Annotated in this window: 113 protein-coding genes and 1 pseudogene (2 of these 114 cut by a window edge); 73 read left to right on the top strand and 41 right to left on the bottom strand. The window is 60.6% G+C overall.

Translation table 11 applies throughout. The annotated features are described in order from the left end of the window. The 4 genes from KX928_RS18505 to KX928_RS18490 form a co-directional block, all read left to right on the top strand. Positions 1 to 207: the 3' portion of an ABC transporter permease gene (locus KX928_RS18505; protein WP_219505668.1), read on the top strand. 657 nt of this gene lie to the left of the window's left edge; 207 of the gene's 864 nt are visible here — the last part of the coding sequence; the start codon falls outside the window, past its left edge; it ends in the stop codon at positions 205 to 207. Then, complete coding sequence (locus KX928_RS18500; protein ID WP_219505666.1) at positions 204 to 1,043, top strand: ABC transporter permease; 840 nt, start codon at positions 204 to 206, stop codon at positions 1,041 to 1,043. The genes KX928_RS18505 and KX928_RS18500 overlap by 4 nt, the downstream gene beginning before the upstream one ends. A 35-nt stretch (positions 1,044 to 1,078) precedes the next feature. Next, positions 1,079 to 2,068 (top strand): ABC transporter substrate-binding protein, encoded by a 990-nt coding sequence (locus KX928_RS18495; RefSeq protein ID WP_219505664.1) that lies wholly within the window; start codon positions 1,079 to 1,081, stop codon positions 2,066 to 2,068. A 119-nt stretch (positions 2,069 to 2,187) separates the two neighbouring features. Next, entirely contained in the window at positions 2,188 to 2,454 is a 267-nt protein-coding gene (locus KX928_RS18490) for a hypothetical protein (protein ID WP_219505663.1), read from the top strand. A 125-nt stretch (positions 2,455 to 2,579) separates the two neighbouring features. Here KX928_RS18490 and KX928_RS18485 read toward each other — a convergent pair whose 3' ends face one another. The 3 genes from KX928_RS18485 to KX928_RS18475 all read right to left on the bottom strand — a co-directional run bounded on the left by KX928_RS18485 (position 2,580) and on the right by KX928_RS18475 (position 4,230). Then, entirely contained in the window at positions 2,580 to 2,786 is a 207-nt protein-coding gene (locus tag KX928_RS18485; protein ID WP_007117950.1) for a cold-shock protein, read from the bottom strand. Between the two features lie 223 nt (positions 2,787 to 3,009). After that, positions 3,010 to 3,258 carry a hypothetical protein gene (locus tag KX928_RS18480; protein WP_219505661.1) on the bottom strand — a complete coding sequence of 83 codons (249 nt, stop codon included), beginning with the start codon at positions 3,256 to 3,258 and terminating at the stop codon, positions 3,010 to 3,012. 417 nt (positions 3,259 to 3,675) lie between these two features. After that, the gene (locus KX928_RS18475; protein ID WP_219505659.1) at positions 3,676 to 4,230 is read right to left on the bottom strand and encodes a histidine phosphatase family protein; all 555 of its coding nucleotides are present in this window, start codon (positions 4,228 to 4,230) and stop codon (positions 3,676 to 3,678) included. A 148-nt stretch (positions 4,231 to 4,378) separates the two neighbouring features. Between KX928_RS18475 and KX928_RS18470 the strand changes: the two genes are divergently transcribed. The 3 genes from KX928_RS18470 (at position 4,379) to KX928_RS18460 (ending at position 5,573) form a co-directional block, all read left to right on the top strand. Continuing rightward, complete coding sequence (locus tag KX928_RS18470) at positions 4,379 to 4,546, top strand: hypothetical protein (RefSeq protein ID WP_219505657.1); 168 nt, start codon at positions 4,379 to 4,381, stop codon at positions 4,544 to 4,546. A 184-nt stretch (positions 4,547 to 4,730) separates the two neighbouring features. Then, complete coding sequence (locus KX928_RS18465) at positions 4,731 to 5,204, top strand: DUF2938 domain-containing protein (RefSeq protein WP_219505655.1); 474 nt, start codon at positions 4,731 to 4,733, stop codon at positions 5,202 to 5,204. A gap of 78 nt (positions 5,205 to 5,282) precedes the next feature. Then, on the top strand, positions 5,283 to 5,573 hold the full coding sequence (locus KX928_RS18460; protein ID WP_219505653.1) for a hypothetical protein: 291 nt from the start codon (positions 5,283 to 5,285) through the stop codon (positions 5,571 to 5,573). 45 nt (positions 5,574 to 5,618) lie between these two features. On the opposite strand, the gene KX928_RS18455 is transcribed toward KX928_RS18460, so the two are convergent. From KX928_RS18455 to KX928_RS18445, 3 genes are all read right to left on the bottom strand, one after another. Continuing rightward, complete coding sequence (locus tag KX928_RS18455; protein ID WP_219505651.1) at positions 5,619 to 5,978, bottom strand: hypothetical protein; 360 nt, start codon at positions 5,976 to 5,978, stop codon at positions 5,619 to 5,621. Between the two features lie 100 nt (positions 5,979 to 6,078). Continuing rightward, a complete protein-coding gene (gene cutA / locus KX928_RS18450) occupies positions 6,079 to 6,399 on the bottom strand; it encodes a divalent-cation tolerance protein CutA (protein ID WP_219505648.1) in 321 nt (106 codons plus the stop codon). 97 nt (positions 6,400 to 6,496) lie between these two features. Continuing rightward, the gene (locus KX928_RS18445) at positions 6,497 to 7,387 is read right to left on the bottom strand and encodes a hypothetical protein (protein WP_219505647.1); all 891 of its coding nucleotides are present in this window, start codon (positions 7,385 to 7,387) and stop codon (positions 6,497 to 6,499) included. A gap of 754 nt (positions 7,388 to 8,141) precedes the next feature. Here KX928_RS18445 and KX928_RS18440 point away from each other — a divergent pair. After that, the gene (locus tag KX928_RS18440) at positions 8,142 to 9,221 is read left to right on the top strand and encodes an XRE family transcriptional regulator (RefSeq protein WP_257883925.1); all 1,080 of its coding nucleotides are present in this window, start codon (positions 8,142 to 8,144) and stop codon (positions 9,219 to 9,221) included. 96 nt (positions 9,222 to 9,317) lie between these two features. Here the strand turns inward: KX928_RS18440 and ettA are convergent, their stop codons facing one another. From ettA to KX928_RS18420, 4 genes are all read right to left on the bottom strand, one after another. Further along, on the bottom strand, positions 9,318 to 10,973 hold the full coding sequence (ettA, locus tag KX928_RS18435; protein ID WP_219505635.1) for an energy-dependent translational throttle protein EttA: 1,656 nt from the start codon (positions 10,971 to 10,973) through the stop codon (positions 9,318 to 9,320). A 228-nt stretch (positions 10,974 to 11,201) separates the two neighbouring features. Next, positions 11,202 to 12,527, bottom strand: a complete 1,326-nt coding sequence (locus KX928_RS18430) for a ferredoxin reductase family protein (RefSeq protein ID WP_219505633.1) — start codon at positions 12,525 to 12,527, stop codon at positions 11,202 to 11,204. A 9-nt stretch (positions 12,528 to 12,536) separates the two neighbouring features. Continuing rightward, entirely contained in the window at positions 12,537 to 13,046 is a 510-nt protein-coding gene (locus KX928_RS18425; protein ID WP_219505632.1) for a helix-turn-helix transcriptional regulator, read from the bottom strand. Positions 13,047 to 13,108: 62 nt separating this feature from the next. After that, entirely contained in the window at positions 13,109 to 13,390 is a 282-nt protein-coding gene (locus tag KX928_RS18420) for a PepSY domain-containing protein (RefSeq protein ID WP_219505630.1), read from the bottom strand. 295 nt (positions 13,391 to 13,685) lie between these two features. On the opposite strand from KX928_RS18420, the gene KX928_RS18415 reads away from it, so the two are divergent. From KX928_RS18415 to dacB, 5 genes are all read left to right on the top strand, one after another. Beyond that, positions 13,686 to 14,201: a hypothetical protein gene (locus tag KX928_RS18415; RefSeq protein WP_219505628.1), complete on the top strand. Its 516-nt coding sequence runs from the start codon at positions 13,686 to 13,688 to the stop codon at positions 14,199 to 14,201. A 158-nt stretch (positions 14,202 to 14,359) separates the two neighbouring features. Next, the gene (locus KX928_RS18410) at positions 14,360 to 15,652 is read left to right on the top strand and encodes an alpha/beta hydrolase (RefSeq protein ID WP_257883924.1); all 1,293 of its coding nucleotides are present in this window, start codon (positions 14,360 to 14,362) and stop codon (positions 15,650 to 15,652) included. 9 nt (positions 15,653 to 15,661) lie between these two features. Next, positions 15,662 to 16,177: an MOSC domain-containing protein gene (locus KX928_RS18405; RefSeq protein ID WP_219505626.1), complete on the top strand. Its 516-nt coding sequence runs from the start codon at positions 15,662 to 15,664 to the stop codon at positions 16,175 to 16,177. A gap of 23 nt (positions 16,178 to 16,200) precedes the next feature. Further along, positions 16,201 to 16,806 (top strand): nicotinate-nucleotide adenylyltransferase, encoded by a 606-nt coding sequence (locus tag KX928_RS18400; RefSeq protein WP_219505995.1) that lies wholly within the window; start codon positions 16,201 to 16,203, stop codon positions 16,804 to 16,806. A 79-nt stretch (positions 16,807 to 16,885) separates the two neighbouring features. Continuing rightward, on the top strand, positions 16,886 to 18,382 hold the full coding sequence (dacB, locus tag KX928_RS18395; RefSeq protein WP_219505624.1) for a D-alanyl-D-alanine carboxypeptidase/D-alanyl-D-alanine endopeptidase: 1,497 nt from the start codon (positions 16,886 to 16,888) through the stop codon (positions 18,380 to 18,382). A gap of 565 nt (positions 18,383 to 18,947) precedes the next feature. On the opposite strand, the gene KX928_RS18390 is transcribed toward dacB, so the two are convergent. Beyond that, complete coding sequence (locus KX928_RS18390) at positions 18,948 to 19,868, bottom strand: AraC family transcriptional regulator (RefSeq protein ID WP_219505622.1); 921 nt, start codon at positions 19,866 to 19,868, stop codon at positions 18,948 to 18,950. Between the two features lie 128 nt (positions 19,869 to 19,996). On the opposite strand from KX928_RS18390, the gene KX928_RS18385 reads away from it, so the two are divergent. Next, positions 19,997 to 20,833, top strand: coding sequence for a cysteine hydrolase family protein (locus KX928_RS18385; RefSeq protein ID WP_219505620.1), 837 nt, complete (start codon positions 19,997 to 19,999; stop codon positions 20,831 to 20,833). Between the two features lie 125 nt (positions 20,834 to 20,958). Next, positions 20,959 to 21,402: a Dps family protein gene (locus tag KX928_RS18380; RefSeq protein ID WP_219505618.1), complete on the top strand. Its 444-nt coding sequence runs from the start codon at positions 20,959 to 20,961 to the stop codon at positions 21,400 to 21,402. Between the two features lie 243 nt (positions 21,403 to 21,645). Here the strand turns inward: KX928_RS18380 and KX928_RS18375 are convergent. Beyond that, a pseudogene (locus tag KX928_RS18375) lies at positions 21,646 to 23,031 on the bottom strand (IS1182 family transposase). Positions 23,032 to 23,825: 794 nt separating this feature from the next. Here KX928_RS18375 and KX928_RS18370 point away from each other — a divergent pair. From KX928_RS18370 to KX928_RS18295, 16 genes are all read left to right on the top strand, one after another. Continuing rightward, complete coding sequence (locus KX928_RS18370) at positions 23,826 to 24,770, top strand: Bug family tripartite tricarboxylate transporter substrate binding protein (protein WP_219505616.1); 945 nt, start codon at positions 23,826 to 23,828, stop codon at positions 24,768 to 24,770. An 81-nt stretch (positions 24,771 to 24,851) separates the two neighbouring features. Next, entirely contained in the window at positions 24,852 to 25,292 is a 441-nt protein-coding gene (locus tag KX928_RS18365; RefSeq protein WP_219505614.1) for a tripartite tricarboxylate transporter TctB family protein, read from the top strand. Positions 25,293 to 25,296: 4 nt separating this feature from the next. Next, a complete protein-coding gene (locus tag KX928_RS18360; protein ID WP_219505612.1) occupies positions 25,297 to 26,793 on the top strand; it encodes a tripartite tricarboxylate transporter permease in 1,497 nt (498 codons plus the stop codon). 3 nt (positions 26,794 to 26,796) lie between these two features. After that, the gene (locus KX928_RS18355; protein ID WP_219505611.1) at positions 26,797 to 27,972 is read left to right on the top strand and encodes an L-rhamnonate dehydratase; all 1,176 of its coding nucleotides are present in this window, start codon (positions 26,797 to 26,799) and stop codon (positions 27,970 to 27,972) included. Continuing rightward, a complete protein-coding gene (locus KX928_RS18350; protein ID WP_219505609.1) occupies positions 27,969 to 28,880 on the top strand; it encodes a dihydrodipicolinate synthase family protein in 912 nt (303 codons plus the stop codon). Before KX928_RS18355 ends, KX928_RS18350 begins: the two co-directional genes overlap by 4 nt. Before the next feature lies 1 nt (position 28,881). Then, positions 28,882 to 29,595, top strand: a complete 714-nt coding sequence (locus tag KX928_RS18345; RefSeq protein WP_219505607.1) for a GntR family transcriptional regulator — start codon at positions 28,882 to 28,884, stop codon at positions 29,593 to 29,595. Continuing rightward, positions 29,595 to 30,596 (top strand): 4-hydroxythreonine-4-phosphate dehydrogenase PdxA, encoded by a 1,002-nt coding sequence (locus KX928_RS18340; RefSeq protein ID WP_219505605.1) that lies wholly within the window; start codon positions 29,595 to 29,597, stop codon positions 30,594 to 30,596. The genes KX928_RS18345 and KX928_RS18340 overlap by 1 nt, the downstream gene beginning before the upstream one ends. 40 nt (positions 30,597 to 30,636) lie before the next feature. Continuing rightward, positions 30,637 to 32,136 carry an aldehyde dehydrogenase (NADP(+)) gene (locus tag KX928_RS18335; protein ID WP_219505603.1) on the top strand — a complete coding sequence of 500 codons (1,500 nt, stop codon included), beginning with the start codon at positions 30,637 to 30,639 and terminating at the stop codon, positions 32,134 to 32,136. Between the two features lie 66 nt (positions 32,137 to 32,202). Further along, the gene (locus tag KX928_RS18330) at positions 32,203 to 33,165 is read left to right on the top strand and encodes a Bug family tripartite tricarboxylate transporter substrate binding protein (protein WP_219505600.1); all 963 of its coding nucleotides are present in this window, start codon (positions 32,203 to 32,205) and stop codon (positions 33,163 to 33,165) included. Between the two features lie 46 nt (positions 33,166 to 33,211). Then, the gene (locus tag KX928_RS18325; RefSeq protein ID WP_219505598.1) at positions 33,212 to 33,670 is read left to right on the top strand and encodes a tripartite tricarboxylate transporter TctB family protein; all 459 of its coding nucleotides are present in this window, start codon (positions 33,212 to 33,214) and stop codon (positions 33,668 to 33,670) included. Beyond that, positions 33,667 to 35,139, top strand: coding sequence for a tripartite tricarboxylate transporter permease (locus KX928_RS18320; protein ID WP_219505597.1), 1,473 nt, complete (start codon positions 33,667 to 33,669; stop codon positions 35,137 to 35,139). The genes KX928_RS18325 and KX928_RS18320 overlap by 4 nt, the downstream gene beginning before the upstream one ends. Further along, positions 35,136 to 36,050: an amidohydrolase family protein gene (locus tag KX928_RS18315; protein WP_219505595.1), complete on the top strand. Its 915-nt coding sequence runs from the start codon at positions 35,136 to 35,138 to the stop codon at positions 36,048 to 36,050. Before KX928_RS18320 ends, KX928_RS18315 begins: the two co-directional genes overlap by 4 nt. Next, positions 36,047 to 37,036 carry a DctP family TRAP transporter solute-binding subunit gene (locus KX928_RS18310; protein WP_219505593.1) on the top strand — a complete coding sequence of 330 codons (990 nt, stop codon included), beginning with the start codon at positions 36,047 to 36,049 and terminating at the stop codon, positions 37,034 to 37,036. The genes KX928_RS18315 and KX928_RS18310 overlap by 4 nt, the downstream gene beginning before the upstream one ends. After that, on the top strand, positions 37,037 to 37,492 hold the full coding sequence (locus tag KX928_RS18305) for a TRAP transporter small permease (RefSeq protein ID WP_219505591.1): 456 nt from the start codon (positions 37,037 to 37,039) through the stop codon (positions 37,490 to 37,492). Continuing rightward, the gene (locus KX928_RS18300; protein WP_219505589.1) at positions 37,489 to 38,775 is read left to right on the top strand and encodes a TRAP transporter large permease; all 1,287 of its coding nucleotides are present in this window, start codon (positions 37,489 to 37,491) and stop codon (positions 38,773 to 38,775) included. Before KX928_RS18305 ends, KX928_RS18300 begins: the two co-directional genes overlap by 4 nt. A gap of 2 nt (positions 38,776 to 38,777) precedes the next feature. Continuing rightward, the gene (locus KX928_RS18295) at positions 38,778 to 39,440 is read left to right on the top strand and encodes a cyclase family protein (RefSeq protein ID WP_219505587.1); all 663 of its coding nucleotides are present in this window, start codon (positions 38,778 to 38,780) and stop codon (positions 39,438 to 39,440) included. Positions 39,441 to 39,574: 134 nt separating this feature from the next. On the opposite strand, the gene KX928_RS18290 is transcribed toward KX928_RS18295, so the two are convergent. Next, positions 39,575 to 40,582 carry a LacI family DNA-binding transcriptional regulator gene (locus tag KX928_RS18290; RefSeq protein ID WP_219505585.1) on the bottom strand — a complete coding sequence of 336 codons (1,008 nt, stop codon included), beginning with the start codon at positions 40,580 to 40,582 and terminating at the stop codon, positions 39,575 to 39,577. Between the two features lie 321 nt (positions 40,583 to 40,903). On the opposite strand from KX928_RS18290, the gene KX928_RS18285 reads away from it, so the two are divergent. The 3 genes from KX928_RS18285 (at position 40,904) to KX928_RS18275 (ending at position 44,394) form a co-directional block, all read left to right on the top strand. Further along, positions 40,904 to 42,508, top strand: a complete 1,605-nt coding sequence (locus tag KX928_RS18285) for an ABC transporter substrate-binding protein (RefSeq protein ID WP_219505582.1) — start codon at positions 40,904 to 40,906, stop codon at positions 42,506 to 42,508. A 141-nt stretch (positions 42,509 to 42,649) separates the two neighbouring features. Further along, positions 42,650 to 43,513, top strand: a complete 864-nt coding sequence (locus KX928_RS18280) for a lactonase family protein (protein ID WP_219505581.1) — start codon at positions 42,650 to 42,652, stop codon at positions 43,511 to 43,513. Positions 43,514 to 43,554: 41 nt separating this feature from the next. Beyond that, complete coding sequence (locus KX928_RS18275) at positions 43,555 to 44,394, top strand: alpha/beta fold hydrolase (RefSeq protein WP_219505579.1); 840 nt, start codon at positions 43,555 to 43,557, stop codon at positions 44,392 to 44,394. On the opposite strand, the gene KX928_RS18270 is transcribed toward KX928_RS18275, so the two are convergent. Next, positions 44,391 to 45,395: a ketopantoate reductase family protein gene (locus KX928_RS18270; RefSeq protein WP_219505577.1), complete on the bottom strand. Its 1,005-nt coding sequence runs from the start codon at positions 45,393 to 45,395 to the stop codon at positions 44,391 to 44,393. The two genes, KX928_RS18275 and KX928_RS18270, sit on opposite strands and share 4 nt — an antisense overlap. A 200-nt stretch (positions 45,396 to 45,595) precedes the next feature. On the opposite strand from KX928_RS18270, the gene KX928_RS18265 reads away from it, so the two are divergent. The 5 genes from KX928_RS18265 (at position 45,596) to KX928_RS18245 (ending at position 51,016) form a co-directional block, all read left to right on the top strand. Continuing rightward, positions 45,596 to 47,191 (top strand): ABC transporter substrate-binding protein, encoded by a 1,596-nt coding sequence (locus KX928_RS18265; RefSeq protein WP_219505575.1) that lies wholly within the window; start codon positions 45,596 to 45,598, stop codon positions 47,189 to 47,191. Positions 47,192 to 47,268: 77 nt separating this feature from the next. After that, positions 47,269 to 48,189 (top strand): ABC transporter permease, encoded by a 921-nt coding sequence (locus KX928_RS18260; RefSeq protein WP_219505573.1) that lies wholly within the window; start codon positions 47,269 to 47,271, stop codon positions 48,187 to 48,189. Positions 48,190 to 48,203: 14 nt separating this feature from the next. Continuing rightward, positions 48,204 to 49,049, top strand: coding sequence for an ABC transporter permease (locus KX928_RS18255; RefSeq protein WP_257883921.1), 846 nt, complete (start codon positions 48,204 to 48,206; stop codon positions 49,047 to 49,049). A 3-nt stretch (positions 49,050 to 49,052) separates the two neighbouring features. Then, positions 49,053 to 50,042 (top strand): ABC transporter ATP-binding protein, encoded by a 990-nt coding sequence (locus tag KX928_RS18250; RefSeq protein ID WP_219505571.1) that lies wholly within the window; start codon positions 49,053 to 49,055, stop codon positions 50,040 to 50,042. After that, on the top strand, positions 50,039 to 51,016 hold the full coding sequence (locus KX928_RS18245) for an ABC transporter ATP-binding protein (RefSeq protein ID WP_219505569.1): 978 nt from the start codon (positions 50,039 to 50,041) through the stop codon (positions 51,014 to 51,016). The genes KX928_RS18250 and KX928_RS18245 overlap by 4 nt, the downstream gene beginning before the upstream one ends. Positions 51,017 to 51,326: 310 nt before the next feature. Here KX928_RS18245 and tcuA read toward each other — a convergent pair whose 3' ends face one another. Next, entirely contained in the window at positions 51,327 to 52,796 is a 1,470-nt protein-coding gene (gene tcuA / locus KX928_RS18240) for an FAD-dependent tricarballylate dehydrogenase TcuA (RefSeq protein ID WP_219505567.1), read from the bottom strand. A 76-nt stretch (positions 52,797 to 52,872) separates the two neighbouring features. Between tcuA and KX928_RS18235 the strand changes: the two genes are divergently transcribed. Together KX928_RS18235 and KX928_RS18230 are read left to right on the top strand one after the other, a co-directional pair. Further along, entirely contained in the window at positions 52,873 to 53,508 is a 636-nt protein-coding gene (locus KX928_RS18235; RefSeq protein WP_219505566.1) for a GntR family transcriptional regulator, read from the top strand. Beyond that, entirely contained in the window at positions 53,508 to 54,533 is a 1,026-nt protein-coding gene (locus KX928_RS18230) for an AbrB family transcriptional regulator (RefSeq protein WP_219505993.1), read from the top strand. The genes KX928_RS18235 and KX928_RS18230 overlap by 1 nt, the downstream gene beginning before the upstream one ends. On the opposite strand, the gene KX928_RS18225 is transcribed toward KX928_RS18230, so the two are convergent. The 5 genes from KX928_RS18225 to KX928_RS18205 all read right to left on the bottom strand — a co-directional run bounded on the left by KX928_RS18225 (position 54,502) and on the right by KX928_RS18205 (position 60,021). After that, positions 54,502 to 55,479 (bottom strand): D-2-hydroxyacid dehydrogenase family protein, encoded by a 978-nt coding sequence (locus KX928_RS18225; RefSeq protein ID WP_219505564.1) that lies wholly within the window; start codon positions 55,477 to 55,479, stop codon positions 54,502 to 54,504. The genes KX928_RS18230 and KX928_RS18225 overlap by 32 nt on opposite strands. After that, complete coding sequence (locus KX928_RS18220; RefSeq protein WP_219505562.1) at positions 55,476 to 55,709, bottom strand: hypothetical protein; 234 nt, start codon at positions 55,707 to 55,709, stop codon at positions 55,476 to 55,478. Before KX928_RS18220 ends, KX928_RS18225 begins: the two co-directional genes overlap by 4 nt. A gap of 51 nt (positions 55,710 to 55,760) precedes the next feature. Next, positions 55,761 to 56,852: a 4-oxalomesaconate tautomerase gene (locus tag KX928_RS18215; protein WP_219505559.1), complete on the bottom strand. Its 1,092-nt coding sequence runs from the start codon at positions 56,850 to 56,852 to the stop codon at positions 55,761 to 55,763. After that, complete coding sequence (locus KX928_RS18210; RefSeq protein WP_219505558.1) at positions 56,849 to 58,876, bottom strand: tripartite tricarboxylate transporter permease; 2,028 nt, start codon at positions 58,874 to 58,876, stop codon at positions 56,849 to 56,851. Before KX928_RS18210 ends, KX928_RS18215 begins: the two co-directional genes overlap by 4 nt. Before the next feature lie 65 nt (positions 58,877 to 58,941). Further along, on the bottom strand, positions 58,942 to 60,021 hold the full coding sequence (locus tag KX928_RS18205; RefSeq protein WP_373274810.1) for a tricarboxylate transporter: 1,080 nt from the start codon (positions 60,019 to 60,021) through the stop codon (positions 58,942 to 58,944). A gap of 157 nt (positions 60,022 to 60,178) precedes the next feature. Here KX928_RS18205 and KX928_RS18200 point away from each other — a divergent pair, with 157 nt between their 5' ends. Together KX928_RS18200 and KX928_RS18195 are read left to right on the top strand one after the other, a co-directional pair. After that, the gene (locus tag KX928_RS18200) at positions 60,179 to 60,847 is read left to right on the top strand and encodes a response regulator transcription factor (RefSeq protein ID WP_219505553.1); all 669 of its coding nucleotides are present in this window, start codon (positions 60,179 to 60,181) and stop codon (positions 60,845 to 60,847) included. Positions 60,848 to 60,876: 29 nt separating this feature from the next. Continuing rightward, positions 60,877 to 62,223, top strand: a complete 1,347-nt coding sequence (locus KX928_RS18195; RefSeq protein WP_219505551.1) for a sensor histidine kinase — start codon at positions 60,877 to 60,879, stop codon at positions 62,221 to 62,223. Between the two features lie 186 nt (positions 62,224 to 62,409). Here KX928_RS18195 and KX928_RS18190 read toward each other — a convergent pair whose 3' ends face one another. Together KX928_RS18190 and KX928_RS18185 are read right to left on the bottom strand one after the other, a co-directional pair. Then, on the bottom strand, positions 62,410 to 62,706 hold the full coding sequence (locus tag KX928_RS18190) for an AzlD domain-containing protein (protein WP_219505549.1): 297 nt from the start codon (positions 62,704 to 62,706) through the stop codon (positions 62,410 to 62,412). Beyond that, complete coding sequence (locus KX928_RS18185) at positions 62,703 to 63,383, bottom strand: AzlC family ABC transporter permease (protein ID WP_219505547.1); 681 nt, start codon at positions 63,381 to 63,383, stop codon at positions 62,703 to 62,705. Before KX928_RS18185 ends, KX928_RS18190 begins: the two co-directional genes overlap by 4 nt. A gap of 101 nt (positions 63,384 to 63,484) precedes the next feature. On the opposite strand from KX928_RS18185, the gene KX928_RS18180 reads away from it, so the two are divergent. The 3 genes from KX928_RS18180 (at position 63,485) to KX928_RS18170 (ending at position 68,380) form a co-directional block, all read left to right on the top strand. Further along, entirely contained in the window at positions 63,485 to 63,937 is a 453-nt protein-coding gene (locus KX928_RS18180) for an Lrp/AsnC family transcriptional regulator (RefSeq protein ID WP_219505545.1), read from the top strand. Between the two features lie 695 nt (positions 63,938 to 64,632). Then, positions 64,633 to 65,481 carry a FecR domain-containing protein gene (locus KX928_RS18175; RefSeq protein WP_219505544.1) on the top strand — a complete coding sequence of 283 codons (849 nt, stop codon included), beginning with the start codon at positions 64,633 to 64,635 and terminating at the stop codon, positions 65,479 to 65,481. A 130-nt stretch (positions 65,482 to 65,611) separates the two neighbouring features. Beyond that, positions 65,612 to 68,380, top strand: coding sequence for an EAL domain-containing protein (locus KX928_RS18170; RefSeq protein WP_219505542.1), 2,769 nt, complete (start codon positions 65,612 to 65,614; stop codon positions 68,378 to 68,380). A gap of 296 nt (positions 68,381 to 68,676) precedes the next feature. On the opposite strand, the gene KX928_RS18165 is transcribed toward KX928_RS18170, so the two are convergent. Beyond that, positions 68,677 to 69,561, bottom strand: a complete 885-nt coding sequence (locus tag KX928_RS18165) for a LysR family transcriptional regulator (RefSeq protein ID WP_219505540.1) — start codon at positions 69,559 to 69,561, stop codon at positions 68,677 to 68,679. Positions 69,562 to 69,670: 109 nt separating this feature from the next. On the opposite strand from KX928_RS18165, the gene KX928_RS18160 reads away from it, so the two are divergent. The 7 genes from KX928_RS18160 to KX928_RS18130 all read left to right on the top strand — a co-directional run bounded on the left by KX928_RS18160 (position 69,671) and on the right by KX928_RS18130 (position 77,084). Further along, positions 69,671 to 70,396 (top strand): class I SAM-dependent methyltransferase, encoded by a 726-nt coding sequence (locus KX928_RS18160; protein WP_219505538.1) that lies wholly within the window; start codon positions 69,671 to 69,673, stop codon positions 70,394 to 70,396. Between the two features lie 93 nt (positions 70,397 to 70,489). Beyond that, positions 70,490 to 71,155, top strand: coding sequence for a DUF2306 domain-containing protein (locus KX928_RS18155; protein WP_257883920.1), 666 nt, complete (start codon positions 70,490 to 70,492; stop codon positions 71,153 to 71,155). A 317-nt stretch (positions 71,156 to 71,472) separates the two neighbouring features. After that, positions 71,473 to 72,495: an extracellular solute-binding protein gene (locus KX928_RS18150; RefSeq protein WP_257883954.1), complete on the top strand. Its 1,023-nt coding sequence runs from the start codon at positions 71,473 to 71,475 to the stop codon at positions 72,493 to 72,495. A gap of 65 nt (positions 72,496 to 72,560) precedes the next feature. Continuing rightward, a complete protein-coding gene (locus tag KX928_RS18145; RefSeq protein WP_219505531.1) occupies positions 72,561 to 73,661 on the top strand; it encodes an ABC transporter ATP-binding protein in 1,101 nt (366 codons plus the stop codon). Beyond that, positions 73,662 to 74,519 (top strand): ABC transporter permease, encoded by an 858-nt coding sequence (locus KX928_RS18140; protein WP_219505530.1) that lies wholly within the window; start codon positions 73,662 to 73,664, stop codon positions 74,517 to 74,519. 13 nt (positions 74,520 to 74,532) lie between these two features. Beyond that, on the top strand, positions 74,533 to 75,384 hold the full coding sequence (locus KX928_RS18135; RefSeq protein ID WP_219505528.1) for an ABC transporter permease: 852 nt from the start codon (positions 74,533 to 74,535) through the stop codon (positions 75,382 to 75,384). 632 nt (positions 75,385 to 76,016) lie between these two features. Continuing rightward, complete coding sequence (locus tag KX928_RS18130; protein ID WP_219505527.1) at positions 76,017 to 77,084, top strand: Hint domain-containing protein; 1,068 nt, start codon at positions 76,017 to 76,019, stop codon at positions 77,082 to 77,084. A 35-nt stretch (positions 77,085 to 77,119) separates the two neighbouring features. On the opposite strand, the gene KX928_RS18125 is transcribed toward KX928_RS18130, so the two are convergent. After that, the gene (locus tag KX928_RS18125) at positions 77,120 to 77,689 is read right to left on the bottom strand and encodes a TlpA family protein disulfide reductase (protein ID WP_219505525.1); all 570 of its coding nucleotides are present in this window, start codon (positions 77,687 to 77,689) and stop codon (positions 77,120 to 77,122) included. A gap of 24 nt (positions 77,690 to 77,713) precedes the next feature. Between KX928_RS18125 and argH the strand changes: the two genes are divergently transcribed. From argH to KX928_RS18095, 6 genes are all read left to right on the top strand, one after another. Beyond that, the gene (gene argH, locus KX928_RS18120) at positions 77,714 to 79,126 is read left to right on the top strand and encodes an argininosuccinate lyase (protein WP_219505523.1); all 1,413 of its coding nucleotides are present in this window, start codon (positions 77,714 to 77,716) and stop codon (positions 79,124 to 79,126) included. Beyond that, positions 79,123 to 79,296 (top strand): hypothetical protein, encoded by a 174-nt coding sequence (locus tag KX928_RS18115; protein ID WP_219505521.1) that lies wholly within the window; start codon positions 79,123 to 79,125, stop codon positions 79,294 to 79,296. Before argH ends, KX928_RS18115 begins: the two co-directional genes overlap by 4 nt. Positions 79,297 to 79,308: 12 nt before the next feature. After that, on the top strand, positions 79,309 to 79,617 hold the full coding sequence (locus tag KX928_RS18110; protein ID WP_219505991.1) for a DUF2834 domain-containing protein: 309 nt from the start codon (positions 79,309 to 79,311) through the stop codon (positions 79,615 to 79,617). Positions 79,618 to 79,779: 162 nt separating this feature from the next. Continuing rightward, positions 79,780 to 80,490, top strand: coding sequence for a VPLPA-CTERM sorting domain-containing protein (locus KX928_RS18105; protein WP_219505519.1), 711 nt, complete (start codon positions 79,780 to 79,782; stop codon positions 80,488 to 80,490). Positions 80,491 to 80,600: 110 nt separating this feature from the next. Beyond that, the gene (gene lysA / locus KX928_RS18100; RefSeq protein ID WP_219505517.1) at positions 80,601 to 81,866 is read left to right on the top strand and encodes a diaminopimelate decarboxylase; all 1,266 of its coding nucleotides are present in this window, start codon (positions 80,601 to 80,603) and stop codon (positions 81,864 to 81,866) included. A gap of 40 nt (positions 81,867 to 81,906) precedes the next feature. Then, positions 81,907 to 84,513, top strand: a complete 2,607-nt coding sequence (locus KX928_RS18095) for a TIGR02302 family protein (RefSeq protein WP_219505516.1) — start codon at positions 81,907 to 81,909, stop codon at positions 84,511 to 84,513. Positions 84,514 to 84,533: 20 nt separating this feature from the next. Here the strand turns inward: KX928_RS18095 and KX928_RS18090 are convergent, their stop codons facing one another. Further along, positions 84,534 to 85,445 (bottom strand): zinc-ribbon domain-containing protein, encoded by a 912-nt coding sequence (locus KX928_RS18090; RefSeq protein WP_219505515.1) that lies wholly within the window; start codon positions 85,443 to 85,445, stop codon positions 84,534 to 84,536. 166 nt (positions 85,446 to 85,611) lie between these two features. On the opposite strand from KX928_RS18090, the gene KX928_RS18085 reads away from it, so the two are divergent. The 4 genes from KX928_RS18085 to KX928_RS18070 are packed head-to-tail and all read left to right on the top strand — an operon-like array spanning position 85,612 to position 88,523. Beyond that, positions 85,612 to 86,289, top strand: a complete 678-nt coding sequence (locus KX928_RS18085; RefSeq protein WP_219505514.1) for a cell division ATP-binding protein FtsE — start codon at positions 85,612 to 85,614, stop codon at positions 86,287 to 86,289. Then, a complete protein-coding gene (locus tag KX928_RS18080) occupies positions 86,286 to 87,191 on the top strand; it encodes a cell division protein FtsX (protein ID WP_219505513.1) in 906 nt (301 codons plus the stop codon). The genes KX928_RS18085 and KX928_RS18080 overlap by 4 nt, the downstream gene beginning before the upstream one ends. Next, positions 87,191 to 87,922, top strand: coding sequence for a lysophospholipid acyltransferase family protein (locus tag KX928_RS18075; protein WP_219505512.1), 732 nt, complete (start codon positions 87,191 to 87,193; stop codon positions 87,920 to 87,922). The genes KX928_RS18080 and KX928_RS18075 overlap by 1 nt, the downstream gene beginning before the upstream one ends. Then, complete coding sequence (locus KX928_RS18070) at positions 87,906 to 88,523, top strand: pyridoxamine 5'-phosphate oxidase family protein (protein ID WP_219505511.1); 618 nt, start codon at positions 87,906 to 87,908, stop codon at positions 88,521 to 88,523. Before KX928_RS18075 ends, KX928_RS18070 begins: the two co-directional genes overlap by 17 nt. A 13-nt stretch (positions 88,524 to 88,536) precedes the next feature. Here KX928_RS18070 and lpdA read toward each other — a convergent pair whose 3' ends face one another. From lpdA to mdh, 15 genes are all read right to left on the bottom strand, one after another. Further along, positions 88,537 to 89,925, bottom strand: coding sequence for a dihydrolipoyl dehydrogenase (lpdA, locus tag KX928_RS18065; RefSeq protein ID WP_219505510.1), 1,389 nt, complete (start codon positions 89,923 to 89,925; stop codon positions 88,537 to 88,539). A gap of 119 nt (positions 89,926 to 90,044) precedes the next feature. Further along, complete coding sequence (locus tag KX928_RS18060) at positions 90,045 to 90,455, bottom strand: MAPEG family protein (protein ID WP_219505508.1); 411 nt, start codon at positions 90,453 to 90,455, stop codon at positions 90,045 to 90,047. Beyond that, positions 90,452 to 90,835 carry an MAPEG family protein gene (locus tag KX928_RS18055; protein ID WP_219505507.1) on the bottom strand — a complete coding sequence of 128 codons (384 nt, stop codon included), beginning with the start codon at positions 90,833 to 90,835 and terminating at the stop codon, positions 90,452 to 90,454. The genes KX928_RS18060 and KX928_RS18055 overlap by 4 nt, the downstream gene beginning before the upstream one ends. A gap of 161 nt (positions 90,836 to 90,996) precedes the next feature. Next, the gene (locus KX928_RS18050) at positions 90,997 to 91,404 is read right to left on the bottom strand and encodes a hypothetical protein (protein WP_219505505.1); all 408 of its coding nucleotides are present in this window, start codon (positions 91,402 to 91,404) and stop codon (positions 90,997 to 90,999) included. A 220-nt stretch (positions 91,405 to 91,624) separates the two neighbouring features. Beyond that, positions 91,625 to 93,160 (bottom strand): 2-oxoglutarate dehydrogenase complex dihydrolipoyllysine-residue succinyltransferase, encoded by a 1,536-nt coding sequence (odhB, locus tag KX928_RS18045; protein WP_219505503.1) that lies wholly within the window; start codon positions 93,158 to 93,160, stop codon positions 91,625 to 91,627. A 20-nt stretch (positions 93,161 to 93,180) separates the two neighbouring features. Continuing rightward, positions 93,181 to 96,138, bottom strand: coding sequence for a 2-oxoglutarate dehydrogenase E1 component (locus KX928_RS18040; protein WP_219505502.1), 2,958 nt, complete (start codon positions 96,136 to 96,138; stop codon positions 93,181 to 93,183). A gap of 4 nt (positions 96,139 to 96,142) precedes the next feature. After that, entirely contained in the window at positions 96,143 to 96,583 is a 441-nt protein-coding gene (locus KX928_RS18035; protein WP_219505500.1) for a hypothetical protein, read from the bottom strand. A gap of 298 nt (positions 96,584 to 96,881) precedes the next feature. Further along, positions 96,882 to 97,769 carry a succinate--CoA ligase subunit alpha gene (sucD, locus tag KX928_RS18030; RefSeq protein ID WP_219505498.1) on the bottom strand — a complete coding sequence of 296 codons (888 nt, stop codon included), beginning with the start codon at positions 97,767 to 97,769 and terminating at the stop codon, positions 96,882 to 96,884. Positions 97,770 to 97,823: 54 nt separating this feature from the next. Further along, positions 97,824 to 98,621 carry a class I SAM-dependent methyltransferase gene (locus KX928_RS18025; RefSeq protein WP_219505496.1) on the bottom strand — a complete coding sequence of 266 codons (798 nt, stop codon included), beginning with the start codon at positions 98,619 to 98,621 and terminating at the stop codon, positions 97,824 to 97,826. 1 nt (position 98,622) lies between these two features. Beyond that, on the bottom strand, positions 98,623 to 99,105 hold the full coding sequence (locus tag KX928_RS18020) for a hypothetical protein (RefSeq protein ID WP_219505494.1): 483 nt from the start codon (positions 99,103 to 99,105) through the stop codon (positions 98,623 to 98,625). Next, a complete protein-coding gene (locus KX928_RS18015; protein WP_219505492.1) occupies positions 99,102 to 99,614 on the bottom strand; it encodes a hypothetical protein in 513 nt (170 codons plus the stop codon). Before KX928_RS18015 ends, KX928_RS18020 begins: the two co-directional genes overlap by 4 nt. A 35-nt stretch (positions 99,615 to 99,649) precedes the next feature. Then, positions 99,650 to 100,261, bottom strand: coding sequence for an STM3941 family protein (locus KX928_RS18010; protein WP_219505491.1), 612 nt, complete (start codon positions 100,259 to 100,261; stop codon positions 99,650 to 99,652). 196 nt (positions 100,262 to 100,457) lie between these two features. Further along, the gene (sucC, locus tag KX928_RS18005; protein ID WP_219505489.1) at positions 100,458 to 101,651 is read right to left on the bottom strand and encodes an ADP-forming succinate--CoA ligase subunit beta; all 1,194 of its coding nucleotides are present in this window, start codon (positions 101,649 to 101,651) and stop codon (positions 100,458 to 100,460) included. A 199-nt stretch (positions 101,652 to 101,850) separates the two neighbouring features. Further along, entirely contained in the window at positions 101,851 to 102,441 is a 591-nt protein-coding gene (locus KX928_RS18000; RefSeq protein WP_219505487.1) for a TetR/AcrR family transcriptional regulator, read from the bottom strand. 114 nt (positions 102,442 to 102,555) lie between these two features. Then, positions 102,556 to 103,518 carry a malate dehydrogenase gene (gene mdh, locus KX928_RS17995; RefSeq protein WP_219505485.1) on the bottom strand — a complete coding sequence of 321 codons (963 nt, stop codon included), beginning with the start codon at positions 103,516 to 103,518 and terminating at the stop codon, positions 102,556 to 102,558. A gap of 173 nt (positions 103,519 to 103,691) precedes the next feature. On the opposite strand from mdh, the gene KX928_RS17990 reads away from it, so the two are divergent. Then, positions 103,692 to 104,447, top strand: a complete 756-nt coding sequence (locus KX928_RS17990; RefSeq protein ID WP_219505482.1) for a sulfite exporter TauE/SafE family protein — start codon at positions 103,692 to 103,694, stop codon at positions 104,445 to 104,447. 59 nt (positions 104,448 to 104,506) lie between these two features. Here the strand turns inward: KX928_RS17990 and KX928_RS17985 are convergent, their stop codons facing one another. Then, a complete protein-coding gene (locus KX928_RS17985; protein ID WP_219505480.1) occupies positions 104,507 to 104,839 on the bottom strand; it encodes a hypothetical protein in 333 nt (110 codons plus the stop codon). A gap of 331 nt (positions 104,840 to 105,170) precedes the next feature. On the opposite strand from KX928_RS17985, the gene KX928_RS17980 reads away from it, so the two are divergent. The 9 genes from KX928_RS17980 to sdhA form a co-directional block, all read left to right on the top strand. After that, a complete protein-coding gene (locus tag KX928_RS17980; protein WP_219505478.1) occupies positions 105,171 to 106,028 on the top strand; it encodes an HpcH/HpaI aldolase/citrate lyase family protein in 858 nt (285 codons plus the stop codon). Between the two features lie 4 nt (positions 106,029 to 106,032). After that, positions 106,033 to 106,590 (top strand): NnrU family protein, encoded by a 558-nt coding sequence (locus KX928_RS17975; protein WP_219505468.1) that lies wholly within the window; start codon positions 106,033 to 106,035, stop codon positions 106,588 to 106,590. Positions 106,591 to 106,605: 15 nt separating this feature from the next. Then, positions 106,606 to 106,809 (top strand): DUF1737 domain-containing protein, encoded by a 204-nt coding sequence (locus KX928_RS17970; RefSeq protein ID WP_219505466.1) that lies wholly within the window; start codon positions 106,606 to 106,608, stop codon positions 106,807 to 106,809. Continuing rightward, positions 106,809 to 107,843 (top strand): MaoC family dehydratase, encoded by a 1,035-nt coding sequence (locus KX928_RS17965; RefSeq protein ID WP_219505465.1) that lies wholly within the window; start codon positions 106,809 to 106,811, stop codon positions 107,841 to 107,843. Before KX928_RS17970 ends, KX928_RS17965 begins: the two co-directional genes overlap by 1 nt. A gap of 42 nt (positions 107,844 to 107,885) precedes the next feature. Further along, positions 107,886 to 108,605: a DUF4344 domain-containing metallopeptidase gene (locus tag KX928_RS17960; protein WP_219505464.1), complete on the top strand. Its 720-nt coding sequence runs from the start codon at positions 107,886 to 107,888 to the stop codon at positions 108,603 to 108,605. 54 nt (positions 108,606 to 108,659) lie between these two features. Then, positions 108,660 to 109,325 (top strand): DUF1194 domain-containing protein, encoded by a 666-nt coding sequence (locus KX928_RS17955; protein WP_219505463.1) that lies wholly within the window; start codon positions 108,660 to 108,662, stop codon positions 109,323 to 109,325. A 156-nt stretch (positions 109,326 to 109,481) separates the two neighbouring features. Then, positions 109,482 to 109,865, top strand: coding sequence for a succinate dehydrogenase, cytochrome b556 subunit (gene sdhC / locus KX928_RS17950; protein ID WP_219505462.1), 384 nt, complete (start codon positions 109,482 to 109,484; stop codon positions 109,863 to 109,865). A 10-nt stretch (positions 109,866 to 109,875) separates the two neighbouring features. Continuing rightward, complete coding sequence (gene sdhD / locus KX928_RS17945; protein WP_219505461.1) at positions 109,876 to 110,247, top strand: succinate dehydrogenase, hydrophobic membrane anchor protein; 372 nt, start codon at positions 109,876 to 109,878, stop codon at positions 110,245 to 110,247. 56 nt (positions 110,248 to 110,303) lie between these two features. Further along, positions 110,304 to 111,801, top strand: partial view of a succinate dehydrogenase flavoprotein subunit gene (gene sdhA / locus KX928_RS17940; protein WP_219505460.1) — the 5' portion only. The gene runs 308 nt beyond the window's last position; 1,498 of the gene's 1,806 nt are visible here — the first part of the coding sequence; it begins with the start codon at positions 110,304 to 110,306; the stop codon falls past the right edge of the window.

The following is a 111,801-nucleotide window of genomic DNA, read 5'->3' as shown; positions in this document are numbered from 1 at the left end:
GCGGCATCCCTGGTGGGGGCAATCGTGGGCGAATTGCCGACCGGGGCAGTGGCCGGTCTGGGCGCGCGTTTGCTCGCGGGAAGCTATTATGGGCAGACCATCCAGATCTGGTCCGCGCTTATCATGGCGGCGGCCCTGGCCGCGGCGCTGGTCGGGATCATAGGGCTCGTGCAGCGCGTAACGCTGAAGCGGATGGGTATGACATGATGTGGATTGTCTTTGCCCTTGCCGTCTGGGCTGTGGGCTGGCGGGTTAATGCACGTCTTGCCGCCGGGCCCGGAACGCGCATCACCGGGCTTGCCATTCCGGTCATTTTCGGAATGACGCTGATCGCGATCTGGGAAGGAATGGTGCGCGGGCTTGAGATCAGTCCGGTCTTGTTGCCCGCGCCATCGATGATTGCCCTGCGCTTTGCCGCCTCCACGGACATCTTATGGGAAGACTTCGTGCAAACCGTGATCAAGGGCGCCCTGAGCGGGTATATTCTGGGGTGTGGATCGGCTTTTGCCGTGGCCATTCTCGTTGACCGGTTCGATTTCCTGCGCCGCGGTCTGTTGCCCGTCGGGAATTTTGTGGCGGCTCTGCCGGTGATTGGCATGGCGCCGATCCTGGTGATGTGGTTCGGGTTCGACTGGCAATCCAAAGCGGCCGTGGTTGTCGTCATGGTGTTTTTCCCGATGCTGGTGAATACGGTGCAGGGCCTGCAGTCGTCCTCGGCCATGCAGCGCGACCTGATGCGCACCTATGCCGCCGGATATTGGACAACCCTGCTCAAGCTGCGGCTGCCGGCGGCAATGCCATTTGTTTTCAACGGGTTGAAAATCGCCAGCACCCTGGCGCTGATCGGTGCGATCGTTGCGGAATTCTTTGGATCACCCATTCGGGGGATGGGCTTTCGGATATCCACGTCCGTGGGCCAGCTTGCCCTTGATCTGGTCTGGGCCGAGATCGTCGTTGCCGCGATCGTCGGCTCGGCCTTTTATGGAGGGGTTGCCTTGATCGAGCGCGCGGTGACATTCTGGCACCCGTCTCAACGCCATTAGAATTAAGAAGAAGACGACCAACAAAGGAGAGTATGATGCAAAAGATAACAACACTGGCGGCTGGTGCCGCATTGGGGCTATGGGGCGCTGCCCTTCAGGCCGCCGATGACGTGACGCTGCAACTGAAATGGGTGACGCAGGCACAGTTCGCCGGATACTACGTGGCCCTCGACAAAGGGTTTTACAGCGAAGAAGATCTGAACGTGACGATCAAACCGGGCGGGCCTGATATCGCGCCCACCCAGGTGTTGGCAGGCGGCGGCGCAGATGTGACGGTTGAATGGATGCCGGCAGCGCTGGCGGCACGCGAAAAAGGGCTGAACATGGTCAACATCGCGCAGCCGTTCAAATCATCCGGGATGATGCTGACCTGCCGCAAGGATGCCGGTGTGACCAGCACCGCTGATTTTGCGGGCAAGACACTGGGCGTATGGTTCTTCGGCAACGAATTCCCCTTTCTCAGCTGGATGAGCAAGCTGGATATTCCGACGGATGGGTCGGACAACGGGGTGACCGTGCTCAAACAGGGGTTCAATGTTGATCCGCTGTTACAGAGCCAGGCTGCTTGCGTATCCACAATGACTTACAATGAATACTGGCAGGTGATTGACGCCGGGCTGACGCCAGACGATCTGACCGTGTTCAAATATGAGGATCAGGGCGTCGCGACCCTCGAAGACGGCCTGTATGTGCTGGAGGAGAAACTCGCCGATCCTGCATTCGAGGACAAGATGGTGCGGTTTGTGCGCGCGTCCATGAAAGGCTGGAAATACGCCGAGGAAAATCCCGACGAAGCTGCGGAAATCGTTCTGGACAATGATGCCAGTGGTGCACAGACCGAAAAGCATCAAAAGCGCATGATGGGCGAAATCGCGAAGCTGACCGCGGGCAGCAACGGGGCTCTTGATCCAGCCGACTATGAGCGCACGGTGGCATCCTTGCTGGCCGGGGGGTCCGACCCGGTCATCACCAAGGCACCTGAGGGCGCCTGGACACATGCGATCACGGACAAAGCGCTGAACTGAGCCAAGGACAAGTACCTGAAAGGGCCGATGTCGTGTCGGCCCTTTTTTCGTGGGATCAAAACTGGACTTTGCCATCCTTCGCCCCATTTTGCGAAGCAACCAAGGGAGTAGATGGTGACATGAGCAATATGGAAAACCTTGAACATCAGTTGTCCGAAAAAGAACGCCAGGCGCGTGTGAACGCACGTGCATTGAATGAAATCACGGCGGAAAGGCGTAAACGCGAAGCACGCGGCTATGCGGTTATGTCCGGGGCGCTGGGCTATGGGGAAAGTGCACTCGGGGATGGTTCATTTGGCAAGATCGCTCACTTTGCCAAACTCTTTTGCATTGGAATCGCGATGTTGATTCCCAGCCTTCTGGTCTGGCAGGTGTTGCTCAAGTAAGCAGATCTATTGAACCTTCAGGCACAGCCATCGCGTTACGCGCGGGCGCTGACAGGTTCAGGGTTCTGACGAAAAAACCGGCCCCGAGGGGCCGGCTTCTTTTACTTTAGGTTCTGAAGCGTCGCTTATGCGAGCGCGATGTTTGTCGCGCTTTCGCGGCCGTCGCGGCCGGCTTCGATGTCGAAGGTCACTTTCTGGTTGTCCGCGAGACCTGTCAGGCCTGCGCGTTCTACGGCAGAGATGTGAACGAAAACGTCCTTGCTGCCGCCGTCGGGTGCGATGAAGCCGAAGCCTTTAGTTGTATTGAACCATTTCACGGTGCCTGTGGCCATATCCGTGGTCTCCTGTAATCTTGCTATCCGCGTTTTTGCGATAGCCTGGCGTGGTCGGTCTGGATCGAAGACTGACCGCCTTCAAGAGACAGCAGGTCGAAAAAGAAAAACGTATGCGAGGCGGCGTATGACAGATGGATTCGCGTCTGGCAAGAAAAAGCTGAGCGGGTCTGTGCCGACAAAAAGGTGTAAATCGTCTGAAAGACTGGTGTCGCCCGATAGTTCAGTGGTGCAAACTGCGGCGTGCTGAAGGCGCATGCGCGGGTTGAGCGATCAGGGAAGCGGGACGGGACGTGAGCCGGAGAACGCCGCGACATGCGAATGCCAGCGCCATGATTGTGGCAGCAATGCTCAGACCGACCAGGAAGTACAGGGACAGGGCGGTCAGAAAGGACGTCTTGAAGACCAGCATGGCGCTTGCAAAAGTGAAAAAGCCGCCAACGCCTCCGATCAGGGTAGAAATGATAGCCATTTCGGTTCCTCCGCAGACAATTTACCAAACTATCTCCTAAGCAAAGGTTAAGCGGGCGGCGAAAATGCGGCGAACCCATGATTATTCTGTGCGCAAAGGCGACGATTTATCACAAGATCCTCTAAAATGGCACTGCAGGTAGGGCAAGCAAAGGCAAATATGGATGGTTCATTGCTCGGCTCATCTACATGTAGGGGGCTTCGGGGCCTGCGCATCTCAACCTTCCGACGCCAGCCACCACGGCCCATAGCCATTGTTTTGCCCGGCTTTGGGTAGGCGCGATCGGGGTTGGAAGGCTAATTTCTTACGCCATCACAAGGTGAGCGTCGCTGGCAACCGCGATCTGTTCGGCCACCAGCCTGCCAAAGTGCGCCTTAGTACTTGCCGGTTTTCATGAACCACCTCACCGGTAGATGATCAGGGAGAGACCGTCAGGCGCGTCACCTGTCTGACGCCACCATTCTGAAGCTCCACGATGCCGATCTCGCCATACTCCTGTGGGGCCTCACCCGGCGCTGACAATTCGCTCCAGATCGTGCGCAGGTTGCCCTTGTTGCCAATCCAGATCACGGTGCCATCGGGATGCGCATGTGTCATCGTGCTGCCGGCGTATTCCTTGTGGATCACGGTCACCGGCAAGCCGGTCGCCTGAGACAGCGGCGCCGCCGTCTGAAGGTTGCGGGCAATATCCGGGCTGTAGATCGCGTCAAGCTGATAGGGCGCCAGCGCTTCGGGCAGATTTGCTGCGCGGGCCAGCCCGATGCTGTTGAGATCATCGCCTGCACGGTCCGCGTGCCTGACCATGATAACCGTTGTCCGCGCGGAAGACGGAATTCCACGCACAGCGCAGGCGGCCAGGGGCACCGCAACAAGGCATTTCAATAAAACGCGACGGGTCAGCATGTCATCACAGTGGAAGAGTTCCGCGCCATAATCAAGCGTCAGGACGATGGGCGCTTCCCGTCGGGGCAAAGCATCGGGCGGTGTACGGAGAAAAGGGGAAAATTTCCAAAAAAAACACTGTTGTGTGATCCGCTTCACATACCACGGCACTCACTTGGTGTTGAATGGAGTTGTGAGCCGGGGTGATATTTACCTCCTCGGAAGTGGAGTAACGATTATGACACGAGTGACAGAATTTTATGACGAACCCGGGGATATTACCCCGGATATCTCCCCGGTTCCGCGCACCTCTTCCTGGCGTGCAACGGGTGGCAGCCCGGTCAGCCGTCGTCCCGGTCCGAAATGCCCCACAAAATGGCGTTTCACCGACTGGGCTGCCGTTTAGTCCAGACGCCGCAGTTTCTCCCCCTGCGGCGTCTTCTTCCCCTCTTGGGCCGGTCTTGAACCGGCCCATTTTTTTGTCGCGACAGGCGGCACAGCAAGAAGGTGGTTCCGCCGACCGGGCTGGATATTGGCGGGCGGAACTGTCAGAACCGCGGTGACGCGGGCAAAGACGGAATAGTTCTGTGATGGACAGCATTTTGATGGGCGGGCTGGTGATGGGGGTGATCGCAACCGTGGCGATGGACCTGTGGGCGCAGTTTCTGAAACAGGCGGCAAGCCAGCCGGCGCCGAACTGGGGTCTGGTCGGGCGCTGGGTGGCACATATTCCGAAGGGCACGCTCTGTCACGACGACATCGGGACCGCGACGCCCGTTGTGGGCGAGACCGCGATCGGCTGGATGTTTCACTACGCGGTGGGCATTGCCTACGGTGTGGCGCTCGCGGGGATCATGGGGGCGGCATGGCTGGCGGCGCCCAGTTTCATGCCCGCATGGATTTTTGCGCTGTTGACCATCGGTTTCGGCTGGTTCGTGCTGCACCCGGGGCTCGGGCTTGGGTGGGCGGCGTCGAAAACGCCTGACCCCTGGAAGGCGCGCGCGATGGGTCTGGCGGCACATTCGGTCTTTGGCCTTGGGCTCTGGCTGGGCGCACTGCTGTAGGCGCTCCGCTCTGTACCTGTCTTTCTCCGGGCAAAAATGCTATGCTCACCCCTGCTGACATGAGAATGGAGGTGAACCATGCGCTATGTCACCATCACCACATGGGAGATCGCGGACGGCACGGATTATGACGTTTCGCTGCGCGCGATCTCTGAAAAGCGTCTGCCCGCATTGAAGGCCTTGGGGGCCAGTCGCGTTACGGTCGTGCGCACCAGCGACCGCACGAGCGCAGCGATCACGGAATGGCCGGACAGTGCGACACGTGACGCCGCCGAAAAGGCGATCGAGGAGGTCCGCGACAAGGTGCACAGCGAGGATTTTGCCCGTATGACCGGGGAGATGAAAGGCCAGGTCGTCGCGGAACTGTGACCGCTGAAACGGTAGCTCGCCCTTGGGTACACTGCCGGGAGCAGGCTACTTCCGCGCGGTGATCGCGCAGCTGTATGTGTCGGTGCCCATGAACACGTCGGCATCGCCCTGCTGCACCAGTGTCGCCTCGGAGAATCCGGTACCCCAGTTGAGGTCAACATCCAGCATATCTGCGGTCAGCTTTGCATTGATGCGGCCACGTTGCCCCCGGCTGTTACGCAATTCGCCAACGAATACGCCGGGGCTGGTTTCGGCGACCTTGGCAACGGCATTAATGGTGGTAGGACCCAGCGGGCTTGTGGCGGGGCAGACCGCAACGATCTCCCAGGTGCCGTCAGGGTCGGGCGCAGGCATCGGGGCGCATGCGGTCATCAGCAGTGCGGCAGGAACTAAATATCTTGTCATCCGGAAATCCTTGAATGTGCTGCAATCGGGCCGGTCGGGCCATACTCACATCAATGATGGAATCCGAGGCGGGGTAAAGGCGTAAATCCGCGCGCGTGCCTCAGGGAAGACGCGTCTCTGCATAGACCCACTGAATGTAGTCCGCATTGGCGCCGTCCAGGTTGATGCGGATGATCGGCGGCACCTCATAGGGATGCAGCTTGCGGAGGGCGTCTTCAACGGTTTGCGCCAGTTCGGCCCGTGTTTTGAGCAGGAGCGGATGTTCTTCTTCCTGCTCGATCCTGCCTTTCCAGAAGTAGGCGCTCTGCACCGGCGCGTAGCGATTTGTGCAGGCGACGAGGCGCTGCTCAATCAGCGCGGCACTGATGGCGTCTGCTGTGTCGGCGGAGGGGCAGTTCACGAGAATGTCGATGATATGCATGGGGCAAGGGTAGGCGCTCGTCCGTATTCAATCAATCCAAGCGAAACCTGTCGCGCCCCACAAGCGACCGAGACACGGGGTATCCCCCACCCGCCGGTTATTGTACGCGGCTTGACCGAATGCGCCCGACACCAAGCAATACGCCCAGACCTGTCAGCAGTATGGGAAACCCTGCGGGAAGCGGCACAACGTGGTGCGTGACATCGTAAACGCCGGGACGCAGAAGATACTGGAACTCCGGACCACTGGTGAAGATCGAGGTGTCCTCGACAACCGTTGCGAAGGCGTTGGTTTTGACCCTGCCCCATTCGGGCGAGGTCACGTTCCTGACAAACCCCTGAATCTGAAGCGTCCCCTTGGCCATCGAAAAGCCGTCGGGATAAATGAACTGGAACACCGGATTGTTCGGATCACCCGCGAAACTCATTGTGAAATCGGGGCTGACATCGTTGTCCCAGCCAATGCTGAATTGACCCCCGGTGCCGAGAATCGTGAGGCCAAAGCCAAAGCTGTTGATGCCGCCGCCCCCGACCTTGGGCACCTGATAGCTTCCGGACCACGAATGGTTTTTGTCCAGAACGAACCGCGTGTTTCCTTCCACGTCGAAATTCAGATTGTACTTGTTGCCGTATGGATCGGTTGTCTGAAAGTCCGGCAGACCTGCGACAATGGCGGAGCCGTCTGCCGCGGTATCGACAAAGTAGTTCTGCGTGAACAGGAACGGTGTCGGCTCGGGGACGTGGTGGTGAAAGCCGTCATCGGGGTTTTCATAGGGGTGTGTCTTCACGGCATGCTCGGACTGAATGAAGAGACTTGCATCGGTCCGATACTTGCCCTCAGAGTCCCCGACGCTGTCGCCAATGGCGCGGTTGGTGTGCTGTTTCATCGTCGGCGAGGCTGTGATGGCTGGCACTGTCGCGGCTATGGCCGGGGCCGCTGTCAGGGATACGAAAACCGTGAAGAGCAGTGATTTCGGGAAAATTCTCATCGGGTAAACTCCTTCGAAATGAAGCGACACGGCACCGTCGGGCAGGAGCCCGCGTGGAAGCGCGGTGCCGGGTACGCCAGTATCAATGCGGTCGCCCGGGCAGCGCATTGCCGGGGCGGAAAAGACGGAGAACCACTTACCTCGCCGAAAGGATACGCCTGCGTTTTCGCGGGCGACTGACAAAAATCAATCAGCGGTGGAAAGTCGGTCCCGCAGTTTGGGGGAAAGTGGTTGGAAGAGGCGACAAGGTGCTATTCGGTCAGCGCTACGCTGATCGCGTTGGCGGTCTCGATGCAGGGGCATGGCCTGGGTTTTTGCCTCAATTCACTTTGCGCAAACACCTGAGTTTTTACCAATCATACGCCCGCGCATGAGCTGCCCCCGACCAGAACCATTTCCCCGCAATCGCGGAGCCGAGAGTTCATTGCGCAGAAATGAATGAGAGGCGCCCCTATTCCGACCGGTTGAGTTGCGCCCCGCGGAAACGCCCCGCGTTTTCGCCGCCCCCGACCGCCCCGTCACGCCAAAGGCGTGCCGACTTTTTGATCGGCGCACCTTTGGTGCGACGGCGGAGGCGACTGCGTCTCCCCCGGGGCTGTCGCCCTCTCCGGCCTCAATCGCTCCACTGGAGCGATTGCGAGACGGCCTCTGACCCGCGGTCCTTATACCTTATGCAGGGGCAATGGAGCCCGTTGACACAATATGTGGTTTAGTTTAGTGATTGTTGCTAAAGTAAGAACACGAGGCTAGAGCTATGCGATCATCATTCGGGCGTTTCGCGACGGAGCTAAGGTTGAATAAGTCGATCTCGCAAAAGGAGTTCTCTGAACTATCCGGCATGAGTTTGTCTCATGTAAGTAATTTGGAGCACTCTCGCGCCAATCTCAGCAAAGAAGTTCTGGAAACCTACATTAGCGTTCTGAACTGTAGTGAGGCAGAAGCTAACGAATTGCAGAAGAAGGCTTCATTCTCCAATGGCCTACGAAAGAGCCCTGATCCGAAATCGCCGAACACCCCGTTGCAGGTCATGCTTGCAGAATTTGGAGACAGGCTTTCGCCCAACGGCAGGGAAGCGATACGGAAAATATTGGAGCGAGAGACTGGCGAGGAAATGAATGCTCTTCTTTTCTCTTCAAACCAGTGCGCAAAGGGTCAGAAAACGCCTCGTAGGCGCCCAAAGCGGCCTAGCCTTCATCCATCTAGGTTCGTCGAGATCGCTCTTGCGGCGGAAAGTGCACGTCAGAAACTCTGCGGCAATGTCCGCCGAGTTGACGTTGGACACGTTGTCGAGAAGTTGATCCATTTGGATCAACGGTTCGATTGCGAGGTGTGCGAGTATCTTCCTCCCGCTTTTGAAGGCGCTTTCGCGGTAATCGTAGGTCATGCAGAAGGCCATACACTGTTCGTTGAGCAGGAACGTTACCATAGTGCGCTGAATGGCGTTTACTTTGCGCGCCACGTAATAGCTCATGAGCTGGGCCACCATTTCCTTCATCCTGATAAACTTAGGTCAGACAAAGCACTTTGGTTGCCACCACAGGAGCTCGCGAAAAATACAGCGAAGAGTTTTACATCGGACAATCAAATTGAACAGGTTGTTGATAACATCGAAGAAGTGGAAGCAGAGTGCTTCGCCACTTTGTTTTTGGTGCCATGGACTGAATTTCTGAAGGGAACTGAAACCAAGTATTTGGCATCGGATTGCGGCGAGCAGCTAGATGAGGTTAAGCGCATTTCCCGGTTCATGAAAATTGAGACTGTCCTAAATGAATTTCGCGCGGCGATTTGGAGCAAAGGCATCCGAAAGCACATAGTTTTTGGGAACGCAGCGTAGCTCATCCATTACGATGCGACCGGCTAAAGCTCTCGCTGTTTTTGTTTCGAAAAGCGACGGCCGCTGACGTTGAGTTTTCCTCTGTAAAACTCAACGTCAGCGGACAAACTTCTTATGTTTCAACCGCTTCGGCTCCAGCGCATCCGCGCCCAGCCGCCGCTTTTTGTCCTCTTCATAACCCGTGAACCCGCCTTCGAACCATTCCACATGCGCTTCGCCCTCAAACGCCAGGATATGCGTGCAGATGCGGTCTAGGAAAAACCGGTCGTGGCTGATGACCACGGCGCAGCCGGCGAAGTCGACGAGGGCGTCTTCCAAAGCGCGCAGGGTTTCGACGTCGAGGTCGTTGGTGGGCTCGTCCAGGAGCAGCACGTTGCCGCCGGATTTCAGCAGCCGCGCCATGTGCACGCGGTTGCGCTCGCCGCCGGAGAGCAGCCCGACTTTCTTCTGCTGGTCGCCGCCCTTGAAGTTGAAGGACGAGCAGTAAGCGCGGGAGTTGACCTCCGCATCGCCCAGTTGGATCAGTTCGGCCCCGCCGGTGATCGCCTCCCAGACGGTGTCGTCGGCATTCAGGTCGTCGCGCGACTGGTCGACGTAGCTCAGATCCACCGTGTCGCCGTATTCGATGGTGCCCGCGTCGGGCTCCAACTGCCCGGTGAGCATTTTAAAGAGCGTTGATTTACCCGCACCGTTGGGGCCGATCACCCCGACGATGCCGCCGGGGGGCAGGGAGAAATCCAACCCTTCGACCAGCTGCTTGTCGCCCATGTGTTTGGCGAGGCCGGTGACGTCGATCACCTTGCTGCCCAGACGCTGCCCGTTGGGGATGACGATCTGCGCGCGGGAGAGTTTCTCGCGCTCCGAAACCTCGGCCATCTCGTTATAGGCATTGATCCTTGCCTTGGATTTGGCCTGCCGCGCTTTGGCCCCCTGCCGCATCCATTCCAGCTCCCGTTCCAGCGTTTTCTGACGGGACTTGTCCTCGCGCGCTTCCTGCGCCAGCCGCTTGGCCTTCTGTTCCAGCCAGGCGGAGTAGTTGCCCTCGTAAGGGATACCCTTGCCGCGGTCGAGTTCCAGAATCCAGCCGGTGATGTCATCAAGGAAATAGCGGTCGTGGGTGACGATCAGGATGGTGCCCTTGTAGTCGATCAGGTGCTGTTGCAGCCAGGCGATGGTTTCCGCGTCGAGGTGGTTGGTGGGCTCGTCCAGCAGCAGCATGTCGGGCGCTTCGAGCAGAAGTTTGCAGAGCGCCACGCGGCGCGCCTCCCCGCCCGACAGGGTCTTGATGTCGGCGTCATCGGGCGGGCAGCGCAGGGCTTCCATGGAGACGTCGATCTGGCTGTCGAGATCCCAGAGGTTGTCGGCGTCGATCTGGTCCTGCAACTGCGCCATCTCGTCGGCGGTCTCGTCGGAATAGTTCATCGCCAGTTCGTTGTAGCGGTCGAGGATCGCCTTCTTGTCGGCCACGGCGAGCATGACGTTCTCGCGCGCGGTCAGGGTTTCATCCAGCTTGGGTTCCTGCGGCAGATAGCCGACGGTCGCCCCTTCTGCATGCCATGCCTCGCCCTGAAAATCAGTGTCGAGACCTGCCATGATCTTCATCAGCGTGGATTTACCGGCACCGTTCACGCCCACGACACCGATCTTCACGCCGGGCAGGAAGTTCAGGTTGATGTTCTCAAAGCACTTCTTGCCACCCGGATAAGTCTTGGACACGCCAGACATGTGATAAACGTATTGATAAGCGGCCATGGGGATGCTCCGGATATTGCTGTGGCAGTTGCTGCGCGGAGTGATAGCGAAGGCGCGGTGCAGGGGCAATGCGCGAAGCGGCAGCGAACCTGCGGAAAAGCACGTCACAATACGTGGCGAAAGCCTGAATTGCCGCGGGCTGGCCCCTGCCGGACCATCACGGCGCAAGGAAGCCTGCCCCGGCGCAACCGCCCCCTTCGGGCGCCGCATGATCCGGGCCGGATCAGCTCAGCCCTGATAGCTCTTGCTGGGCTGCGTTTCACGCCAGGTTCTGTTCACGATCCATTGCGCAAGCTGCTTCAGCCCGACGCCGGTACGGAATTCGAACTCCTCGTAGTGGAAACGACGTGGAGTGACCCCGTATCGGCGCAGGCCGGTTTGCAGCGCGGCGCGCAGGGCGAGCGGACCACAGAAGGACACCCTGGCTTTGCTCAGGTCTCCTCCCACCACGTCGGCGACACCTTCCGCGGTCAGGCGCGCGCCCTGTGCTGATGCGATCACGTGCAGCCTCAGGTTCTGTTTTGCCTTCGCGAGTTCGGTGATCTCCGCCAGATGCGGCGCAGCGTTGCGGGAGGACACGCAGTAAAACAGGTCGACCGTCCCGGCGTTGTCCCCGAGCGCTTCAGCCCAGGCGAGAAATGGCGTGATCCCGATGCCGCCGGCGATCCAGACCTCGCGGCCTTTGCCTGACAGGCGGAACCGGCCAAACGGACCCTGAATATGCAGGGCTTGCCCGACTTCCAGTGAACCGCGAAGGCTGGTCGTGAAATCGCCAAGCGCCTTTATGGTGACCCGCAGGGTGCCATCAGGTGCGATCCCGGAAAAGGTGAACGGATGCGGTTCGCCTGTACCGGCGCCGGAAAAGCTCAGGATGCCAAACTGACCGGGCAGAGGCCGCCGCAGGCCCGCACCCTCGGGCGTCATGGTGAGTGCGAGCGCGCCTCCTGTCTGTTCAGGCATCGCGATCCGGTAGGCATGGGACGGGCGCAGCCGCTCCGGCACCATGGTCCAGAGGTAGGCGGCAATTCCTGCCAGACAGAAAAACCCGGTGTATATGCCCGCAGGGTCCGTCATCGCAAAAGGCTTCATAATGAAGAAGAAGTGGAAGGTCGCGGCCACGAACAAGGCACCCATTGCTTTGTGAGTCCACTTCCACAAGTGATAGGGGATAAAGGTCGCCACCGAAATCACGACAAGAACCAGCAGGCCGTAAAGACTGACTTCCCCCAAGGTTTCCGCAAGCTCATTGAGAGCCGTCTCGCGCCCGAGCCCGCGCATCTCTGCGTCGATGGTATCGTGCATCAGGACTGCCGCCATGGCGACAATGCCCGCCCATTTGTGCAATACGTAAACGCGGTCCAGCCCGCCGAAGACGGTTTCGATTCCGCGAAGACGGGTGGCCAGTATCTGCCCCCAGGCCATGAGGATCAAAGCGGCCAACCCGAGATATTGCGAAAACAGTGCTACTTTATCCGCGATGTCCGGCAGCGCGAACAGCTGGTACGCCGGAAAAAGCGCCGTCGCGGCGATCAGAAACAGTCCAAACGGGTTCATGGAGGGTCCTCAGTCTGTGGCAGGTGTGGCGGGTTTTACAAGATCGTCTGCCATAAGATCGTCCAGGAAAACGCTCAGCAGCTGCAAGCGGCCTGCCACGTCCGCTTTGCGATAAACGGAGGCGCATTGCGCCTTGATCGTTCCCTGTTTGGTGTCCCGGAGATCCGCCATTTCGGCAATCGAAAAGCCCTTGATCGCCAATATGGCCACTTCGCGCTCCGCGCTGGTGAGAGACCATGTCTGGAAACGTCCCTCCAGCACTTCGGTAAAGGCACCGGAAGCCACCTTGATTTGTTCTTCCAGCTTGTCCTGACGGCTCTGGATCTGGCGCAGCTCGTTGCCGGTGAAAACAAGGCCGAAAAACAGCGCGAATGTCACCAGTCCCTCGATCAGATCGCTGTCTGCAAACCTGTTGAGTGACGTGGGCCAGAATACATCCCACACGATGTCCACGAGGAAATATGCACAGCAGATCGCCTGCAATGCGAATAATGACCAAAGAACGGCGATGCGGGACATGGTTCATCCTTGTATTTGTGAGCCGGTGTGCCCCGGCAGGGGCCAGAGCACAGGGCCATTTTTCAGCTGTCGTTGGAATCGTCCTCATCATCCAGCTCGATTTCAAGGACAATACCGGTTTCGGCAGAGACCTCAATTTCGTAGGCCTTGCCGTCGCGGGTGGCTTCGACTTCGATCTCGCCGTCTTCCAGTTCCACTTCCGTGATGACGTAGCCCTGCGCTTTAAGGGCGGCGCGCACGTCGGCCTCGGACGCGCCCAAGGCGTCGCCCACACCAATCTGGGCGAAGACGGCACCCGGGACGATAAGACCTGCCAGAAGGGTCACTTTTCCATATTTCATCATGTCGATTTCCTTTCGAGGATGTCTGTTGCCGCAAAGGTGCGGTGCCCTCGATTTGGTCGAACGCGGCGCTTCGTGAAATTGGACTTCCGGAGGATTGCGCGAGGCCTAGGCCAAAGGTTTATGTCGCACAGGGCACTGAAGCGGACCCTTCAAGCGCGATAAAGGGCCGGTTCGGGTTGATCATCGTCAAGGCGCAGGGCCACAGACCCGCTTACTACTTGATGATACCACGGCGATCAGACGGGTCCGGAGCTGACCGGGACGCCGAGACTTCAACGAGTTGAAAGGATGCGCAATGTGGCGACCCAGCTTCTGTGCAGGGGTTTTGGTTCTGATCTGCTGGGGTGGCGCCGCCGCCGCACAGCCAATTGACCCGCATGCCCTTTACGAGGAGGGTTGCGCGGAGTGCCATGCGCCGCACGCGGGTGACTTCGCCTTCGACGGGCTTGAGCTGCTCGGCAACACGCTTGTCGGCAAGACATCCGGTCGACCCTTATCGGTCTTCCTGGAGGCAGGGCATGGTCATCTGTCACCTGCCGAGATCGAGGTGATGGTGAAATTCCTGTCGGACATCAGGCAATCGGGTCGGTTGTTTCTCAAAAAGTGCAGAATTTGTCACAGCAACGCCAAGGAACTGGCGCGACACGGCCTCGTGCTGCACGATGATAAACTTTACGGCCGCTACACAGGGCGGGAAATTGCGCGGTTTCTCGCGAACCATGGCCGGCTGGAGCCGGGTGAGGTGGCGATTATGCTCAACGTGCTGAAACGTCAGATGCTGTCAGCGCCTGTACCAGACAACCGGAATTAACGGGCCGCCATTGCCCGTCGTTCCCTCAATGGGATGCGAAGCCGGGCGTGGCGCTTTTGCTATAGTGGCGCATTATCTGCCTGTCGCCGGAGGTGTGATTTGATTTTTGGTAAGCCCATGGTAGCGCTGGAAGGGGCCGGAGTGTCAGCGGGAGCAGTATGGCGAGGATCAGCACGTTTTTGGCGATTGCACTGACGATGCTTGTCAGCTGTGGGGTGCCGGACGTTTCACTGGCGCCGCCGCCCAACCTTTATCTTGAAGGCTCAAACTACCCTGCCGACGCGGTATCCCCGGTGCTGCGTAACGTGTCGCCCCGGCTGTATTTCGTCACGGACAGGGCGCTGTCGGTGACTGCAAACGGGGTGACGGCGTATAACTCAGAACGGTCCAACTCAATGGCGTTCGGGGCTGCGCGGGTGCGCTTTGGCGCACGGGACTGGGATGACCTCGTGGCGCGCACCTCGATGGACGGGGGGCGGCGGATTTCCCGGCTCGATGTGGAAGATGTCTCCGAGGTTGTGCGCTTTGCCGATGTGCCATTGCCCACGCGCCGCGAAGGCGGCGAGCTGATCTTTGAGCCGGAAGCGCAGGCTGGTTACGATCTGAACGCGCGGGCCTTCCAGCAGGCGATCCGCGCGGAAATCGCCCGCACCGGCAACGGTCGCATCCTGATTTTCACCCACGGCGTCAGGAACGACTTTGACCGGGCGCTCAGCACGCTGGCCAATCTTTGGCACTTTGCCGGGCGCAACAGCATTCCGATCGCTTTCACGTGGCCTGCTGGCAACGGCGGGCCGCTGGGATACTTCAGAGATCGTGAAGCCGGGGATTTCAGCGTCTTTCATGCGAAGGAACTGCTGCGCCTGCTGGCGGAAATTCCCGACGTGGAGGACATCGACATCGTGGCGCACTCCCGCGGGACGGATGTCATGACCAAGGCGTTGCGGGAACTGGTTATCTATCACCGGGGTCGTGGCGTGCGGCCCAAGATCGCGATGAAGACGGGGACGTTGATCCTGGCAGCCGCGGATCTGGATACCGGGGTTGTCCGCCAGCGGTTGCAGGCCGAACGGTTTTCGGAAGCTTTCGAGCAGATAAATGTCTATATTAACCCCAATGATGGCGCGCTGCGCGCGTCTTCTTTGCTGACGAATGCGCCGCGTCTGGGGTCCGCAACATCGGAAAGCCTGATGCTTGACGAAGTCCTGCAATTGCGCAAACAGGGATTGGTGCATTTCATCCGGGTGGAAGACGTCAAGGGACGCGGACACTCCTATTTCCGCGATAACCCGGCGGTTTTGTCGGACATTGTTCTGGCGCTCCGGACCCGCGCCTTTCCGGGCGGGACCCTGCGCCCGCTGGACGAGGGCGAAGACGGTTTCTGGCGGTTGCATCCAAACTACCCGCTGGACCGGTTGCCGGACCTGATCGTTGATGGCAGTGATCGCTGAGGGAGAGCGATGCTCAACTTGAAAGACTTGATCGCGCGACACGCGCAGGATGGCACTCTGCTCTGGATCGGCCTGCGCCCGGCGCGGCGGGTGCCGATGCGGTCCGTTCAGAGCGCCGAAATTCTCGGGGCAGGGCTTGCCGGAGACCACGCAGGCTCGGAAAAGCGCGCGGTCACCCTGATCCAGCAAGAGCACCTGACCACGATCGGATCGATGTTGGGGCGGGGTCCTGTGCTCCCACAGGACCTGCGGCGCAACCTCGTGATTGAGGGGCTGAACCTGTTGGCACTGAAGGGGCGACAGCTGCGCCTGGGCGATGTGGTTCTGGAGATCACCGGGATTTGCGCCCCGTGCAGCCGGATGGAGGAAATCCTGGGCCATGGCGGTTATTCCGCCGTGCGCGGACATGGTGGATGGTGCGCGCGCGTGGTTGTGCCGGGCCGGATAGCGCTGGGCAGCGTGGTCGCGCCTCTGCAAGGCACACCATTGACAACGCAGGATAACACCCCTTCAAAGACGCGATGACATTTTCGGCAGGTACATCCATCGTGAGACAGGGCTTTCCCATGGCGCGCCCGGGTCAGGTCATCGGCCTTTTGGGAGGGTCATTTGACCCCGCGCATGCCGGTCATGTGCATATCACGCACGAGGCATTGAAACGGTTTGGCCTGTCGCGTGTCTGGTGGCTGGTCAGTCCCGGCAATCCGATCAAGGCGCGCGGGCCTGCCCCGCTGGCCCAGCGTATGGCGCGGGCACAGGCTCTGATGCAGGACCCCCGGGTGCAGGTTACCGACATCGAGGCGCATCTGGGTACCCGCTACACCGCGAAGACTCTGGCGGCCCTGCGCGGAATTTATCCGGGCGTTCGCTTCGTCTGGCTGATGGGCGCGGATAACCTCGCACAGTTACACCTGTGGCAGGATTGGCGGCAGATCATGCAAACGGTTCCGGTGGGTGTGCTGGCACGCCCCGGGGACCGTATTTCCGCCCGGATGAGCCCGGCGGCGCGGATCTACGCCTCGGCCCGCATTGTCGGGCGCGCCTCCGCGCTGCTTGGCCGTGCCGAGGCGCCGGCGTGGTGTTTTGTTAATGTTCCAATGGTAGCACAGTCCTCAAGCGCCATTCGGGCTGCAGGCGGCTGGCTGGCACCCTGATGACACGTCACATCAATTTCAACGGCCGGGGTATGCCTTGTTGTTGTCTCCTGCTGTGTGCTGAGGTTATTTCTACTGCATGACGGGCAAATCACAGTCTCCCTTCTCGCGGCGCGCATTTCTGGCCGGGTTGCTGGCCAGCGCGGCGGCACCCTCCATCGCAGAGGTGCCGAAGGTGTCGCTGCGCCCGCGTATGCGCAACGCGGGCACCGCACAGGTTTCCGAAGTTGCCGCCTTATTACGCGAATCGCGCGTCACCGGGGATATTGTCTTCGCCGTGGCCGATGCGAAGACAGGGAATGTGCTGGAAGCGCGCAATGAAACGCTGGGCACCGCACCGGCGAGCGTCGCCAAATCGATAACCGCGCTCTACGCGCTTGATGTTCTGGGTCCGTCACATCGCTTTACCACGCAGGTAATGGCGGCAGGTCCGGTGGCCGACGGGGTGCTGGACGGTGATCTGGTTCTGGTGGGCGGGTGCGATCCCACCCTCGATACCAAGGCACTCGCGGCCTTGGCTTCCGGCCTGAAGGAGGCAGGGGTGCGCGAAGTCCGGGGGCGCTTTCTGGTGTACGAGAACGCGCTGCGCCCGCTGCCCTCCATCGACCCCGATCAGCCCGATCATCTGGGCTACAGCCCGGCGGTGTCGGGCATCGCGCTCAACTACAACCGGGTTCACTTCGAATGGAAGCGCGCATCGGGTGACTACACGGTAACCATGGACGCGCGCGCCGCGCCCTACCGGCCCGATGTCACAATTGCGCGGATGGAAATCGTGGAGCGATCCGCGCCCGTGTTCAGCTACCGCGATGCCGGTGAATACGATCAGTGGACCGTTGCAAGGAAGGCCTTGGGCAAAGAGGGCGCGCGCTGGCTGCCGGTGCGCCGTCCGGGGCTTTATGCGGGGGATGTCTTTGCCACTCTGGCACGGTCCAACGGCATTGTGCTGAAAGCCCCGGGACTGGTCACCGACCTGCCGGAGGGCACGGTTCTCTCGGATGTGCAAAGCCCGCCGCTGCGTGAAATCCTGCAGGGTATGCTGAAATACTCCAACAACCTCACGGCAGAGATGGTGGGTCTAGCAAGCACGCGCGTGCGCGCGGGGCGGGCACATACGCTGGCGGCATCTGCACGCCAGATGAACCTCTGGGCGATGGGCATGCTGGGCATGCAGAATCCGGCATTTGTCGACCATTCCGGTCTGGGCGGTGCCAGCCGTGTCAGCGCCGGGGACATGGTGCGCGCGCTTGCGGCGGTGCATGACGACGCCATATTGCGCCCGATCCTGAAGCCGGTCACGCTGCGCGACGCCAAGGGCCGCCCGGACAAGGCACATCCCGTCAAGGTCGTGGCCAAGACCGGCACGCTGAACTTCGTCTCGGGCCTTGCGGGATACATCACCGCGCCGGACGGGCGCGAGATGGTTTTCGCCATCTTCTGCGCCGACGAAAGCATCCGCGCCACGATCACCCGGGCCAACCGCGAACGCCCAAAAGGCGCGCGGCCCTGGGCTAACCGGGCCCGACGCCTGCAAAGACAGCTGCTCACCCGCTGGGGAACCGCATTCAGCAGCTGAGCGCGAGGTACTGCAGCACCAAGATCGCGTGGGGTTATGGCAGGAAGGTGCATCGGCGGGCGGTAGCGGATAGCTGCGGATCAATGCCTGCTCGGAGCCCAAACCTCCTAGAAACCTATGAGCTCTACGCAGTTTAACTCGTAGGATAAATATGCCCACAAAACAGCAAAGAGCAGGCCGAGGCAGCCGAACGCAATCGCAAATGCGGTTTTGCCGTATCTCATCAAAACGAAAGGGATCGCCAGTGCCACAACGAGGATTAGCCAGCTCTCCCAGTCAAGAGAGGTGGTGCGTAGACACTCATCATAAGTCATTATGCGTCGGCTCCGTTTGCACCCATCTTTGCGAGGCTACGTCAGCGACCATAAGACACGGATGTCAACTTCGTCCCGCGTCAGAGACTTTGGGTGGTGGGTTTGCCCTTCTCAACCTGACCAGATCTGTCGGATGACCGCAAAGAGCCCTTAGTGCTGCGTGCTGCGGTTCCAACGAAGGTCCGCTTTAGCCGGTTTGTTTTGCTTGATGCACGAATGAACGCCAAACTTGGCGAAAGCGATAACCAAAATCACAGCATTCTGACCGCTTTGCGGAATGCACTGGGGCTTTGGCCGGATGTCGATTCGAATGCGCGGCTAAAGGCACTGCGGCTTGAAAACCCGACGGATTCAGCGACGCGCTTCATTGGTAAGTCTGTATTGCGCAGCAGGTCACCCGCCTTGCGGACCCGCAGATTGCGCAGCAGCTCCATCGGTCCTGCGCCGTATGCATCGGAAAAGCGCTTCGCAAACGCGGCCCGGCTCATGCCAGCAATGTCCGCGAGGGTTTCGACAGAATACGGTTTGCCCGGGTCGTTCAGCATCGCATTCAGCGCTTTCCACAGCATCGGATCACGCAGCGCAGCCATCCAATCCAACGGCCCGTCCGGCTCGTTCATTCGTTTGCGCATCATGACAATCACAGCCTGCATCAACAAAACCCGGATCAGGGCGCGGCTGCCGACGCTGGGCTCACACACTTCGTGCATTAATGTGTCGACTAATACCATCAGATCGCCGCCGGGTTCGGCACGCGTCACCAGCGGTTCACGGATCAAGTTGACCACATCCGTGGCCCCCATGAGCCCAATACTGACATGAGCACAAAGTGCGATCAGGCGGCTGACGCTGCCGGCACTTTCATCTGGAACCGATTTGAGGACCCGCGCCAGATTCAGTGCCGCTGGTTTGCACGACGGTCCGGGCACGAGCGTCGCACCATCATTCAAGACCTCGTGGCTGTTCAGCGATGGGATCAAAACCAAACTGCCCTTTGTTATCCTGATCGGGGCCTGCCCCCGCATCGTGATTTGCCCCTCACCGCACAGTATATAGTGCAGTGTCACCGCCGCATCCGGCTTGAGGGCAACATGACAGGTTCCGTGAATCTCACAGATCGCAAACGGCTCCGTACGGATATCGAGTTGATCGAAAATGTGGTCGTAGCTCATCAGGTGAATTTGGCCTTAAACTTCTTTGACGTCACGAAAATTTTCGGATCTGGTCCAAATCAAGACGAAAAGGCACACCAACTGTCACACATAAGGCTTCTCGATACATCCAAAGAAGGAATGACCTTATGTGCAATTGCGATGACCATGATCACGGTGGCAAGAAACTGTCACGTCGCGCGGCGCTGACCACCGGTCTGGCCGGGACTGCGGCGGCTGCAGCCACTGCGCTGGCAGGGACCGCTGAAGCGCAACAGACGGCCAACCCCTATGCAGAACCGGCCGCGCCTGCATTGCCGCCCTCAGACATGAAACTCGACCTGAGCCGCGCGGCCCTGGTGGTGACCGACCCGCAGAACGATTTCCTCAGCCCCGATGGCGTGACCTGGGGTGTGATTGGTGCGTCGGTCACCGAACACAACACGGTCGAGAACATCGAAACCCTGTTCCGTACGGCCAAGGAACACAACATCACCACCGCCGTGTCGCCGCATTATTACTTTCCAACTGACCACGGTTGGAAGTTCGAAGGCGCTTTGGAAAAGCTGATGCACAAGATCGGCATGTTTGACCGCAAAGGTCCTCTGAACGTCGATGGTTTCGAAGGCTCTGGCGCGGATTGGCTTGAGCGGTACAAACCCTACATCAACGACGGCAAGACCATCGTGACCTCGCCTCACAAGATGTACGGCAACGACACCAACGACCTGACGCTGCAACTGCGCAAGCAAGGCGTGGATCAGGTTATTCTGGCGGGTATGTCGGCCAACCTCTGCACGGAATCGCATATGCGCGAATTGATCGAGAACGGTTTCGAAGTGGCCGTGGTGCGGGATGCAACCGCTGCGGCGCAATTGCCCGAGGGGGATGGATACCTTGCTGCCCTGATCAACTTCCGCTTCATCGCTAACGCGGTCTGGAGCACTGAAGAAGCAGTCGCGCAAATCAAGGCGGCTGTTCTCTAAACGCACCCTTCCCCGAGGTGCTCTGATCCAGGTCAGGGTTATGCCGTGCCCTCTATCGATGTCTCCGATGGCGGGTACGGTCATAGCCTTGTTGGCGCGAGGAGACAAAAATCAAAGGACAAAGAATGAAATCAAACTCAGTCAAGGAAGACACAATAAGAGCGGTTTTGGGCGCGGTTTTCCGCCTTTACGTCCAAAGCCACTGTTATCATTGGAATGTGGAAGGTCCAAACTTCCGCAGCTTGCACGCCATGTTTGAGACCCAATACCAGACGCTCAACGGGTTCATCGATGCGATCGCAGAGCGGCTGCGTGTGCTGGGTGTCAAAGCGCCTGCATCATTGGATGAGCTGCTTGCCTTATCCAAGGCGACCCAGGATTCGACCGCCCAGACGACAGATGAAATGCTGGCAAACCATTGCGCCGATTTTCAGGGCTTAATTGATGTTCTCCGCAATGCAATTCAGGTTCTTGCTGATGTCCGGGATGATGGCACGGTCGGGATTCTGTCCGACATTCTCGAATGGTGCGAAAAGGAGTTCTGGATGATGTCAGCCACTATGAAATAGTGCTGAAACGTTGCATATGGCAGTATCAATTCCACCTGCGTCGGAATAGTCACCAGCCCAGAGCATAAGTCGAATGTGGGCAAAGCGGTCATTGGTCGCCGAGACCTGTCGGGCCGCTTTGTCCGCACTGCGGACATTGATGCACTGCGCGGCAAAGTTCCGCTTTCCGCCCATTCTGTGGAAAAGCAACGTGTTGCGGGCGCAGAAAGTGGGTCGTTGAACGACGCGCGAGTGCCTTTCTGATCAGGCTTTTTGCGATTTCTGCGGTGTAGGAAAGATCTTCGCCAGTTTTCTGAGGTTTTGGTCGGTGGCGGCGAGCAGGAATTCGTCGTTGGCGCCACATGGGCCGCGTAATCGGAGCCGTCCGAGACCCAAGATGCGTTTGAGGTGGGCGAAGAGCATCTCGACCTTCTTTCGAAGTTTCATCGAGATGTCGTACTGGCGGGTCTTGGCGATATCGCGTGCGACCTGGCGGGCATCTTCATGTTCCTACCGGGTGATCTTGCGCGCATCGGCGTTCGGGCAGCATTTGGCTTTGGATGGACAAGCCTGGCAGACCTCTTTCAAAGCCCGGTAGCGAGCCGTGCCTTTGCCCGTCGGCCCTCGGTTCGGGTCTGAGTAGTTGCGGCGGAACTGCTTGAGCGCGTGACCTTCGGGGCAGATGCATTGGTCGTTCTCTGCATCCCATTCGAAGTCGGCGCGGGTCCAGGTTCCGTCGGTGCGTCCGGACTTGTCGAAGATCGGGATATGCGGCACGATCCCGCGATCCACGAGCCATCCCAGCATCGGTCCTGAACCGTAGGCCGTGTCGGCAATCAGCCGTTCGGGATGCAGATCGAACCTGGCCGTCACCCGCTTCAAAATCGTCTTTGTCGATCCAACCTCCGCCTGCCGAATGGAGCGCGTCGCCTCGACATCAACGATGATGCCATGATCCGTATCGATCAGGTAGTTGTCGGAATAGCTAAAGAACGCAGGCCCTTTGCGTGCCGCGGTCCACTGGCTGGCGGGGTCAGAATGGGACGTGAACTTGGGCTGCACTGGGGACGCGGCGCCAAAGGCCGCCTCGTCCAGCGTGTCGAGATACTCGCGTACGGCGCGCGGCGCGTCGGCCGGGTCGATCCGCGCTGCGTTCCATTCTTCCTTGGGCGTAGAGTTCTGCTTGTTCGCATCCGCTTCGATCAGGCTAGCGTCGATGGCCATACGCTGGCCGCTGACGAGGCCTTCGGCGATGCACCACGCCAACGTCGACTCGAACAGATGGCGGAGCAGTTCGCTGTCGCGGAAACGCCCATGCCGGTTCTTCGAAAAGGTAGAGTGGTCAGGAACGCGGTCGTTCAGATCGAGGCGGCAGAACCATCGATATGCGAGGTTCAAATGCACCTCTTCACACAGCCGCCGTTCAGATCGGATGCCGAAGCAGTAGCCGACCAGCAGTATCCGGATCAGCAATTCAGGATCCACTGACGGACGGCCAGTGTGGCTATAGAACTCTGCGAGATGCGCTCGGATGCTGGTCAGATCGACGAAGCGATCAATCGACCGCAACAAATGGTCTTGGGGTACGTGATCCTCTAGCGAGAACTCGTAGAACAGCGCCGCTTGCGCTTCCTGCTTCGGTCCCATCATCGCAAATACCTCCCTACAGGACGAATTGAATCAGCAACTTACGCCTCGATCAAGGACGAGTTTTTCAACGAAATAGGCCCATGCCGATTTGTTTCGCCGCCTCACTGTTCCTAAGCTGCGAAAAACGGCGAGGATGTCCCACCAATAGTGTAAATGGTTTTGAAGAAGGCGCCAAAATTCTTGACTCAAAATAATCCCAGCCAAAATTTCTCAATCGTTAAGTGGTACTTTATGTGGTGTAGATTTTCCCAAAAGAATAAAAACCTATAACTTACATACACTTATTTGTTTTATTGAGAGATCCTCGGTCCGCCACTTGCAATTTGTGAGGCGACATATTGTTTTGCCTCTTGCGACGAACTCTTCCATATTTGGTGTCCGTCGCTTCCCATCCGTAAGCCCTCTTGTTTCATTATTCCCGCTTGCCAGCCGGAAAATCGGGGCGATTTGAAGGTCAGACTTGGTAGGCGCCTGTTCCTACAAATTTGCCACTTGGCGAACACGGAGGGAGGCGAGATAGCACAAACCGACGAGGTTGGTGCGGCCCGCGCCGCGCTCATGACAGTCTAAAGCTTGCCCCACTCACCAACATGTCCAGTCAAGCCAAGTCCGGCAGTGCTTTGCTACCGAGTTTGGTGCCCAACCTCCGCAAACTACCCATGCTCAGCTCGCGATATCCGCTGCAGGATCGCTGGTAATTCCTAAATTTCAATATTTGGTATTCCAAAATTCCAGAAATCATCTATTGTGATCGCAGGTGCAGACTTTACGCACTGTCCAAGGGAGGAAAACCAATGAAAAAAATGTTCGCCATCGCCGCGGCGGCTGCCGTCATAGGCGGCAGTTTGGCCGCCGAGGAATACCCGTCAAAGACCATCGAAGTGATCACCCATGCCGGTAACGGCGGCGGGACAGATGTGACCACGCGCATGATGATGATCCGGGCGCGTCGCGAATTGGGAACCGATATGGTCGTGGTCAACAAGCGTGGCGGCGGCGGCGCTTCGGCAATGGATTACTACCTGACCCAAGAGGCTGACGGGCACAGCATTTTGACCTTCACCATCGGACACTCGGCCACGGTTGCCTTGGGCAAGACCGATATGAAACTGGATGATGTACGCCCCATCGCGCGCGGCACGGATGATCCGCAGATCCTGATGACGCGGTGCGGCGTTTACGAGTCGGCGCAGGCCTTTGTGGAGGCGCAAAAGGCTGAACCGCTGACCTATGGCACCACTCATCTCGGTGGCATCGATGATGTGTCGGCCTTCATGTTTGCCCGGCGCGGCGAGCTGGCAACGCCCAAGATTGTCCCCTTCGAGGGCGGTGGTGAGCTTGCGACGCAGCTTGTTGCGGGTGCTGTCGATGTGGCTGTCCTGAACCTGGCCGAAGCGGGATCGCAGATCGAGGCCGGCGATATCTGCCCGATCGTGGTTCTCGCACCAGAGCGGATGAGCGGATTGCCTGATGTCTCGACCGCGCAGGAGCTTGGCATTGACGCAAACTTCTCGACGGTGCGTGGCTTCGTGGTGCATGCAGGCACACCCGATGACGTGGCCGCCAAGATCGAAGAGGCGCTGCTGAACGCAATGGGTCACACCGTCTATCAGGGGTTCCTGACCTCGGTAGGCCTGGATGCAAGCTCTGTCGCGGGATCGGACGTCTGGGGCAATCAGCTGACCTCGATGCAGTCGGATATGGATGCCGCGCTGCGTGAATTGGGCTTTATTGAATAGAGCCCATCTCCCCGGGGCCGACCCGTCGATCGGGTCGGCCCCACCCAGCCTTTGTCTCAAGCCTATATTGGGAACGACAAGATGACGCGTTTTGCGGTTCCGTGCGGAATAGTGGTCTTTTGCCTGGTGGCCTACTGGCTCAGCACGCAGTTTGACCGGGTGCCACCCATCCTGCTGAGGGGGATGCAACCTGCGGATTTCCCGCAAATGGTCCTGCTGTTGATCATGGCCCTGTCGGTGCTTGTCATGATCTTTGATAAGCCAATTCAGCATGAACCCATGGGGGTCAATGTCTGGACCAGTTTGGGCCTGTTTGTCGTCTTCGCATTGCTCGCGCAGGTCGACATGTTTCTCGGTCTCGGGGTGTTTGCCGGCGCGCTGGCCTTCGCCTGGGGCGAGCGCCGGATATTGGGCGCTGGTCTTGTGGCCATTGTCAGCCCGACCCTGATCTTCCTGTTGTTCGACATGGTGTTCCGTATCCGCTTCCCGCGCGGGCTTCTGACGAACCTTTGGTACGGGTGATCTGATGGAACCGCTCCTTGCCGGACTGATTGTACTTCTGGACCCGCAGCTGCTTGCGCTGCTTTTCGCCGCGACGCTGGGTGGGGTCGTCATCGGTGCGCTGCCGGGGCTAAACGCCACGACAGGCGCGGCCCTTCTGCTCCCCTTCACCATCACGATGGACCCGATTCCGGCCATCGCGATCCTGACCACGATCTACTGCGCGGCGACCTTTGCGGGCGCGATCACGGCAATCCTGATCAACACGCCCGGCACGTCAGCCAGTGCAACGACCTGCCTCGATGGCTATCCGCTGGCGCAGAGGGGGGAAGCCGGCCGCGCGCTTGGGATGGCGACGGTTTCTTCGACCATCGGCGGGATCATCTCGGTGATCTGCCTGATGCTGGCTGCGCCGCTGATGGCGCGCATGGCCTATAACTTCGCGCCGCCGGAATACTTCGCGCTGACCGTATTCGGCATCTCCATGCTGGCCACAATTGGCGACGGCACTCCCCTCAAGAACATCATCGCGGGCGCATTCGGTATCCTGCTCGCCACGGTTGGCAAGGACCTGCTGACCACTGTGGAGCGCTTCACCTTCGGGTTCAACGAGCTGTCCGAAGGGATCGGTTTCGTGCCCGTGATGATCGGCATTTTTGGCATCTCCGAACTTCTGGTGCAGGCCGAGCGGCTGAACGTGGAACGCAAACAAGTCTTCATGAAGGCGATCAAGCTTCCGTCGCGCGAGGATTACGCCCGTGTGTGGAAGACGATCCTGCGCAGTTCCGGCATCGGCACATTCATTGGCATCCTGCCAGCCGAAGGGGCCACGGTCGCCTCGATGATCGGCTACAACGAAGCCCGGCGCTGGTCGAAGACGCCAGAGGAATTTGGCAAAGGCGCCATTGAGGGCATCGCCGGGTCCGAGGCGGCCAATAACTCGGCCACCGGCGGTGCGATGGTCCCGACCCTCGCGCTTGGCATCCCCGGCAGCCCGACTGCCGCGGTGATCCTTGCGGGGCTGATGATTCATGGCCTGCAGCCGGGCCCGACCATGTTCACCGAGCAGGCTGTGTTCGCCTATGCGATCTTCTGGGCCATGCTTCTGGTGAACGTGACCTTCATCTTCGTGGGACTGTTCGGCGCCAAGCTGTTCGCGCGGGTCACTTTCGTCCCGGTGCAGATCCTCTGGCCCATCGTCTTCACCTTCTCGGTCGTGGGGGCCTATGCTCTGGACCAGTCGATGCTCGACGTCTACATCGCGCTGGCCTCGGGCGTCATCGGCTATTTCATGCGCCGCTTTGGATATTCGGTGGTGCCTTTGGCCATCGGGCTCATTCTGGGTGGTATGCTTGAGAAACGGCTGGGCCAGTCCCTGATCATGCTGGATGACCAGTGGTGGCTGATGTTCACCCGTCCGCTCAGCCTGCTGTTTTTTGTGCTCACAATCCTCGCGCTCTTCGGGCCATATTTCTGGCGCCTGTTCAAGCAACGCGACCCCTTGGTTTCTACCGGAGAGTAAGTCATGACGAAGATCAAATCTGTCCGTACACGTGTCTGGAACTGGACTGGCCCGACAGTTCCGCCGCAGGGTAATTTCTGTACCAATGCATCCGACGCGCTTTGGATCATGGGGGATGCCATGGCCTCCTTCCGGTTCCACCAATGGCTGACCTGCGAGGTGGAAACAGAAGACGGCACGATCGGGATCGGCAATGCCGCCCTTGCGCCGACCGTGGTCAAGAAGGCGATTGACGACTGGTATGCACCGCTGGTGATCGGCGAGGACCCCTTCGATTACGCCTATATCTGGGAGAAGATGTATCGCCGTACCCATGCCTGGGGGCGCAAGGGCATCGGAATGACGGCGATTTCCGCCATCGACATCGCGATCTGGGACCTGATGGGCAAGCTGGTGAACAAACCCGTGTTCAAGCTTCTGGGCGGGCGCACGAAAGAGAAGATCCCGGTCTATTACTCCAAGCTCTACGCCGACAGCATTGAAGCGATGCAGCGCGAAGCCGAAGAAGCGGCCAGCCATGGCTATCAGGCGTTCAAGTCGCGCTTTGGTTTCGGCCCCAAGGATGGCATGGCGGGCATGCGCGAAAATCTGAAGCGGGTCGAAGCGCTGCGCGAGGTGCTGGGCTATGACGTGGACCTGATGCTCGAATGCTACATGGGCTGGACCCTTGACTACACGAAGCGCATGCTGCCCAAGCTGGCGCCGTTCGAACCGCGTTGGCTGGAAGAACCGGTAATCGCCGATGATGTGGCCGGATATGCCGAACTGAACGCCATGGGAATCGTACCCATTTCCGGCGGCGAGCACGAGTTCAGCGTGATCGGCTGTGCCGAGCTTATCAACCGCAAGGCGGTCAGCATTCTGCAATATGATACCAACCGTGTGGGCGGCATCACGGCCGCGCAGAAGATCAATGCGATTGCAGAGGCGGCTCAAATCCCGGTCATTCCGCATGCCGGTCAGATGCACAACTATCACCTGACAATGGCCAACACGAACTGCCCGATCAGCGAGTATTTCCCGGTTTTCGATGTCGAGGTCGGGAACGAGTTATTTTACTATATCTTCGAGGGCGATGCCGAGGCGGCGGGCGGATATCTGCAACTGGATGACGACACGCCGGGTCTGGGCATCTCGATCACCGACAAACACCTGGACCATTTCGAGATCACAGAATGACCAGCTACACCGGCATATGGCCCGTCGCCCCGACGCCCTTCAACGACGATGGCACGGTTGACCTTGAGGGCATGAAACGGGTGCTTGATTGCCTGATCGATCAGGGCGCGGATGGGATCTGCGTGCTGGCAAATTTCTCCGAGCAATTCCTGATCTCTGATGCCGAACGCGAGGTGCTGGCGCGGCTGAGCGTGGAACATGTCGCGGGCCGTGTGCCGGTGATCGTGACCATCAGCCATTACGCAACCCAGATCGCCGTGGAGCGTGCGCAATTTGCCAAGGATCTGGGTGCGGATATCGTGATGATGATGCCGCCCTATCACGGCGCGCTGCTGAAAGGCACGCCTGAACAGAGCTTCGAGCAATTCGCCGCCGTGGGCGAGGTGGGCATTCCAATCATGGTGCAGGATGCGCCGCTTTCCGGTGTTGACCTGCCGGTGCCGCTTTTGGTGCGCATGGCGCGGGAGATTGAGGCGGTGAAACTCTTCAAGATCGAATGCCCGCGCGCGGCGAATAAAATCCGGTTGCTGATCGAGCAGGGTGGGGATGCCATCGAAGCCCCATTCGACGGTGAAGAGGCGATTACCCTTTTGGCCGATCTCGACGCAGGGGCCACGGGCTCCATGACCAGCGGCATGATTGTCGATCAGATCAAGCCGGTCATCACGAAACATCATGCAGGTGATATCTCCGGCGCGACAGAGGCCTATGGGCGTGTGGCCATGGCGATCAACCATGAGAACCGGCAATGCGGCTGGCAATCCTGCAAGGCCGCCATGGTCGAAGGTGGCGTCATTAAGTCCGAGTTCTGCCGTCATCCGATCCCACCGCTGCATCCGGCGATCCGTGCTCGGTTGATTGATCTGCTGCGGCCTCTGGAACCGCTGGTCCTAAGATGGGGGAAGTAAGATGAGTGAGAGCGCCTGGACAAATGAACTACGCGCATTCGTAGAACTGAAACCGCGGCAGTCCCTGGCGATGGAGGCGGCCGACAACCTACGCGAATTCATCCTGCTGGGCAGGCTGGCGCCGGGGATGCCGGTGCGAGAACGGGATCTGGCCGAGGCCTTTGGGATCAGCCGTACGCCCTTAAAAGAGGCTCTGCGCATTCTTGAGGCTGAAGGGTTGATCGTTTACGGCCCCACCCGCCGCCCGCGCGTGGCGGATCCGTCGCTGGATGAAATCAACGATTGGCTGCGGGTGCAGGGTGCTCTGGAGGCTCTGGCGGGAGAGCTGACTTGCGCACAGGCGACCGACGCGCAGCTGGCAAAGATCGAAGACATCAATACCTCAATCAAAGAGGCACGGGACACAAACGGGCAACTGGAGGCGTTTCGCATGGACATGCGGTTCCACGAGGCGATTGTGGCGGCCTCCGGGAATGAGGCTCTGGCCGAAACCCACGCGACCTACAACGCGCGGCTCTGGCGGGTGCGGTTTTTGTCATCGCAACGGGTGGCCAGCCGCGAGGCTACGCGAAACGAACATCTGGTGATTGTCGAGGCCCTCAAGGCGCGCGATGCCACCGCCGCGCGCAAGGCGCTGAAGAACCACCTGCGCACGGCTGAAATCAACATCGCCGCCGCAATCGCCGAGATTGAAACCGCCAGGGAGGCCGATTGATGCGCCCGAGACTTGCCATCGTCCCCGGCGACCCCTCCGGTATCGGGCCGGAACTGATTGCGAAGCTTCTGCATGTCGGGGGCGTGCGCGAGGCCGCCCATATCCTGCTGGTCGGTGACGCACATCTGTGGCTGCGCGGTGCGGAACAGGCCGGGGTCGAGGTGCCGCTGAACACGGTCGGCGAGGCTGATGTTGGCGCGTTTGAAGGGCTGGCGCATCTTGACCTTTCGACCATCCAACCCGGCGCTGTGAGAGTCGCCGAAGTCACCGTAGCAGGCGGCACCACCTCGCTGCGCTGTCTGGACAAAGCGCTCGATCTGGCGCAGGCGGGCCATGTGGACGGCGTTCTCTTTGCGCCGTTCAACAAGGCGGCAATGACCTCCGCCGGACTCAACGCCGAGGATGAGCACCGCTACATGGCGCGCTATCTGGGCTTTGAGGGGTATCATTCCGAAATCAACGTGCTTGACGATCTGATGACAACGCGGGTCACCAGCCATATTGGCCTGAAAGACGTGGCGGCGAACATCGACGGCCCGGGTATTCTGCGCGCCGTTGAACTGGCCCATGACACGCTGGTGCGCGCCGGCAAGACGCGGCCTCATGTGGCCGTTGCAGCCCTGAACCCCCATGCGGGCGACAATGGCAAGTTCGGGCGCGAGGAAATCGACGTGATCGAACCGGCGGTCAGGATCTGCCAGGAAAGGCAGATGAATGTAACGGGTCCCTGGCCCTCGGACACGGTTTTTCTCAAGGCCATGCGCGGCGAGGTCGATGCCGTGGTGACCATGTATCACGACCAGGGCCAGATCGCGATCAAGCTGATGGGGTTCGAGCGCGGGGTAACGGTGGCGGCCGGTCTGCCGATCCCCGTGGCCACCCCTGCGCATGGCACAGCTTTCGATATCGCGGGTCAGGGCGTCGCCAATGTGGGCGCGACCCGGCAGGCATTCAAACTGCTCGTGCGTATGGCCCAGAACGCAAAGAACGCCGCGGCTTGACATCGCCAAGACCAAACACTGCACAACGGGATACCCCAAGATGAGCTATACACCGCACGGAAAACATCTGATTGCCGGAGAATGGGTCGCAACCGATGAGACCTTTCCCTCTGAGCCTGCCCATGGCGCGGCCCACGCCTTCTGCATCGGAACAACCGATCTGGTCGACCGGGCGTGCAAGGCCGCCGAAGAAGCGTTCGGGACCTACGGCACCAGCACGCGCGAGACCCGCGCGGCGTTTCTGAACGCCATCGCGGATGAGATTGAGGCCTGTGGTGACGCCATCACCGAGATCGGTACGCAGGAGACCGGTTTGCCAGCCGCGCGGCTTCAGGGCGAACGGGGGCGGACCACGGGACAATTGCGTCTCTTTGCCGAGCATATTCTGCAAGGCGACTACCTGGATCGCCGCCATGATGCCGCCTTGCCCGACCGCGCGCCAATGCCGCGCCCGGATCTCAAGATGATCCAGCGGCCGATCGGCCCCGTTGCGGTCTTTGGTGCGTCAAACTTCCCGTTGGCCTTTTCGACGGCGGGCGGGGACACGGCCGCAGCCCTTGCGGCGGGATGCCCGGTTGTGGTCAAGGGCCATTCGGCGCATCCCGGCACCGGCGAGATCGTGGCTGAAGCCATTCACGCCGCGATCCGGACATCCGGCATGCCCGCTGGTGCCTTCAGCCTCATCCAGGGCGGCAACCGCGACGTGGGCACGGCACTGGTGCAGCACCCCCTGATCCGCGCCGTGGGCTTTACCGGCTCGCTTGCCGGGGGCCGTGCCCTGTTTGACCTCTGCGCCGCCCGCCCCGAGCCGATCCCGTTTTTTGGCGAGCTTGGCTCCGTCAACCCGATGTTCCTGCTGCCCGAGGCTGCCAGTACCCGCGGCGCAGAGATCGGCACCGGCTGGGCGGGCTCTCTGACCATGGGGGCGGGGCAGTTTTGCACCAACCCCGGCGTCGCGGTGGTCTTGCCGGGCGCCGATGCGTTCATCGCCGCTGCCGAGGCCGCTTTGACAGACGCAGGTGCGCAGACCATGCTGACCGACGGCATCGCCGATGCATACCGGCTGGGTGTGGCGCGCGTTGCTGATGGCGCGACAGAGCTGTTGGGCACGGCCTGTGAGGGGCGCGAGGCCAAACCGTATCTTTACAAGATCTCGGCCAAGGACTGGCTGGCCACCCATGACCTTCAGGAAGAGGTCTTCGGACCGTTGGGCATCATCGTTGAAGCCGAAAGCCTGGATCAAATGGCCGGCATTGCCCGTGCGATCCAGGGCCAGTTGACCTGTACGCTGCATATGGATGACGGCGACATCCGGGCGGCGCACACCCTGCTGCCGCTGATCGAGCGCAAGGCGGGCCGCATCCTGGTCAACGGCTTTCCCACGGGTGTGGAGGTCTGCGATGCGATGGTGCACGGCGGCCCATACCCGGCTTCGACAAACTTCGGCGCCACCTCCGTGGGCACCCTGTCGATCCGCCGCTTTCTCAGACCCATTTGCTACCAGAACCTGCCGGACGCGCTTTTGCCGGAAGCCTTCTGATCGTGACAGCACCCGGTCGCCACGCCGGGTGCGGTTTCTCTACGAACCGTGGCATGGGAGGATAAAATGACATCATTCAAGTTCACATTCGCCGCCGGACTGACGGCACTGGCAACCCTTGTCGCCGCACCGGCAATGGCTGAATACCCTGAGCGCCCTGTCACGATCATCGTGCCTTGGGGCGCGGGCGGTGGCACGGATACCATCATCCGTATCTTTGCGGTGGGGTTTGAGAAAGAGATGGGCCAGCCCATCAATGTCATCAACCGCACCGGCGGCTCTGGCGTGGTGGGGCATTCGGCCATCGCCAATGGCACGCCCGATGGCTACACGCTGGGTGCCTGCACGTCTGAGATCACCTATTTCGAGACGGTTGGACTGGCGGACATCACTCCTGCCAGCTACGATCTGATCTCGCGGCTTGCAACGATCCCGGCTGGTGTGACCGTCGCGGCAGACGGCCCATTCGGTTCGGTTGAAGAGGTGATCGAAGCGGCCAGGTCAGGTGAGCTGACCTCCTCGGGATCAGGTCTTGGCGGACCATGGCACATGGCCGTCGCAGGCATGATGAAATCCGCCGGAGGTGCTGCCGACACGGTCAAGTTCATCCCCTCCAAGGGCGGAGCACCGGCGCTGCAGGACCTTGTGTCTGGTGGCATCAGCATGTTCACCGGATCGCCCATCGAGGCGCGCGCGCTTGCGGATGCGGGCGAGGTGAAGATCCTGGGCATCATGGCCGATGAACGCTCGCCCGCCTTCCCGGACGTGCCGACACTAAAGGAAAGCGGTGTGGACTGGTCGCTGACCAACTGGTTCTCCCTCTGCGCGCCGTCCGGGTTGCCGGAAGACGTGAAGGCAAAGGTGGAGACAGCAGCCAAAGCTGCGCATGGCTCGGAGGCTGTGCAGGAGGCCTTGGCGCAACGCGGGATCACACCGCTCTTTGACGGATCCGAGGCATTCTCGGTCTTTGCTGCCGAGTTTTCCGGCGCAGCCAAAGAGCTGCTGACCGATCTCGGCATCGCCAAGTAAGTCAGGGCCTTTGGGACGGTTCACACCCGCCCAAAGGCGCGCCGCCATGCAGTTTTCAAACCGCTTCATTGGCATTGTCGCTGTTATCGGCGCAATTGCCATCGTCTATGGCACCTTCGGGTTTCGAGCGATACCGGGCCAACAGTTTGGCTCGGCGTTTTTCCCGCGCATTACCGCAGGGTGTCTGGCACTGGTCGGTGTTGCAATGGCCTGCGGCAGCCCCAGCGGACCGTGGATCACCCTGCCGGACTGGATGCGGTCGCACCGCGCTCTGCGGGCGGCAGCCTTGCCGCTCGGAGGGATCACGTGGGTCCTGCTTGCACCATATTTGGGCTTCATACTGGCCACGGGTTTGCTGATCCTCGCTCTTGTGCTCGTGACCGGCGGTCGGCTGCTGGCCGGGCTTGGTGTGGCGGTTGGGTTGAGCCTTCTGTTGCACGTGATTTTTAGCGTCCTGCTGCGAATCCCGCTCCCCTTTGGGCTGGTGGAAGGGTGGTTCTCATGAGCATTCTGACAGAGGCTCTGGCGCTGGTCTTGCAAGCCGATGTGCTGATCACGGTGATCCTCGCGAGCCTTCTTGGGCTGACCATTGGTGCCATTCCGGGGCTCACGGCTGTGATGGGGGTTGCGCTTTTGATCCCGATCACCTTCTTCATGGACCCTGTGCCTGCGATTTCGGCCATTGCGGCACTGGCAGCCATGGCGATCTTTGCGGGTGATATTCCCGGCGCGCTGCTGCGCATTCCGGGCACCCCGGCGTCGGCGGCCTATGTGCAGGACGCCCACGCGATGGCGAAACAGGGCCAGCCGGAGCGCGCCCTTGGACTGTCCATGGCGGCGGCCTGCGTTGGCGGCGTGATCGGCGTGATCCTTTTGATGGTCGCGGCACCCTTGCTGGCGAAATTCGCAACCAACTTCTCATCCGTGGAGTATTTCTGGCTGGCCCTGCTTGGGCTGAGCTGCGCCGCCATCGTCTCGACAGGGGCGCCGCTGAAAGGCGTGCTGTCGCTGCTCTTCGGTCTCTGGGTGGCGTCCATCGGCATCGACGAGGTGGCGGGCCAGCCGCGCTTCACCTTCGGGTCGACCGAACTGATGGGCGGGGTCAGCTTCATCCCGGCGATGATCGGCATGTTCGCGATCCCGGAGATCCTGCGCAACATCACGCAAACCCAGACCAAGATCACACCGCCCACCATGGGGCCGGTGTTTCGGGGTCTCGGGACGACGCTTGCGCGACGCAGGACCAACCTGCTGCGCGGCAGCCTCACGGGGTCCATGATCGGTGCCTTGCCGGGGGCCGGGGCGGATATCGCGGCCTGGGTGGCCTATGCGGTGGCCAAGCGCCGTTCGAAGACGCCCGAAAAATTCGGCGAGGGCCATGATGAGGGCATCATCGAAGCAGGGGCTGCCAACAATGGCGCGCTCTCCAGCGCCTGGGTGCCAACGCTGGTTTTCGGCATCCCAGGCGATAGCATCACGGCCATCGTGATCGGTGTGCTCTATCTCAAGGGGTTGGAGCCCGGCCCGATCATCTTCACCAAGACGCCTGAACTGGTCTATGCGATCTTCATCGCATTCTTTCTGGCCAACCTGCTGCTCATCCCTTTTGGCTGGCTCATTATCCGGGCATCGCGCCATCTGCTGACAATCAAAGCGGCCTACTACCTGCCAGTGGTGTTCGCCTGCTGCATCGTCGGCAGCTTTGCGATCAACAACACCGCCTTCGGCGTTGTCGTCATGCTGCTCTTCGGGCTGATCGGGTGGCTGTTCGAGGAAAACGGCATCCCCGTGGCTCCCGCCATTCTTGGTATCGTTTTGGGTGGCATGCTTGAGTTCAATTTCGTCACCTCGATGCTGAAATCGGATGGTGATCTGCTGATCTTCGTCTCGCGCCCGATTGCCACGGCCTTGGGGCTGACAGTGCTGGCCGTCTGGATCTGGCCCCTTGTTAAACTCGTGCGGATCCGCACATGAGACTGATCGACGCCCATCACCACTTCTGGGACCCGGACCGAAACTATCACCCGTGGTTGCGCGACGCGCCGATGATCCCCTTCCGCTATGGGGACTATTCGGCGATCCGGGGCCGTTTCATGGCTGCGGAGTACGACGCGGCCGCGGGCGGCTGGGATGTCGTGGCGAGCGTCACGATGGAGGGGGAGTGGGACCCGGCCGACCCGACCGGAGAGGCGCTGTGGATGCAGGGTGTCGCGGATGCCACGGGACGCCCCGCAGCGCATGTGGCCCAGGCCTGGCTGGATCGCGATGACCTGAGTGCCGTGCTGGACGCGATCGCGCCGCTGCCCATCGTGAAATCCGTCCGCCACAAACCCCGCGCCAATGCCGCCCCCGGGGGAGCACCCGGCGGGATGAACGATGCGGCCTATCGCCGGGGCTTCAAAAAGCTTGCCAAAGCGGGACTGATGTTTGACCTGCAAGCGCCCTGGTGGCACCTGAGCGAGGTGCCCGCGCTGGCCGATCTGGCCCCGGAGGTGCCGATCATCCTCAACCATACCGGCCTGCCATCAGACCGCTCAGCAGAAGGGCTGGCGGGCTGGCGCGCCGCGATGGAGGCGATTGCAAGGCTGCCGCAGGTGGTTGTCAAAATCTCGGGCCTTGGCCTGCCGGATCGTCCGTGGTGTCTGGAAGACAACCGCGAAATCATCCGCCGGACCATTGATATCTTTGGCCCTGACCGCGCCATGTTCGCCTCGAATTTTCCGGTGGACGGGCTCTGCGGGTCTTTCGACACAATCTTCTCAGGCTTCGACATCGCCACCCAGGATTACGGCGAACCCGCGCGTGACGCGCTTTTTTTCGGCACTGCGGCACGCATTTACGGCATCGGCATGATGCCAAACGACAACAGAAGGAGGAATACATGAAACGACGCAGCACACTGAAAACACTGGGGCTGGCCCTGGCTGGGCTGACCCTTGCCGGCACGGCTTTCGCACAGGAAGTCACGCTGCGGTTTGGCCATTATGCCAAACCCGGCGACACGGCCTATCTGGCGGCGGAACACTTTAAATTCACGGTCGAGAACATGACCGGCGGGAACGTCGAGGTGTCACTGCACCCGGCAGGCGAGCTTGGTAATTCGCCGACCATGCTGGAAGGGGCGCGGCTGGGTTCGATCGACCTTGTGTTGGTCGGCAACCCCTATTTCACCGCCTTTGCCCCGCAGGTGAACCTGCTTGATCTGCCGTTCCTGTTTCAGTCGGCTGAACACGCCTACGCGGTGATGGATGGTGAGGTGGGCGAGGCGCTGATGTCATCGATCAACCAGTCGAACCTGCAAGGGCTTGCCTTCTGGGAGATCGGCTTTCGCAATCTGACCAACAACACGCGGCCCGTCGCGACGCCTGCGGATCTTGCCGGTCTGAAATTGCGCACCACGCCCAATCCGGCTCATTTGGAGGCGTTCCAGATCCTCGGCGCAAACCCTGCACCGATGCCGTTTTCCGAAGTCTATTCAGCGCTGCAGACCGGCACGATCGACGGTCAGGAAAATCCCGTTAATCATATCTACGCCTCCAAACTGCATGAGGTGCAAAAGCATCTGTCGCTGACGGCGCATGCCTATACGGCAGCGCCCTTGGTGATGAACTATGGCCGGTTTGCCAAGCTCAACCCCGAGTATCAGCAAGCGCTGCGTGTCGCGGCCAAACTCTCTGCGTCCTATGAGCGCGCGCTGAACGCGGCGAAGGAAGAGGGCAGCCTGCAGGCGATGATCGACGCCGGTGTCGAGGTCGTTAGGGTGCCCGACGTGGCCGCTTTCCGTGACGCGGTCGCAGAGCAAACACGCGTGGCCTATGTCGAGAAGTTCGGCGACGCGTTGCTGCAAAAAGTCGATGCGTTGGCCAGATAAATGACGGGTCTTGTAACTCTGGTGGTGCGCCTGTGGCGCATCATCGTGGGCGGGTTGATGTTGGCGGTGGTCGTTTTGACCGTCAGTCAGGTCTTTGCCCGCTATGTCCTGAACAGTTCGATCATCTGGGCCGAAGAGGCGAATCGGCTGCTTTATGTCTGGGTGATCCTTCTGGCCGCTGCCGGGGCGGATCACATGCGCATCGGGCTGATTGCGGACAAACCCCGCCTGCGGCCCGCGCTGGCACGGCTTGGCGTGATTGCGGGGGTTGCTGCTCTGGGGCTGGTCGTCTGGGGCGGGTGGACGATGCATGCGGTCTTTGGCTCTGACCGATATTTGACACTTGGCATCTCAAAGTCGTGGTACTTCTGGGCCGCGATCCTGGGTGGATCATTCTGGGCGGTCGTCCTCGTCTGGCGCAGCCTTACTCCCCCGCGCGAGGAGCCCGGAGTATGACGCTTCTGGTTTTGCTTGGTGCGATGATCGGGCTGTCGCTTCTGGGTGTGCATCTGGTCTTTGCGATCCTGCTGTCCTCGACGCTGGCGCTTCTCATCTATCGTGATTACGTGCCGCTTGAGATCATTGCGCAGCTGTTTCTGTCGGGGATCGACAATTTTCTGCTTCTGGCGGTCGGCTTCTTCTTTCTGGCCGGAGAACTAATGAACCGCGGCGGCGTGACACGCCGGATCGTCGCTTTCGCCGAGGCCTGCGTCGGTCATATCAGAGGCGGGCTTGGCCATGTCAACGTGGCCTCGTCTGTGTTTTTCTCCGGCATCTCCGGCTCGGCCGTGGCCGATACCGCGGCCATCGGATCGGTGATGGTGCCCGCCATGGAAAAGGCCGGGTTTTCGCGGGGCTTCGCGGCGGCGGTAACGCAATGCTCAAGCGTCATTGGCCCGATCATTCCGCCCTCGATCCCGATGATTGTCTATGCGGTGCTGGCCCAGCAATCGGTGGGCAAGATGTTTCTGGCGGGCATTCTTCCCGGACTTCTGGTGGCGCTTTGCCTGATGGTGATGGTCTATGTCGTCGCGCTCAGGCGCGGGTATCCGGCAGGGCACTGGCAGGGCTTTGGGGCCATCCTGCGCGCGGGGGCGTCTGCGCTGGTGGCGCTGGCGACGCCCGTGATTATCGTCGGCGGCATTCTGGGCGGCGTCATGACCGCGACCGAGGCAGGTGCCGTCGCCGTGGCCTACGCCTTTGCGGTCGGCAAATTCTGGTTCCGCGAACTGACCTGGGCGGGGTGCGGCGAGGCGTTGGTGGTCGCCGCAAAAGGCAGCGCGACGGTCCTGGTTATCGTCGGCGCCTCGTCAGTCTTTGCGTGGATCGTCGCAGATCTGAAGGTTTCCACTACGGCGGCAAACCTGATCTTTTCCATCAGCGATGATCCGTTCTGGGTGCTCGTCATGGCCATGATCTTCGTCCTTTTGATCGGCCTTTTCATGGACCCGCTCGCAGGTCTTGTGGTGACGGTGCCGGTTCTGTTGCCGATCATGCAGGACATCGGCGTTGATCCTATTCATTTTGGCGTCCTGATCGTGCTGAACCTGATGATCGGACTGACCACGCCGCCGGTGGGCTATCTGATCTATCTGTCTGCCTATATTGCAAACGAAAAACCAGAGGTGGTGATCCGGGAAAGTCTGCCGTTTCTCGGCGCACTCTTTGCGGCCCTGGTCCTGTGCCTGTGCTTTCCTGCGCTCGTCCTGACCTTGCCGCAGTTCTATTCGGGAGGATGACTGTGATTTATGACCTGACCATGCCCATGGAAACCGGCCATTTTCGCTGGCCGCTTGAGCGCAAGAGGAATGGTGATTTTGCGGTGGGTGACGTCTTCGAAGTCACTTCCTTCGGTGTCTCATGCCATGCGTTCACCCATCTCGATGCGCCCTGCCATATGGTTCCGGGTGGGTTGACGACCGACGCGCTGGAGCTGTCGAACGTGATGGGACAGGCAGCGGTGATCAACCTGTCGGACATTGCGCCGAACGAGGAAATCACCGCCCGGCATCTGGACCGGGCAGCGGCGCATCTGCGTCCAGGTCAGATTGCCCTTTTCCGCACCTGCTGGGACACCCAACGGGATTGGCGCAGGTCGGAGTATTGGCGCGACGCGCCTTATCTGTCCGCCGAAGCCTGCCACTGGCTGCGAGAGCGCAACCCGACCTCTGTCGCCTTTGACTTCCCGCAGGACCACACGATCCGCAGGGTGCTCGCCGGCGAGATGCCACCGATTGAAGAGCACGTCTCTCACGACATTTTGTTGCGCAACGGGATCACGCTGATCGAATACCTGACCGGCACGATGCAACTATCCGAAGAGACCGTCCAATTCGCGGCCCTGCCTCTGAAGCTGCCCACCAGCGATGGCGCCCCGGCGCGTGTCGTCGCCTGGGCTGGCTGAGGTTGGGGCGCTCTGGCTGCGGTACATCCCGGGCGATCGGGATTGCTCAATCCGGTCGATGCGGACCGGCAGATCACCCTTGAGACCGTGACATACAGCCCGCGCAACAACCGCCTGTCCCTCAGGATGCGCGGCTACGACGTATTGCCTCTCGACAGTTCCAGATAGAAGATCTCACGTATTTTTTCCGCCGATCGGGTGTCGATAGACTGAAGCAAGGCCCTTGCCGCGACCTCGCCAAGTTTCAAGCGTTCAACATGTACGGTCGTCAAGCGTGTCCGGACGGCATGTGCCAATGATGTTCCGTTGAATGCCGCAACGGCCACCTGTTCGGGCACGTGGTACGAGGTCTCGTGAAGCCAGGAGAGCCCGCCGGTCGCCATTGCGTCGTTCAGGAAATATATGGCGTCCGTGTGCGGATGTGTTTGCATCAGGTCGGCAACCAGCGTCCGGCCTGTACCCGGCTGCCGCGGCAAGTCCTCAGCAATCACTTCGACCAGATCCAGCCCCGCCTCGATGATGGTCTGTCTGAACGTTTCGAACCGACGGGCGGCGCATATGTCCTTTCCCAATTCGGCTCCAATATATGCAGGCTGTTTGACGCCCCGGTCGATGAAATGCTGCGCCGTCAGACGCCCGGCATTGGCGTGATCGGGTGCGACGCAACCATCATAGTGTTCGTCTTCCTCATCCCAGATCTGAATGATCGGACATGCCCAGCTTTCCAGCAACTGGTCGGCCTTGGCCGTTCTGTGTATCCCGCCGGTCAGGATGATTCCAGCCGGCTGCATCGAGAGGACGGTTTGAATGATCGTCTCTTCGGTTTGCGGGTTCAAATGCGACTCTCCGATAAATGTCACATATCCTTCCGGGCGCAGCACATCGTTGATACCGGCCACGACCTCACCAAACACCGCGTCGTTGATTGATGGCAAAACGACAGCGACGATGTTGCTTGATCTCGAACTCAAGGAACCGGCGAAAAGGTTGGGGACATACCCCAGATCGCTTGCCGCCAGTTTGACCCGTTTTCGCGTTTCTTCAGAGATGCTCCCGGTGCCGCGCAACACCTTTGACGCGGTCATCTGACTGACGCCTGCGCGCGCCGCGACATCAGCCAGTGTTATTCTCTTTTTGTGCATTGCCGGTCCGTTCATGCGCGGAGCGTAGTCTCAAATCCCGCCCCGGACAACACATCGCCATGCAAAGGTGGGATAGTTGACTCAACGTTAGGTTATCGATAATCCTGATTGGAGAAAAAGGCGCGGATCTTGCAGCGTTTCCGGCGTGCAAACGATCGACGCGCTGGTCCTGGTGGTGGCAACTGTGATCGCGACCATTCGTTCCGGGATAGCAATTTCGGCAAACGCGCAAAAGAGATTTTGCGAACACGTCGGGGAAAGAAGCTGCAGCAAACCCGACCCAAAGACGCAGCCATGCAAAAACACTGGGAGGAAATACAAATGAGACTTCTTGAAAGCAGGGGAGCGCCGCTGAAATCGGCCTTGGTCGGCGCGGTTGTGACGTTGTGCATATCAACGTCAGCCTTTGCCCAAGACCGTGTTGTTTTCGCGACAACCGTGCCGCAAAACGAATCCAATCTGTTCTGGGGTGGCACCGGGGAGAGACTGCCTTCATTCCAGGCGCTCGTCGGGCATGATCCGATCACTGGCAAATACGATAACTCCGAGCTCGCCAAGGAATGGTCTGCAGATGAGACATTCACCGAATGGACCTTCAAGCTGAAGAAAGATGCCGAGTTCCACTACGGGTGGGGCAAGGTCACGGCAGCGGATGTCCTGCACAGCTACGAGATGACGACCGGCCCTGACAGCACCATCAACTCGCTGGAACTGCTGCGGGCTAAATCCGTCGAAGTTATCGATGATCACACCATCATCTTCACATTCGATACGCCACGCACCGACTACGCGTTTCAACATGCCGGTCGCGGATCGCTGGTGATCTACAGCAAGGCGCAATACGAGGCCGAGGGGCTTGAGGGCTACAATACCCGCCCTGCGGGGACCGCTCCTTACCAATATGTCGAACGCAAGCCCGGTGTCGGCGTGACATTCGAGCGGGTCCCCGATCACTGGCAGGGGGTACAGCCTGACTTTGAGGTACTGGAATTGCGCTATGTGCAGGAGCAGGCAACGATCCTCGCCCTCTTGCTGTCGGGCGAAGCAAGCATCGCCAGCATCCCGCGTGAGCTTCAGGGGCAGGCTCTGGACGCGGGCAAGAAGGTGATTTCGTCGAAAAATCCGGCGATGGCCACGGGAGCGATCTTCAACGGCATGTATGGCAAATCGGGTGATCCTGCATTCAACCCCGATCTGCCGTGGTCCAATGTGCTGGTGCGCGAGGCGATGAACCGGGCGCTCAACCGCCAGGAGATGATTGATGTGCTGTATGATGGTCGCGCCGAGCCGGCCGTCAGCTGGCTGATGGATTCGCGCAACGAAGGCTTCGTGCCCGAACTCTTCGACCGTTTCGAGGACATGTACGGCTACGATCCGGAAAAGGCCCGGGCGCTGCTGGAAGAAGCCGGTTATCCGGACGCCTTCCCGGATCCGGTCATCCCCATCGTCTCTTCGACCCTGAACGGCAACCCGGAATTCCCGGTAATGTCCGAATTGCTTCAGGTCTATTTCGATGCGGTTGGCCTGCAAACCAGGATCGTCGAGATGGACTGGCCCACGCTGGGGTCCATGGGCCGGGCCCGGGAAAGCTACATGATCAGCCCGGTACGCAACGCCCCTTTGCGGCCGACCGAGGCGGCGCTGGTCAATTTTCATACCGAGCGCGGCACGCCCTATGGCGGCTTTGAGGATGACAAGATCGAGGGCCTTGCCAACACGCTGGAAGCGACCATCGATCCCGACAAGCGTCACGCGATAGCGGCCGAGGGCTTCACCTATCTGTTCGAGCAATATGCCGACATGCCGCTTGCAACGGTGCATGCCGAGGTTGCGGTCGACCCGACCGTGGTGGCTGACTGGACCTTCCCAGGTGTGACGACCAACAGCGTCAGCCATTGGCATCTGATCAAGAGCGCGCAGAAATAGCGCCGCCATGATCCTTGGGATCCCGGGGTGGGGCAGGTGGTCCGCCCCCGGATCGCGCAGAGGCCGTATCCGGTTGCCGAGGACCCACGTCAGAATGATGTGCTGCGTTCACCCTTTGCATGGTCCGGGACAGGGCCGCGCGTGACCGACGCGCGCAGCTATACCGCTTGTGTCTCCTGCCTGTCGGGCACCGAGATCAATGTCTTTTCGGGCGATGACGTGACCGGCGCATTGGAACCGGTCCAGACGATCAGGCTTTCCAGGCGGGGCGAGTGTCTGGTCCGGCGGGGTTTGCCACTTGCGCAGTCGCCGGACCGACAACGGCTTTACGCCGCAGTCTACGGCGATCAGAGCGGCCCCCGGAAAGACCTTGTGGACGCCTATGCCATCGACCCTGTCACGGGCCTTCTGACGCATATGTCCAGCACGCCCGTCATGGCTCAGCTGCCGCACATCCCGGTCGATCAGACCGGAAGGTTCCTCACCGGCGCGTCCGAGCCCTCTGGTCTCGTGGTCGCCTATCCGATCGGTGCGCGCGGCCATGTCCAGCCCCGCGCAAGCGCATCGGCGGTGCCGCTGCCCGGTGCGCATCAGATCCTGACCGACCCCACCAACCGCTGCGCCTATGTGCCAAGCCTCAGCTCGGACGTGCTGGCCAGCCTGCTCTTCGATGAAAAAACCGGGCGGTTTCACCCCGAGTTCACCGCCCGAGATCACTCTGCAAGCCGGGGCGGGTGCCGTCACCTCGCCTCCGAACGGCGCAGCGACACGTTGGCCGCCTGGAAAATCGACCCGGTCAGCGGGCGTATGTCCGACCGCCATACCGTCCCGACGCCCGGGAACCCGCACTGCTTCGACGTGACACCGACCGGCCGTTTCGTTGTCCTGAGCGCGCTCAAGGGCTGCCGCATCGCGCTTTTCGATGTGTCGGAGGCATTGGCCGCCCCCCGACACGTCATGGACCTGCCCACGGGGGCAGAGCCGGGCTGGGCCGAGATCCTGTGACCGCCACGACAGCCAGATCAACACCGGAAGAGACGTTCAGAATGAAACAAGGTGACCCGAGCTTTATCGAAATTGACGGCGAAAATGCCATCCATGTTATCCATACCTCCCCGAGAGACGGCAGGGCGACCTTTGTGTTTCTCAATTCGATGGGCGCGTCGACCGCCGTCTGGGAAGACCGGATCGCGCCCCTTCTGCGCACCAAGGGTTTCGGGACGCTGTCGTTCGACTATCGCGGTCAGGGCCGGTCGCGATATGGCGCGGCGGCCAGGCTTGACCCCGACGAGATCATCTCGGATATCGGTTTCACGCTGACGCGCGTGCAGCCGGTAAATCCGATCCTCGTAGGCCTGTCCATCGGTGGTCTCTTTGCGGTGCGATCCTGGCTGAACGGGGCTGCGGCCGACGCCATGGTGCTGGTAAACACCCTGCGCAAACCCGGGGCGCAGGTGGACTGGATCAATGCGCTGGAGGCGCGGCTGATCGCCATGGGGGGCATGCCGCTGGTGCTGGATGTCCTGCGCCCGGTTCTGTCGGGATGTGATCAACTGGAAATACTGCGCCCGTCGCATCTGCCGGCGGAGGGCTATACGCCCTGGCCACCCGAGCACCCGCGCCGTCGTCTGGCCGAAGGCGTCCACATGGCCGACTGGGGCGTGCCATGGGCCAGGCTGAGCATTCCGACGCTGGTCCTGACCGGTCTGCATGACCGGCTGTTTCGAATCCAGAACGATGTGGACGACATTCTGGCCCTTATCCCGGATGTGCAAACCGTTGTCTATCCGGACGGCGGGCATTCGCTGCATGCGGAACATCCGCAACGGTTTGTCGATGACCTCGTGGCCTTTGCAGGTACGCTTGCGGCGAAAGGGACGGGCTAGGGGTCTGCGCCTCCGGCCGGCGGATACCCTCCGGCAAGGCGCGCGCGCAGGATCACAAGGCCGATCACCACGTCCAGCGTCGGCGTGGGAACCCCGGTCTGGCGGCCGAAATCCTGAACGATCCGCAGCATCGTGTCGATCTCCATCGGACGGCCCAGATCGACATCCTGGCTCATCGAGGGCTTCTGATGCGCCCCTGCGCCGGGCGCAAAGACCCTGGCCACATCGTCGCCCAGGCCGTCGAACCCGTGGGCGCGCGCCACCGCGGCCCCCTCCAGAAACAGCGCACGCGCCACCGGTTGCGCGTCAGGATCATTCAGCACCTGATAGGCCATGCCGCCGGTTAGTACCGATGCGGGGGCGGAGGACAGGTTTCGCAACAGCTTGTGCCACATGGTGCGCCGCAGATCCCGCTCAAACTCGAACCGGGTGCCCGGACCCTGCAGGGACGGCAGCATCGCCTCTATCCGATCCGCCCCGGCGCGGGTGGCGGCGCCGATCACGAAGCGATTGCGCGCCGATCTGTTCTGGATCAGGCCGGGCTCCACGACCTGATTGGTCGAGTGGATCACCATGCCCACCGCCTGATCCGCAGGCACCAGCCGTGCCAGCGTCCCATCGGGATCGAGCCGCGCGCAGTCCGGCGGCTGGCCGGCCCCCGCAAAGCCGGTCCCGTACCACCAGAACACGCCGTTCATGGCGGTGACGACCGGCATACCCCGCCGCAGCAGCGGTTCGCAGGCAGCAAGCACGCCCGCAAGGGCAGGGGCCTTGACCGTGGTCACGATCAGGTCCTGATCGCCCAGTTCGCGGGGATCGTCCGTTGCCGTCACATTGCAGCAGATCTCTCGCCCGTCTGCGTGCCGCACGCGCAGGCCGTGCGCCTTGATGGCGGCAAGATGCGTTCCTCGCGCCAGGACGCTGACCGCGTGGCCGTTTTCGTGAAAACCACCGGCAAGAAACCCGCCGACCGCCCCGGCCCCAAGCACTAGAATGCGCATGATCGGTCCGATTCCACTGACACGAGGGTCGTTTCTGACAAGTGTGTTGACATAAGCGGTCCTTTCCCTAATCTAGGAAAAGTTATCGATAACCTAACCAAAAGACCACAAAAAATGCCGCTTTTTCGAACTCTGGCAATTCAGGTTCGAGCGTCAAGCGGCATGAATGGAATATCGACAAGACCATCTGGGAGGATGCTATGTTTACACTTAAGCTGATAACACCGGCCGTGCTTGGTTCGTTTCTGATTGCAGCGGTCGGGACTGTGCCGGTGCAGGCGCAGACAATCGAAATGGTGATGAGCCCGCCGGCCGTCGAAACCAACCGCTATTGGAACACGCCGGGGGACTTTGCGCTTGGCCCGTCGATGCAGGGTCTTGTCGGTCATGACCCCGTAACCGGTGCCTATGACAACAGTGGCCTTGCAGAAAGCTGGAGCCACAACGATGATTTCACCGTGTGGACCTTCAAACTGAAGCCCGAGGCTGAGTTCCACTTTGGCTGGGGGGCCGTGACCGCCGCCGACGTGGTGCATAGTCTTGCGCTGCACACTGGGCCTGATACGACCTTGAACGGCATCAGCCAGCTTGAAGGTGCCGTGGCCGAAGCGATTGACGACCATACCGTGACATTCACCCTGCCCGCGCCACAGGTTGATTTCCTGTTCGTGCACGGCGGACGCGGATCACTGGTCATTTATTCCAAGGCGCAGTTCGATAAGGAAGGGCTGGAGGGCTATGATGCGAAACCCGCTGGCACCGCCAATCTGCAATATGTGGAGCGTAACATTGGTCAGGGGCTGACGTTTGAAAAGGTCGAGAACCACTGGTCGGGGCAGGACGCGCAGTATGACCGGCTGGAACTGAACTTTGTGGCCGAGCCCGCAACGACACTGGCGCAACTGCTGTCCAAGGAGGCCGATATCGTCATCCTGCCGCGGGAGTTGCAGGGGGACGCGCTTGGCGCAGGGTTCAAGGCCATCCCCTCTACCAATGCGTCCAACCAGACCACGATGCTTTTTAACGGCACTTTCCTTCTGCCCGGATACGACGGTCTCGATGAAACGCTGCCCTGGCTGGATATTCGTATCCGCGAGGCCATCAACCGCTCTATCGACCGGCAGGCGGTGATCGATGTGCTCTATGATGGGCGGGCCGAGATCCTTCCCGTCTTCGGAATGGATCCGCGCCATGAGGGCTATGTGCCCGAGCTGGCGGAGCGGTTTGAGGCAGCCTATGGCTATGATCTGGAAAAGGCCCAGGCGCTGATGGCCGAAGCAGGCTACCCCGAGAGTTTCTCGAACCCGGTAATCCCGATCCTGTCATCGACATTGGCGGGCAATCCGGAATTCCCGGCCATGGCGGAACTGATGCAGGTGTTCCTTGATGAGGCGGGCTTTCAGACCGAAATCGTCGAGATGGATTGGGCGAGCCTTGGTGGATTGCGCAGCGCGCGTGAAGCCAAGATGTTCCACCCGATGCGCAATCTTCCGGTCAAACCCAGCGCTGTGGGCATCCGGAACTATTACTCCGCGACCGGCGGACCCCGGAACAACTACGAGGATGAAGTCATCGAAGGGTTGATGGAGAAATACATGGTTTCCATCGACGTTGACGAGCGGAACGAACTGGCCGGTGCGATCTTCACCCGCGTGTTCGAGCAATACGCCGTGGCGCCTCTGGCCAGCATCTCGGCTGAGGTCATCGTGAACCCCGAGACCGTCAGCGCCTGGACCTTCCCCGGCACGACGTCGGTTGGCGTCAGCCATTTCGGATCCATCGTTCCGGCAAACTGAGCCGCTTGCAGCCCCTGATCCGGACCCGACTACCGGTCCGGATCATTTAGAACCGAACCAGAGCCCGGACCCGCTGAATGCTTCGTTTCATTTTCACAAGACTGTCGCACATGCTGATCGCTCTCTTTGTGATTACCGTTATTGTGTTCAGCCTCAGCCATCTGACGGGCAGCCCGATCGATGCGCTTTTGCCGGATGATGCGACGCAACAGCAGATCGATTCCCTGACCGAACATCTGGGGCTGGATCGGCCCTATTACGTGCAGTATCTGACCTTCCTGCAAAACGCGGCTGTCGGAGATTTCGGCGACTCGACCAAGTGGAAGGGCAACACGGCCGCCGCAGTTGTGCTGGAGCGTCTGCCCGCCACGCTGAAGCTGGGCGGGCTCGCCGTTCTGATCAGCGTGGTCGTGGCGATCCCGCTGGGTGTGCTCAGCGCGGTCTGGCGCGGCTCGGTCTTTGATCGCATGGCTGGTGTCATCGCGCTTCTGGGGCAGTCCTTTCCCGCCTTCTGGCTGGGCATCATCCTGATGTGGATCTTTGCCGTGATGCTGGGCTGGTTTCCGACATCCGGCTACGGCGGGCTATCTTACATGATCCTGCCTGCCATCGCGATGGCCTGGTTCCAGATCGCGGCCCTGACCCGGCTGACCCGCTCGGCCATGCTGGAGGTTCTGGATACCGAATACGTCAAGCTGGCGCGGGTCAAGGGCGTCAATGAACGCTCTGTGATCTGGAAGCATGCCTTTCGCAATGCAGCCATCGTGCCGGTGACCTATTTCGGCGTTCTGGCGGGATCGCTGCTGACCGGGTCGGTGGTGGTGGAAACGGTCTTTGCCTGGCCGGGGACCGGCCTTCTGGCGATCGACGCCATCCGCGGGCGCGACTTCCCGGTTGTGCAGTCCGTGGTGATGTTCTTCGCGGTCTTCTACCTTCTGGCAAATTTCCTTGTCGATGTCCTTTACGCGGTGGTCGATCCCCGCATCCGCTTCAGTTGACGGGGGCTGCGCAAATGGCAAATACACCAAGATTTCTGGGTCGGCTGCCGATACTGCCCATCGCTGTCCTGATGCTCGTGCTTGTCATGCCGGCGCTGCTGGCGGATGTTATCGCACCGCATGACCCGTTCAAGGCCTATCTGCGCAATCGCCTGCAACCGCCACTGTTTTTCGGCGGGACCGCCGAATTCATTCTGGGCACCGACCGGCTTGGCCGGGACATCCTCAGCCGCATCATGCACGGCGCCCGCTATGCGCTGGTGATCTCGCTTGTGGGGATCATCCTGGGGGCCATTGTCGGTACGGTACTGGGCCTGATTGCCGGATATGTGCGCGGCGTGGTCGATGCGCTTATCATGCGGGTGGTCGATATCACCTTCGCGCTGCCCAGCATCCTGCTGGCCCTGGCGCTGGCCTCCGTTTCGGGGCCGAGTTTCCAGCTCGTCATCCTCGTTGTCGTTTTCGTCATCTGGGGGTTCTTCGCCCGTCAGGTACGGGCCGAAACCCTGATCTTGAGAGAGCGCGATTTCGTCGCGCGCGCCCGCGTAGCCGGGGCCTCGGACATCCGCATTCTGCGCAAATACATCCTGCCCAATATCATCAACACCATCGTCGTGCTGGCGACGCTTCAGATCGGGGTCGTGATTGTGCTTGAGGCGACGCTCAGCTTTCTCGGCATCGGCATTCCGCGCCCGATCCCGGCCTGGGGGCTGCTGGTGGCGGATGGCCGCCAGTTGATCGTCTCGAGCTGGTGGATCTCGTTCTTTCCGGGCATGGCCATTCTGCTTACGGTGCTGTCAGTCAATATGCTGGGCGACAGCCTACGCGACTGGCTCGACCCGAAACTGCGGCAGGTGTGATCCATGGGTGCGTCCGTTCTCCAAGTCAAAAATCTTCGCACTGTTCTGGATCTGGCAACCGGGTCTGTGCCGGTTGTCGATGACGTCAGCTTCGATGTGGGCGCTGGCGAAACTCTGGGCATCGTGGGCGAATCCGGCAGCGGCAAGTCAATGACGGCGCTGTCGATCATGCAGGTCCTGCCGCAACCCATCGGACGGATCGAAAGCGGTGAGATCCTGCTGGACCAAACCGATCTCGTCGGCCTGCCGGAGGAGGAGATCGCCAAGGTCCGCGGGCGCGACATCGGCATGATTCTGCAGGATCCCCATACCTCGCTCAACCCGGTCTTCACGATTGGAAATCAGGTGATCGAGGCGTTGCAGATCAATAATCCCGGCACCCCGCGCAAATCGCTGCTGGGCCGCGTGGTCGATTTGCTCAGACAGGTCAACGTTGCCGATGCCGAGCGCCGCGTTCACGCATATCCGCACCAGATGAGCGGGGGTATGAAGCAGCGCGTGGTCGGTGCGATTGCGATCGCGGGCGCGCCCAAGGTCATCATCGCGGATGAACCCACCACGGCGCTGGATGTCACCATCCAGCTGCAATATCTGGAGCTGCTGCGCGACATTCAGGAAGAGACCGGCACCGCCATCATCTTCATCACCCATGATCTGGGGATTGTCGCCAAGCTCTGCCACAAGCTGGTGGTCATGTATGGCGGCAAGATCGTGGAATCCGGTACGGTTGCGGATGTGTTCCGCGCGCCCTCCCATCCCTATACCGAGGCCTTGCTGAAATCCGTGCCCAGTGTCGATCAAAAGGTGGACCGCCTCTATGCCATCGATGGGCAACCTCCGGCATTGTCCGTGGATCGCAAAGGCTGCAGCTTTGCGCCACGCTGCCCCTATGTGCGGGACATCTGCACGCACCAGGTGCCACAACACGACGCCGGGCTGAGCGGGGCCGACACCCATCTGGCCGCCTGCTGGAACATGGGGCGAGACAGATGAGCCCTCCATCGATTTTAAATGTATCCGGGCTGACCAAGCATTTTCCGATACCGCACGGGCTGCTGGGGCGGCAGGAACACATCGTGCGTGCCGTCGATGATGTGAGTTTCAGTCTGGCGCATGGGCAAACCCTGGCGCTGGTCGGTGAATCCGGCTGCGGCAAGACCACGTTGGCCCGGATGCTGCTGCGCCTGCTGGAGCCGACATCCGGCTCGGTAGAGATCGAAGGCAAGGATATCGCAACGATGTCCAAGGCCGAGATGCGCAGGTTCCGCACTAACGTTCAGGCGGTCTTTCAGGACCCATGGGCGTCGCTGAGCCCGCGCATGCGGGTCTTTGACATCGTGGCCGAAACCCTTGTCATAAACGACAATCTGACCAAGGGGGAACTTACACGCCGGGTGGACGAGGCATTAATTGCCGTGGGCCTGCGGCCTGAGCAGGCAAAATACTATCCGCATGAGTTTTCCGGTGGGCAGCGCCAGCGGATCGCCATTGCCAGTGCGATCATCGCCAAACCCAAGCTGATCATTCTGGACGAACCGGTGTCGGCGCTCGATGTCTCGATCCGGTCGCAGATCATGAACCTCTTCAAGGATCTTCAGCAGGATGTCGGCTGCAGTTATGTCGTGGTCGCGCATGATCTGGGCACAACGCGCTTCATGGCGGACAGGATCGCAGTGATGTATCTGGGCAAACTGGTGGAGATCGGTCCGACCGACCAGATGTTCGACGCGCCCCAGCATCCCTATACACAGGCGCTCTTATCCGCAGCCCTGCCACTGAGGGTCGATACCCCGCACGAGGCCATCATCCTGCGCGGCGATGTGCCGTCCCCCGTGAATCCGCCAACCGGCTGCCCCTTTCATCCCAGATGCCAGAGTGTCATTGGCGATATCTGCAAGACCGTGCCGCCCAGGCTGAAAGAACTTGGGTCGCCCGATCACGTGATGAGCTGTCACATAGACCCCTAATTGCCGACACAGGGTCAGGCCGGACGACTAAATGATCGCAAGGCGAATGCGCAATTTCAATCCTGAAGCTGACATTCGATCATCATTTCGCAAGGTCGGTTATGTCCCGAACAGCGTGATTTCGCGCGGGTCGAGACTGTGCTCAGGCAGCGACCGCTTTTCGCACCGGTCACGCCGCAGTGTCGAGGACCACGGTTGAGCGACCGCCAATGGGGTGTACCGGCTGCTTGTGTAAAGCCTTACACCAAGGGCCAGAAGTCCGGTTGCAAAGAAGCCGAGGCAATCGTCGAGACCGCGCTTTGGCCGTGCACTAAGACGCTGCACCTTGCCCTGCGCGACGCCCGAATACGGTTCCGGAGGTTAGTCCCGATCCGCCCGGATACCCGCCGAAGAACACACCACCGACAAGTTCGCCGCAGGCAAAAAGGCCCGCAATCGGGGTACCGTCTTCTTTGATAACACCGCCCGCCTCATCGACCTTCAAACCGCCGTATGTGAAGGTGATGCCGCCGGTCACCGGAAAAGCGCGGAAAGGTGGCGTGTCCAGCCGCTGGGCCCAGTTCGTCTTGTCGAGCGCAAGGCCGTGTGTGCGCTTTCCGTCGAGAACCGTGGGGTCGAAGGGCGGCGCGTCATCAACGGCGGCGTTGAAGTCTTGCAAGGTCGAGAGAGCCGCTGCCGTATCTACGCCATCGAGTTTGCGTGCCAGATCTTCGAGCGTGTCGGCCTCTACGAAGCTGGCATCGCGAAAGCTGTATTCGGCATAGAGCAGATCGGTGACCTTGGCGTCGAAGACCTGCCATGCGATGTGTCCGGGTTGTTCCAGAACCGCGCGACCGAATTGAGCGTAGGTGTAGTTTCGGAAGTTGATGCCTTCATCGACGAAACGCTCACCGCGGGCGTTCAGCATCACACCGAGAAAGTAACAGATCTTGCGATAGTTCTTGCGCTCTTTCGGAGGCAGATCGAGATTGCCGAAATCCCTCATATGCAGATCCATCGGGGTGGCGTGGCATCCTTTGAAACTGCCATATTGGGCGGCACCCAGTTCAAAAGCCATGTGCAGCCCGTCACCGGTGTTGTGGGGCGTGCCGCGCACTTTCGCGGCGGCCCAGGCCGGGCCCATCCTTGCCACGCGCATGGCCTCGCTTGCTTCAAACCCCCCACAGGCGAGGATGATGGCGTCGGCTGAAATTGCCTCGTCTCCGACGCGTACGCCGGTGACCTTGTCACCCTTGGTCAACAGTCCGGTTACCCCTGCACTGTAGCGGATGCGCCCGCCAAGGTGTTCGAAAGCGCTACGCTCCATATCAAACAGGCCGACACCTTCGTTTTCAGCGGCCAGCGTCAGACCACCCCAGAAAATATGCCTGCCGTCCTTCTCGAAGCTCTGCCGGGAATAGATCGGTTCGTAAGTGACACCATGACCTGCCAGCCACCTTACGGCTTCGTAGGACGCGCTGACCAGAACCCGTTGCTCGGGGGACAGGGGGCGGCCCTCGTTAAAACCCAGAAGATCGTCGGCGAATTTCTGTGCCGGGTAGGTGCCGAAATCCGTATGCGGAAGGCGGGGGTCGTTGCGGTTGGCAAGCAGGGGCAACAGGGCGTCCGACGTCTCGTAGGCGATCCGCATGGCACCTGCCGTATACTTGGTGTTGCCGCCTGCGAGGTCCGGACCGGCTTTCTCAAGCATGAGAACGTCGGCGCCTGCTTCGAGCGCAGCGATCCCCGCGGACATGGCCGCGTTACCTGATCCAACAACAATCACCTGTTTTCCGGGCATCATGATCTCCTTTCGGCTGGACGTTTTGTATCCCATTGGATACAATTTGCAACAGGAGTCTGCGGGAGGCTGTGCAATGATCCAGAAATCCAGCGGTGAAGCAGCATATGAAGCCCTGATCGCAGCGATACAAACCGGCGTCTACGCGCCCGGACACCGCCTGCGCGAAGAAGATGTGGGCGAAAGGTTGAAGCTGTCGCGCACGCCGGTCCGCGAGGCGCTCAGGCGGCTGGAGGCAGACGGGATCGTGGAGCATCGTCCGCGCATCGGGGCGATTGTGCGCCAACTGGATCACGCGGAGATCGTTGAGCTCTATGAGATGCGGGTTGTGTTGGAGCGAACGGCGGCGGAACTGGCGGCGCGTCATGGCACGGATGCGGAATTCGACACGCTTGACGACCTCAACCAGGAGATTGCAACCGAACGCGGCAATCCCGCGCGAGCGGCGGCAATCAACCAGGAGTTTCACAGGGGGCTCTACCTGGCCTGCCGTAACCGGTTTCTTCTTGAGGCCGCCCGCGCCTTAAACAACTCTCTCATGCTGCTGGGCCCGACGACATTCACCGATGAAGAGCGGGTCGATACGGTGGTCCGCCAACATCAGATGATCCTCGATGCCCTCCGCGCGGGTGACATCGAGGGGGCGGGTGCGGCCGCCGAAGCACATCTGCAAACTTCGCTACGCCAGCGTCTGAGGGCGTTGACCCCGTGATGCCGTTTGCTGTGACAGTTGTGATTGCGCTTTTCGGCGTGGGGGCGTTTCACGTGGCCGATATACCCCTGCCGTGGCTGCTCGGCCCCATCGCGGCGTGCCTCGTCGCGGCATTGGCGGGCGTGCGCCTGAGGGGGATCAAGCAACTGAATGACGGGATGCGAACGATCCTCGGGGTTGCGGTGGGGGCAACGCTTACACCACCGGTTCTGGCCACGTTTCCTGCGATGTGGCCCACGCTCCTCTTGATCCCGGTCACCGTGATCTGCATTGGCCTTGTTGGTATCCCTTACTTCCTGCGGGTCTGGAAATATGATTTCCCCACCGCCTATTATGCGACAATGCCGGGTGGTTTGCAGGACATGCTGGCCTTCGGAGAGGAAGCGGGCGGCAATGTACGCACCCTGTCCCTGATCCATGCCACGCGGGTGATGATCATCGTCGCGGCCCTTCCGTTCCTGCTCAATGGCATCTGGGAGGCGGATCTGAGCAACCCGCCCGGCGTGCCCATGAGGGCTGTACCGCTGCCCCAGCAGGCCCTCATGGTGATATGTGCGGTGCTGGGGTGGTGGATTGCGCTGCGCATCGGGCTTTTCGGCGCCTCGATCCTCGGGCCGCTGATCCTGACGGCCGTCGTCACTCTCACCGGGCTTTTGCAATTTCGGCCGCCGGCCGAGGCTATCTGGGCCGCGCAATTCTTTATCGGTATGACAATCGGCGCAAAGTATTCAGGGATCACCATGGTCGAGGTGAGCCGTGATCTGGTGGCAAGCGTCGGCTTCTGCGTGATCCTCATCGTGCTGACCGTGCTGGTTGTCGAGGCCGTTGTGATCCTCGACCTCGCACCGGGGATGGAGGCGCTTTTAGCCTTTGCGCCCGGCGGTCAGGCGGAACTGACTGTTCTTGCACTGATCGTCGGGGCGGATGTGGCCTTTGTGGTCGCGCACCACGTCTTGCGGATCTTTGTCGTGATCCTTGGCGCGCCGATTGCCGTCAGGTTGATTTCGCCCAGACCTCGGGATTGATCATGTGGATCGGCGCCCCCGCCGCAAAAGCGTTTACCTGCTCGAAGATGTCTTTGAACTGAAGGTCGAACTCATCCTCGGTGACAAAGCCGATATGCGGTGTCGGCAGCACGTTGGGATGCGTCAGGAGCGGGTGCGCAGTGTCGCGCAGGGGCTCTGTGTCGAACACATCCACAGCCGCGCATATCCGTCCGAGCGGAATCTCGGCTTCCAGCGCACCGGGAGTGACGAGACCGGAGCGCGACGTATTCACAAAAAGCGCACGGTCTTTCATCAGCGCCAGATCGGTGGCGGTGACAAGGCCACGCGTCTCGGGCTTGAGGCGCACATGCAGGCTGACGATATCAGAGGTCGCGAAGAACGCGTCCCGACTGTCGGCCACGCGCTCTCCATCTGCGCGCGCGCGTCTGCGACCCTCATCTGACGCCCACCATTGCACCTTCATACCGATCGCCTTGGCGTATCCGGCGACCGCTTGTCCGATGCGTCCGTAGCCATAGAGGCCAAGGGTGCGCCCCCGCAGCGTACGTCCCACGCCGGACTGCCACCGCCCGGCACGGATGGACGCCACCTGTTCGGGGATCTGCCGATAGCTGGCAAGGATCAGGGCAAGCGTGTGTTCCGCCGCCGCATAGGAGGGCGACCCTGAGTGCATGTTGGAGCAGAGCAGCACGCGGTTTTCGGTGCAGGCCGCGACGTCGACGTGCGGATAAACGCTGCGCTGGGAAATGAGCCGCAGATGTGGAAGCCGGGACAGCAGACCGGCTCCGATCGTCGTGCGTTCGCGGAAAAGTACCAGTGCTTCGGCGTCCTTGACCCGCTCTGCAAGAAGGAGAGGGTCGGGTTCGTGATCCGTCCAGACAGTGACGCTGTGGTTGTCCAGCAGGTCAAAGCACGGCAGATTGCGCAGTGTGTCAAACCAGTCGTCGAGGATGTGAACCTTCACCGGCTTTCGACGCCGGCGGTCGGGTCGGGCGTGCGTGGGGTCGCGACAAAGCGGGGTGCCTCGAGGGCGGACAGCGCGTCGGAGACGGAGCCGCGCAACCCGATGAGGTGGTTATATTGCGCATCACAGCCCGAGATCGGCGTCGGGTAGTCTCGAATTTCGTCGAGGATCAACTGGCGGGCCATTCTGAGTTCGGCTTTGGCAACTATCAGGCAATCTTCAGACGTCATGATGAATTTCCTTTCTGACTGTATACCAAGGTATACAATTTGCCAGTCGAGTCAATCTCGCGCCCAAATCTCCTGGGGCACAAATACGTCTCCGGACGCAAGTTTTCGCGCTGTCCGCACGAGCCCCGCAGAGATTACGTCGAAGCTGTTGTCTGCGATCCTATAGTCGAGAACCACCTCAATCACGCCCATCGGATGTTCCAGCGTCAAATGGGCGGGCGCAGAGGAAAGCCCCGTGGCAATCCCGTCGCCGACAGTGCCGGGACACAGCAGGCAGGCGCTCAGGCATTGCGATCCTGTGACCGCAAGCGTGGGATGCGTACTCCAGGGCATGAAGTATCGCACCGCCGCGGTGCCCCCGCCTCTTGCGGGTGCGAGCAGGCCGAACTTGGGCGCGACGGAAGACGAGACATCACCCATACCCATCAAAGCGCCAGCCTCTTGCCGGATGGCTTCCATGCGGGCAAAAAACGCCCGGTTGTCATCCAGACCTGATGCGCTCTCGTGCCCGGTCAGGCCAAAATCGGCAGCGCGCGCGATGACCATCGGCATTGCGACGTCCATGCAGGTGACTTCGATACCGTCGATAACTTCAATCCGCTTGCCGGTCGGGAACATCGCGCCGGTTGTGCCGCCGACCACCTCGCGGAACATCAGGCTGACGGGGGCAGCTGTCCCCGGCACGCCGTCGATCTGTGCCTCGCCATCATACTGCACAGCATCATTTCTTGTTTGTACGCCGGATAAGACGCGCGCGCCGGTGTTCACCGCGCGGATGCGCACGTCGGTCACGTCTGTCTTAGGGTTGACCAACCCCATCTCTATGGCGGCGGGGCCGACACCGACAAGGATATTGCCACATGTCGGCTTGAAATCGACCAAGCCGTCTTCAACGCTCACCTGCGCAAAGAGGTAGTCGACATCCGCCCAGTCATCCTCTGACGCGGAGAGCATGGCGACCTTCGTGGTCACGGCGGCCCCGCCTCCGATGCCGTCAATGTTCAGCGGATGGCCGGAACCGATTATCGCGACCAGAACCCGTGCCAGCGTCTCGGGATCGTCGGGCAGGTCGTCGCGCCGCATATAGGGTCCGCGCGAAGACCCGCCGCGCATGAACAGAAAGGGGATCGCGGTCTGCGTCATGACAGGGGCCAGGGCAAATCGGCATAGGATTGCAGAAGACCGGGCGGGAAATCACGGTTCAGAAGGCCCGCCATGAAGCACATGAAGGCGATGCCCGCAGCGGTGTAGAGCGCCGAAAATCCGTAGCTGCGCCCGGCACGGAACTTGATGAAGGCGAAGAGAAAGAGCGCCAGGGCAAGGATAAATCCAAGCAGGAAGGTCAGGAGCAGCAACGCCGCAAACCATGCGAGCGTGGTCCACAGGCCGTGCGCGTTCATCTCCGCCTCGCTGGATTCGCGATCGGCAAAAAGCGCGTGGGTTTCGGCCCGCAGCATCATTTGCACCAGCAGGATCACGCAGGCGACGATTGCCACTCCGGCGACGAAACGTGGGAAAACGCGGTCGGCAGCGGCATAGTCGGGGATCATAGCGGCGTTGGTGAAGGCGATGCCCAGATAGCCAAGGATCACCAGCAGAAAGATGAGGGGCGCGCGTTTGGATCCGCTCTCGACGGCACCTTCTGCCATGATGGTCTTTGCCTGCCTCAGACCCACGACAACCGAGATCAGAGTGATGATGACAAGGATGATGACAATGGGCGAAAAGATGTAGTCGATACCTTCGTCAAACCCCTTGCGGAACCGCGACTGGGCGATCTGCACTGCCTGGTTGGCATAGGTTTCCGCCGGGTTCGACAAGACAAAGCCAATCAGAAAGGCGGGGCGCGACCAGTCGAACCGGCGCATCATGATACCCAGAAACCCGATGGCGAACAGCGCCACGAGGTCCATGATGTCCTGCCCAGACTGGAACGCCGCAAAGCTGATGATCATGAACAGGAAGGGTGCGAGCAATGCGAAGGGAATAGTGGTCAGCCGCGCGATGCCACCCGAGGCGGCGATGCAGATCAGCGTGCCAACCACATTGGCCAGCGCCAGCAGCCAGACGATGGCGTAGGTGATGTCGAGGTTGTTCTTCAGCATCGAAGGGCCAACCTCGATGTTGCCGGACCCCAACAATGCAATTGCGCCGATGAAGATCGCCATCGACCCCGATCCGGGAATGCCGAACAGCAGCGTTGGGACCAGCCCTCCGCCCTCCTTGGCGTTGTTGGAGCTTTCAGGCCCGATCACGCCGCGAATTTCACCAGACCCGAATTTTGATTTGTCCTTCGTTGTCTGGACCGAATGCCCGTAGGCGATCCAGTCGACAACTGAGCCGCCGAGGCCCGGGATCACACCGACGACCACGCCGATGATCGAACAGCGCACCGACAGCCAGATATTGGCAAACCAGTCGCGTACCCCGCTCAGCCAGCCACCGCCCAGGGGTTTGCGGTCAGCGATTGCACGGTCCTGCCGGAGCAGCGCGACGATTTCGGGGATCGCGAAGATGCCCAGCCCCACGATCACCAGCTTCAAACCGTCAACAAGGTAGGGCATGTCGTAGGTCGCCATGCGCAATTCTCCCGCGCTGTCGCCCTCGCCGATGGTGCCGATCATCATGCCCAGACCCGCGGCAGCGATGCCTTTGAGGGCCACGCGGCCAGCGAGGATGCCGACCATCGACAGGCCGAAGATCGTGATCATAAGAAGCTCCGGCGTGCGGAACTCCAGTACGATGGGACGCGCAACAAGGATGAAGACGGTCAGGAACGCCGCCCCGACGAGGCCACCGAAAAGGGAAGAGGCAAAGGCGGCGGAGAGGGCGCGGGCAGCCTCGCCCTTCTTGGCCATGGGAAAGCCGTCAAGCACTGTGGCCTGCGACGCGGATGATCCCGGAATGCCCATCAACACGCTGGCGAAGGTGTCGGACGTCGGTACCACCGCAACCATGCCGATCATCAGGGCAAGGCCCAGAACCGGGTCCATCCCGAACATGAACGGCAGCAAGAGCGACAGGCCGGCGATGCCGCCAAGGCCCGGGAATACCCCGATACACAGACCCATAACGACACCGAGCACGAGATAGCCCAGTACGATCGGTTGCAGAATAAGACTGGCAGCATCCCCGAGTGCGGGGAGCGCGACTGAGACGAAATCCATCTGTCGACCCTTTGCGAACAGGAGAAACCCCGGCCGCGCAATGCGGGCCGGGGTCTGTAAGGCGCTTAGTTGAGCGTCACACCGTAGCGTTCGCTCAGCCAGTTCACGACGAACTCTTTCGCGGCATCCGGCACCTGTGTGGCGCTTTTCAGGGCGCCATCGGCCTTGGCGCCGGTCATCTGCGGATACTTCCCAAGACGCCCGGCAGAAATATCGGCGAAATCATCCCGCGCTTTGATGTCTTCGAATGCCTTGGTATAGGTTACCATTGCATCATTGGACGCACCGGCTGGCAAAAAGACCATTTTCTGTGCCGGGAAGCCCGCCACGAAGAAGGCTTTCCATGCATCCCATTGTTCACCGCTGGTTTCGCAACCCTCGGTCGCCTCGCAGATTTCCTTGAAGGTCGGCATGTCCGGGAAAGTCGGATCGCGCACGATGTTGCCATCGGCATCCAGAGCACCCCAGGACATCATGGGCACGGCAGTTCCCGCCTCGACCAGCGGTGTCACGCCCTTGAGGAAGGACGACGAGGTCTGATAATCGATGTTGGCCTCGCCGCGCTCAAACATCAGGCGCCCGTCGCCACGGCCCTTGATGCCAAAGACCGGTTCCACGTTCAGGCCCAGCATCTCCCACGCCAGCAGCGGCACAAGGTCGAGGCGCGTGGCCCCCTGGCTGCCGTAGATGAAGTCAGTGTCCCGGAGCGCCGAGGCGTCGAGCCCGTCCATCTTCTGGGCCAGATCGGGCGGCAGATAGGCAACGCCGCCGGTACCGGATGCCAGAACGACGTTCCAGTCGCTGTACTCGTAGCGCACGCGCGGATCACCCAGCAGGTAGGGAAATTGTGTGGAGCCCGACGAGCCGAAGATCAGCGTGCCGTCATCGTACTCCTGCTCCTGGAACCAGTTGGCCCCTTTGGTCGAACCGGCACCCGGCATGAATTTGACCACAACGGTCGGGTTGCCCGGCAGCGCTTCGGAGAGCAGCGGAGCATAAAAGTTGGCCCATTTGGCGGATCCGCCGGTTTCCGAGAACGGGATCACCCATTCGACGGTCTTTCCTTCGAGGTCTATGCCGTGCCCACCCGCGGACACATTTGTTGCAAAGGTTGCGGCAGCAGCGGCCACAAGGCTCATCGCCACACGGCGTGTGGTGTTCGTTTCAGTCATGTTTTCCTCCCAATTCCGGCGCGCGTCACGCGTCGGAAACCAATTGTAAGCGGGGTGATTCCCCGTCTCGGTACCTCTTTTTTGCCTGACGAAGCTTGCACCAACCCTTCATTGCGCAGAAAACTTGGGCATGCGCATCGTACTTGTTGAAGACAATCAAAGCCTGAGAAAGGGCATTACCTATCGCCTGACAGACGATGGTCATGCGGTCGATGCGCTTGATAACGGTGATGACGCCGACCAGTTTCTCAAGCAGGAAGACTGCGATCTGGTTATTCTCGACATCAACCTGCCGGGTCGGGACGGGCTGGAAGTTCTGGCCGATATGCGCCGCAGGAGCGATCCACGCCCGGTTATTTTGTTGACTGCGCGCTCCACGACACAGGAACGGGTAGCCGGGCTGGATGCGGGGGCCGACGACTACCTCGTCAAACCCTTCGAGATGGACGAGTTGGCCGCGCGTGTACGTGCCCTTGCGCGGCGCAAGGACGTGGCGCCGCGTCGAACGGTCGATCTGGGCCAGCTCACGCTGGACGTCGAAGCACCGCAGTTGTTGCACCGGGGCGAAGCGGTGGAGGTTCCGCGACGCGAGCTCTCTCTGCTCGTCGCACTGGCACAGGCGGGCGGCACGCCCGTTGCGAAGGAAACATTGCTCGACAAGGTGTATGGCGTCGGCAGCGGCACCGATGACAAGGTGGTCGAGGTCTATGTCTCGCGTCTCAGGAAACGGCTGGCGAGATATGATGTCTCAATCCGCGTGCACCGTGGCATCGGTTACGCTCTGATCGCGTCTTCCTGATGCGGGGGGTATGGTCGCTGAGAGGTCGATTGACCGCAGTCATTCTGCCACCGCTGATGCTGGTCGCGGTCCTTGTCGGGTTGTGGCAGCTCTACAACGCGCGTCAGACCGCGACGGATGTTTTCAACAAAAGCCTTCTGGCAGCGGCGCTTGCCGTGGCAAATGATGTGACCATTTCGGGGGGAGACGCGCTGTCCGGGCGCACGCGAGATATCCTTTCGGATACCTCGGGCGGCCCGGTTTTCTACCATGTCTACGCACCGGACGGGGTGATTGTGGCGGGCTACGCCACGCCGCCCGTCGGCATCCCGATCCCGAGCGAAGAGGCCTCGGCTCCCAATTATTTCGACGCAAGCTATCTGGGCAGCCAGGTCCACGGTGTGAGGTTGCAGAATCGGACACAGATCGACGGCTTTGCAGGGGTGTTCACGACAACTGTCTGGCAGGACGCTTCGGTGCGTGCAGCCTTTGTTCGCGATCTGTTATTGCGGTCGCTGCTTGCCATAACCGGTCTGATCGCAGCTCTCGGCCTGATCGTCTGGTTCGGCGTGCGCATCGGCCTGAGACCGCTGACGGATCTCGAAGCGGCCATTGCCAGCCGCAACAGTGACGAGCTGACCCCAATACAGCGTGCCGTCCCAACCGAGGTAGGCGGTATCGTGGCCACGCTGAACCGCCTTTTTGGCCAGGTCACCCGCAGCATGGCGGCCCAGTCCGAATTCATTTCGAATGCGGCACATCAATTGCGCAATCCCATCGCGGGCGTCTTGTCGCTTGCGGAAGCGGTCGATGCGGCTCCGACCATGGAGGAATCGCGCAAACGATCCCGGGATCTGCTGGATGCGGCGCGCGAGACGGCCAATCTCAGCCAGCAGCTCCTGCTGCTTGAGCGTGCGAAATCAATCAGCCCGAATTCCGCCAAGGAAGCATTTGACCTCGACATGGCCTTTCAGGCATGGGCCGATGAGTTCACTCAGACGAAAACCGATCATCCGGTCATCAGGTTCGTGTCTGACGGTCATCTGGGCGCGATGACGGGCGACGAAACGATGATCCGTGAAGCGCTGCGCAATCTCGTTGACAACGCCCTGCGACATGGCGGCCCGCAGACCACGTATATCGACGTTGAGGCGACGCAGGCCGGGGGCGATGTGCTCTTTGCGGTCACCGATGACGGTCGCGGTTTGACGAGCGGCGAGATCGCAGCGGCGCGTGAACGATTTCGGACCGTCAGCGCGACATCCGGCAGCGGTCTTGGTGTGTCGATCGTCGAGGCGGTCGCCCGCGGGCATGATGGTGCATTGGAACTGGTACCCCGCCCGCGCGGACTAAGGGTCGAACTGCGCCTGCCGGTTGGACAGCCGTGCAAGTCATGACATCCCGGTGCCGGGTTCCTGTGGCCAGCCGGGTCGAGGTGACCTGCGGCCTCCGGGTGAAATATCCGCTGCCAGGCAGCAGCTTGCCAGAGGAGGCGTGATGGCTCGCGGCGGCCCTGAACGGTACCGCTCTCAAGAATGTTTCCCGTCATGTCAGGGATTCCCGATTGACGTGTCTGCTGCGCGTCACAGTGCCAGCCATGACAGGGAGGCATAGGCGAAGACACCGACCACCATCGTGGCAATCACGTGGTGGCTCAGATGCGCGACACATAGTGCAATCGCGGCGGCAACCCACGTCGTCAGAGGCTGTCCTGCCAAGGAGGCCGCGATGAGGCTGACGACAATCAGCCCCGGAATTTCGTCCAGCATCCAGGCGTGACGGGACGCCCTGATCTTGTCGCCTGCAAGCAATCCGACGACCCTGATGGAAAAGGCCGCAATGGCCAGAATCGCGATAAGTATCCAATGGTCACTGGTCATGCTGCCACCTTCCCCGTGCGCCGGATGGTATGAGAGGCGAGCAGACCGCTGAGCGCGCCACCGACAACGGCATAGGCCTTGGGTGCGCCCAGTTGCACGACAACTATCGCAACGCCGAAGGCTACGATCCAGGGCAGGGCGCTGGAACGTCCGCGCCACAGCCCTCTGGCCATGGCGATGAAAGCGGCTGTGAATGCGAATCCAAGGCCAAATCTTTCCAGATCGGGCAGGACAGCACCCGCAAATGCTCCGGCAGTTGTCGAAACCGTCCACACACTGATCATGACAAGTCCGGACCCGATAAGAAAAGAAGGCCCAATATCCCGGGACCTGGCACGCTCTGACATGGTGAGCGCCCAGTTCTCGTCGCCTGTGATGTGTATCGCCAGGAGCTTGATCCGCCACGACAGCCCATCAAGTACCTCTGACAAGGACGCAACAATGCCAATATAGCGCAGGTTGAGCGCGGCCCCGGCGAGGGCTGCGCCTAAAACCGCCGAGGTATTTGCAAATTGCTCAACTGCCACGATTTGAGATGAGCCAGCATGAACGGCAGCGCTCATCAGGCCCACGCCCCACCATGGGAATCCGACCTGTGCAGCCAGTAGCCCGAATGCGAACCCGTAAAGGGCTGCTCCGGAAGCCAGGGGAAGTATCGCAAACGCACCGTGTTTCATAAGGTTGAAATACTTGAATTGGATGAGATACTGTACCTCAGTAAAGGTTACTGAACGACATCATTAAATCAAAAATGCGCAATAATTGAGGGGATACAATCATGGACGAGATAGACCGGAAACTTCTCCGCGTGTTACAACAGAATGCAAAGACGTCCATTCAAGAACTGGCGGATCGGGCCGGGACATCGACGGCATCGGTTCAGCGCAAACTGAAAGCAATGCGGGCCGATGGTGTTATCCGGAAGGAAGTCGCCGTGCTCGACCCACAGCAACTCGGCCTCGGGGTGACGGCAATCGTTGCGGTCGAGCTTGAAAGAGACCGTCTGGATCAGATCGACGCCTTTAAGCGGAAGGCGCGGGAGGATCGGCAGGTGACCCACTTCTACTGCATAGCGGGCGACGCGGACTTCATCATGATCGTTATGGCCAGAGATATCGCGGATTACGAAGCATTCACTCATCGGTTCTTTTTTGCTGACAAGAACGTGCGCAAGTTCAGGACATCGATCGTGGTTTCTACCGAAAAGACAACGCTGGAATTGCCAATCTAGTGCGGCAAGCCCATCCTGTGGCCGCTTATGAGCACTGGTTTCTGATCGGCTATGGGACAGCGCGCTGGCCTCCGCGCGACGGATGAACGTGATCTGCAAGTGAGCGGTCACTCACCGCCAGATCGATTCGTGGAAGGGTCGCGCGGCGCCAGTTACCCAGGCACATGAGAGGCGGGCGCCCAAAGACAACGCCGTGACGGAGGGCACCGGGTGGCGGCGCACGCGACCGGAAACTGCCGCCTTTCGTGTGTTGTCGCGATGCATTTTTGAACAAGCGCGTCCCGGTTATCGTCCACCCACAGGTCATCATGGCGGGATTGAATGCCGTCCGCGTGCTCAGAACCGTTTCACAGATTTATCCAGTTACTCGGCGGCCAAGGGAAGCGCCTGCCGATAATCGGCCGCGTCATGACCGTGACAGTTGAACACTCCTTGGCGGGATCAGGAATGAACCGGTAGTGCCAGCATTCGGGATCAATATAGCGCACCGTGCCGGTTCAAGCAGGTCATCCCGCTCAGCGTCCGGCGATGCGTGTTATGTCGTGTCAGAAATGCCATCTGCCGCGCCGATTACTTAGAATTGCAATCAAATACTTCTGCGCCAGCAGGGAAAAACAGGCAGCGCAGCATGACAAGTTTACGCGATATTATCCGGAGTGCGCGAAACGTCGCCTATCATTTTTGGAGGTAACGACATGCGATTTCTGGTTCAGACAGTTTTCTTTCTACTCCTGTTTTTCAGTGGTGCGGTCCATGCGTCTTCGGGTTGGACTGTCGACAGGCTGGGCGGCAAGGTGACCTTTGCGCCGGATGGAAAAACATGGGCGCCAATTGAATTGGGTCAGGAAGTTCCAAACGCAAGTTGGATCCATACAGGACGGGACGGTCGCGTCGTGTTGCGCCGCAATTCCGAGCGCATATTGATACGGCCCGGATCGTTGGCCGCAATTGCGACCTGGCGACAAAACGGACTGAACACGAAGGTCGTGCAGCACAAAGGGTCTGTGCTTCTGGATCTTGAAACCAGAAACCGTCGGCACGCCAAGGTCAACACGCCACATCTTGCAGCGGTGGTTAAGGGTACGGTCTTCGAAGTGACGGTGAACCGTCGCGCATCGTCGGTGCGCGTTGATCGCGGTCAAGTCAATGTGCAAAGAGAGGGATCGTCCCAGGAAACCAGCGTGACCTCCGGCCAGAAAGCGACGGTCGCGCCATCGGTCAATACAAGCGTGCGGGTCAGAGCTGCGCGTCCGACAAAAAAGACCATCGACGCGGTGAGCAAGAACCTTCCTGCCGCTGCAAGTTCGTCTGTATCAAACAGGTCACAGCGGTCCGCAGCAGCTGGCAACAACGGCATCGGCAACGGCAACAGCGGTGGCAATGGCAACGGCAACAGCGGCGGCGATGGCAACGGTAACGGCGGCGGTAATGGCAACGGTAACGGCGGCGGTAATGGCAACGGCAATAGCGGCGGTTACGGTAACGGTAACAGCGGCGGTAATAGCGGCGGTAATGGCAACGGCAATAGCGGCGGCAATGAGTAATTGAGTGATACCAGCCAGCGCTTGGTCTCCCGCAGAATGTTGGACTCGCCTCAGATGTCGCCGCGGGCGAAATAAACGCACATGTCCATGCGCGCAGCGGAGTTGAACTGAAAGCGATTCGGTCTTGGAAATGCAGCCCAAAAACTCCATCCGCGTCGCGATAAGGCTGGCTCCGGTCCTCGTGATCGGTGTCTTGATCATCGCTACGTATCTGATGGGCGTTTTGCGGCTGGTCGATACGAGAATTGGCGATCTGCGCATGCTGTTGTCGCCGAAAGCGGTCAGCGAAGACGTCGTAATGGTCGCGATCGATGACAAGAGCCTCAAGGAAATCGGCCAATGGCCCTGGCTCAGAGATACGCACGCAAGACTTCTGAACCGACTGACCGAGGCAGGCGCAAGAGACGTCTTCTTCGATGTAGATTTCGCATTTGCTGGCGATCCTGCCGACGACCAGCGCTTTATTGATGCCTTGGAGCAGGCGGGCGGCAGCACCTACCTGTCCGCCTTTTCACAAGCACAGACAGCGGCCTCGAACGCGCCTTTTGAACTCAGCTATAACCTTCCATACGCGCCCTTCTACGCACTGAGCTGGCCGGTTCTGGTGAACGTGCCCTCCGATCCGGACGGGCTTGTGCGACACTATTTGTTCAGCGCTCCCGTAAACGGGGAGGATTTGCCTTCCGCAGCCTCGATGCTGTCCGGTGTCTTTGGCCCTCCGGGTGAGCAATTTACAATCAACTATTCACTGAGCCCCGAGACCATCCCGGTGTATTCGGCAATTGACGTGCTCCAAGGCACGGTGCCCGATGCGGCGCTCAAAGGTAAATCCGTGGTGATCGGAGCCTTTGCGCTTGAGCTCAGAGACAACTTTGCGGTGCCGGTTCATGGTATCATTCCCGGCGCGATGGTTCATGCGCTGGCGACCGAAACTCTCGCCATGCAACTGGTTCCGCGCCATCTGACCGGCCTTGCCAGCATTGTGCTGCTCCTGGCAACGGTCGTCATTTTCCAAACCAAGGGGCGCGACTTCAGCCCCTGGATGCTGATCTGCCAGACAGTCTTGGTGATCGCCACGACCGAGGTCGCGGGGCTGGTCCTGTTCCGCATGCAGACAATTCAGCTGACGACAGGTGCGCTTTATCCCGGGTTCCTGCTGTACAGCCTGTGGCGGCTGGGCCAGGCATTGGATCTCAGCCAGTGGCTGATCCGAAAGTCGCGAGCTGAAGTCGTGAATACAAAACGTGTCATGGAGCAGGTATTCAAGGACAGTTCGGATATGATCGTGGTGATTGATCACAAGGGTGCCGTGCTCAACAGCAGCAGGAGCGCGGATTTTCTGATCAGGGGACGCCCGGATGGACAGCGCCGACTGCCGGAGGCTTTTGAAGGCGCCGCCATGCAGGCGATTGCGGCGCATCACGACGGCCGCTGGAGCGCACAAGGGTTTCAGGAAGCGCGCGTCGAGGACCGTGTTCTGCAATACGTGGTCACCCCGTCGTTTCTTGAGGTCGCCAGCAAGGCGCGCGGTCAGGGAACCATTCACAAGAGCATCGCAACCGTGTCTGCCCGGGATGTGACCGTCCTGCGTCAGAAAGAAGAGCAGCTGACTTACCTATCAAATCATGACGAGCGGACAGGGGCGTTACGTCGCCCCGCTTTTCTACGCTGTCTGCAAGATCAACTTGATGCGGGGCGGAGCGTCACCGTCATTGCCTTGAACCTCCATCGTTTCAAGACAATCAACATCACCTTCGGGCGGGATGTCGGCGATCTTGTCCTGAATGAGGTCGTCGCGCGTCTGACTGCGTCGGAAAATCGACTTTCACCGGTCGTTCGCGTAAGTGGAGACCGCTTCGCAGTGTTTTCCGTCGATGACGCTGATGAGACCGCGCCGGTGCAGATCGCCGAAAGAATCAAGGAGATGATCGCCGCTCCCTATGTTCTTGGCGACGCCCAGGCGCAGATCGGGGCGCGGATCGGGTTTGTAAGCCAGGCTGATCCAACACGCGCGTCCGCCAGCGAGCTGTTGGATCAGGCGGAGGAAGCGCTCGACGAGGCGCAACAGCTGGGCGGTACCCGCATCCAATGCCATGAACCTGAACAGGTCTCGCGCAAGATCAGAGCGCGCGCCATCGAGCGGGCGATGTGGACCGCCATCGAGCAGGAGGAATTCAACCTCGTTTATCAGCCCCAGGTCAGCATGATCGATGGAAGGCTTATTGGTGTCGAGGCGTTGCTGCGCTGGACAAGCCCGACCATCGGCAAGGTGTTTCCGGACCAGTTCATCGAGATCGCCGAATCGAATGGCTTTATCCAGGAAATCGGCCGGTGGGTTCTAAAAAAGGCCACGCGCGATGCGCTGCATCTGCCGTCGGATGTGGAGATGGCGGTCAATGTATCCGCGTTGCAGATGTTGGATGCGGATCTGATTGGCGATGTGCAGGCATCGCTTCGGGAAAGCGGGTTGTCCGCTGACCGTCTGTGTCTGGAATTGACCGAGTCCGTGTTTATGACGCCATCACATTGCGTTGTGGAAACCATGCGCGATTTGGAAATGCTGGGTGTTTCCTGGGCGCTGGACGACTTTGGCACCGGGTATTCATCGCTTGCGTATCTCTCGACCTTGCCGTTGCGCAAGCTGAAACTGGACAAGTGCTTTACCCAGGCATTGGGGGAAGATGCGCACGCGCTGACCATCGTTCGCTCCGTCGTGAAGCTGTGTGAGGGGATGAGCATCGAGCTGCTTTGCGAGGGTGTTGAGACAGAGGAGCACGCGCAGCTTTTGCTTGCGGAACGCTGCACGGAAGCGCAGGGATACTATTACGGTAAGCCACAGTCGATCGACGATATTCGCCGCAATTTCCTGTCCGCGAGACAGGCATTGAATGCCGTTTGAGCCTACGCGCGTGGAGCTTTCCACAGCGCCCCGCGTACCGAAACGCACGCAGTACTGCCGCGCCTCTGACCGGGTCGGGCCAGAGTGGGCTCAATGCGGCCGTAGATCGCGTCGGAGGCAATGTACCGCCTAGCCCAGAAAAAAACCCGACTTCACGACCGGACAGGCAATTGTGGGTTTAGCCGGCGGGTTACGCAGGTTGTCGGACGTTCGATCAGTTGCAGAAGTGTGCGAGCAGTGACTTGTTTCCAGCGCATCACGCCCTGCCGCGTGCAACAACGGGACGGTCGCCCCCGCTATCCGATTGCGTCAGACAAATGGTCGAATACCAGCCGAATTCGCGGGTTTGTGCGCAGTTCACGATGGGCCACCAGCCAGGTTTCAATCTCGATCGGTTCGAAATCCGGCCACGCGTTTTCGAGCTCAGGATAGGCGTCTACAATCTCCGCCGGAAGGATGCCGATCCCAAGGCCTTGCCGGACAAGTGCAAGTGACAGCGTGCCGCTGGCGGTCACATAGTTGAAATTCGCCTTCGTAAGGTTCACGCCGCGTGATGCCAACGGCCCAAGCAGTTGCTCAGGATACTCCGCACCCACGAAGTGCATATCGGACAGGTCTTCGGCCCGCGCCGGGCGTCCGACCTTGTCGAGGTAGCTGGATGCCGCGCAGAGATGCGCTGTCGCGTTGCGCAGGCGCTTGGCAAACAGATTTTCATCCGTGGGACGCCCGTGCCGGATCGCAATGTCGGCCTCGCGTCTCTTCAGATCACTCAACCGGTTGGACGTGATGATCTCGATCTGCAGTTCCGGCGCCTTCGCCTGTAACGCGTAAAGAATTGGCGGCAGGAAATGGGTCGCCATCAGGTTCGTGGCGGCAATCGCCACGTGCCCGGTAATGGTCTGTGACTGGCCAGTGGCGGCGATGGAAATGCGGGTTGCCGCATGCCCCATGCTGCGAAAGTGGTCCAGCAGCTCTACGCCCGCCTGGGTCAATAAAAGCGCACGGGGCGTTCGTTCAAAAAGCGTCACCCCGAGCGCCTCTTCAAGGCCCGCGACCTGTCTGCTGAGCGTGGGCTGTGTCAACCCAAGCGCCCGGGCCGCAGCAGACAGGGAACCTTCTTCGGCCGTGACCAGAAACGCCCGCGCCTGGTTCCAATCGAATGCTGTTCTTTTCCACTCCATTATTTGTGCATACCAGAACTACGAATTTGCGCAATTTCGTATGTGACACGTCGGATTTACATGGTCCGCGACACATGATTTCACAGCTCACAACGGGTGCGACAGCGACATGAACGGCTCACCAATCGGATGTTCGGAAAAGGGAAGGATTCCCGTTCTCTCTCGCGAGGTTGGATCCTGGCATGTAGCGATCAGCAGGCGTACGCGCACGCCCGGCGAACTGACACGCCAGTATGATGCGGCAGCCAAAAACTGGGCTCGGACGGCGGATCGGTACCGGCTTGAGGAAGCTTATCGGCGGGCATTGGCCGCGAGTGGTGTTGCGGATGCACGGCGCGACATGCAGGTGCTGGATTGCGGCATCGGCAGCGGGAGCCTCTCGCTGGCGTTGAACGGGCTTCTGTCGGGCGATGCGAGTTTTTACGGGATCGATGTATCTGGCGAGATGCTGACAGCGGCCAACAGTACAATGCGACAGGCCGGGTTGGCACCCTTGCTCAAAAAGGCCGATGTCCGCGAAATCCCCTATGCGGATCGGTTCTTTGATGTCGTGATGGCAGCGCATGTGCTGGAACACCTGCCGGAACCGCGGCAGGCGCTCCGCGAAATGATGCGCGTGTTGAAACCGGGTGGTCTGCTGTTTTGCTGCATGACCCGTCGGTCGGTGTTTGGCGCGCTTATTCAATTCCGCTGGCGGACATGGGCGGTGACCGAGGCACAGGCCGCCGGATGGCTGCGGGATTGCCAGATGTCAGACATCGGGCTGCGACCACTCGATCTGGGGTCATGTGCGGGTCGGGCAAGTATCGCGGTCTGGGGGCGCAGGCTATCGTGACACCGTCTCAGTCAACGCGGAACCGATATGTCGAACGGGCAACACTGCGGCGTGGCAGCGAACCCCGCGCCCGGAAGAAAAGGATGTCACGTGATGATACTTAGCAGGCGTGAGTGGGGCCTATTTCTGGCCATTGTTGTCTACTCGCTCATCCCGACCTTTGGCGGGTTGTTTCGGGTGCTCGAACTGGCGGGTGGTCCATCAATTGTGCCTGAAAATCCACGCGCTTTGGCGGATCCTGTGCCGATCATTCTGCATATCGTCGGCAGTTTCCTATTCTGCATCGCGGGTGCGCTGCAGTTCCTGCCAGGCATCAGACATTATCGTCCGGCGATGCACCGCGGCATTGGCTGTGTGGTCGCGGTGGCAGGGTGTGTTTCTGCGGCCAGCGGGTTGTGGATGACAGTGGCGTTTGACTTCCCGGCCGCGCTTCAGGGAACCATATTGTTTTTCGTTCGGATCAACCTTGGTGTCCTGATGCTTTGCCTGATCATTTGGGCAATCTTGGCCAGCCGGTCAGGCAACATCTTCCGGCACAGCGCGTCAATGGTCAGAGCCTATGCGATTGGCCAAGGCGCATCGACGCAGGCCCTTTTTGGAATAGGCTGGATGGTGATTGCTGGAACGGAACCTGCGGGGTCACTCCGTGATGGTCTCATGGTTGGTTCCTGGGCGGTCAATATGTTGATCGCCGAAGTGGTGATTGGCAAACTTCTCAGGCCCAAACGTTTCAGGGCCGCCGGACACTCCCGTGCCTGACAGGCCGCTGGCCTCGTGTAGGCGGCCGTTATCACGGACACATTGGCTTTGTTATCGCCAGTCGGGTTCGGTTTCGGCAGGGCGCCGCAACTGGCCATCAGTCGTCATCAGTTTCATGCCTGTGCCGTGTCGCCGCGATCCCAGCCTGCCTGCAACATCCGCACCCGCATCGAATGCCGGCAGAACGGGGTTTCGGTTTGACCGGCTGATCAAAAATCAGCACAGTGTCGGAGTAGCCAATCATTGACTCGTCAACTGGGACAGGAAACATGAAAAATCAATCCATTACGCTATCCACTGCCGTCGCGTTTGCCTTCATGGGCGCCGCAACCACCGCATCGGCTGACACGCTTCGGCTTTTGACATGGGGTGGATATGCCCCTGAAGAGGTCGTGGCCAAGTTCGAAGCGGAAACAGGCCACACCGTCGAAGTGACCAAATCTAACAACGAGGAAATGATCGCGAAGCTGCGCGCGACCGGGGGCGGTGGCTTTGATCTGGCGCAGCCGAGCCAGGACCGCATTGCCGGTCCTCAGCAGGAATTTGGTATCTACAAGCCGATTGACCTGACAAAGATTGATGCCGCTCAGTTCATCCCGTCGATGCTGGAAGCCACGAAAATCAACACCACCGTTGATGGCGCGGTGTACGGCGTGCCCCATGTGTGGGGAACCAGCGGGCTGGTCGTCGACACCAAAAGCGCCGCATCCGTGCAGGACTACACCGATTTGTGTGACGCCGACGTTGCCGGCAAGGTGTCCTATCGCCTGAAACGTCCCACGCTGATTGGTTTCGCCTATGCGATGGGGCTGGACCCGTTCGCCGCATACGGCGATGAGGCTGCCTATTCCGACATCATGTCCCAGGTCGAAGCCAAGCTGATCGAATGCAAGGCAGGGGTGAAAACCTACTGGGGCGGTGGCGACGAATTGATGGGCCTGATGCGTTCGGGCGAAGTTGTTGCCTCCATGGCCTGGGACACCGGCGGATGGAAGCTGAACGCGGACAACCCCGATATCACTTTCGTGGCCCCCGCATCGGGCGCGCTTGGCTGGGTTGATACCTTCGTTCTGCCGGCCAAGGGAAAAGCTGACGAAGCGGCCTATGCATGGATCAACTTCGTAATGCAGCCGGAAGTGGCCGCCATGATCACTGCAGCAGCGGGGAACTTCACCGCAGCGCAGGGGGCCGATGCCTACGCCGCCGACGATCTGAAAGCGCGGTACCAGGCGAGCTTCCCGCCGGAAGCCATCGACAACATCAAGTGGTATCCGCCGGTTCCTGCCGGTCTTGAAGCGATCGAGGGTGGTGTTCTGGACCGTGTGAAAGCGGCCAACTGATCCGTCGTGACCCAACTCTGGCGCCCGCCGTTGCGCGGGCGTCACCTCCATTTTAGTGATCCCGAATGACCCCAGATCTTGAGTGCACGGGCCTGACCAAGCGGTTTGGCCAAACAACGGCCGTCGAAAACGTGTCCTTCGCGGTACCGCCGGGGTCGTTCTTCTCCATCCTTGGCCCGTCCGGTTGTGGGAAGACCACGATCATGCGGATGATCGCCGGGTTTCTGGACCCCTCCGAGGGAGATATTCGCATCAAGGGCAGATCGGTTCTGGATGTTCCGCCGAACAAGCGCCCGGTGAACATGGTGTTCCAGCATCTGGCCCTCTTCCCGATGATGAATATTGCCGACAACATCGGCTACGGCCTGCGCCGGGCTGGCTTGGCCAAATCCGAGATTGATCGAAAAACCGGCGAGGCGCTTGAGCGGATCGGCTTGCCCGGGATTGGCTCTCGCAAGGTCGATGAGCTGTCGGGCGGTCAAAAGCAGCGTGTGGCCATTGCACGGTGCATGGTTCTGGAACCCGATGTCCTGTTGCTGGACGAACCGCTCGGCGCGCTGGACCTGAAGCTGCGCGAAAGAATGAAGGTCGAACTGAAGGCGCTGCAAGCCGCGTTCGACACGACATTCGTCTACATCACGCATGATCAGTCAGAAGCGCTTGTAATGTCGGACAACATCGCGGTGATGAACCAGGGCCGGTTTGAGCAGATGGGGACGGGCCGCGATCTTTATTACCGTCCCGACACCGCTTTTGTTGCCGGGTTTGTGGGTGACACCAACCGCTGGCGCGGCCGTGTTGAAAAAGAACAGGGCAAGAGCATTCAATTGCGCACCGAAAGCGGCATGATCTTGCGCGGTGCCACCCATGGCCGTGCCCTTCATGCAGGGGATCACGCCGATATTTTCGTGCGACCCGAAGCGATCCGCATTGCCCATTCCAAAGATGAGTTGGCACATTTCGACAACCTGATTTCCGGGCACGTGACGTCCATGCTTTTTAACGGTGCGGCCAGCAGAGTGCTGGTTTGCGGTGCGGAAGAGGGCGACGAAATTGAAGTCAACCTGCCGCAATCCGGTGAGTTTGCCGCGTTAAAAAAGGGCGCTGCGGTGCACATCGGGTGGGCAGGCGATCAGGGTAACTGCTTTGCCGCGGGAGCCACGTAGATGCGCAACGAGGCGAAGCTGGGCCTGGCACTGCTACTGACGCCTTTGCTCCTGTGGCTGTCGCTGTTGATTTTCATCCCGCATGTGGATGTGTTCCTCGTTTCCCTGCGTGAGCGGGTCGGGGTCGGGACATATGAGACCAGTCTCGCCAACTACCTGACGTTTTTCAACGAACCCCTTTACCTGTGGACGTTTCTGCGCACGGCGGTGATGTCGGTTCTGGCCACGGTCATCACGTTGCTGATTGCCTTCCCGGTGTCTTATTACATCGCGAAAATGGTGAAGGGTCGCGTGCAATCGGCGTTGTTCCTGCTTTGCCTCGTGCCGTTCTGGGTGTCGGAACTGGTGCGGACGTTCGGGTGGATGATCTTGCTGCGGGAAACCGGTGTGTTCTCCAGCCTGTTGCAATTTACCGGCCTGTCCAGCGGCCCGGTCGAGATGCTGTACAACGATGGAGCCATCATGCTGGGGCTGGTCTATACCTCGATGCTTTTCATGGTTGTGCCACTGGTCACCACGCTTGAGAGCCTGCCCGACGAAGTGGTGGAAGCGGGCTATGATCTGGGTGGCAACGGCCTGAGCGTGTTGCGCGAAATCATTGTGCCTCACGCGATGCCCGGCATCGTATCCGGCTGCATCGTGGTCTTCATGCTGAGCCTCGGCAACTACCTGACGCCGACAATGCTCGGTGGCAAGGAAAGCCTGTGGTTCACGGAACTGATCTATTCGCAATTCATCGTTCGTTTTAACTGGGAGCTTGGCGCGGCCTTCGGGTTCATGTTGCTGATCCTGTCGTCGGCGATTGTTTGGGGCATGCTGAAACTGACCGGGCAATCCCTGGAAAAGACAATGGGATGAGGATGGCGAAGACATGATCCCCTCAATCCCTCAACCGCGGGTTCTGACCGCTGCCTATGCGGCCTATGTGACCCTGTTTTTTATCTTTCTGGCCTTGCCGCTTGTGGTGGTTGCCGTGTTTGCCTTCAATGACAGCCAGTTCCCGTCGTTGCCGTGGGAAGGCTTCACGTGGAATTGGTTCTTCGGCTCGGAACGCCCGATGATTGGGGTGTTTCACGAACGCGCCATCCTGAAAGCCATTGGAACGTCTGTGTTTGTCGCCGTCGTTGTGTCTGCGCTGTCAGTCTGCGTAGGAACGACCAACGCGTTTTTGTTCAACCGTTACAGATTCCGTGGGCAGGGTGCACTATACGTGCTGATGTTGCTGCCGCTTGTCATTCCCGGCATCGTTCTGGGGATTTCCATTCTGGTGTTTTCCAGCCGCGTGGCCAATGGGGTGTGGGACGGGTTCCAGATCGATCTGGAGATACTTCGGCCCGGGCTATGGCTGGTGGTGCTGGGCCAGTTTTCCTTCATCACCACCATTGCAACACTGGTTATCGGCGCGCGCCTTCAGAAGTTTGACCGCAGCCTGGAAGAGGCCGCTCTGAACCTTGGGGCAGGGCGTTTGACGGCCATCCGAACCATCACGATGCCTTATCTTGCGCCCGCAATGATCGGCGCATTTGTCGTGTCTTTCCTGATGAGCTTTGAAAACTTCAACACTACCCTGATGCTGGTGGGCTCGGACGCACCGCTTACCATTGCGATGTTTGATCGTTTGAAAGAGGGCTCGACCCCGCTTTTGAATGCGGTGTCGTTGTTGCTCATGGTTGGCTCGTCCTGCCTGGCCCTTGTTATGATTGCCTTCCAGAAACGCAGTTGACGCAACTGCCGGGTCGGGCTGTCTGCCGAGCTGCACGCGATGGCGACAAAGCGGATCGAGGCGGATTTTATTGCTGCAACGTGTATTGCATGGCGCTGTCAAACAGAACTAAGAGCTGTAGATGAGCCAGACCGGATGAGTGGACAGCAGGGCCATATCTCTGCAGCCTGAAAGATGGCACCCTGATGGATGAGATGCCCTGCCAGGCGGTTCCCAAGCCTGAGTGAGAAACGGAAGATACCTCCTGCAAGTCCGTCGGAAATCCATTCAGTGGTCAGGGCGGCAACGGTAGGATAATGAGGCGCCTGATCCTGCGCGACGGATCGGCTCACACCGCGCGATCCGTCCACGCCGCCCCAACAGAGAACGCACTGATAATTTGCCAAGGCAGCACAGATATCACTGGTTTCTGTCATACCAGAAAGACGTTATAGCGATGCGGAGATCCTGATCTGATGCCCCAAAACAGTTGGCGCATTCATGGGTCGAATTGCGAGTAAAAGGATGGATCGGACTAAGTGACATCAGGGTCGAATTGCAACACTCTGGAATCCTTTAAAAAAAAGGGTTCACAGAGTGCATCTGTATTGTTAACCAAATTTTAATAAAAAACAGAGGCAGGCAAACAGGCAATGAAAACGGGCTTTCGTGGCACGTTCGTCATCTCCTGGTCGCAAACGGAAGTAGACGGCCTTGAGGCCGCGCCAGTGCAATCCCTGACAGTGGGTGCGGCGTGGTCCTGGCGCGGGGATGCGGTACAGGTAGACGGACCATCCGGCGTTTTGCGGTTGGATCGGGCAGACGGGTCAGACACGTTGCGCAAGCGCGCGGCGAAAATGGTGCATCGGCTGGTCGGAGCCGCCCTGGACATCAACACAATGGCGTTGCCCGATGGCGACACGGTCCAGAGCAGGCTGGCGGACAGCAGTTTCGTTGTGACGGATGGCGCGCAAAGTTACACGGTCACGCTGATCAACGTGGGGGGCGGTGCCCAACCGCTCTTGATGTTCCTAGATGAATTACCACCCCGCGGGTCGGATTTGTGGATCGTGCACCATACACTGGGCGCCAAACCCTCACTGTCGAACCAGCCGGACAGCGGAGGGGTCATCTGTTTCACACCCGACACGCGTATTGCGACCCCGGACGGCATCAGGCTGGTGCAGGACCTGGCTGTGGGTGACCTTGTGCAAACCAAGGACAACGGCGCTCAACCCATTGAGTGGATTGGCAGCCGGCGCATGACTGGCGCGCGTCTCTTTGCCCTGCCGCATCTCCGCCCGGTACGGATTCGCGCAGGGGCATTGAACGCCGGGCGTCCGGATCAGGAATTGCTGGTGTCGCCGGCGCATCGGATACTGGTGTCCGGACCGGTCGCGGATGATCTGTTCAACACCCCCGAAGTGCTTGTGGCGGCCAAGGATCTGATCGACGCGCAACACATCGCCGTCGATGTGCACGTGCGCGAGGTCACCTACATTCATCTGCTGCTGCCCGGACATAACATTCTCTGGGCAAACGGGGTGGCAACCGAGAGTTTTCATCCGGCCAGCACCGCGCTGGCGACCCTGGAAAGCACGGATCGCGCGAGATTGCTCAGGCAGTATCCAGATCTTGCATATGATCCGCACACGTATGGCGGCTACGCGCGTCGCAACCTGTCGGCGTCAGAGGCGGCAATCCTCATGCACGCGGCCTGAGGGTTTTCGATCGATCGCATTGACACACCAGGCCGTTATTGCGTGATGAGCGCTTCGACGATGGCCTTGGCGCTGTCGCTTGCCCAGTCTGCATCGCCGCGCAACCGGGCCACTTCACGCCCTTCAGGGTCGATCAACACGGTGATCGGCAGTCCGAAAATACCCATCTGGCTGGCCAGCGATTGTTGTGGGTCTTGATGCCGGGGCAGATTGTCGATGCCGGTTTCTTCGAAGAATTTCTTGATCCCCTCAGGCGAATTCCGGCCCGTGGCAATGGTCACGACCTCGAAGGCATCGCCGCCGAACTCCGCCTGCAATTCGGAAAGCTGCGGCATCTCCTTGCGGCACGGGGCGCACCAGGTGGCCCAGAAGTTGAGCAAAATATACTTGCCGCGATAGGCTTCCAGCGTCTGCTCGCCCGCGCCATCCGCAAGGTCATAAGAGGCTGTCGACGTGGCCTCTGGCACTTCGTGGAATATCAGTTTCCGCATGTCCCCGTCGCGTAACAGAGCGGCCTTTGTCAGATCAGCCTGCGCGCTCTCCGGAGCCAAGATTGCGCCCGCGCCAAGGGCCGTATAAACGAGCGCAGCAAGTATTCTTTTCATATCCCCTCCGAAGGGTTCTTCCAAATGACAGACACGCCCGCCGCCAAATCCTCCAATGCCTCCAACCAGATGTGGGGCGGTCGCTTTGCCGCCGGTCCGGATGCAATCATGGAGGCAATCAACGCCTCGATCGGCTTCGACAAACGGATGGCGGCGCAGGACATTGCAGGATCGCGGGCGCACGCCGCCATGTTGGGGGCGACGGGCATTCTGGAACCTAGCGACGTCGAGGCCATTCGGGAAGGTCTCCTCACGGTCTTGTCAGAAATAAACGAAGGCGCTTTTCAGTTTTCAACCGCACTCGAAGACATCCACATGAATGTGGAAGCGCGGCTGAAGGAAATTATTGGGGAACCCGCGGGCCGGCTGCACACCGGGCGCAGTCGCAACGATCAGGTGGCGACCGATTTCAAGCTGTGGGTGCGGGACCAGCTGGATGCCTCTGAAAGCGGCCTGATCGCCCTGATGCGGGCGCTTTTGGGGCAGGCAGAGGCCGGTGCCGATTGGGTAATGCCCGGTTTCACGCATCTTCAGACCGCACAGCCGGTCACATGGGGCCACCACATGATGGCCTATGTTGAAATGTTCGGGCGGGATTTGGGCCGGGTGCGGGACGCGCGGGCGCGGATGAACACCTCGCCCTTGGGGGCCGCGGCGCTGGCGGGCACGTCCTTTCCCATCGACCGGCACATGACCGCAAAAGCGCTGGGGTTTGATGCGCCGGCGGCCAATTCGCTGGATGCGGTGAGCGATCGCGATTTCGCGCTGGAGTTTCTGGGCGTGGCCAGCATTTGTGCCATGCATCTGAGCAGGTTCGCCGAAGAGCTCGTCATCTGGTCGTCGGCGCAGTTCCGCTTTGTCACCCTGAGTGACCGGTTTTCCACCGGGTCGTCGATCATGCCTCAGAAAAAGAACCCAGATGCGGCCGAACTGATCCGCGCGAAAGTCGGCCGCATTTTTGGCGCAAATACCGCTTTGATGATGGTGATGAAGGGGCTGCCGCTGACCTATTCCAAGGACATGCAGGAAGATAAGGAGCAGGTGTTTGACGCTGCCGACAACCTGATGCTGGCACTGGCCGCGATGACCGGGATGGTCTCGGACATGACCGCGAACCGTGACAGTCTTGCAGCGGCGGCAGGGTCCGGTTTTTCCACGGCCACCGATCTCGCGGACTGGCTGGTGCGCGTTCTGGGCCTACCGTTCCGGGATGCTCATCACGTGACGGGAATCCTCGTGGCATTGGCTGAAAGCAAGGGCTGCGATCTGCCGGAATTGAGCCTCGATGACATGAAATCGGCGCATCCCGATATCACCGCGCAGGTTTTCGACGTGCTTGGCGTGGAAAACTCGGTTAATAGTCGTACATCCTATGGGGGAACCGCGCCATCGCAGGTGCGGGCACAAGTCGACCGTTGGAAGGAAATGATCGCATGATCCGTTTGAGCGCTTTGTTGATGTGCCTGGCTCTTGCCGCCTGCGGTGCGGACGGTGAACCCATCGCGCCGAGCGTCAACGGTGGTGTGACGATCAATCAAAATGGCATTCATCCCAGTGCGAGCGTCGGCCTGTCCAAGGGACGGCTTTCGCTGTGGCTGGGCCTCTGACCTGTGACGGGGCTGCGCATCGTTTTCCTGGCGCTCGCCGTTTGGGGGGCGGTTCATCCGATGAGCTACTTCATCGGGTGGTTCTCCGAAAATGGCTACGACCTGATGGCAATGGTCGATGCGTGGCATGCGAACGCCGCCACCAGCGGGCTGGTCTGGGACCTCACGATAGCCGCGGTCACGCTCACCGTGTGGATCATCGCCGAGACGATCCGCTCGCGACGGTGGGTTGGATTACTCGCCATCCCGGCAACGTTTTGCATCGGGGTAAGCTGCGGGTTGCCTCTTTACCTGTTCTTGCGCTTGCAAAAGGTCCCATAAGGTCAATTTTCAACCTATGGTAGGTGGATTTCGGCCCTTCGGGAAACAGTATTTTTCAACTATTTGTAAAGCGTGAAGCGCCAAATTGTGTCAAAATGATGATGAATTTTCGTTATCGGCCGTGTATTGCGCGGCACCGTTCTTAATGAGTGAAGGTATCTCATGCAAAGATTTCTGAAGCCCGCGGCTGTTGCTGCCGCATTGTCACTGGCGCCAGTCGCTGTATCCGCCGCAACATATGTGATCGATTTCGGAACAGGTGCCACCTCGGCAACGCCGATGACCGAATATGCCGAAGATGGCTTTCGTTTTGCCGTCTCCGGCAATTTCAATCAGGGCGTTACCGGCGCAACACTTTTCGACACCACATGCGTCGCGGCCCCGGAAAACCAGAACTGCGGTGGCGACAGCGATCTTACCTCCGCCGGATCGCCCGGCTACACTCAGGGTGACAACGGGGTCGCGGGCAACGTGCTGATCCGTCAGGAAGCCGGTGCTACCGTGCCAGACGATGCGGCGACATCCGGGTTCATTCTGTTCACCCTTTTGAGCGACACACCTTTTTACTGGGTCGGTGCCTCAGCCGTTGATGACGGGACCTTCACCTTCCGGACAAGTGCATTTGATGGCGGTACAAGCAATATCGGGTCGATCACGCTGGGCGAGAACGAAACCGGCAGCACGACCTTCCGCTCCGGGCTGATCTCGCAAGGGGATTGGCTGCGTTTCCGCTACAGCGGCTCCGGCGGCATCGATGCGCTGGTGTTCGAAACACCGATGCCGGTGCCTGTTCCCGCGGCGTTGCCCTTGATGCTGGTCGGAATGGGCGCGTTCGGCCTCGCTGCGCGCCATCGTAAAAACAAACCCGTATAATGTTGGTTCATACGGATCACATATCCACCGGGGCGGCGCAAGCCGCCCTTTTTTTGAGCGGGGCACGTCGATCAATTGATATCCGGCGCGGATTTGCGTAAGCGCTCATCATGGATCACTTCATCTATAAAAACGGCGCCCTGCATGCCGAAGACGTGCCTGTCGCGGAGATCGCGGCGGCGGTAGGCACGCCATTTTACGTCTATTCGACGGCGACACTCCTGCGCCACTTCCACCTGTTTGACGATGCGCTGGACGGTCTCGACCACCTCGTGTGCTACGCAATGAAGGCGGCGAGCAATCAGGCGATCCTGAAAACCCTGGCACAGGCAGGCGCTGGCATGGACGTGGTGTCGGGCGGCGAATACCGGCGGGCCAAAGCAGCCGGAGTACCCGGGGATCGGATCGTGTTCTCCGGTGTCGGCAAAACGGCTGCGGAAATTCGGCTGGCATTGGAAGGTGGCATTCGCCAGTTCAACGTCGAATCCGAGCCGGAGATGGAAGTGCTGAACGCAACGGCGCTGGCCATGGGGCAGATGGCCCCGATCACCATTCGCGTCAATCCGGATGTCGACGCCAAAACCCATGCGAAAATTGCAACCGGCAAATCCGAGAACAAGTTCGGCATTCCAATATCGCGAGCGCGCGAGGTTTATGCGCTGGCCGCATCGATGGACGGGCTGGAAGTGATTGGCATCGACGTTCATATCGGCAGCCAACTCACCGATCTTGCTCCGTTTGAAGCTGCGTATCAAAAAGTTGCCGAACTGACCGAAACACTGCGTGCCGACGGCCATAACATCCGTCGGCTGGATCTGGGCGGCGGGCTTGGCATTCCTTATGCACGCGACAATCAGGCACCGCCCCTACCGGTGGACTACGGCGCGTTGGTCAAGCGCACCCTGGGTCATCTTGGGTGTGAGATCGAGATCGAACCGGGACGGCTGATTGCCGGAAACGCCGGGCTGATGGTGTCAGAGGTGATCTACGTGAAATCCGGCGAGGACCGTGATTTCCTCATCATCGACGGTGCGATGAACGATCTGATCCGCCCGGCCATGTACGAAGCCTACCATGACATCATTCCGGTGATCGAACCCGCGCCGGGGGTCGATCAGGTCAAGTTCGATATCGTTGGCCCGGTTTGCGAATCCGGGGATACCTTCGCCAAGGGGCGGTTCATGTCTCCTGTCACCGCGGGAGAGCTTGTGGCCTTCCGTTCTGCCGGCGCTTATGGCGCGGTTATGAGCAGCGAATACAATTCGCGCCCCCTGATCCCCGAAGTTCTGGTGAATAAGGATCAATTTGCGGTTATTCGCCGACGTCCGACCTTTGACGAAATGATAAATCGGGATACCATTCCAGAATGGCTCTGATTGCGTATCCCCGCAGTCGGGGACAAGCGGAGACGAAGCGATGGCATCATTTTCCCGGCACGATGCGAAACGCAGCCTGAAGGCTGTGCGCTGGCCCTTGCGGCTGACACGCCTTGGGATGCTGGCGGAATCCCTCGTGCAGAGCCTCTGGCCGCTGCTGACGGTCTGTCTGCTCGTGCTGGCGGCGCTGATGCTGGGCCTGCAGGACAGCATCGCGGTCGAGGTTGTCTGGGCTATTGCCGTGGTTGCAGGCCTGGGCGGTCTGGCCGCTCTGGGTTATGCCTTTGTGAAATTCCGCGTGCCGTCGCAGGCACAGGCGATAGCGCGGCTGGACGCCAGTCTGCCCGGACGCCCCTTGCAGGCATTGTCCGACACCCAGACGATTGGCGCGGCGGATGCGGCATCAACTGCCGTCTGGCGGGCGCATCAGGCGCGCATGGCGGCGCGGGCGGCTCAGGCAGAACCCGTACCGGCGGATTTGCGGATCTCTTCGAGAGATCCTTATGCATTGCGGTATCTCGCCATTCTGGTTTTCGGGATCGCGTTGCTTTTCGGGTCCATCTGGCGTGTGGGCTCGGTCACGCAAATGGCCCCAGGCGGGGCGGATCTGGCTTCCGGGCCGGTCTGGGAAGGATGGGCCGAAAGCCCCCGCTACACCGGACGCCCGACGATATACCTCAATGATATTCCCGAAGGATCCCTGCGGGTGCCGGTGGGCAGCCTGATCACTTTGCGGCTTTACGGTGAAGTGGGGGCATTGACCCTGTCAGAAACGGTATCGGGGCGGACCGAAGTGCCGCCTGCGTCCGACCCGGCACAGGATTTCACGGTGGTTCAGGACGGCACGATTGCGATCAATGGTCCGGGCGGGCGCAACTGGCAGGTTGAAATCATCCCGGACGCGCCGCCCCAGATCGCGGTTCTGGACGATCCGGAAGCATCGGCGATGGGAGAGATGACGCTGCCCTTTGAAGCGCGCGACGACTACGGCGTGGAAGCCGGAGAGGCGCGGTTTACCCTCGATCTGGTCTCGGTCGATAGGCGGTATGGCCTGGTAATCGATCCCGAGGCCCGGCCCGATCTCGTGGTGCCCCTGCCGACGCCGATTGCAGGCAACAGACGGGAGTTCGAGGAAAACCTGATCGAAGATTTCTCGCAGCATCCTTGGGCCAATTTGCCGGTTCTCGTCCGACTTTCGGCGCTGGATGGCGCCGAACAGCGTTTTGAGACCGACCCGCGTGCCATGGTGTTGCCCGGGCGCCGTTTCTTTGACCCCGTTGCCGCCGCCGTGATCGAACAGCGCCGCGACCTGCTGTGGGCCCGGGTCAACAACAAAAGGATCAGTCAGATTTTGCGGGCGACATCCTATCTGCCCGAAGATCTGTTTCGCAATCAGACCGACGCGATGCGTTTGCGCAAGGTGATCAGGCAGCTCGAAACCTTTGCCAAATATGGCCTGAGTGACGAGATGCAGGAAAATCTGGCGCGGGAAATGTGGGACCTTGCCCTGATCATGGAAGAGGGTGATTTGGCTGACGCGGCCGAGCGTATGCGCCGGGCCCAGGAGCGCCTGAACGAAGCTATCAAGAACGGTGCCTCGAACGAAGAGATTGCCGAACTGATGCGTGAGCTGCGCCGCGCGACGGAAGACTATCTGCAGCAGCTTTCACGTCAGGCGCAGCGGCAGCAGGAAGAAAACGACGAAAACGGGCAAGGCAACCCGCAGAATTCCATGCAGATGACGCAGGATGATCTGCAGCGGATGATGGACCGCATTCAGGAACTGATGGAGCAGGGCCGCATGGCCGAGGCTCAGCAAGCGTTGCAGGAACTTCAGGAACTGATGGAAAACATGCGCGTGACGCAGGGCCAGCAGGGTCAGGGCGGGCAAAGCCCCGGCGAACAGGCCATGGAAGGCCTGTCCGAGACGTTGCGCGAACAGCAGGGTCTGTCAGATCAGGCATTCCGCGACCTGCAGGAGCAATTCAACCCCGGTGCGCAGGCCGGCGAAAACCAGGGCAATGAAGGTCGTAACGGCGGTCAGGGCCGTGGTCAGAGCCACGAAGGACAACAGGGCCAAGGCGAGGGCGGTGATGACCAGAGCGGTGCTCAGCAAGGCAGCCCGTCACAGGGGCAGCCGGGTGGAGACGCCGAGGGCTCGATTGCCGATCGCCAGCGGGCGCTACGCGATGAACTGCGCCGCCAGCAGGACAATTTGCCCGGTGCCGGCACACCGGAGGGAGATGCGGCGCGCGAGGCACTGGACCGCGCCGGCCGGGCCATGGATGGGGCGGAAGAAGCCCTGCGGGAAAACGATCTTGCCGAAGCGATCAACAATCAGGGGCAGGCCATGGAGGCCCTGCGCGAGGGTATGCGGTCACTGGGCGAGATGATGGCGCAGCAGGATCAGAACCGCCAGCCGGGGCAGGGCGCGCAACAGTCAGATCGGCGCGCCGACAACCGTGATCCGCTGGGGCGCGAATCCGGCAATGCGGGTGCGGAAGGTGACAACGGACCCTTGGCGCTCAATAACGATGCCTACGGCCGCGCACGTGAACTTCTGGATGAAATCCGCCGCCGCTCCGGTCAGGTGGATCGCCCGGAGGTCGAACGTAACTATCTGAAAAGACTGCTTGACCGTTTCTGATCGATCCAAGCGGCGAAGCGCTACCTGCTGCTGGAATCGGCCGCCGCATCCAGCCAGTTCAGCACACCTTCGACCTGTGCGTCCAGCCACATGCGCCCCTGATCAACTGCCCCGACATAGGCGCTGATCCATGGATCAGCCTGTGGAACGGTATCGGCCAGTTTGGGTGCGTAGACATAAAGCACGGCCAGAATGAGCGCGAGGATCACCATCAACATGAACCCGCGGCCAAAACTGCGTTTCTCACGCACTTCGATCTGCGCGGTCTGACCCGGATCTTCACCGGGCGAGCGGTCGCTGTTGGACCGAAGGGTCGAATTGATCTCTTCGATGTCGGGTAGCAGATCGCGGCGTGATCCGATGGCGGCGGCCGTTTCCAGCGGCACATCCGCAGGATCCTCGCCGCGCATCCGTGCCATGCGGTCACGGGCTTCGCGGGCCCGTTTGCGCGCTTCGTCACTGCCTTCGGCCTCGTTCAGCCCCAGATCAGGCTGGCTCTCGACCGTGCCAGAGACTTCGTTTTGCCGCGCCTGCGTTTCGAGCTCCGCTTCCTCGCGCAGAACGTTTGCGATGTCCGGGTCAAGGCTTCGGCGCGCAGGCTGCGGGGGCGGGGTCTCTTCCAATGGCGGTTCAACCGCGCCTTCGTCATCCGGTTCTGGTTCAGGCTCTGGTTCCGGTGTCGCTTCGGCAGCCTCACCTTCCGCCTTGGGCGCTTCTGCGTCGTCGGCAACACCTTCGTCATCGGGGCGCACGACTTCCTCGTCCGGGGCGGCTTCGGCCTTCTTTGCGGCTTCCGCTTCGGCCACGGTGTCGGGATGTTCCTGAAACCATGTCTGCCCGCAGTTGGAGCATTGTACGTCACGCCCGTCATGCGGCATGACATCATCGGGAACTTCGTATTGCGCGTCGCAATTGGGACAAATCAAGCGCATGTTACATCCTGCTGCATCGTGACCCCATGTCTGTTATTATTTTTCTGCACCATATTGCCATCAACGTCGTGCGAAAAGTGTTAACTGCGAACAAAGCTTGCAAGTGATGCATTGAAACCAGACCGGTGCTGAGGCACAACAACGCAAGAATTGTTCAGGGGGCCGTGTGATTGAGCTCGAAAATGTCGCCTACAGCTACGGGGGCGGCGCGTTACTATCGGATATTTCGCTCAAACTGGCACCGGGCTCCTTTCATTTCCTGACGGGCCCGTCCGGCGCGGGCAAGACCACGCTGCTCAAGCTGTGTTACGGCGCACTCCTGCCGACGTCAGGGGATGTCACCCTCTTCGCCGACGATCTGCGCGGCCTGGAACGCGACGATATCGCGATGCTGAGGCGGCGGATGGGGGTCGTGCATCAGGACTGCCAGTTCCTCAACCACCTGTCTGTCACCGAGAACATTGCGCTGCCGCTTCGCGTGTCCGGGCGCCATGCCGAGGCCGCCGGTGACGATCTGACAGAACTGATGGCCTGGGTGGGCTTGACGCACAGGGCCGACGCACTGCCGCCGGAGCTGTCGGGCGGGGAACGGCAGAGGGCCGCGCTGGCCCGCGCGGTGATCATGTCGCCCGACGTCATTCTCGCAGATGAGCCGACGGGCAATGTGGACTGGGAGATGTCCCAGCGGCTGCTGCGGCTACTTGTGGAGCTGAACAAGATGGGCAAGACCGTCTTGGTTGCGACTCATGACCTGAGCCTGATCCGCGCTGCCAAGAGCCAGGTGCAGGCGCGCGTTCTGCGGATTGCAAACCAGCGCGTGCAGCTTGCGGGGGCGGACCTATGAGCATCACCCGCAAGGACCTGCGCCGCATTGTTCTGGGCGACCGGCAGGCTGACCGCGTTGTTCCGCCGACGGGATTCACCGCGCAACTGACCCTTTTTGCAGCAGGTGCAATGGCCTTTCTGGCGGTTTTTGCAATGGCGCTGTCCCTTGCGTCCGGCCGGCTGGCTGCGCGGTGGGGCGACGAGCTTGCGCGCTCTTCTACCATTCGGATCGTTGCACCACTGGACCAGCGCGCCGCGCAGACAGAAGCCGCGCTGCGCATTCTGGAGACCACCGCGGGCGTTGCTTTCGCGCGCGCGCTGAGCGACGAGGAACAGCAGGATTTGCTGGCCCCGTGGTTCGGCGCGGATCTCGATCTGCAGACCTTGCCGGTGCCCAGATTGATCGAAGTCATCGAGGAAGACAGCGGCTTTGATGCGGCGGGCCTGCGGCTGCGTCTTGCGGCGGAAGTGCCGGGGGCGGTGCTGGATGACCACAGCCGCTGGCGCGCACCGCTGGTGCAGGCGGCAAATCGGCTGAAACTGCTCGGCTGGCTGTCTGCCGGTCTCCTTGGACTGACGATCGCCGCCATGATCACGCTGGCGGCCAATGCGGCGCTTGCGGCAAACGCGCAGGTCATTGCTGTTTTGCGGCTGGTCGGCGCCACGGATCGATACATCGCCCAGGCCTTCATACGCCGCTTCACGCTCAGGGCATTCGGTGGTGCCGTCGTCGGCTCTGTTCTGGCGATGACCGCCGTTCTGTTGCTGCCTGCAGCATCTGATACTGGCGGCTTTCTCACCGGCCTCGGGTTTCAGGGGTGGCATTGGTTTTTGCCCTTCACCATCCCGGTGCTTGCCGGTGCCGTTGCGTTTTTAGCGACAGGTGCTGCTGCAGGGCGTGCCCTCAAAAGGTTGGCGTGATGGTACAATATATCCGGTCTGTCATTTTCATCACGCAGATGTACATCGCGATGCCCATCGTGGGCCTGGGGTTCGCGCCCTGGGCGATGTTCAGTCGGCGGGGCGCTTACGCGGCGTGTAAAACATATTCCCGCTACGTGTTCTGGACGGCGCGCTGGATGGTCGGCATGCGATGCGAAGTGCGCGGTACGGTCCCGGATGGCGAAGCCCTGATCGCGGCCAAACACCAGAGTTTCCTGGACATCATGATGATTTTCACCGCTTTGCCGGCTGCCAAGTTCATCATGAAAAAAGAGATATTGATGACCCCGATCATTGGCCAATACGCGCGGCGGCTGGGATGTGTTGCGGTGGACCGCGGAAAGCGTGGCGCCGCCATCGACAAGATGGTGTCGGATGTGAATGCGGGCCGTGCCGAACCCGGCCAGTTGATCATTTACTCGCAAGGCACCCGGGTCGCTCCGGGCGCGAAGAGGCCTTACAAGGTGGGCACAGCAGTCCTGTACGAACAGCTGGCTCAACCCTGCGTGCCCGTGGCGACCAATGTCGGCGTGCTCTGGCCCAAGCGCGGCATGCTGCGAAAGCCCGGCGTTGCGGTTGTTGAATTTCTGCCGCAGATCGCTCCGGGTATGACACGCGAGGCCTTTATGGCCGAGTTGGAGACATCTGTCGAAGATCGGTCGGATGCGCTGATGGCCGAAGCGGGGTTCACGCATGACAAGCAGTCCTGAAAAAATTCAGTCCATCGACGCATTGCTGGCGCTTTATGGCGCGCCGGGCGCCCCGTCCTTGCGCAAGGTCGCGCGCCGAATGACGCCGCTTTACCGCAAGTGGATCATGGCCTCGAAACTCTGTGTTCTGAGCACGGTAGGCGCGGATGGCACTGACGGCAGCCCACGGGGAGACGACGGCCCCGTTGTTCTGGAGCTTGATCCCGGCACGTTGGCGATGCCGGACTGGCGTGGCAACAACCGCTTGGATTCACTGCGTAATATCGTCGAGGATGGCCGTGTTTCCCTGATGTTCTTGGTCCCGGGGTCAAACAATGTCGTTCGGGTCAACGGTCATGCATGGTTGACGGCTGATCAGGAAATCCGGGAGCGGTTCGCCAGGAAAAACCGGTTGCCCGCGACCGTGATCATCATCGAGATCGCGGAGATTTATACGCAGTGTGCGCGGGCTTTCATGCGTGCTGCTGTGTGGTCTGGCGAGGATGACAGCGACCAACTGCCCAGCGTCGGTCAGATCCTTGCGGAAATGACCGACGGTGAAGAAGGTGGGACGCCCTATGACGATGCATGGGGCGCCCGTGCGGCCAAGACCATGTGGTAGGACGCCGGTCGGTTTACATGTGAATGGGTCCGTCCCCGCAGGCGAGAGCGGCTTCACGCACCGCTTCGGAATAGGTCGGATGCGCGTGGCAGGTCATCGCCAGATCTTCGGCTGACGCCCCGAATTCCATCGCAACGCAGACTTCGTGAATGAGGTCCCCCGCGGCCGGGCCGAGAATATGCGCGCCGAGAATGCGGTCCGTCTCTTTATCCGCCAGAATTTTCACGAAACCGTCCCCGGCGAAATTCGCCTTCGCGCGCGCGTTCCCCATAAAGCTGAACTTGCCGACCTTATAGGCACGCCCTTGTTCTTTCAGCATTTCTTCGGTTGCGCCGACATTAGCGACCTCCGGGTGGGTGTAGATGACACCCGGGATGACCCCGTAGTTGACATGGCCATGCTTGCCGGCCACCTGCTCTGCTGCCGCCATGCCTTCGTCTTCCGCCTTATGGGCGAGCATGGGGCCTTCGATCACATCGCCAATGGCATAGATGCCCGGCACGTTCGTTTGCCATGTCTCGTTCACGTTGATCTGGCCGTGCTTGGTCATCTCGACACCCAGCGCCTCCAGCCCCAGCCCATCTGTGTAGGGTTTGCGCCCGGTTGCGAGCAGAACGACGTCTGCATCGATCACGTGTTCGCTGTCGTCCTTGCGCAGCTTGTAGGTCACTTTCGCCTTGGTCTTTGTCGCATCGGTCTTCTGAACAGCGGCCCCCATGACAAAGGTAAGCCCTTGCTTTTTAAGCGTTCTCTGGAAAGTTTTTTGAATTTCCGCGTCCATGCCGGGGGTAATGGCATCCAGAAACTCCACCACGGTGACCTCGCTGCCGAGCCGCGCGTAGACGGACCCGAGTTCCAGCCCGATCACCCCGGCGCCAATCACCACCAGCCTCTTGGGCACCTTGCCGAGTTCCAGCGCGCCAGTGGAGGTCACGACGACTTTCTCGTCAACCTCCACACCTGGCAAAGACGCGGGTTCGGAGCCTGAGGCGACAATGATGTTCTTGGCCTCATGAACGTCATCCCCGACCTTGACCTTGCCCACTTCCGGGATTGACCCCCAGCCTTTCAGCCAGTCTACCTTGTTCTTTTTGAACAGAAATTCGATGCCCTTGGTGTTGGTGGTCACCGTGTCCTGCTTGTAGGTCAGCATCTGTTTCCAGTCGACCGACGGGCTTTTGCCCTTCAGCCCCATGGTGGCAAAATTGTGCTCTGCTTCATGCAGCATATGGCTTGCGTGCAGCAGGGCCTTGGAGGGGATACAGCCGACGTTCAGGCAGGTGCCGCCCAGCGTGTCACGCCCCTCGACGCAGGCCACTTTCAGCCCCAGCTGCGCGCAGCGTATCGCGCAGACATAGCCGCCGGGGCCGGAGCCGATGATGATAACGTCATAACTTGCCATGGGTCTCTCCTTGGGCGTAATTCGCGGTCTTCGGGCGATGCACCGTTTGTGCACCGATCGTACACAGGCCGTACACCATCAAGTGGTTTTTGCTCTTGTCTGCATGCATACTCACCTGCTCAGATCAGCGCTGCAAGCAACATTACGCAGGTCGCGCCGAAGCCCACAAACCAGATGGCCGAGCGCCACGGCACCCAGCCGAAGGCATAGGCGGGCACATAGGCGACGCGGGCCGCGAGATAGATCCAGGCGCAGCTTCGGGTCAGCGGGCTGGACTGGTCCCCCAGTGTCACGATCAGCACCGCGATGGTAAAGAGGATCAGCGCTTCGAAATGGTTGTTCATCGCCCGGTAGAGCCGCGCTGTCCGTTTCGACAGCAGATCCGCCAGATCGCCGCCCAGCCGGTCGCGGTCACGCGGCGAGGCCGTCTGCCCCGGCTTCAGTTCCAGATTGGCGGGCACCGCCATCAGCACGAATTGCACCACCTGCAGAAGCGCCGCCAGCGCGAGCGCCGTCAGTTCCGGCGTCATAGGGCCAGCAGATAAAGCGCGATGGTGGCGACGATGCCCACCGTCCAGGCGAGGCTGCGGACGCCGGTGATGCGCAGCGCGTAGGCGGGCAGGTAAACCAGCCGGGCGATGAGGAAGACCTGCGCGGCCAGCAGGCTGGCGTTCGAGGTGCTGTCGGTGACCACCAGCAGCAGGACGGCGGGGGCAAAGAGCACCATGGCGGTGACGGAGTTGTTCAGCGCCCGGTCCAGCCGGGCGGCGATGCCGGAGACGCTGCGTTCCTCATCGCGGCTGGAGAGCAAATACCCCATGCCGAGCTGGGTCATGGTGCCTGTGGCCTGCAGGATCAGCGTCAGGATCACGAGAAGGCCGTAGAGGGCGAGGATGGTGATTTCGGTCATGTGGGTCTCCTGAATTGCTCTATTCGGTCGTTACTTTCGCCCAAGCCGGGACGCTTGCGGCCCGGCCAGCGCCCGACCGCCCCCGTTTTGCCGAAGGCAAACCTTTGGTTTGACGGGCGGGCACTTCGCTTCCGCCCGGCGGTCGCGCACCGGCCTCAGCATTATAAATCGTCGCGCGCATCAAAATCATATGATCCAGAGCTGGCGGCAGTGTCTTGGTCTAGGATCTGCTTATTTTTGGTTTCTGCAGCACTTGGTGGGAGTGTCATCGGGATAGAGAACTTGACGCGACTTGCCTCTTCGCTGCGTCGAGCATGTTTGCCATCAAGCCCGGCTTCGACAGAAAGAATTTTCAAGCCGGCTTTGCCGCCTCCACCACTTTCCGAGGTCGCGGAAACGGCCACGTCGAAATGAACGGTTTCAACACGGCGATACGTGTGTCCGGCATTGTTTTCCTCATACAGGTCTCGTTCTTGGACTGAGACTGGCGGATTAACGATTACCCCGAGTCCCTGGTACTGATTTTGAAGCTCGGCAGTTGCTTCAACAATGCCGCTGATCGTCTCCATTATGAATTCTTTTAGGTCCATTTTTGCCCCACCAGTAACTTACCAGGAAATAGCCCGAGGCCCCGCCTCGGGCCGCGCCCGACCTCCCCCACGGGGAGGGCGCACATACGTGCACCCCGGGCTGACGCCCCCTGCGGCCTCAAAGGCTCCCCCGGAGCCTTTGCAAGACGGCCTTCGGCCCGAGGTCGGGCGCGGCCCTCTGGTCGATTGGCGTGCCAGTTTACAAATCCATCAGCAGCCGGCGCGGATCTTCCAGCGCCTCTTTCACCCGCACCAGGAACGTCACAGCGCCCTTGCCGTCGACGATGCGGTGGTCGTAGCTCAAGGCAAGATACATCATCGGGCGGATCACCACTTCGCCGCCAATCGCCATCGGGCGGTCCTGGATCTTGTGCATGCCGAGGATCCCGGATTGCGGCGGGTTCAGGATCGGCGAGGACATCAGCGAGCCGTAGACCCCGCCGTTGGAGATGGTGAAGGTGCCGCCCTGCATTTCAGCCATCGATAGTTTGCCATCGCGGGCGCGGGCGCCTTTCTCGGCAATCGCCTTCTCGATGGCGGCAAAGCTCATCGCATCGGCGTCGCGAATGACCGGCACCACGAGACCCGTCGGCGTGCCCGCCGCGATGCCCATATGCACGAAGTTCTTGTAGACGATATCCGTGCCGTCGATCTCGGCATTGACTTCCGGCACCTCTTTCAGCGCGTGGCAGCAGGCCTTGGTGAAGAAGGACATGAAGCCCAGCTTGACGCCATGCTTTTTCAGGAACAGGTCCTTGTATTCAGTGCGCAGCGCCATGACCTCGGTCATGTCCACCTCGTTATAGGTGGTGAGCATCGCGGCGGTGTTCTGGCTGTCCTTCAGACGCTTGGCGATGGTCTGACGCAGGCGGGTCATCTTGACCCGCTCCTCGCGGGCCGCATCATCCGCAGCCACGGGCGCGCGCGGTGCCGCCGCCGCAGGTGCGGGGGCGGCGCTGGCGGCTGCAATGGCGGCATTCACGTCTTCCTTCATCACGCGGCCATCGCGGCCCGAGCCGGTGACCTGATCGCGGCTGACCCCGGCCTCGGCCATCGCTTTCTTGGCAGAGGGTGCGTCCTCGACATCCGCGCCGCTGCCCGAGCCCGCCGGGGCCGCGGCAGGGGCCTCGGACGGCTTGGCGGGTGCGGCGGCCGCCCCCTCTCTCTGGCTCATGACCGCAAGCTTGCCGCCTGCTTCGATGGTTGTGCCTTCGGGGGCGAGGATCTCGGTGAGCGTGCCGGCGGCGGGGGCAGGCACCTCGACGCTGACCTTGTCGGTTTCCAGCTCGCAGAGCATCTCATCCGCGGCAACGCTGTCGCCGACCTTCTTGAACCACGTGCTGACGGTCGCCTCCGTTACGCTTTCGCCCAGCGTCGGCACCATCACGTCAACGGACCCGCCGCCGCCATCGCCCGACGCGGTGCGCGCGGCCGAGGAGGGTGCCTCTGCCTCCTTGGCGGCTTCCTTCCCCTTGGGAGCGGCCTTGGAGCCTGCATCGCCCTCGGAGATATTGGCGAGCAGGGCATCAACGCCCACCGTATCGCCTTCGGCGGCGACGATTTCGTCGAGTGTACCGGCAACCGGGCTGGGCACCTCGACCGTCACCTTGTCGGTTTCCAGCTCGCAGAGCATTTCATCGACGGCAACCGTGTCACCGGGCTTTTTGAACCATGTGGCGACCGTGGCTTCGGTGACGGATTCGCCCAGCGTGGGGACGCGAACTTCGGTGGTCATGTGTTTCTTCCTTCGCCCAGTTATTTCTGAAGTGTCAGCGCGTCATTCACGAGCGCCGCTTGTTGTGCTTTGTGCTGGCTGGCCAGACCGGTGGCCGGGGAAGCCGAGGTCGCGCGACCCACGTAGACCGGCCGTTTGTGCTTGGCCTTGATGCGGCCCAGAACCCATTCGATGTTGGGCTCGATGAAGGTCCAGCCCCCCTGGTTTTTCGGTTCTTCCTGACACCAGACGACCTCGGCCTGTTTGAAGCGTTCCAGTTCCTTCACCGCCGATTGCGCCGGGAAGGGGTAGAACTGCTCGACGCGCAACAGGTAGATGTCGTCGATGCCGCGTGCGTCGCGTTCTTCCAGCAGGTCGTAATAAACCTTGCCGGAACACATGACCACGCGCTTGATCTTGCTGTCCGCCACCAGCTTTGTGTCGGAATTGCCCTGCTGGGCATCGTCCCACATCAGCCGGTGGAAGCTCGACCCGGTGGTGAATTCCTGCGTCTTGCTGACCGCGAGCTTGTGGCGCAGTAGCGACTTCGGCGTCATCAGGATCAGCGGTTTGCGGAAAGACCGGTGGATCTGCCGCCGCAGGATGTGGAAGTAATTCGCGGGCGTGGTGCAATTGGCCACGATCCAGTTGTCCTGTCCGCACATCTGCAAAAACCGTTCCAGCCGGGCGGAGGAGTGCTCCGGCCCTTGCCCCTCGAAGCCATGCGGCAACAGGCAGACGAGACCCGACATGCGCAGCCATTTGCTTTCGCCGGAGCTGATGAACTGGTCGAACATGATCTGCGCGCCATTGGCGAAATCGCCGAACTGCGCCTCCCAGAGCGTCAGCGCATTGGGTTCGGCCAGCGAGTAGCCGTACTCGAAACCCAGCACCGCATATTCGCTGAGCATCGAGTCGATCACTTCGTAATGCGCCTGACCGGACTTGATGTTGTTCAGCGGATAGTAGCGTTCTTCGGTTTCCTGATTGACCAGACCTGAATGGCGCTGACTGAAGGTGCCGCGGGTGCTGTCCTGACCGGCAAGCCGCACGCGGTAGCCTTCGGTCAGCAGCGAGCCGAAGGCCAGCGCCTCCGCCGTGGCCCAGTCGATGCCTTCGCCGCTGTCGAACATCGTCTTCTTGGTCTCCAGCAGGCGTCCGACGGTCTTGTGCAAAGGAAAGCCATCCGGTGCCTTGGACAGGGCCGTGCCGACCTCCTTGAAAGTCGCCTTGGCAATCGCGGTCTTGCCCCGCTGGTACTGGTTTTTCTGCTTGTCCAGATGGGACCATTTGCCGTCGAGCCAGTCCGCCTTGTTGGGGCGATATTCCTTTCCGGCCTCGAACTCCTCGTTCATATAGGCCTGGAACGCGGCTTTCATGTCCTCGATCTCGCCCTCGGGGATCAGCCCGTCGCGCACCAGGCGTTCGGTATAGAGGCTGAGCGTGGTCTTTTGCCCTTTGATCTTCTTGTACATCACCGGGTTGGTGAACATCGGCTCGTCGCCTTCGTTATGGCCGAAGCGGCGGTAGCAGAAAATGTCGATCACCACGTCCTTGCGGAACTTCTGGCGGAACTCGGTCGCCACTTTCGCCGCGTGCACCACCGCTTCGGGGTCGTCGCCGTTGACGTGGAAGATCGGCGCTTCGACCACCAGCGCGTTGTCGGTGGGATAGGGAGAGGAGCGCGAGAAATGCGGCGCGGTGGTGAAACCGATCTGGTTGTTGACCACGATATGCATCGTGCCGCCCGCCTTGTGGCCGCGCAATCCGCTCAGCGCGAAACATTCCGCCACCACGCCCTGCCCGGCAAAGGCGGCATCCCCATGCAGCAGGATCGGCATCACGGAGGTGCGCGCATCGTCGTTGTTCTGGTCCTGCTTGGCGCGCGCCTTGCCCAGCACCACCGGGTTCACGGCCTCCAGATGCGAGGGGTTGGCGGTGAGGCTGAGGTGCACGGTGTTGCCGTCGAATTCGCGGTCAGACGAGGCCCCGAGGTGGTATTTCACATCGCCCGAGCCATCCACGTCTTCGGGTTTGAAGCTGCCGCCCTGGAATTCGTTGAAAATCGCCTTGTAGGGCTTGGCCATCACGTTCGCGAGCACCGAGAGCCGCCCGCGGTGGGGCATCCCGATCACGATGTCCTTGACCCCCAGCGCGCCGCCGCGCTTGATGATCTGCTCCATCGCGGGCACGAGGCTTTCGCCGCCATCGAGGCCAAAGCGCTTGGTACCCATGTATTTGACGTGCAGGAATTTCTCGAAACCCTCGGCCTCCACCAGCTTGCTGAGGATCGCGCGGCGCCCCTCGCGGGTGAAGGAGACCTCCTTGCCGAACCCCTCGATGCGCTCTTTCAGCCAGCCCGCCTCTTCGGGGTTGGAGATATGCATGTATTGCAGCGCGAAGGTGCCGCAGTAGGTGCGGTTCACGATGGAGAGGATTTCGCGCATCGAGGCGGTTTCCAGCCCCAGCACGTTGTCGATGAAGATGGGCCGGTCCATATCGGCCTCGGTGAAGCCGTAGGATTTCGGGTCAAGCTCCGGGTGCGGCGTGTTTTCGCGCATGCCCAGCGGGTCGAGATCGGCCACCAGATGGCCCCGGATGCGGTAGGCGCGGATGATCATCAGTGCGCGGATACTGTCGAGCACGGCGCGTTTGATCTGGTCGTCGGTGACGGCGACGCCCTGTTCGGCGGCCTTCGCCCGGATCTTTTTGTCTGCGCCCTTGAGTTCTGCCTCGGGTGCCCACTCGCCGGTGAGCGCCTGGGTCATCTCATCGCCCGGCTGCGGCGGCCAGTCGCTGCGCGCCCAGGAGGGGCCTTGCGCCTCACGCTTGACCGAGACCTCATCATCGCCCATCGCCTTGAAGAAGGCCCGCCAGGCGTCATCGACCGCATTGGGGTCGGATGCATAGCGCGCGTACATCTGTTCGAGGTACGCGGCATTGTGCCCCTGCATGAAGGAGGAGGCATGGAACTGGTCGTTGGGGGAGTGTTCGGTCATGGGGTTACCTCATGGCGTTCAGATTTTCGGACTGCTCTTTAGCAAGCATTGGTATGAATAGGATCAGCCACGGGGCACTACGCCAAACGCCTTGGAAGCCGTCGTGGTGAATGCCCATCGCTAAGGACATTGGGAAAATAATGGTGGCGAAAACGCTAAAAGCACTTGCGGCAGATAGCGGAAGAAAGAATGGGAGCTTCAGGTCGAGCAAAGTCTGCTTGGTGTCGACCCTACTGTTTTCGCGACGCTCCACCCCCGCGCGGCCAACCCGAATGAATACGGTGAATACGACGGAGGCAAAAAGAAACAGCATCAATCCCGGGACAAGAGGTCCTTGGTACCCTTTTGCAACCGCGAACTCCAACACCATTGGAATTAGTAGTGTGGAGACAAAAACAACCAACATTGATGCTGCGACTAAGGCGAAGTACCGCATTCGTGTCATTAGATATCTCCCACTCGGCGGCACCGTCGGGGAGCGTACGGCTTCCTCGTCTTACCAAGGGCACACCTACGGTTTGACGGGCGGGGGCTAATCGCCCCGTGCCTGTGGCCGGGGGCTGCCCTCAACGCGTATGCCCAACGATTGATCGAAGACCGGGGCTCCGCCCGTTCGGACCTCAAAGGTGCCACTGGCACCTTTGCCTCGCGTATGCTCGGATCGGTCTTGCGCCGGGGCTCCGCCCGTTCGCCGCTCAAAAGCGCCACTGGCGCTTTCGCCTCGCTTATGCTCGGTTCGCGGCTCACCCCCGTTCAATCGCCTCTTTCACAGCTTCGCCCAGCGTCGCGGGGCTGTCGGCCACAACGATGCCAGCTGCGCGCATGGCGTCGATCTTGTCTTCGGCACCGCCTTTGCCGCCGGCGACGATGGCGCCCGCGTGGCCCATGCGGCGGCCGGGAGGGGCTGTGCGGCCGGCGATAAAGCCTGCGGTGGGCTTCCAGCGGCCCTTTTTCTTCTCGTCCGCCAAGAACTGCGCTGCATCCTCTTCGGCGCTGCCACCGATTTCGCCAATCATGATAATGCTTTGCGTCTCGTCATCGGCCAGAAACATTTCCAAAACGTCAATATGCTCGGTGCCCTTGATCGGGTCACCGCCGATGCCCACCGCCGATGACTGGCCGTAGCCCAGATCGGTGGTCTGCTTCACCGCCTCGTAGGTCAAAGTCCCTGAACGCGAGACCACGCCGCAGGAGCCGCGCTTGTGGATATGTCCGGGCATAATGCCGATTTTACACGCATCCGGTGTGATCACCCCGGGGCAATTCGGCCCGACCAGTCGGGATTTGGACCCTTCCAGCGCGCGCTGCACTGTCATCATGTCCAGGACCGGGATGCCTTCGGTGATGCAGACGATGAGCTCCATCTCCGCATCGATGGCCTCCAGTATGGAATCGGCGGCGAAGGGCGGCGGCACGTAGATCACGCTCGCATTGGCCTGCGTTTTCGCCTTGGCCTCATGCACCGAGTTGAAGACCGGCAGCTCCAGATGTGTCTGCCCGCCCTTGCCCGGCGTCACGCCGCCCACCATCTTGGTGCCGTACGCAATGGCCTGTTCAGTGTGGAACGTGCCCTGAGAGCCGGTGAGGCCCTGGCAGATCACGCGGGTGTTTTCGTCAATAAGTACGGCCATTTTGGTTCCCTTTTTGGTATTTCAAGGTCCGGATAAGGAGGGGAGGAAGCAGCATCATGATGCTCCCGCCTTGTGCAAAAGCACGGTGATGTTGTCGTCCAGGGGCAAGGCGATCCTGTTGACCAGCGTGGTGGCGAACCCGGCGCGACGGCAGGTTTCGGTCAGCGTGCCCAGCGTGAAATAGTTGACGTGGTCGGGGTAGCGAAACCCGCACCAGCTGGCACCGATGACCCGCCTGTTGATCGAGCCGAAGTTGGGCACGCGAATATAGACCGCGCCCGTGTCCTTGAGCGCCCGGTGCGCGCCTTTCAGCACGGTCATCGCCTCGGTCTCATGTTCCAGGTAGGAATTCATGATGATGCCGTCGAACTGGCCCGCGTCGAAGTCCCAGATCGCCTCGGCCCCCGCACCATGGGCGCAGTACCCGCCATGCGACCGCATGTAGGCATCGGCCTGGGCGTGCATGCCCTTTGACAGCTCGATGCCGTAGGGGGTCATCGGCGGGCGCACGCGGGAGCCCAGACCGCAGCCGATGTCCAGAACATGGCCATCGCTGAACCATGCGCGGTACTTGTCGTGCTTGTCGCGATGGGTCAGGCCCAGTTTCTTGCGCAGCGACCGGATGCCGGGGCTGAGGGCGGTGGATCCCCTGGAGGTTTCCTTTTTCTCCTCGTAGGTCTTTTCCCAGGCAAAATCCTCCTCCAGCGCTTCGTAGGCCACGGGGTTGCGTAGGTAGGTCATGTTGCAGCCGGCACAGTGAACCACCTGCCAGTCGTCAGGCGAATACTGATCCCAGGGCTGCGCATCGGTGGCCGAGCAGCAGGGGCAGGGGCGGGGCGCGGTATCCAGCATCTCAGCCGTCCTCCCATCCGGCGGGCAGCCGGTCGACCGCCATGAAGGTCCGGCCGTCGCGCAGGCCCACATGCACCACCGCGACCCGTCCCCGCAGCAGTTCGCGTCCTTCGATCAGCGCGGTGCCGGGCAGCGGTTCGTGGGTTGCGGGCAAGGCGATGGCAAAGCCGAAGACCGGCGGCGTCGCCATCTGGGCGCGCAGCGCGGCAATCGCGGCGTCGGTGTGGTCGCCATCAAAGGCCACTTCGCAGCGGCGCTCGATCTGCGGCGGGGCGTCCGGGGCGGGCTCCAGCGTGATGTCCCAGAAGGTCAGGGCATAGGGCAGTGGGCTTCCGTCGCGGCCCTGCAGGCGCGCCCGGGCTTCGGCTGCCGTCTGGCCGGCCTTGAAGCAGATTGCGTTGAAGCTCGCTATCGCGCTGTCGGCAACTGAGCCTGCCGCCGCCGTGCTGGCGAACGCTATGCATATGACAGCCGCTCGGATCATGAGGCCCCCGGCTGGAACAGGATCAGCGCATAGCGGTACCAGCCGAAGCTTTCGGTACGCTCGGTGGCGATCAGCGTCGGCGGATCGGAGGCCACGGACCAGGCCTGTTCGATGTTGCGGCCCAGCGGTTCGGGGTCGACGGGCCGTGCATCCGGGTAGGTGGCGGCGATGTAATTCCGGAACCGGGCGGTCTGGCCGGTGCGCGATTCCGCCTGCACCACGCACATGCTGTCGGATACCGCGACCGCCGGGCGACGGTCGTCGATCACGTAGGCGCGTGCGCCGGGCACCTCCTGTGGCAGGGGCACGTAGCCAGCGGCGCGCAGCGTGGCATCATCCCGCGGGCCTATGGCGCAGAAACGGTCAAAGGCGCTGACCATCACCGCGGGGGAGCTTTTCGGCACCAGATTGGCCCGCCACATGTTGCGCAGCTCCGCCGTATCGGGGGAGACCCCTTCGGCGGAGCAGGCGGTGAGGAGAAAGAAGGCCAATAGCGCCAAACCTTTCATGCCAGCCGCCGACCGGGGATATGTCACGCAACGCATTAAGAAATCTCGCGGTCAGGGAGGTCGGCTTTCGGTGCAGAGCTCGACGGCGGATATTCTGATTCAGCACCCGGGATTTGCATGTGGGGGCTGAGGGCTCGGGCATATGCCAAAATATCATAGAACAAATCATTGAAATTTGTCTTGAGTCCAACCGCCGTGACCCAGACCCCATCCACGCCTATCAAGGCATTTGGTTTGTGCCAAAACCGAAATCGCCAACTCAGTTTCATGCCCGTCAAATCGGCCGGATCGATGTTAATAATCACGCAGCGACTTCCAAGTAGCTTGTATTCCCTGACACCTGTAACGCTTGCCCAAGGGAGTTCATCGCGGCTGAATCGCAGGTCTCGCAGACCGGAAGGAGAGAGGCTGAGAATCGTTGCCGGCCGGAAAAGAAGGTCATTCAGAACGGTAAGGAGGCATGAACCAAAAAAAACCACGCCAAACCAGCCGTATGGTATTGTCCATGCGCCCCCCCTGGGGTCGTCGAGCATACCACCGTTTGCCACCGAATGAGCGAGTCCGATCAGCACGACGCAAATCAGTGCCAAGCCCAGATATGCCGCTCGCGATTTCCGAATTTCGATTGTTTTTGATGTGTTGGTCATCTGATGTGTCTTGCGTGGACGGTCGTGCCGTCTCGCGGCGTTTCCCAGGGATTGCGCGGATGCCTTAAGGTCTTTGTCAATTCAGACCCGCAAGGGTCGCTCTCAGCATTTCTGCGCACGCGTTGCCGGGGCTCTGCCCGTTCGCGGCTCGAACGCTCCACCGGAGCGTTCGCCGGGCGTATGCCCGGACCGCCGCTCACCCCTTCACGGCCTTCACGATCTTTTGCGCGCCGTCTTTCAGGTCGTCCGCGGCGATCACATCCACGTCGGAGTTGTTGATGATGTCCTTGCCCTGCTGCACGTTGGTGCCTTCGAGCCGCACGACCAGCGGAACCTTCAGGCCCACCTCTTTCACCGCCGCGACAACCCCCTCGGCGATGACATCGCAGCGCATGATGCCGCCGAAGATATTCACCAGGATGCCTTTGACATTCGGATCGGAGGTGATGATCTTGAAGGCTTCGGTGACCTTCTCCTTGGTCGCCCCGCCGCCGACGTCGAGGAAGTTGGCAGGCTCCGCCCCGTAGAGCTTGATGATGTCCATCGTCGCCATCGCAAGGCCCGCGCCATTCACCATGCAGCCGATCTCGCCATCAAGCGCGATGTAGTTGAGATCGTATTTCGAAGCCTCCAGCTCCTTGCTGTCCTCCTCCGTCACGTCGCGCAGTTCGGCGATATCGGCGTGGCGGTAGATCGCATTGCCGTCAAAGCTGACCTTGGCGTCGAGCACCTTCAGATCGCCGCCGTCGGTCACGATCAGCGGGTTGATCTCCAGCATCTCCATGTCCTTTTCCATGAAGGCCTTGTACAAGAGCCCCATCAGGCCGACGCATTGCTTGACCTGCTTGCCCTGGAGCCCCAGCGAAAACGCGATGCGGCGCCCGTGAAACGCCTGGTACCCGGAGGCAGGATCGACCGAGAATGACAAGATTTTCTCGGGCGTTGCCGCCGCGACCTCTTCAATGTCCATGCCGCCCTCGGTGGAGCAGACAAAACTGACCCGGCTGGTCTGGCGATCCACCAGCAGCGCGAGGTAGAGTTCGGTTTCGATGCCGGAGCCGTCTTCGATATAGATGCGGTTGACCTGTTTGCCGGTCGGGCCGGTCTGATGCGTGACCAGCGTGCGGCCCAGCATCTTTTTCGCTTCCTCGGCGGCTTCCTCGACGGATTTGGTCAGCCGTACGCCGCCCTTGTCCCCCGCATCCGCTTCCTTGAATTTGCCCTTGCCGCGACCACCTGCGTGGATCTGCGCCTTGACCACCCACATCGGCCCGTCCAGCGCGCCCGCGGCTGTCTTGGCTTCCTCCGCCCTGAGCACCACACGACCGTCCGAGACCGGTGCCCCGTAGCTGCGCAACAATGCTTTCGCCTGATATTCATGGATGTTCATGGAGTTTGGTCCCGTGCTGTTTGGATCGGTTCTTGGAGGATTTAAAGCGCTAAACGCGAGGGTATGGAACCTGTTTTCCCTAACGGAGGGCATCAGTTGGCCAAATTCCCCATTTTGTGATCACACGCAGAAATGCTGTGATCACAAATACGCGCCTGCCTTAATTTTCGTTGAATTGCAGGGATTCGCGCGCTGCGGATCACCGGGGGGCGACAAACAGGCTTTGCGCGGTCTTTACCATCTCTTGTTCGTACTTGGCCTGTGGCCAGCCGCGTGTCACCACCAGGTTTTCCCAGTTGGGTACGGTCAGCAGGGACCAAAGCGTGTCCGTCGCGGTTTCCGGGTCCATGTTGCGGGGCAGGTCATCGTCGTCGCGCAGCGCTGTGATCGCAGCCTCGCAGCCTTCGCGCAGGTCGTTCATGCGCTTGCTCCAAGCGGCATGGGCCTCGGCATCGCGCGGGGCCATATCCATCAGCGGACGTGCCACGCAGTAGATCTGCGGCACATAGCTGCACCACGCGGAGACGAAGGCGGTCAGACGATCCCGGCCCGATGCCGCAGTGCGGCTGGCGTGAAGCATCGCCGCCAGGTCGAGTTCAGCGTCGAGCGCCTGCGTGGCGGCGATGAAAAGGTCTGCGCGAGACGAAAAATGCAGGTAGATGGCCTGTCGGCTGACACCCGCCTGTCTGGCCACATCCGACAGGCGCACAGCACTGTTTCCCTTGCTGCTCAGCAGGGTGAGGGCCGCTTTCACGATGCGGTCGCGGGTGGGCAGTTGCCTTTTTGACATGGCGTCAAGGAACACCTCGCCAGGGCAATGTCAATCCTCGCACCCTCTATGCAGCTGGCAACAAAAAAGGGAGCCTGACGGATCAGGCTCCCCTTGGTCTTCTGGTGTCGATGATCAGGCCAGGCTGTTGTCGATCCCCTTGCAGGCTTCGACCAGCCCCTTGACCGCCTTGACCGAGTTGTCGAACATGGCCTGCTCGTCCTTGTCCATGGAAATCTCGACAACGCGTTCGATGCCTGCCGCGCCGATCACCGTTGGCACGCCGACGTAAAAGCCGTTCAATCCGTAAGCGCCATCGACATAGGCGGCACAGGGCAGAACGCGCTTTTGATCCTTCAGGTAGCTTTCGGCCATTTCGATGGCCGAGGTCGCGGGGGCGTAGAATGCCGACCCGGTTTTCAGCAGGCCAACGATTTCAGCGCCGCCGTCACGGGTCCGTTGCACAATCGCGTCGAGCTTTTCCTGCGTGGTCCAGCCCATCTTGACCAGATCGGGCAGGGGGATGCCGGCGACGGTGGAATAGCGCACCAGCGGCACCATCGTGTCGCCATGCCCGCCCAGAACGAAAGCGGTCACGTCCTTCATGGAAACGTCGAATTCAGAGGCCAGGAAGTGACGGAAGCGGGCGGAATCGAGCACGCCCGCCATGCCGCATACTTTCTCATGCGGCAGACCGGAGAATTCGCGCAAGGCCCAGACCATCGCGTCAAGCGGGTTGGTGATGCAGATGACAAAGGCATCCGGTGCATGGGCTGCAATGCCTTCGCCCACGGATTTCATCACCTTGAGGTTGATGCCGAGAAGATCATCGCGGCTCATGCCGGGTTTGCGGGCCACACCTGCGGTGACAATACAGACATCGGCGCCCGCGATGTCCTCGTAAGACTGCGTGCCGGACATTGCCGCGTCAAACTTGGCAGACGGTCCGCTTTCGGCGATATCGAGTGCTTTTCCCTCAGGGATGCCTTCTGCAATGTCGAACAGGACGACATCGCCCAGTTCCTTGAGCGCTGCCAGATGGGCAAGCGTGCCGCCGATCTGACCGGCGCCGATCAGCGCGATTTTGGGTCTGGCCATGAGTGTGTGCTCCGCGTTCGGTTGAGATTGCGCCTGTGCTATCCAATAGCGCGTGGTTGCGCAAGTTGACTTGCGCGGTTGTGTTCCCCGGCGCGGTATCGTGATCTCCGGTCAGGTGAGTCGGCGGCGTTCTTCGGAAGAGCGCCAAGATCCGCATGGAACAGAGGTGTCAGATGCTGGTTTTGGATTGGATGTTTTTTGCCGTTGCCGGGCCGGCGGTGGTGTTCGCGGGCATCTCCAAGGGTGGGTTCGGTTCCGGGGCGGCGTTCGCTGCGGCCAGTGTGCTGGCACTGGTCATCGAACCGGGGCAGGCGCTGGGCGTGATGTTGCCCCTGCTGATGCTGATCGACCTGTCGACCCTGCGACCCTACTGGCGCAAGTGGGACGGTGCCGCGGCACGTCTCCTGGTTCTGGGGGGGCTGCCGGGGGTGGCGCTGGGCGCGGCCTTGTACCGGGTCGCCGAGCCGGATGTCTTCCGGGTGCTGATCGGCGCCATTTCGATCGGGTTTGTGGCGTGGCACGTCGCCGTGGGCCGTGGTCTGGTGACGTTGTCCAAGCGCAGCCTGCCCGCCTGGGCCGGAGTTGCAGCAGGATCGGTGGCGGGGTTCACCAGTTTCGTCAGCCATGCCGGCGGGCCGCCAGCGGCCGTCTACCTGCTGTCCAAGAAAGTGACAAAAACCCAGTATCAGGCGACCACGGTACTGGTGTTCTGGCTGGTGAATATCGCGAAATTCATTCCCTATGCGTTTCTGGGGATGTTCACGCTAGAGACCGTAAAGGCCAATCTGGTACTGGCGCCCTTCGCCCTGCTGGGCGCCTGGCTGGGGGTTCGCGCGCATGATATGGTCCCCGAACGGGTCTTTTTTGCGCTGACCTATATTCTGTTGACCCTCACCGGGATCAAGCTGGTGTGGGACGGTCTCACCTGACGGCAGGCCATCCCAGAACCGTGTGCACATTCGCCGGCAGATGATGCCCGCCGGGTGGTTTAGGCGTCGTTGCCTTTTGCCGGCAGCGCTTCGGCAAGTGTCTCGAAAGACTGCCCGGACGCGACAAGACATGTCAGGCCATTCGGCGTTGTCACCGTAATGGTCCATGTGCCGGTCTCATCCGAGGCGAAAACCTCGATCACCGCGTTGTTGGCACCAAGCCCCATGGACTGGCGGGTTTCGCCGTATCCTTCGGCAAGCCGGTCAACGACGGCCTCGCGCGGTGCGCAGTTCCGCGCGTTCTGCGCAAGAGCGTCGGTTGTGGACGTAATATAAATTGCGGCTGCCGCGCTCAGAGCGCCCAGATGCAGCATTTTTTTCATGCGTGTCATAATGTGTCTGCCTTCGTTCGAAAGGCTGCACCCGCTGTCATCTGGCCCAACCGGATTCCCGGTGATGACCGGGCGGCCCCGGTTCAAGATTAATGCCTGCGATATCCCATTCATTTGAAAGGTCAGCGGCCTTGCTGATACATCCGTTCGCCGAGATATCCGACGCAGGCAGCATCCGCTTCAGGGTTGAAATAATGGTTAATCGACCGAACGGAAAAAGATTGCATTTGATCTTTGCTGCGCCGCGGCACAAAATCTCTTGAACTTTCCGTAAAAAAATGCGCAGTTCTGCGCAACTTTGTAACCTTGCAGTTTGAGTGGAACCGCTCCGATGCCCGCCAACCTACGCCCTTTGCGATCCGTCCTCTATATTCCGGGCTCCAAAGCCCGCGCTTTGGAAAAAGCCAGAAGCCTGCCGACGGATGCCATCATCTTCGATCTTGAGGACGCGGTGGCGCCGGACGAAAAGACCGCTGCCCGGGATCTGCTTGCCGAGGCCCTCGCGACCGGCGGGTACGGGCCGCGCATGATCATCGTCCGCATCAACGCGCTGTCCACACCTTGGGGCACCGACGATGCCGCAGCCGCCAAATCCATGGGGGCTGATGCGATCCTGCTGCCCAAGGTTGATGGACCTGATGATCTGGATGCGCTCGCCGCAATCACCGGCGACGTGCCGCTTTGGGCGATGATGGAGACACCGATGGGGATGCTCCATGCCGCGGCCATTGCGGGCCATCCTCTGTGCCAGGGGATGGTGATGGGCACCAATGATCTGGCCAAGGACATGAACGCCAGATCCCGTGCGGACCGCCTGCCAATGCTGCCGGGCCTCGGCCTGTGCCTGCTGGCCGCGAAGGCGCATGGCATTGCCATCGTCGACGGGGTCTACAACGCCTTCAAGGATGATGACGGTCTGTCGGTGGAATGCGCGCAGGGGCGTGACATGGGATTCGACGGAAAGACCCTGATCCATCCCGCGCAGCTGGAGATCGCGAATGCGGCGTTCTCGCCGACGGATGCGGACCTTGAACTTGCCACCCGTCAGATCGAAGCCTACGAGGCCGCGGTCGCCGAAGGGCAGGCGGTGGCTGTCGTTGACGGGCGCATCGTTGAAAATCTTCATGTTGCCACCGCCCGCGAAACACTGGCAAAGATGGATGCAATTCAGGCCTTAGCAGCGGAGTAGCATCATGGTTTATCTGATCGTCGGTTTGGTCCTGTGGACCCTTGCACATTATTTCAAACGGATGGCGCCGGCGCGCCGGGCCTCGATGGGTGAGCCGGGCAAGCTGCTGGTGACGGCCGGCATCCTGGCCGGTTTGATTCTGATGATCCTGGGGTATCGCGCGGCGGAGTTCATCCCCGTCTGGCAGCCGCCCGCCTTCATGGTGCATGTGAACAACACGCTTATGCTGCTGGCGTTCTGGGTTTTCGGGTCAAGCGCGGCCAAGGGGGCGAAAGCCTGGCCTGCCACCAAGATACGGCATCCGCAACTGACCGGTTTCAAAATCTGGGCCATCGCGCATTTGCTTGCAAATGGTGATCTGGCCTCCGTGCTGCTCTTTGGCGGATTGCTGGCATGGGCCGTCGGGTCTGTGATCATGATCAACCGGGCAGAGCCGGAGTGGACGCCACCCGAACCTGCCGGTACCGCGACATATGTGCGGCTTGCGGTGATCAGCCTTGTCCTGTTTGCGCTGGTTGCGTGGGTGCATGTCTGGCTGGGCGTCTGGCCTTTCCCTGCCTGAAACGAGGAGACCTCAATGCGACTATACCGGTTCCTGTCCGAAGCGGATACATCCGCGTTCTGCCACAAGGTGACGGAGGCGTTGAACAAGGGATGGGAATTATATGGTGATCCGACCCAGACTTTCGATCATGCCAGCGGCGTCATGCGGTGCGGGCAGGCGGTGATCAAGGAGGTGGACGGCACCTATACGCCCGACATCAAGCTGGGCGCGCAGTAATGGCGGCCAAAACCAACCCCGGCCGTTTTTTCGAAGACTACGCCGTCGGGCAGGTGATAGACCACGCGGTGCCGCGCACGGTGCAGACCGGTGAGCGGGCGCTGTACCATATGCTCTATCCCGCGCGCCATGCGCTCTATTCCTCGGACCTGTTTGCGCAGGCCTGCGGCCTGCCGGCCAGCCCGCTGGACGATATGATCGCCTTCCACGTGGTTTTTGGCAAAACCGTGCCCGATATCTCGCTGAATGCCGTGGCCAACCTGGGGTATGCGGAAGGGCGGTGGCTGTCGCCCGTCTGGCCGGGTGACACGCTGCGGTCGGTATCTGAAGTCATTGGTGTGAAAGAGAACTCCAATGGCAAAACCGGTGTTGTCTGGGTGCGGACCAAGGGCGTCAACCAGCACGGCGCGGTTGTTCTGGAATACGTGCGCTGGGTGATGGTGCGCAAGCGGGACGCCGCAAGCGACGCGCCCGAAACGGTAGTCCCGGAGCTGTCACAGGTGATTCCCGCCGAGCAGCTGGTGATCCCGAAGGGCCTCGATTTCACCGCTTACGATTTCACCCTCGCGGGCGAACCGCACCGCTGGGGCGACTATGAGGTGGGCGAGCAGATCGACCACGTAGACGGTGTGACCGTCGAAGAAGCAGAACATATGATGGCCACCCGCCTGTGGCAGAACACGGCGAAGGTGCATTTCGACACAACCGCCCGCCCGGACGGGTCGCGGCTGATCTACGGCGGGCATGTGATCTCCATGGCGCGGGCGCTCAGCTTCAACGGGCTGGCCAATGCGCAGATGGTTGTCGGCCTGAACGGCGGCGCCCATGCCAACCCCTGCCTTGCAGGCGATACCGTGCGCGCATGGTCCGAGGTTCTGGACAAGGCCGAAACCGGCGCGCCGGGGGTCGGCGCGCTGCGACTGCGGCTGGTGGCGACCAAGGGCGGTGCCCCCTTCTCGCTGAAGGGCGCGGATGGTAAGTATTTGCCCGATGTCTTGCTTGATCTGGATTACTGGGCGCTTGTGCCGTTGTGACCATGGCGTGCCGTCGCCCGCTGCAACTGAAGGACAAAGCGCATGTTCGTAAGGCTCAAAACCATGCTTCTGCTATGCGGGATGCTTGTGTCCGGCGCGGCCGGGGCGCAGGATCGGGACGATGCATTCGTCTCTGCCAACGTCCTGGCCATTCTCTACCATGAGATGGGCCACGCGCTGATCGATGTCCTGCAATTGCCGGTGTTCGGGCAGGAAGAAGATGCGGCGGACGTTCTGAGCGTGCTGTTGATCGACGCGTTTTTCGAGGAAGATGACGCGGTGGAGATCATGTATGACGCGGCTTTCGGTTTCCTGCGGGAATCGGAAGAGAACGCGCTGGCCTTGTGGGATGTGCACGGGCCTGACCTTCAGCGCTACTACACGATGATCTGTCTGTTTTACGGGGCCAATCCTGACGCGCGCGAGGATCTGGCGCTGGAACTGGAGTTGCCGCAGGAACGGCTTGATACCTGTGTTGAGGAATTCGATCTGGCGGATGCGAGCTGGGGCGCGGTGCTGGATGACATCGCTACCGAGACACCGGGCCGGTCATTGGTCTTTACGGGCGACAGCAACTCATACGTCGGTCAGATTCTGGCGGAGGAGGTGGATGCGCTCAACCGGGATTTCGTGTTGCCGGACACGCTACGCCTGTCGGCGCAAAGCTGCGATGAGCCAAATGGGTTCTACGATCCGGAAACGCAGGAAATCATCCTGTGCGAAGAACTCGACGGTCATTTGCGCGCCTTGGCCGATTTTTGATCACCCGACGAAAAAAAGCATGGGCTTGCGGCGCAGGCTGCGTAGTCTGGCAGGATGAAACACGTCGCCTCGACATTCCTCGCGCTGGTCCTCGGCGCCCCGGCCGCGCTGGCCTGCCAGCTGGCTCTTGTGCTTGCCGTGGATGTCTCCGGGTCGGTTGACGAGCGTGAATACCAGATCCAGATGCAGGGGCTGGCCGCCGCCTTGCGCGATGGCATCGTGATAGACGCGCTGATCGAACAGGAAGCGCATGTGACGCTGATCCAGTGGACAGGATCGTCCCGCCAGCGCCAGACCATTCCATGGACAGCGATCATGTCCGACGACGATGTTGCACGGCTTGCAGAGGCCGTGGCGACGAACCGCCGGGTCTGGCGCAATTACTCCACCGCGATCGGCGAGGCGCTGATCGCCGCCGAAGACGCCCTGGCCCTGGTACCGCATTGCAAAAGGCGGGTGATCGACGTTTCAGGCGATGGCGTCTCGAACGAAGGCATCCTTCCGCGCGACCGCCATCCGGCGCTGGCGGCAGGGGATATCACGGTCAATGCGCTGGCAATCGAAACGGATGACGATGATCTGACCGGGTGGTTTTATGAAAACCTGATCAGGGGAGAGGGCGCGTTTGTCATCACCGCCAATGGGTTCGAGGATTACCCGGCGCAAATCAGGCGCAAATTGCAGCGCGAGACCACCCGGCAACTCAGCGGCGCGCGGTAATGTGATCACACCCAGATCGCGCGTGATCACAAATCGGTGGCGTTAAACAAATTTTGTTTAAAGCGTGCCAAATAACCGCGGCTGGAGAAGGTTCAGGTGCGTGACATTGCCGTAATAAGAAGTAAAAAGAAACGCAGGGAACAAAAGGAATCTATCATGGCCGATGTAAATCGGGGGAACCGCCCCCTGTCGCCGCATCTGACGATTTATCGCCCCCAGCTCACCTCGATGACATCGATCCTGACGCGGATCACCGGCAACGCCCTGCTGATCTCGTCCTTACTGGTGGTCTGGTGGTTTCTGGCGGCGGCCACCTCGCCGGAATATTTCGCCTATGCCGACGGTGTGCTGACCAGCTGGTTCGGCGATCTGGTGATGACCCTGTCGCTCTGGGGGTTGTGGTATCATGCGCTGGCGGGCCTGCGGCACCTGATCTGGGATCAGGGCATCGGCCTTGACCTCGATACCGCCTATAAACTCGGCTACGCTGTGATCGGCGGCTCGGTGCTGCTGACCCTTTTGACCATTGCCGTGATTTGAGGGGGCTGAGATGAGCTATCTGACTGACCGCAAACGCGCCACCGGAATGGGGTCCGCGAAAACCGGCACCGAACATCACTGGTCGATGACCGTGAGTTCCGGTGCGCTGCTGATCCTGATCCCGCTTTTTGTCTTCACCTTCGGCCCGATGCTGGGCGCGAGCTACGAGGAGGTCACCGCCACCTTCAACCGCCCGTTCCCGGCGGTTGTGGCAGGCCTGACCATCATCGTGACGTTCAAACATTTCGCGGGCGGTGTTCAGGCGCTGATTGAAGACTATGTGCATGGGTTGGCCCAGAAGGTGGCGATCGTGGCGATGACATGTGTCAGCTATGCCGCGATGGCTGTCGGCCTCTACGCGATTGTGCGTCTTGCACTCTGAACACATGCTGCGCGGGCTCGGCGCGCGCCCCCTACCTGAGACCAGGAGAGACATCCATGGCTGCTTATGAATACGAAACACATGAATACGACGTGGTTGTGGTGGGGGCTGGCGGCGCTGGCCTGCGCGCGACGCTCGGCATGGCGGAGCAGGGGCTGCGTACCGCCTGTGTGACCAAGGTCTTTCCGACGCGTTCCCACACCGTGGCCGCGCAGGGCGGTATCGCGGCCTCGCTGTCGAATATGGGGCCCGACAACTGGCAGTGGCACATGTATGACACCGTGAAAGGGTCCGACTGGCTGGGCGATACGGATGCGATGGAATACCTTGCCCGCGAAGCGCCCAAGGCGGTCTATGAGTTGGAGCACTACGGGGTGCCGTTCAGCCGCACCGAAGAGGGCAAGATTTACCAGCGGCCCTTTGGTGGCCACACCACCGAATTTGGTGAGGGTCCTGCGGTGCAGCGCACCTGCGCCGCTGCCGACCGGACGGGCCACGCGATCCTGCATACGCTGTATGGTCAGTCGCTCAAGAACAACGCGGAGTTCTACATCGAGTATTTCGCCATCGACCTGATCATGTCCGAGGACGGCGTCTGCCAGGGCGTGCTCTGCTGGAAGCTGGATGACGGCACGCTGCACCTCTTTGCCTCCAAGATGGTGGTGCTTGCCACGGGTGGCTATGGCCGCGCCTATTTCTCCGCCACCTCCGCGCATACCTGCACGGGCGACGGCGGCGGCATGACCGCGCGGGCCGGGCTGCCTTTGCAGGATATGGAGTTCGTGCAGTTCCACCCGACGGGTATTTACGGTGCCGGGTGCCTCATCACCGAAGGCGCGCGCGGCGAGGGCGGGTATCTGACCAATTCCGAGGGCGAGCGCTTCATGGAGCGCTATGCCCCGCAGTACAAGGATCTCGCGCCGCGGGATTACGTCAGCCGCTGCATGACGATGGAGATCCGCGAGGGCCGGGGGGTCGGCAAGGATGGCGATCACATCCACCTGAACCTCAACCACCTGCCGCCCGAGACGCTCAAGCTCCGCCTGCCGGGCATCTCTGAATCTGCGCGCATCTTCGCGGGCGTGAACCTCAACAAGGAGCCGATCCCGGTGCTGCCAACCGTGCACTATAACATGGGCGGTATTCCGACGAATTACTGGGGTGAAGTGCTGGCGCCGACCAAGGACGACCCCGACCGCGTCTCCCCCGGCCTGATGGCCGTGGGTGAGGCGGGTTGTGCAAGCGTGCACGGCGCGAACCGCCTTGGGTCCAACTCGCTCATCGACCTCGTGGTCTTTGGCCGGGCAGCCGCCATCCGCGCGGGCAAGATCGTGGACCCCGACAGCGCCGTGCCGACGCCCAACCCGGCATCTGTTCAGGCCACGCTCGATCGTTTTGACAACACCCGATATGCCAAGGGGGCGATGCCCACCGCAGAGCTGCGCCTCGAAATGCAGCAAACGATGCAGAAAGACGCTGCCGTCTTCCGTGCCAATGACACGCTGGCCGACGGTAAGAAGGCGATGGAAGAAGTGGCCGGCAAATGGGCGGATG

It is taken from the genome of Roseobacter insulae (assembly GCF_019375555.1).
Lineage (GTDB): Bacteria > Pseudomonadota > Alphaproteobacteria > Rhodobacterales > Rhodobacteraceae > Roseobacter > Roseobacter insulae.
Note: the sequence above shows the minus strand (reverse complement) of the source record. Positions and strands in the feature narration are given on the sequence as shown.

Excerpts from the sequence above, each read along its gene's own strand:
- KX928_RS18500 (WP_219505666.1), top strand. The coding sequence starts at position 204 with ATGATGTGGATTGTCTTTGCCCTTGCCGTCTGGGCTGTGGGCTGGCGG.
- KX928_RS18495 (WP_219505664.1), top strand. The coding sequence starts at position 1,079 with ATGCAAAAGATAACAACACTGGCGGCTGGTGCCGCATTGGGGCTATGG.
- KX928_RS18490 (WP_219505663.1), top strand. The coding sequence starts at position 2,188 with ATGAGCAATATGGAAAACCTTGAACATCAGTTGTCCGAAAAAGAACGC.
- KX928_RS18485 (WP_007117950.1), bottom strand. The coding sequence starts at position 2,786 with ATGGCCACAGGCACCGTGAAATGGTTCAATACAACTAAAGGCTTCGGC.
- KX928_RS18480 (WP_219505661.1), bottom strand. The coding sequence starts at position 3,258 with ATGGCTATCATTTCTACCCTGATCGGAGGCGTTGGCGGCTTTTTCACT.
- KX928_RS18470 (WP_219505657.1), top strand. The coding sequence starts at position 4,379 with ATGACACGAGTGACAGAATTTTATGACGAACCCGGGGATATTACCCCG.
- KX928_RS18465 (WP_219505655.1), top strand. The coding sequence starts at position 4,731 with ATGGACAGCATTTTGATGGGCGGGCTGGTGATGGGGGTGATCGCAACC.
- KX928_RS18460 (WP_219505653.1), top strand. The coding sequence starts at position 5,283 with ATGCGCTATGTCACCATCACCACATGGGAGATCGCGGACGGCACGGAT.
- KX928_RS18455 (WP_219505651.1), bottom strand. The coding sequence starts at position 5,978 with ATGACAAGATATTTAGTTCCTGCCGCACTGCTGATGACCGCATGCGCC.
- cutA (WP_219505648.1), bottom strand. The coding sequence starts at position 6,399 with ATGCATATCATCGACATTCTCGTGAACTGCCCCTCCGCCGACACAGCA.
- KX928_RS18445 (WP_219505647.1), bottom strand. The coding sequence starts at position 7,387 with ATGAGAATTTTCCCGAAATCACTGCTCTTCACGGTTTTCGTATCCCTG.
- KX928_RS18440 (WP_257883925.1), top strand. The coding sequence starts at position 8,142 with ATGCGATCATCATTCGGGCGTTTCGCGACGGAGCTAAGGTTGAATAAG.
- ettA (WP_219505635.1), bottom strand. The coding sequence starts at position 10,973 with ATGGCCGCTTATCAATACGTTTATCACATGTCTGGCGTGTCCAAGACT.
- KX928_RS18430 (WP_219505633.1), bottom strand. The coding sequence starts at position 12,527 with ATGAACCCGTTTGGACTGTTTCTGATCGCCGCGACGGCGCTTTTTCCG.
- KX928_RS18425 (WP_219505632.1), bottom strand. The coding sequence starts at position 13,046 with ATGTCCCGCATCGCCGTTCTTTGGTCATTATTCGCATTGCAGGCGATC.
- KX928_RS18420 (WP_219505630.1), bottom strand. The coding sequence starts at position 13,390 with ATGATGAAATATGGAAAAGTGACCCTTCTGGCAGGTCTTATCGTCCCG.
- KX928_RS18415 (WP_219505628.1), top strand. The coding sequence starts at position 13,686 with ATGTGGCGACCCAGCTTCTGTGCAGGGGTTTTGGTTCTGATCTGCTGG.
- KX928_RS18410 (WP_257883924.1), top strand. The coding sequence starts at position 14,360 with ATGGCGAGGATCAGCACGTTTTTGGCGATTGCACTGACGATGCTTGTC.
- KX928_RS18405 (WP_219505626.1), top strand. The coding sequence starts at position 15,662 with ATGCTCAACTTGAAAGACTTGATCGCGCGACACGCGCAGGATGGCACT.
- dacB (WP_219505624.1), top strand. The coding sequence starts at position 16,886 with ATGACGGGCAAATCACAGTCTCCCTTCTCGCGGCGCGCATTTCTGGCC.
- KX928_RS18390 (WP_219505622.1), bottom strand. The coding sequence starts at position 19,868 with ATGAGCTACGACCACATTTTCGATCAACTCGATATCCGTACGGAGCCG.
- KX928_RS18385 (WP_219505620.1), top strand. The coding sequence starts at position 19,997 with ATGTGCAATTGCGATGACCATGATCACGGTGGCAAGAAACTGTCACGT.
- KX928_RS18380 (WP_219505618.1), top strand. The coding sequence starts at position 20,959 with ATGAAATCAAACTCAGTCAAGGAAGACACAATAAGAGCGGTTTTGGGC.
- KX928_RS18370 (WP_219505616.1), top strand. The coding sequence starts at position 23,826 with ATGAAAAAAATGTTCGCCATCGCCGCGGCGGCTGCCGTCATAGGCGGC.
- KX928_RS18365 (WP_219505614.1), top strand. The coding sequence starts at position 24,852 with ATGACGCGTTTTGCGGTTCCGTGCGGAATAGTGGTCTTTTGCCTGGTG.
- KX928_RS18360 (WP_219505612.1), top strand. The coding sequence starts at position 25,297 with ATGGAACCGCTCCTTGCCGGACTGATTGTACTTCTGGACCCGCAGCTG.
- KX928_RS18355 (WP_219505611.1), top strand. The coding sequence starts at position 26,797 with ATGACGAAGATCAAATCTGTCCGTACACGTGTCTGGAACTGGACTGGC.
- KX928_RS18350 (WP_219505609.1), top strand. The coding sequence starts at position 27,969 with ATGACCAGCTACACCGGCATATGGCCCGTCGCCCCGACGCCCTTCAAC.
- KX928_RS18345 (WP_219505607.1), top strand. The coding sequence starts at position 28,882 with ATGAGTGAGAGCGCCTGGACAAATGAACTACGCGCATTCGTAGAACTG.
- KX928_RS18340 (WP_219505605.1), top strand. The coding sequence starts at position 29,595 with ATGCGCCCGAGACTTGCCATCGTCCCCGGCGACCCCTCCGGTATCGGG.
- KX928_RS18335 (WP_219505603.1), top strand. The coding sequence starts at position 30,637 with ATGAGCTATACACCGCACGGAAAACATCTGATTGCCGGAGAATGGGTC.
- KX928_RS18330 (WP_219505600.1), top strand. The coding sequence starts at position 32,203 with ATGACATCATTCAAGTTCACATTCGCCGCCGGACTGACGGCACTGGCA.
- KX928_RS18325 (WP_219505598.1), top strand. The coding sequence starts at position 33,212 with ATGCAGTTTTCAAACCGCTTCATTGGCATTGTCGCTGTTATCGGCGCA.
- KX928_RS18320 (WP_219505597.1), top strand. The coding sequence starts at position 33,667 with ATGAGCATTCTGACAGAGGCTCTGGCGCTGGTCTTGCAAGCCGATGTG.
- KX928_RS18315 (WP_219505595.1), top strand. The coding sequence starts at position 35,136 with ATGAGACTGATCGACGCCCATCACCACTTCTGGGACCCGGACCGAAAC.
- KX928_RS18310 (WP_219505593.1), top strand. The coding sequence starts at position 36,047 with ATGAAACGACGCAGCACACTGAAAACACTGGGGCTGGCCCTGGCTGGG.
- KX928_RS18305 (WP_219505591.1), top strand. The coding sequence starts at position 37,037 with ATGACGGGTCTTGTAACTCTGGTGGTGCGCCTGTGGCGCATCATCGTG.
- KX928_RS18300 (WP_219505589.1), top strand. The coding sequence starts at position 37,489 with ATGACGCTTCTGGTTTTGCTTGGTGCGATGATCGGGCTGTCGCTTCTG.
- KX928_RS18290 (WP_219505585.1), bottom strand. The coding sequence starts at position 40,582 with ATGCACAAAAAGAGAATAACACTGGCTGATGTCGCGGCGCGCGCAGGC.
- KX928_RS18285 (WP_219505582.1), top strand. The coding sequence starts at position 40,904 with ATGAGACTTCTTGAAAGCAGGGGAGCGCCGCTGAAATCGGCCTTGGTC.
- KX928_RS18275 (WP_219505579.1), top strand. The coding sequence starts at position 43,555 with ATGAAACAAGGTGACCCGAGCTTTATCGAAATTGACGGCGAAAATGCC.
- KX928_RS18270 (WP_219505577.1), bottom strand. The coding sequence starts at position 45,395 with ATGCGCATTCTAGTGCTTGGGGCCGGGGCGGTCGGCGGGTTTCTTGCC.
- KX928_RS18265 (WP_219505575.1), top strand. The coding sequence starts at position 45,596 with ATGTTTACACTTAAGCTGATAACACCGGCCGTGCTTGGTTCGTTTCTG.
- KX928_RS18260 (WP_219505573.1), top strand. The coding sequence starts at position 47,269 with ATGCTTCGTTTCATTTTCACAAGACTGTCGCACATGCTGATCGCTCTC.
- KX928_RS18255 (WP_257883921.1), top strand. The coding sequence starts at position 48,204 with ATGGCAAATACACCAAGATTTCTGGGTCGGCTGCCGATACTGCCCATC.
- KX928_RS18250 (WP_219505571.1), top strand. The coding sequence starts at position 49,053 with ATGGGTGCGTCCGTTCTCCAAGTCAAAAATCTTCGCACTGTTCTGGAT.
- KX928_RS18245 (WP_219505569.1), top strand. The coding sequence starts at position 50,039 with ATGAGCCCTCCATCGATTTTAAATGTATCCGGGCTGACCAAGCATTTT.
- tcuA (WP_219505567.1), bottom strand. The coding sequence starts at position 52,796 with ATGCCCGGAAAACAGGTGATTGTTGTTGGATCAGGTAACGCGGCCATG.
- KX928_RS18235 (WP_219505566.1), top strand. The coding sequence starts at position 52,873 with ATGATCCAGAAATCCAGCGGTGAAGCAGCATATGAAGCCCTGATCGCA.
- KX928_RS18230 (WP_219505993.1), top strand. The coding sequence starts at position 53,508 with ATGCCGTTTGCTGTGACAGTTGTGATTGCGCTTTTCGGCGTGGGGGCG.
- KX928_RS18220 (WP_219505562.1), bottom strand. The coding sequence starts at position 55,709 with ATGACGTCTGAAGATTGCCTGATAGTTGCCAAAGCCGAACTCAGAATG.
- KX928_RS18215 (WP_219505559.1), bottom strand. The coding sequence starts at position 56,852 with ATGACGCAGACCGCGATCCCCTTTCTGTTCATGCGCGGCGGGTCTTCG.
- KX928_RS18210 (WP_219505558.1), bottom strand. The coding sequence starts at position 58,876 with ATGGATTTCGTCTCAGTCGCGCTCCCCGCACTCGGGGATGCTGCCAGT.
- KX928_RS18200 (WP_219505553.1), top strand. The coding sequence starts at position 60,179 with ATGCGCATCGTACTTGTTGAAGACAATCAAAGCCTGAGAAAGGGCATT.
- KX928_RS18190 (WP_219505549.1), bottom strand. The coding sequence starts at position 62,706 with ATGACCAGTGACCATTGGATACTTATCGCGATTCTGGCCATTGCGGCC.
- KX928_RS18185 (WP_219505547.1), bottom strand. The coding sequence starts at position 63,383 with ATGAAACACGGTGCGTTTGCGATACTTCCCCTGGCTTCCGGAGCAGCC.
- KX928_RS18180 (WP_219505545.1), top strand. The coding sequence starts at position 63,485 with ATGGACGAGATAGACCGGAAACTTCTCCGCGTGTTACAACAGAATGCA.
- KX928_RS18175 (WP_219505544.1), top strand. The coding sequence starts at position 64,633 with ATGCGATTTCTGGTTCAGACAGTTTTCTTTCTACTCCTGTTTTTCAGT.
- KX928_RS18170 (WP_219505542.1), top strand. The coding sequence starts at position 65,612 with ATGCAGCCCAAAAACTCCATCCGCGTCGCGATAAGGCTGGCTCCGGTC.
- KX928_RS18165 (WP_219505540.1), bottom strand. The coding sequence starts at position 69,561 with ATGGAGTGGAAAAGAACAGCATTCGATTGGAACCAGGCGCGGGCGTTT.
- KX928_RS18160 (WP_219505538.1), top strand. The coding sequence starts at position 69,671 with ATGAACGGCTCACCAATCGGATGTTCGGAAAAGGGAAGGATTCCCGTT.
- KX928_RS18155 (WP_257883920.1), top strand. The coding sequence starts at position 70,490 with ATGATACTTAGCAGGCGTGAGTGGGGCCTATTTCTGGCCATTGTTGTC.
- KX928_RS18150 (WP_257883954.1), top strand. The coding sequence starts at position 71,473 with ATGGGCGCCGCAACCACCGCATCGGCTGACACGCTTCGGCTTTTGACA.
- KX928_RS18145 (WP_219505531.1), top strand. The coding sequence starts at position 72,561 with ATGACCCCAGATCTTGAGTGCACGGGCCTGACCAAGCGGTTTGGCCAA.
- KX928_RS18140 (WP_219505530.1), top strand. The coding sequence starts at position 73,662 with ATGCGCAACGAGGCGAAGCTGGGCCTGGCACTGCTACTGACGCCTTTG.
- KX928_RS18135 (WP_219505528.1), top strand. The coding sequence starts at position 74,533 with ATGATCCCCTCAATCCCTCAACCGCGGGTTCTGACCGCTGCCTATGCG.
- KX928_RS18130 (WP_219505527.1), top strand. The coding sequence starts at position 76,017 with ATGAAAACGGGCTTTCGTGGCACGTTCGTCATCTCCTGGTCGCAAACG.
- KX928_RS18125 (WP_219505525.1), bottom strand. The coding sequence starts at position 77,689 with ATGAAAAGAATACTTGCTGCGCTCGTTTATACGGCCCTTGGCGCGGGC.
- argH (WP_219505523.1), top strand. The coding sequence starts at position 77,714 with ATGACAGACACGCCCGCCGCCAAATCCTCCAATGCCTCCAACCAGATG.
- KX928_RS18115 (WP_219505521.1), top strand. The coding sequence starts at position 79,123 with ATGATCCGTTTGAGCGCTTTGTTGATGTGCCTGGCTCTTGCCGCCTGC.
- KX928_RS18105 (WP_219505519.1), top strand. The coding sequence starts at position 79,780 with ATGCAAAGATTTCTGAAGCCCGCGGCTGTTGCTGCCGCATTGTCACTG.
- lysA (WP_219505517.1), top strand. The coding sequence starts at position 80,601 with ATGGATCACTTCATCTATAAAAACGGCGCCCTGCATGCCGAAGACGTG.
- KX928_RS18095 (WP_219505516.1), top strand. The coding sequence starts at position 81,907 with ATGGCATCATTTTCCCGGCACGATGCGAAACGCAGCCTGAAGGCTGTG.
- KX928_RS18090 (WP_219505515.1), bottom strand. The coding sequence starts at position 85,445 with ATGCGCTTGATTTGTCCCAATTGCGACGCGCAATACGAAGTTCCCGAT.
- KX928_RS18080 (WP_219505513.1), top strand. The coding sequence starts at position 86,286 with ATGAGCATCACCCGCAAGGACCTGCGCCGCATTGTTCTGGGCGACCGG.
- KX928_RS18075 (WP_219505512.1), top strand. The coding sequence starts at position 87,191 with ATGGTACAATATATCCGGTCTGTCATTTTCATCACGCAGATGTACATC.
- KX928_RS18070 (WP_219505511.1), top strand. The coding sequence starts at position 87,906 with ATGACAAGCAGTCCTGAAAAAATTCAGTCCATCGACGCATTGCTGGCG.
- lpdA (WP_219505510.1), bottom strand. The coding sequence starts at position 89,925 with ATGGCAAGTTATGACGTTATCATCATCGGCTCCGGCCCCGGCGGCTAT.
- KX928_RS18060 (WP_219505508.1), bottom strand. The coding sequence starts at position 90,455 with ATGACGCCGGAACTGACGGCGCTCGCGCTGGCGGCGCTTCTGCAGGTG.
- KX928_RS18055 (WP_219505507.1), bottom strand. The coding sequence starts at position 90,835 with ATGACCGAAATCACCATCCTCGCCCTCTACGGCCTTCTCGTGATCCTG.
- KX928_RS18050 (WP_219505505.1), bottom strand. The coding sequence starts at position 91,404 with ATGGAGACGATCAGCGGCATTGTTGAAGCAACTGCCGAGCTTCAAAAT.
- odhB (WP_219505503.1), bottom strand. The coding sequence starts at position 93,160 with ATGACCACCGAAGTTCGCGTCCCCACGCTGGGCGAATCCGTCACCGAA.
- KX928_RS18040 (WP_219505502.1), bottom strand. The coding sequence starts at position 96,138 with ATGACCGAACACTCCCCCAACGACCAGTTCCATGCCTCCTCCTTCATG.
- KX928_RS18035 (WP_219505500.1), bottom strand. The coding sequence starts at position 96,583 with ATGACACGAATGCGGTACTTCGCCTTAGTCGCAGCATCAATGTTGGTT.
- sucD (WP_219505498.1), bottom strand. The coding sequence starts at position 97,769 with ATGGCCGTACTTATTGACGAAAACACCCGCGTGATCTGCCAGGGCCTC.
- KX928_RS18025 (WP_219505496.1), bottom strand. The coding sequence starts at position 98,621 with ATGCTGGATACCGCGCCCCGCCCCTGCCCCTGCTGCTCGGCCACCGAT.
- KX928_RS18020 (WP_219505494.1), bottom strand. The coding sequence starts at position 99,105 with ATGATCCGAGCGGCTGTCATATGCATAGCGTTCGCCAGCACGGCGGCG.
- KX928_RS18015 (WP_219505492.1), bottom strand. The coding sequence starts at position 99,614 with ATGAAAGGTTTGGCGCTATTGGCCTTCTTTCTCCTCACCGCCTGCTCC.
- KX928_RS18010 (WP_219505491.1), bottom strand. The coding sequence starts at position 100,261 with ATGACCAACACATCAAAAACAATCGAAATTCGGAAATCGCGAGCGGCA.
- sucC (WP_219505489.1), bottom strand. The coding sequence starts at position 101,651 with ATGAACATCCATGAATATCAGGCGAAAGCATTGTTGCGCAGCTACGGG.
- KX928_RS18000 (WP_219505487.1), bottom strand. The coding sequence starts at position 102,441 with ATGTCAAAAAGGCAACTGCCCACCCGCGACCGCATCGTGAAAGCGGCC.
- mdh (WP_219505485.1), bottom strand. The coding sequence starts at position 103,518 with ATGGCCAGACCCAAAATCGCGCTGATCGGCGCCGGTCAGATCGGCGGC.
- KX928_RS17990 (WP_219505482.1), top strand. The coding sequence starts at position 103,692 with ATGCTGGTTTTGGATTGGATGTTTTTTGCCGTTGCCGGGCCGGCGGTG.
- KX928_RS17985 (WP_219505480.1), bottom strand. The coding sequence starts at position 104,839 with ATGACACGCATGAAAAAAATGCTGCATCTGGGCGCTCTGAGCGCGGCA.
- KX928_RS17980 (WP_219505478.1), top strand. The coding sequence starts at position 105,171 with ATGCCCGCCAACCTACGCCCTTTGCGATCCGTCCTCTATATTCCGGGC.
- KX928_RS17975 (WP_219505468.1), top strand. The coding sequence starts at position 106,033 with ATGGTTTATCTGATCGTCGGTTTGGTCCTGTGGACCCTTGCACATTAT.
- KX928_RS17970 (WP_219505466.1), top strand. The coding sequence starts at position 106,606 with ATGCGACTATACCGGTTCCTGTCCGAAGCGGATACATCCGCGTTCTGC.
- KX928_RS17965 (WP_219505465.1), top strand. The coding sequence starts at position 106,809 with ATGGCGGCCAAAACCAACCCCGGCCGTTTTTTCGAAGACTACGCCGTC.
- KX928_RS17960 (WP_219505464.1), top strand. The coding sequence starts at position 107,886 with ATGTTCGTAAGGCTCAAAACCATGCTTCTGCTATGCGGGATGCTTGTG.
- KX928_RS17955 (WP_219505463.1), top strand. The coding sequence starts at position 108,660 with ATGAAACACGTCGCCTCGACATTCCTCGCGCTGGTCCTCGGCGCCCCG.
- sdhC (WP_219505462.1), top strand. The coding sequence starts at position 109,482 with ATGGCCGATGTAAATCGGGGGAACCGCCCCCTGTCGCCGCATCTGACG.
- sdhD (WP_219505461.1), top strand. The coding sequence starts at position 109,876 with ATGAGCTATCTGACTGACCGCAAACGCGCCACCGGAATGGGGTCCGCG.